This is a genomic window from Kocuria sp. CPCC 204721 (assembly GCF_040980945.1).
In the GTDB taxonomy this organism is placed as follows: domain Bacteria; phylum Actinomycetota; class Actinomycetes; order Actinomycetales; family Micrococcaceae; genus Kocuria; species Kocuria marina.
Map to the genome: position 1 here is coordinate 1 of NZ_JAVKPO010000004.1, position 115343 is coordinate 115343.

96 protein-coding genes, 1 tRNA gene, 1 other RNA gene and 1 pseudogene (1 of these 99 running past the window's edge) are annotated in these 115343 nt (G+C 69.9%); 64 read left to right on the plus strand and 35 right to left on the minus strand.

Annotated elements, in window-relative coordinates:
* The first annotated feature begins 228 nt into the window (after positions 1 to 228).
* Positions 229 to 1350, plus strand: coding sequence for a general stress protein (locus RF637_RS05245; RefSeq protein WP_179861248.1), 1122 nt, complete (start codon positions 229 to 231; stop codon positions 1348 to 1350).
* Positions 1351 to 1511: 161 nt separating this feature from the next.
* Here the strand turns inward: RF637_RS05245 and RF637_RS05250 are convergent, their stop codons facing one another.
* Positions 1512 to 3119: an aminopeptidase P family protein gene (locus RF637_RS05250; RefSeq protein ID WP_085107710.1), complete on the minus strand. Its 1608-nt coding sequence runs from the start codon at positions 3117 to 3119 to the stop codon at positions 1512 to 1514.
* Positions 3120 to 3318: 199 nt separating this feature from the next.
* On the opposite strand from RF637_RS05250, the gene RF637_RS05255 reads away from it, so the two are divergent.
* Positions 3319 to 4170, plus strand: a complete 852-nt coding sequence (locus RF637_RS05255) for a PHP domain-containing protein (RefSeq protein WP_064846077.1) — start codon at positions 3319 to 3321, stop codon at positions 4168 to 4170.
* Positions 4171 to 4241: 71 nt separating this feature from the next.
* Here RF637_RS05255 and RF637_RS05260 read toward each other — a convergent pair whose 3' ends face one another.
* The 5 genes from RF637_RS05260 to RF637_RS05280 all read right to left on the minus strand — a co-directional run bounded on the left by RF637_RS05260 (position 4242) and on the right by RF637_RS05280 (position 9435).
* Positions 4242 to 5114, minus strand: coding sequence for a site-specific DNA-methyltransferase (locus tag RF637_RS05260; protein ID WP_064846078.1), 873 nt, complete (start codon positions 5112 to 5114; stop codon positions 4242 to 4244).
* Entirely contained in the window at positions 5115 to 6773 is a 1659-nt protein-coding gene (locus tag RF637_RS05265; protein ID WP_064846079.1) for a DEAD/DEAH box helicase, read from the minus strand.
* 301 nt (positions 6774 to 7074) lie between these two features.
* Positions 7075 to 7308, minus strand: a complete 234-nt coding sequence (locus RF637_RS05270; protein ID WP_035965329.1) for a DUF3107 domain-containing protein — start codon at positions 7306 to 7308, stop codon at positions 7075 to 7077.
* A 90-nt stretch (positions 7309 to 7398) separates the two neighbouring features.
* Complete coding sequence (locus tag RF637_RS05275; RefSeq protein WP_098053933.1) at positions 7399 to 8079, minus strand: TetR/AcrR family transcriptional regulator; 681 nt, start codon at positions 8077 to 8079, stop codon at positions 7399 to 7401.
* 39 nt (positions 8080 to 8118) lie between these two features.
* The gene (locus tag RF637_RS05280) at positions 8119 to 9435 is read right to left on the minus strand and encodes a glutamyl-tRNA reductase (protein WP_368844318.1); all 1317 of its coding nucleotides are present in this window, start codon (positions 9433 to 9435) and stop codon (positions 8119 to 8121) included.
* A gap of 134 nt (positions 9436 to 9569) precedes the next feature.
* Here RF637_RS05280 and hemE point away from each other — a divergent pair, with 134 nt between their 5' ends.
* The 8 genes from hemE to hemL all read left to right on the plus strand — a co-directional run bounded on the left by hemE (position 9570) and on the right by hemL (position 18584).
* Positions 9570 to 10739 (plus strand): uroporphyrinogen decarboxylase, encoded by a 1170-nt coding sequence (gene hemE, locus RF637_RS05285; RefSeq protein WP_368844319.1) that lies wholly within the window; start codon positions 9570 to 9572, stop codon positions 10737 to 10739.
* On the plus strand, positions 10736 to 12223 hold the full coding sequence (hemG, locus tag RF637_RS05290; protein WP_368844320.1) for a protoporphyrinogen oxidase: 1488 nt from the start codon (positions 10736 to 10738) through the stop codon (positions 12221 to 12223). The genes hemE and hemG overlap by 4 nt, the downstream gene beginning before the upstream one ends.
* Positions 12224 to 12341: 118 nt before the next feature.
* Positions 12342 to 13058 carry a hydrogen peroxide-dependent heme synthase gene (hemQ, locus tag RF637_RS05295; RefSeq protein WP_098053941.1) on the plus strand — a complete coding sequence of 239 codons (717 nt, stop codon included), beginning with the start codon at positions 12342 to 12344 and terminating at the stop codon, positions 13056 to 13058.
* A 1-nt stretch (position 13059) separates the two neighbouring features.
* A complete protein-coding gene (locus tag RF637_RS05300; protein ID WP_368844321.1) occupies positions 13060 to 14265 on the plus strand; it encodes a ferrochelatase in 1206 nt (401 codons plus the stop codon).
* Positions 14262 to 15206, plus strand: a complete 945-nt coding sequence (gene hemC / locus RF637_RS05305) for a hydroxymethylbilane synthase (protein WP_368844322.1) — start codon at positions 14262 to 14264, stop codon at positions 15204 to 15206. The genes RF637_RS05300 and hemC overlap by 4 nt, the downstream gene beginning before the upstream one ends.
* Positions 15203 to 16159 (plus strand): uroporphyrinogen-III synthase, encoded by a 957-nt coding sequence (locus RF637_RS05310; RefSeq protein WP_368844323.1) that lies wholly within the window; start codon positions 15203 to 15205, stop codon positions 16157 to 16159. Before hemC ends, RF637_RS05310 begins: the two co-directional genes overlap by 4 nt.
* A 16-nt stretch (positions 16160 to 16175) precedes the next feature.
* Complete coding sequence (hemB, locus tag RF637_RS05315; RefSeq protein WP_064846088.1) at positions 16176 to 17183, plus strand: porphobilinogen synthase; 1008 nt, start codon at positions 16176 to 16178, stop codon at positions 17181 to 17183.
* Positions 17184 to 17264: 81 nt separating this feature from the next.
* A complete protein-coding gene (gene hemL / locus RF637_RS05320; RefSeq protein WP_064846089.1) occupies positions 17265 to 18584 on the plus strand; it encodes a glutamate-1-semialdehyde 2,1-aminomutase in 1320 nt (439 codons plus the stop codon).
* Between the two features lie 148 nt (positions 18585 to 18732).
* On the opposite strand, the pseudogene RF637_RS05325 reads toward hemL, so the two are convergent.
* Positions 18733 to 19404: pseudogene (locus RF637_RS05325) on the minus strand (3'-5' exonuclease); the annotation flags it as partial.
* Positions 19405 to 19788: 384 nt separating this feature from the next.
* Between RF637_RS05325 and RF637_RS05330 the strand changes: the two are divergent.
* Positions 19789 to 23334, plus strand: coding sequence for a PD-(D/E)XK nuclease family protein (locus RF637_RS05330; RefSeq protein WP_368844324.1), 3546 nt, complete (start codon positions 19789 to 19791; stop codon positions 23332 to 23334).
* Positions 23331 to 26840, plus strand: a complete 3510-nt coding sequence (locus RF637_RS05335) for a UvrD-helicase domain-containing protein (protein WP_368844325.1) — start codon at positions 23331 to 23333, stop codon at positions 26838 to 26840. The genes RF637_RS05330 and RF637_RS05335 overlap by 4 nt, the downstream gene beginning before the upstream one ends.
* Here the strand turns inward: RF637_RS05335 and RF637_RS05340 are convergent.
* On the minus strand, positions 26768 to 27991 hold the full coding sequence (locus RF637_RS05340; RefSeq protein WP_368844326.1) for a macrolide 2'-phosphotransferase: 1224 nt from the start codon (positions 27989 to 27991) through the stop codon (positions 26768 to 26770). The two genes, RF637_RS05335 and RF637_RS05340, sit on opposite strands and share 73 nt — an antisense overlap.
* Before the next feature lie 85 nt (positions 27992 to 28076).
* On the opposite strand from RF637_RS05340, the gene nudC reads away from it, so the two are divergent.
* Both nudC and RF637_RS05350 read left to right on the plus strand, forming a co-directional pair.
* The gene (nudC, locus tag RF637_RS05345) at positions 28077 to 29051 is read left to right on the plus strand and encodes an NAD(+) diphosphatase (RefSeq protein WP_368844327.1); all 975 of its coding nucleotides are present in this window, start codon (positions 28077 to 28079) and stop codon (positions 29049 to 29051) included.
* Positions 29048 to 30838 (plus strand): ATP-dependent helicase, encoded by a 1791-nt coding sequence (locus tag RF637_RS05350; protein ID WP_368844328.1) that lies wholly within the window; start codon positions 29048 to 29050, stop codon positions 30836 to 30838. Before nudC ends, RF637_RS05350 begins: the two co-directional genes overlap by 4 nt.
* Before the next feature lie 108 nt (positions 30839 to 30946).
* On the opposite strand, the gene RF637_RS05355 is transcribed toward RF637_RS05350, so the two are convergent.
* On the minus strand, positions 30947 to 31768 hold the full coding sequence (locus RF637_RS05355; RefSeq protein WP_368844329.1) for an alpha/beta fold hydrolase: 822 nt from the start codon (positions 31766 to 31768) through the stop codon (positions 30947 to 30949).
* Entirely contained in the window at positions 31765 to 33243 is a 1479-nt protein-coding gene (locus RF637_RS05360; protein ID WP_368844330.1) for a flavin-containing monooxygenase, read from the minus strand. The genes RF637_RS05355 and RF637_RS05360 overlap by 4 nt, the downstream gene beginning before the upstream one ends.
* Before the next feature lie 276 nt (positions 33244 to 33519).
* On the opposite strand from RF637_RS05360, the gene RF637_RS05365 reads away from it, so the two are divergent.
* Positions 33520 to 34560, plus strand: a complete 1041-nt coding sequence (locus RF637_RS05365) for a LacI family DNA-binding transcriptional regulator (RefSeq protein ID WP_368844331.1) — start codon at positions 33520 to 33522, stop codon at positions 34558 to 34560.
* A gap of 38 nt (positions 34561 to 34598) precedes the next feature.
* On the opposite strand, the gene RF637_RS05370 is transcribed toward RF637_RS05365, so the two are convergent.
* On the minus strand, positions 34599 to 35477 hold the full coding sequence (locus RF637_RS05370) for a hypothetical protein (protein ID WP_368844332.1): 879 nt from the start codon (positions 35475 to 35477) through the stop codon (positions 34599 to 34601).
* Positions 35478 to 35653: 176 nt separating this feature from the next.
* On the opposite strand from RF637_RS05370, the gene RF637_RS05375 reads away from it, so the two are divergent.
* Positions 35654 to 36190: a M48 family metallopeptidase gene (locus RF637_RS05375; RefSeq protein WP_368844333.1), complete on the plus strand. Its 537-nt coding sequence runs from the start codon at positions 35654 to 35656 to the stop codon at positions 36188 to 36190.
* A gap of 161 nt (positions 36191 to 36351) precedes the next feature.
* On the opposite strand, the gene RF637_RS05380 is transcribed toward RF637_RS05375, so the two are convergent.
* Positions 36352 to 37851: a zinc-dependent metalloprotease gene (locus RF637_RS05380; protein ID WP_144930626.1), complete on the minus strand. Its 1500-nt coding sequence runs from the start codon at positions 37849 to 37851 to the stop codon at positions 36352 to 36354.
* A 275-nt stretch (positions 37852 to 38126) separates the two neighbouring features.
* On the opposite strand from RF637_RS05380, the gene RF637_RS05385 reads away from it, so the two are divergent.
* The 3 genes from RF637_RS05385 (at position 38127) to RF637_RS05395 (ending at position 42563) form a co-directional block, all read left to right on the plus strand.
* Positions 38127 to 39209 (plus strand): PDZ domain-containing protein, encoded by a 1083-nt coding sequence (locus tag RF637_RS05385; protein ID WP_368844334.1) that lies wholly within the window; start codon positions 38127 to 38129, stop codon positions 39207 to 39209.
* A gap of 107 nt (positions 39210 to 39316) precedes the next feature.
* On the plus strand, positions 39317 to 42295 hold the full coding sequence (locus RF637_RS05390; RefSeq protein WP_368844335.1) for a UPF0182 family protein: 2979 nt from the start codon (positions 39317 to 39319) through the stop codon (positions 42293 to 42295).
* A gap of 191 nt (positions 42296 to 42486) precedes the next feature.
* Positions 42487 to 42563, plus strand: a tRNA-Met gene (locus RF637_RS05395).
* Positions 42564 to 42764: 201 nt separating this feature from the next.
* Here RF637_RS05395 and RF637_RS05400 read toward each other — a convergent pair.
* On the minus strand, positions 42765 to 43520 hold the full coding sequence (locus tag RF637_RS05400) for a PspA/IM30 family protein (RefSeq protein WP_368844336.1): 756 nt from the start codon (positions 43518 to 43520) through the stop codon (positions 42765 to 42767).
* Positions 43521 to 43599: 79 nt separating this feature from the next.
* On the minus strand, positions 43600 to 45627 hold the full coding sequence (locus RF637_RS05405) for a TPM domain-containing protein (protein ID WP_368844337.1): 2028 nt from the start codon (positions 45625 to 45627) through the stop codon (positions 43600 to 43602).
* A 285-nt stretch (positions 45628 to 45912) separates the two neighbouring features.
* Here RF637_RS05405 and RF637_RS05410 point away from each other — a divergent pair, with 285 nt between their 5' ends.
* Positions 45913 to 47382: a S1C family serine protease gene (locus RF637_RS05410; RefSeq protein WP_368844338.1), complete on the plus strand. Its 1470-nt coding sequence runs from the start codon at positions 45913 to 45915 to the stop codon at positions 47380 to 47382.
* A 96-nt stretch (positions 47383 to 47478) separates the two neighbouring features.
* Here RF637_RS05410 and RF637_RS05415 read toward each other — a convergent pair whose 3' ends face one another.
* The gene (locus RF637_RS05415) at positions 47479 to 47943 is read right to left on the minus strand and encodes a tRNA (cytidine(34)-2'-O)-methyltransferase (RefSeq protein ID WP_035965296.1); all 465 of its coding nucleotides are present in this window, start codon (positions 47941 to 47943) and stop codon (positions 47479 to 47481) included.
* 186 nt (positions 47944 to 48129) lie between these two features.
* Here RF637_RS05415 and RF637_RS05420 point away from each other — a divergent pair, with 186 nt between their 5' ends.
* The 10 genes from RF637_RS05420 to secA all read left to right on the plus strand — a co-directional run bounded on the left by RF637_RS05420 (position 48130) and on the right by secA (position 61373).
* The gene (locus RF637_RS05420; protein ID WP_368844339.1) at positions 48130 to 49359 is read left to right on the plus strand and encodes a cysteine desulfurase family protein; all 1230 of its coding nucleotides are present in this window, start codon (positions 48130 to 48132) and stop codon (positions 49357 to 49359) included.
* Positions 49360 to 49518: 159 nt separating this feature from the next.
* Complete coding sequence (gene mnmA, locus RF637_RS05425; protein WP_085107627.1) at positions 49519 to 50673, plus strand: tRNA 2-thiouridine(34) synthase MnmA; 1155 nt, start codon at positions 49519 to 49521, stop codon at positions 50671 to 50673.
* Positions 50674 to 50741: 68 nt separating this feature from the next.
* The gene (locus tag RF637_RS05430) at positions 50742 to 51128 is read left to right on the plus strand and encodes a chorismate mutase (protein ID WP_064845803.1); all 387 of its coding nucleotides are present in this window, start codon (positions 50742 to 50744) and stop codon (positions 51126 to 51128) included.
* Positions 51125 to 52135, plus strand: coding sequence for a hypothetical protein (locus tag RF637_RS05435; protein WP_144997998.1), 1011 nt, complete (start codon positions 51125 to 51127; stop codon positions 52133 to 52135). Before RF637_RS05430 ends, RF637_RS05435 begins: the two co-directional genes overlap by 4 nt.
* Before the next feature lie 85 nt (positions 52136 to 52220).
* On the plus strand, positions 52221 to 52907 hold the full coding sequence (gene mtrA, locus RF637_RS05440) for an MtrAB system response regulator MtrA (RefSeq protein WP_085107621.1): 687 nt from the start codon (positions 52221 to 52223) through the stop codon (positions 52905 to 52907).
* A complete protein-coding gene (gene mtrB / locus RF637_RS05445) occupies positions 52904 to 54769 on the plus strand; it encodes an MtrAB system histidine kinase MtrB (RefSeq protein WP_368844340.1) in 1866 nt (621 codons plus the stop codon). The genes mtrA and mtrB overlap by 4 nt, the downstream gene beginning before the upstream one ends.
* Positions 54766 to 56556 (plus strand): LpqB family beta-propeller domain-containing protein, encoded by a 1791-nt coding sequence (locus tag RF637_RS05450; protein WP_368844341.1) that lies wholly within the window; start codon positions 54766 to 54768, stop codon positions 56554 to 56556. Before mtrB ends, RF637_RS05450 begins: the two co-directional genes overlap by 4 nt.
* Before the next feature lie 94 nt (positions 56557 to 56650).
* Positions 56651 to 57538 (plus strand): ComF family protein, encoded by an 888-nt coding sequence (locus RF637_RS05455; RefSeq protein WP_368844342.1) that lies wholly within the window; start codon positions 56651 to 56653, stop codon positions 57536 to 57538.
* Positions 57539 to 57620: 82 nt separating this feature from the next.
* Entirely contained in the window at positions 57621 to 58325 is a 705-nt protein-coding gene (gene raiA, locus RF637_RS05460) for a ribosome-associated translation inhibitor RaiA (protein ID WP_035965286.1), read from the plus strand.
* Positions 58326 to 58592: 267 nt separating this feature from the next.
* On the plus strand, positions 58593 to 61373 hold the full coding sequence (secA, locus tag RF637_RS05465; protein ID WP_368844343.1) for a preprotein translocase subunit SecA: 2781 nt from the start codon (positions 58593 to 58595) through the stop codon (positions 61371 to 61373).
* A gap of 22 nt (positions 61374 to 61395) precedes the next feature.
* Here the strand turns inward: secA and RF637_RS05470 are convergent, their stop codons facing one another.
* Entirely contained in the window at positions 61396 to 61845 is a 450-nt protein-coding gene (locus tag RF637_RS05470; protein ID WP_144998001.1) for an Rv3235 family protein, read from the minus strand.
* A 179-nt stretch (positions 61846 to 62024) separates the two neighbouring features.
* On the minus strand, positions 62025 to 62891 hold the full coding sequence (locus tag RF637_RS05475) for a LysM peptidoglycan-binding domain-containing protein (RefSeq protein WP_368844344.1): 867 nt from the start codon (positions 62889 to 62891) through the stop codon (positions 62025 to 62027).
* A 139-nt stretch (positions 62892 to 63030) separates the two neighbouring features.
* Here RF637_RS05475 and RF637_RS05480 point away from each other — a divergent pair, with 139 nt between their 5' ends.
* Complete coding sequence (locus RF637_RS05480) at positions 63031 to 63597, plus strand: hypothetical protein (protein WP_085107607.1); 567 nt, start codon at positions 63031 to 63033, stop codon at positions 63595 to 63597.
* Positions 63598 to 63621: 24 nt separating this feature from the next.
* On the opposite strand, the gene RF637_RS05485 is transcribed toward RF637_RS05480, so the two are convergent.
* The gene (locus RF637_RS05485) at positions 63622 to 63837 is read right to left on the minus strand and encodes a helix-turn-helix domain-containing protein (protein ID WP_085107605.1); all 216 of its coding nucleotides are present in this window, start codon (positions 63835 to 63837) and stop codon (positions 63622 to 63624) included.
* Positions 63838 to 64064: 227 nt separating this feature from the next.
* Between RF637_RS05485 and RF637_RS05490 the strand changes: the two genes are divergently transcribed.
* Genes RF637_RS05490 through RF637_RS05500 form a run of 3 tightly spaced genes read left to right on the plus strand, consistent with a single transcriptional unit; the run spans position 64065 to position 67918 of the window.
* Positions 64065 to 64727 carry an SAF domain-containing protein gene (locus tag RF637_RS05490; protein ID WP_121544362.1) on the plus strand — a complete coding sequence of 221 codons (663 nt, stop codon included), beginning with the start codon at positions 64065 to 64067 and terminating at the stop codon, positions 64725 to 64727.
* Entirely contained in the window at positions 64724 to 66313 is a 1590-nt protein-coding gene (locus RF637_RS05495; protein WP_368844345.1) for an AAA family ATPase, read from the plus strand. The genes RF637_RS05490 and RF637_RS05495 overlap by 4 nt, the downstream gene beginning before the upstream one ends.
* Before the next feature lie 21 nt (positions 66314 to 66334).
* On the plus strand, positions 66335 to 67918 hold the full coding sequence (locus RF637_RS05500) for a sensor histidine kinase (protein WP_368844346.1): 1584 nt from the start codon (positions 66335 to 66337) through the stop codon (positions 67916 to 67918).
* 79 nt (positions 67919 to 67997) lie between these two features.
* Here the strand turns inward: RF637_RS05500 and RF637_RS05505 are convergent, their stop codons facing one another.
* Positions 67998 to 68246 (minus strand): WhiB family transcriptional regulator, encoded by a 249-nt coding sequence (locus RF637_RS05505; protein ID WP_019309413.1) that lies wholly within the window; start codon positions 68244 to 68246, stop codon positions 67998 to 68000.
* Between the two features lie 510 nt (positions 68247 to 68756).
* Here RF637_RS05505 and RF637_RS05510 point away from each other — a divergent pair.
* Complete coding sequence (locus RF637_RS05510; protein WP_085107598.1) at positions 68757 to 69188, plus strand: hypothetical protein; 432 nt, start codon at positions 68757 to 68759, stop codon at positions 69186 to 69188.
* 150 nt (positions 69189 to 69338) lie between these two features.
* Here RF637_RS05510 and RF637_RS05515 read toward each other — a convergent pair whose 3' ends face one another.
* Complete coding sequence (locus RF637_RS05515) at positions 69339 to 73715, minus strand: FtsK/SpoIIIE domain-containing protein (protein WP_368844347.1); 4377 nt, start codon at positions 73713 to 73715, stop codon at positions 69339 to 69341.
* On the opposite strand from RF637_RS05515, the gene RF637_RS05520 reads away from it, so the two are divergent.
* The 6 genes from RF637_RS05520 (at position 73714) to RF637_RS05545 (ending at position 80448) form a co-directional block, all read left to right on the plus strand.
* Positions 73714 to 73887, plus strand: coding sequence for a hypothetical protein (locus RF637_RS05520; protein ID WP_368844348.1), 174 nt, complete (start codon positions 73714 to 73716; stop codon positions 73885 to 73887). The genes RF637_RS05515 and RF637_RS05520 overlap by 2 nt on opposite strands.
* Before the next feature lie 20 nt (positions 73888 to 73907).
* Positions 73908 to 75089 (plus strand): glycosyltransferase family 4 protein, encoded by a 1182-nt coding sequence (locus RF637_RS05525; protein ID WP_368844349.1) that lies wholly within the window; start codon positions 73908 to 73910, stop codon positions 75087 to 75089.
* Positions 75090 to 75332: 243 nt separating this feature from the next.
* Positions 75333 to 76520: a UDP-galactopyranose mutase gene (gene glf / locus RF637_RS05530; RefSeq protein ID WP_131332640.1), complete on the plus strand. Its 1188-nt coding sequence runs from the start codon at positions 75333 to 75335 to the stop codon at positions 76518 to 76520.
* A complete protein-coding gene (locus RF637_RS05535; RefSeq protein ID WP_368844350.1) occupies positions 76517 to 78547 on the plus strand; it encodes a glycosyltransferase in 2031 nt (676 codons plus the stop codon). The genes glf and RF637_RS05535 overlap by 4 nt, the downstream gene beginning before the upstream one ends.
* Positions 78548 to 78645: 98 nt before the next feature.
* On the plus strand, positions 78646 to 79518 hold the full coding sequence (locus tag RF637_RS05540; RefSeq protein WP_085107590.1) for an ABC transporter permease: 873 nt from the start codon (positions 78646 to 78648) through the stop codon (positions 79516 to 79518).
* A 3-nt stretch (positions 79519 to 79521) separates the two neighbouring features.
* A complete protein-coding gene (locus tag RF637_RS05545; RefSeq protein WP_064845820.1) occupies positions 79522 to 80448 on the plus strand; it encodes an ABC transporter ATP-binding protein in 927 nt (308 codons plus the stop codon).
* A gap of 82 nt (positions 80449 to 80530) precedes the next feature.
* Here RF637_RS05545 and RF637_RS05550 read toward each other — a convergent pair whose 3' ends face one another.
* A complete protein-coding gene (locus RF637_RS05550) occupies positions 80531 to 82564 on the minus strand; it encodes a DUF6541 family protein (RefSeq protein ID WP_368844351.1) in 2034 nt (677 codons plus the stop codon).
* 202 nt (positions 82565 to 82766) lie between these two features.
* Here RF637_RS05550 and RF637_RS05555 point away from each other — a divergent pair, with 202 nt between their 5' ends.
* Together RF637_RS05555 and RF637_RS05560 are read left to right on the plus strand one after the other, a co-directional pair.
* Positions 82767 to 83432, plus strand: a complete 666-nt coding sequence (locus RF637_RS05555; RefSeq protein ID WP_239318262.1) for a glycosyltransferase family 2 protein — start codon at positions 82767 to 82769, stop codon at positions 83430 to 83432.
* A 13-nt stretch (positions 83433 to 83445) separates the two neighbouring features.
* Positions 83446 to 83937, plus strand: coding sequence for a DUF2304 domain-containing protein (locus RF637_RS05560; RefSeq protein ID WP_131332643.1), 492 nt, complete (start codon positions 83446 to 83448; stop codon positions 83935 to 83937).
* A gap of 211 nt (positions 83938 to 84148) precedes the next feature.
* Here the strand turns inward: RF637_RS05560 and RF637_RS05565 are convergent, their stop codons facing one another.
* Positions 84149 to 84526: a hypothetical protein gene (locus tag RF637_RS05565; RefSeq protein WP_144930665.1), complete on the minus strand. Its 378-nt coding sequence runs from the start codon at positions 84524 to 84526 to the stop codon at positions 84149 to 84151.
* Positions 84527 to 84887: 361 nt separating this feature from the next.
* Here RF637_RS05565 and RF637_RS05570 point away from each other — a divergent pair, with 361 nt between their 5' ends.
* The 8 genes from RF637_RS05570 (at position 84888) to RF637_RS05605 (ending at position 89918) form a co-directional block, all read left to right on the plus strand.
* Entirely contained in the window at positions 84888 to 86213 is a 1326-nt protein-coding gene (locus tag RF637_RS05570; protein ID WP_368844352.1) for a CpaF family protein, read from the plus strand.
* Positions 86210 to 87067 carry a type II secretion system F family protein gene (locus RF637_RS05575; RefSeq protein WP_085107572.1) on the plus strand — a complete coding sequence of 286 codons (858 nt, stop codon included), beginning with the start codon at positions 86210 to 86212 and terminating at the stop codon, positions 87065 to 87067. The genes RF637_RS05570 and RF637_RS05575 overlap by 4 nt, the downstream gene beginning before the upstream one ends.
* On the plus strand, positions 87064 to 88008 hold the full coding sequence (locus RF637_RS05580) for a type II secretion system F family protein (protein ID WP_368844353.1): 945 nt from the start codon (positions 87064 to 87066) through the stop codon (positions 88006 to 88008). The genes RF637_RS05575 and RF637_RS05580 overlap by 4 nt, the downstream gene beginning before the upstream one ends.
* Positions 88009 to 88050: 42 nt before the next feature.
* Positions 88051 to 88275 carry a hypothetical protein gene (locus RF637_RS05585; RefSeq protein WP_094067118.1) on the plus strand — a complete coding sequence of 75 codons (225 nt, stop codon included), beginning with the start codon at positions 88051 to 88053 and terminating at the stop codon, positions 88273 to 88275.
* Positions 88247 to 88657, plus strand: coding sequence for a TadE/TadG family type IV pilus assembly protein (locus RF637_RS05590; RefSeq protein ID WP_368844354.1), 411 nt, complete (start codon positions 88247 to 88249; stop codon positions 88655 to 88657). Before RF637_RS05585 ends, RF637_RS05590 begins: the two co-directional genes overlap by 29 nt.
* On the plus strand, positions 88635 to 89093 hold the full coding sequence (locus RF637_RS05595) for a hypothetical protein (protein ID WP_368844355.1): 459 nt from the start codon (positions 88635 to 88637) through the stop codon (positions 89091 to 89093). Before RF637_RS05590 ends, RF637_RS05595 begins: the two co-directional genes overlap by 23 nt.
* 8 nt (positions 89094 to 89101) lie before the next feature.
* On the plus strand, positions 89102 to 89674 hold the full coding sequence (locus tag RF637_RS05600) for a pilus assembly protein TadG-related protein (RefSeq protein ID WP_368844356.1): 573 nt from the start codon (positions 89102 to 89104) through the stop codon (positions 89672 to 89674).
* Positions 89675 to 89780: 106 nt separating this feature from the next.
* The gene (locus tag RF637_RS05605) at positions 89781 to 89918 is read left to right on the plus strand and encodes a hypothetical protein (RefSeq protein ID WP_186313762.1); all 138 of its coding nucleotides are present in this window, start codon (positions 89781 to 89783) and stop codon (positions 89916 to 89918) included.
* A gap of 192 nt (positions 89919 to 90110) precedes the next feature.
* On the opposite strand, the gene RF637_RS05610 is transcribed toward RF637_RS05605, so the two are convergent.
* On the minus strand, positions 90111 to 90272 hold the full coding sequence (locus tag RF637_RS05610) for a hypothetical protein (protein WP_368844357.1): 162 nt from the start codon (positions 90270 to 90272) through the stop codon (positions 90111 to 90113).
* 27 nt (positions 90273 to 90299) lie between these two features.
* On the minus strand, positions 90300 to 91472 hold the full coding sequence (locus RF637_RS05615) for a glucose-1-phosphate adenylyltransferase family protein (protein ID WP_368844358.1): 1173 nt from the start codon (positions 91470 to 91472) through the stop codon (positions 90300 to 90302).
* An 80-nt stretch (positions 91473 to 91552) separates the two neighbouring features.
* Between RF637_RS05615 and prfB the strand changes: the two genes are divergently transcribed.
* Complete coding sequence (gene prfB, locus RF637_RS05620) at positions 91553 to 92671, plus strand: peptide chain release factor 2 (protein WP_064845828.1); 1119 nt, start codon at positions 91553 to 91555, stop codon at positions 92669 to 92671.
* A 110-nt stretch (positions 92672 to 92781) separates the two neighbouring features.
* Positions 92782 to 93270 (plus strand): SsrA-binding protein SmpB, encoded by a 489-nt coding sequence (smpB, locus tag RF637_RS05625; protein WP_055085472.1) that lies wholly within the window; start codon positions 92782 to 92784, stop codon positions 93268 to 93270.
* Between the two features lie 10 nt (positions 93271 to 93280).
* Here the strand turns inward: smpB and RF637_RS05630 are convergent, their stop codons facing one another.
* Together RF637_RS05630 and RF637_RS05635 are read right to left on the minus strand one after the other, a co-directional pair.
* Positions 93281 to 93823, minus strand: a complete 543-nt coding sequence (locus RF637_RS05630; RefSeq protein ID WP_368844359.1) for an ATP-binding cassette domain-containing protein — start codon at positions 93821 to 93823, stop codon at positions 93281 to 93283.
* A 29-nt stretch (positions 93824 to 93852) separates the two neighbouring features.
* A complete protein-coding gene (locus tag RF637_RS05635) occupies positions 93853 to 94647 on the minus strand; it encodes an ATP-binding cassette domain-containing protein (RefSeq protein WP_368844360.1) in 795 nt (264 codons plus the stop codon).
* Positions 94648 to 95018: 371 nt separating this feature from the next.
* Between RF637_RS05635 and ssrA the strand changes: the two genes are divergently transcribed.
* From ssrA to RF637_RS05650, 3 genes are all read left to right on the plus strand, one after another.
* Positions 95019 to 95386, plus strand: a transfer-messenger RNA (tmRNA) gene (gene ssrA / locus RF637_RS05640).
* A gap of 199 nt (positions 95387 to 95585) precedes the next feature.
* Complete coding sequence (locus RF637_RS05645; protein WP_368844361.1) at positions 95586 to 96098, plus strand: DUF3237 family protein; 513 nt, start codon at positions 95586 to 95588, stop codon at positions 96096 to 96098.
* 330 nt (positions 96099 to 96428) lie between these two features.
* Positions 96429 to 97247, plus strand: coding sequence for a DUF4190 domain-containing protein (locus RF637_RS05650; RefSeq protein ID WP_144930671.1), 819 nt, complete (start codon positions 96429 to 96431; stop codon positions 97245 to 97247).
* 73 nt (positions 97248 to 97320) lie between these two features.
* Here RF637_RS05650 and hisN read toward each other — a convergent pair whose 3' ends face one another.
* The 4 genes from hisN to RF637_RS05670 are packed head-to-tail and all read right to left on the minus strand — an operon-like array spanning position 97321 to position 101146.
* Positions 97321 to 98127: a histidinol-phosphatase gene (gene hisN, locus RF637_RS05655; RefSeq protein ID WP_144930673.1), complete on the minus strand. Its 807-nt coding sequence runs from the start codon at positions 98125 to 98127 to the stop codon at positions 97321 to 97323.
* 4 nt (positions 98128 to 98131) lie between these two features.
* Positions 98132 to 99247 (minus strand): ribosome small subunit-dependent GTPase A, encoded by a 1116-nt coding sequence (gene rsgA / locus RF637_RS05660; RefSeq protein WP_085106370.1) that lies wholly within the window; start codon positions 99245 to 99247, stop codon positions 98132 to 98134.
* Between the two features lie 4 nt (positions 99248 to 99251).
* Positions 99252 to 100592, minus strand: coding sequence for a 3-phosphoshikimate 1-carboxyvinyltransferase (gene aroA / locus RF637_RS05665; RefSeq protein ID WP_368844362.1), 1341 nt, complete (start codon positions 100590 to 100592; stop codon positions 99252 to 99254).
* A gap of 17 nt (positions 100593 to 100609) precedes the next feature.
* Positions 100610 to 101146 (minus strand): DoxX family protein, encoded by a 537-nt coding sequence (locus tag RF637_RS05670; RefSeq protein ID WP_167318337.1) that lies wholly within the window; start codon positions 101144 to 101146, stop codon positions 100610 to 100612.
* A gap of 210 nt (positions 101147 to 101356) precedes the next feature.
* On the opposite strand from RF637_RS05670, the gene RF637_RS05675 reads away from it, so the two are divergent.
* Both RF637_RS05675 and rsrA read left to right on the plus strand, forming a co-directional pair.
* Positions 101357 to 102037, plus strand: a complete 681-nt coding sequence (locus RF637_RS05675; RefSeq protein WP_085106386.1) for a sigma-70 family RNA polymerase sigma factor — start codon at positions 101357 to 101359, stop codon at positions 102035 to 102037.
* Between the two features lie 3 nt (positions 102038 to 102040).
* Positions 102041 to 102307, plus strand: coding sequence for a mycothiol system anti-sigma-R factor (gene rsrA / locus RF637_RS05680; RefSeq protein WP_085106368.1), 267 nt, complete (start codon positions 102041 to 102043; stop codon positions 102305 to 102307).
* 455 nt (positions 102308 to 102762) lie between these two features.
* Here rsrA and RF637_RS05685 read toward each other — a convergent pair whose 3' ends face one another.
* Both RF637_RS05685 and RF637_RS05690 read right to left on the minus strand, forming a co-directional pair.
* Positions 102763 to 103362, minus strand: coding sequence for a GDSL-type esterase/lipase family protein (locus RF637_RS05685; protein ID WP_085106367.1), 600 nt, complete (start codon positions 103360 to 103362; stop codon positions 102763 to 102765).
* A gap of 131 nt (positions 103363 to 103493) precedes the next feature.
* Positions 103494 to 107414, minus strand: coding sequence for a multifunctional oxoglutarate decarboxylase/oxoglutarate dehydrogenase thiamine pyrophosphate-binding subunit/dihydrolipoyllysine-residue succinyltransferase subunit (locus RF637_RS05690; RefSeq protein ID WP_368844363.1), 3921 nt, complete (start codon positions 107412 to 107414; stop codon positions 103494 to 103496).
* A 235-nt stretch (positions 107415 to 107649) separates the two neighbouring features.
* Here RF637_RS05690 and RF637_RS05695 point away from each other — a divergent pair, with 235 nt between their 5' ends.
* The 4 genes from RF637_RS05695 (at position 107650) to RF637_RS05710 (ending at position 112027) form a co-directional block, all read left to right on the plus strand.
* The gene (locus RF637_RS05695; protein WP_085106365.1) at positions 107650 to 109107 is read left to right on the plus strand and encodes a GuaB1 family IMP dehydrogenase-related protein; all 1458 of its coding nucleotides are present in this window, start codon (positions 107650 to 107652) and stop codon (positions 109105 to 109107) included.
* A 115-nt stretch (positions 109108 to 109222) separates the two neighbouring features.
* Positions 109223 to 110179 carry a metal ABC transporter solute-binding protein, Zn/Mn family gene (locus RF637_RS05700; protein WP_368844364.1) on the plus strand — a complete coding sequence of 319 codons (957 nt, stop codon included), beginning with the start codon at positions 109223 to 109225 and terminating at the stop codon, positions 110177 to 110179.
* A 4-nt stretch (positions 110180 to 110183) separates the two neighbouring features.
* A complete protein-coding gene (locus RF637_RS05705; RefSeq protein WP_368844365.1) occupies positions 110184 to 111035 on the plus strand; it encodes a metal ABC transporter ATP-binding protein in 852 nt (283 codons plus the stop codon).
* A complete protein-coding gene (locus RF637_RS05710; RefSeq protein WP_144998083.1) occupies positions 111032 to 112027 on the plus strand; it encodes a metal ABC transporter permease in 996 nt (331 codons plus the stop codon). The genes RF637_RS05705 and RF637_RS05710 overlap by 4 nt, the downstream gene beginning before the upstream one ends.
* Here RF637_RS05710 and RF637_RS05715 read toward each other — a convergent pair.
* Both RF637_RS05715 and RF637_RS05720 read right to left on the minus strand, forming a co-directional pair.
* Positions 111949 to 112899 carry a diacylglycerol kinase family protein gene (locus tag RF637_RS05715; RefSeq protein ID WP_368844415.1) on the minus strand — a complete coding sequence of 317 codons (951 nt, stop codon included), beginning with the start codon at positions 112897 to 112899 and terminating at the stop codon, positions 111949 to 111951. The two genes, RF637_RS05710 and RF637_RS05715, sit on opposite strands and share 79 nt — an antisense overlap.
* A gap of 5 nt (positions 112900 to 112904) precedes the next feature.
* The gene (locus tag RF637_RS05720; RefSeq protein WP_064845348.1) at positions 112905 to 113366 is read right to left on the minus strand and encodes a Fur family transcriptional regulator; all 462 of its coding nucleotides are present in this window, start codon (positions 113364 to 113366) and stop codon (positions 112905 to 112907) included.
* Positions 113367 to 113471: 105 nt separating this feature from the next.
* On the opposite strand from RF637_RS05720, the gene RF637_RS05725 reads away from it, so the two are divergent.
* Both RF637_RS05725 and RF637_RS05730 read left to right on the plus strand, forming a co-directional pair.
* Entirely contained in the window at positions 113472 to 114134 is a 663-nt protein-coding gene (locus RF637_RS05725; protein ID WP_144930691.1) for an MBL fold metallo-hydrolase, read from the plus strand.
* Between the two features lie 46 nt (positions 114135 to 114180).
* A complete protein-coding gene (locus tag RF637_RS05730) occupies positions 114181 to 114609 on the plus strand; it encodes an HIT family protein (protein ID WP_035964690.1) in 429 nt (142 codons plus the stop codon).
* Positions 114610 to 114688: 79 nt separating this feature from the next.
* On the opposite strand, the gene hrpA is transcribed toward RF637_RS05730, so the two are convergent.
* A protein-coding gene (gene hrpA / locus RF637_RS05735) for an ATP-dependent RNA helicase HrpA (RefSeq protein ID WP_368844366.1) crosses the window boundary here: on the minus strand, positions 114689 to 115343 show its end. Its footprint extends 3473 nt past the window's final position; 655 of the gene's 4128 nt are visible here — the last part of the coding sequence; the start codon falls outside the window, past its right edge — the gene reads right to left on this strand; its stop codon occupies positions 114689 to 114691.

Genomic DNA, 115343 nt, shown 5'->3' on the forward strand with positions numbered 1-115343 from the left:
TGTCCAAGCCGACCGCGAACACCTGGTCGGAATCAAATAGCGCGAGTCTCCATCAGACCCAGGGCGCTTCAGTGCGGTCCCATTCCTGGAGTGGGGGATCAGAACCCGGGCAATACCGGTTGCTGGGCACCCGATCCGGGGTGGGTTCACCGGCCGCCGTGTTCACCCGCTGCGATGATCCAGGGTTTTCCCGGCGGGCTCGTGGGTGACTACGGGACAATGGATGGCATGAGCAACTCGAAACCAGGCCCCGCCCAACTGTCCATCGCCCCGGAAATGCCCCGCGGTGAGGTGGTGGGCCGTTACCGGACCTACGCCCTGGCGCAGAAAGCCGTTGACTACATGGCGGACGAACACTTCCCCGTGGCCATGGTCTCGATCATCGGCAGCGACCTCAAGTCCGTGGAGCAGGTCACCGGTCGGCTCTCCTACCCCAAGGTCGCCCTGCAGGGTGCGCTCAACGGTCTGGTCTTCGGCGCGTTCTTCGGCCTTTTGATGTCCCTGCTGGGCGGGGCCAACATGGCTTCGTCCCTGTTGCTCACCATGATCCTCGGTGGCGCGTTCTGGATGCTCATGGCCACCATCACGTACGCCATGTCCCGCGGCAAGCGGGACTTCACCTCGACCAGCAGGATCGTGGCGGGCAGCTACGAGGTCCTCGCCGCCCCGGAGGTCGCGGGTCAGGCCCGCCAGGTGCTCAACGGCATGGAGGGCGGCCACGTGGTGGGGCAGCGCGGGCAGAACCCGGGTCAGGGGTACCGCGGTCCCGCCGGTCCGCAGGGTGACCAGTGGGGTGGTTCGGGTGCTCCGCAGGGCAGCCAGTACCCCGGTGGCCCGCAGTACGGTGGACCGGCCCAGGGCGGTCCCGTCCAGGGCGGGCGGCCGGGCGCTCCGGGTCAGGGCGCCCCGGTTCACGGTGCTCCGGTGCAGGGTGATCCCGGGGGACAGAACGCTCCCGGCGGTTCCGAGCCGCGCTACGGTGTGTTTCTCCCGGGTGCAGATCAGCAGCAGGAAGACGCCAACCGTTCCGCGAAGTTCCCGGACCTCCCGGACGGACGCCCGCAGTACGGTATCCGGCTCGAACCCTCCGACGCCGCCCCGGCCGGTGGGCAGCCCGCACCGCAGGCCCCCGCGAACGCCGCCGCTCCGTCCCACCCCGCGGCCGACGCTCCCGCTCCCTCCACAGACGGGGCGTCATCGGGCACGATCCCCGCGAACCCGGCTCAGTCGGCCGACCGCGCGGCGCCGTGGACACAGCCGGGTACCCCCGAGGCACCGCGCGAGGGCGGGTCCACCCCGCACAACGGACAGGGCACGACCCAGCGGCCGCACGGCGAGGACCAGCGCTGACCCACGGCACACGCGCAACAAAATTTCGGGCACGCCAGAGCCACAAATGGTGCCCGAAGGTGGCGCGGGAGTGACTGAGAGTTCGGCGGCGTCACGCACAGAGAGCGATCCCCGGGTCCTGACATGCGGGCCCGGGGATCACTCTCTAGGTGTTCCGGGGGTTACGCCGCGGGGCCCGCGCTGGGGCCCACGTTCTCGTCCCGGTTCCAGATGCCCTGGATCCACGACTCCACGTCGTCGGGGTTGCGGGGGAGGGCCTCGGAGAGGTTCTCGTTGCCCTGCTCGGTGATCAGCACGTCGTCCTCGATGCGCACACCGATGCCGCGGTACTCCTCGGGGATCGCGAGGTCCTCGTTCTTGAAGTACAACCCGGGCTCGATCGTGAACACCATCCCCGGCTCGATCACAGCGTCCAGGTAGAGCTCACGCTTGGCCTGGGCGCAGTCGTGCACGTCCAGTCCCAGGTGGTGGCTCGTACCGTGCGGCATCCAGCGGCGGTGGTGCTGACCGGCCTCGGACAGGGAGACCTCCGCGGACACCGGCAACAGCCCCCATTCCTCGAGCCGCTGGGCGAGCACCTTCATGGCCGCGGCGTGGAGGTCCCGGAACTTGTTACCGGGGACGGCGACGTCGAACGCGGCGTCCGCGGCGTCGAGCACGGCCTGGTAGATCCGGCGCTGCACGTCCGTGTAGCTGCCGGTCACGGGCAGGGTGCGGGTGAGGTCCGCGGTGTAGAGCGACTCGGCCTCCACACCCGCGTCCACGAGGATCAGCTCGCCCGGCTTGACCGAGCCGTTGTTGCGGATCCAGTGCAGCACGGTCGCGTTGTTCCCGGACGCCGCGATGGTGTCGTAGCCGAGGTCGTTGCCCTCGAGGCGGGCGCGGGAGAAGAACGCGCCCTCGACTACGCGCTCGCCGCGTTCACCGCCGATCGCGCGCGGCAGCACCGAGACGATGTCCTCGAAACCGCGGATCGTGGCCGCCACGGCCTCGCGCAACTGCCCGACCTCGTACTCGTCCTTGATGAGCCGCAGCTCGCTCAGGGCCTCGGCCAGGGTCGCGTCCTTGGTGTCCGACTGCTCGAGGTCCACGCCCGTGTTGATCCGGGAGGTATCCACGAGCGCGTCCATGTTCAGGTCCACGTCCCGCACCAAACGAATGCTGAGACCACCCAGGGCGGTGTTGCCTGCGTCCTTGGTGACCGCGGTCTCCAGAGCGGAGAGGTCCTCGGTGGGCAGCGCGAACTCGTCGCGCAATTGCGCCAGCGTGGGGCGGGGCCCCACCCAGAACTCACCGTTCTTGGCATCCGCGTAGAACTCCGCGGAGTCCCGCCCGGCCATGGGGTGGAAGTACAGGGTGGAGGTGTGGTCGCTGCCGTCGTCTCCCTGACCCTGCTCGGTGGGTTCCATGACCAGCACGGCCTCGGGCTCGTGGTCCACTCCCATGCCCGTGAGGTGCGCGAACGCGGAGTGCGGGCGGAAGCGATAGTCGGTGTCGTTCGAGCGCACCTTGGGGGCGCCCGCGGGGATCACGAGACGCTCGCCGGGGAACATCCGGGAGAGCCGGGCACGGCGCTGAGCGGCGAACTCCGCGACCTCGGCGCGCGGCGTCGTCGTGTGCTCCGGAGCGGCCCAACCCGAGGCCATGAACTCGCGGAACTCCGCGTTGTCGGGGCGCTGCGAGCGGTTGTCCACCCGCTCGTCCATGGGCTGCGCGGCGTCCTCGCTCGCGTGATGGGAAGCGGTGGGGTGTGCTGAGCCTTGGCTCATGGACGCGGTCATCTCCTTCGGGGCGCGGGCTCCCGCGCGGGTCGCGATGCTGGCGGAATGTTCTCGTCCATGGTGCCACGCCGGTCAACCCTGGCCCGTGGGCAGCGAGGACCGGGCGATCGGTAGCGATGGCTCGGCCTCGTCCGGTCGGCGCGTATCGCGGGCCGACCCACCGCGGTCCGCGGGTATCGTGGAGGTGATGAGAATCGACCTGCACACCCACTCCAACGCGTCGGACGGCACGGAGTCCCCGGCGGACGTGGCCCGCGCGGCACACCGGGCCGGGCTCAACGTCTTCGCGCTCACCGATCACGACACCACCGCGGGGTGGCAGGAGGCGGGGGACACCGCCGTGTCCCTGGGGGTCGCGTTCGTACCCGGCATGGAGATCACGTGCACCACCGCGGACGGTATCTCGGTGCACATGCTCAGCTATCTGCACGGCCCGGACCACGCACCGCTGCTGGACGCGATCGAGGAGTCCCGGCGCAGCCGACTCTCCCGCGCGCACAAGATGGTGGACCTGCTCGCGCAGGACTACCCGATCAGCTGGGACGACGTCATGGCCCACGTGAGTCCCGAGGCCACGGTGGGCCGCCCACACATCGCGGACGCCCTGGTGGAGCTGGGCGTCGTCCCAAACCGCTCTGCCGCGTTCTCGGACATGCTCTCCGGGCGATCTAAGTACTACGTGCGGCACATGGCCCTGGACCCGGTGCAGGCCATCAAACTCGTGCGCGCGGCGGGCGGGGTCCCGGTGTGCGCGCACCCCATGGCCCCGTTGCGCGGTCGCGTGGCCACCCCGGCTGATTTCAACGCGATGATCGACGCCGGTCTGGCCGGCGTGGAAGTCGCCCACCGGGACAACCCGGACGAGTCCCGCGCGGTGCTCATGAAGCTCGCCGCGGACCACGATCTCATCGTCACGGGATCCAGCGACTACCACGGCGCGGGCAAGCCCAATCGGTTGGGGGAGAACTCCACGTCAGTGCGTTCGCTCACGAGGATTTGCGAACAGGCCACCTCCGGGATGGAGGTCCGCTGGCCGTGAGGCCGGGGCGCACGGCACGGTCCTGACGACGTTTCGAAGAACAGTCGGGATGCAGCGGCTCGTGAACCGGATCAGGACGCGCTGAACACCGCCGTATCCGGCAGGCGCCGACGCATGACGTCCACGGCCTCGGGGTTGGAGTCCACGCACACGAACTTCCGGCCCAGTTGCTCGCTGACCGCGCCCGTGGTCCCCGAGCCTGCGAAGAAGTCCAGCACCCAGTCCCCGGGACGCGAGGACGCCGTGACGATCCGGCGCAACACCCCGGCGGGTTTCTGCGTGGGATAACCGGTCTTTTCCTTGCCCGTGGGGGAGACGATCGTGTGCCACCACACGTCCGTGGGCAGCTTGCCGCGCGCGGCTTTGACGGGACCCACGAGCCCCGGGGCCATGTACGGCTCCCGGTCCACGTCCGCGGAGTTGAAGTGGTAGGCGGTCGGATCCTTGACGTAGACCAGGATCGTGTCGTGCTTGGCCGGCCATCGCTTGGCGGTGCGTCCGCCGAAGTCGTAGGCCCAGATGATCTCGTTGAGGAAGCACCGGCGGCCGAACAGCGCGTCCAGCAGCACCTTGACGTAGTGCACCTCGCGGTAGTCCAGGTGCACGTACAGCGTCCCGTGCGTGGCCAGCACGCGCCGGGCATGCATCAGCCGGGGTTCCAGGAAGCCCAGGTAGTCCGCGAACGAGTCCTCGTAGCGCAGCAACGAGCCCATGATCGTTTCGTAGGAACGCCCCGCGAAGCCCACGCGATCGCCCTCGCCCGCGGCCGCGGGGACGGAGCGAGTGGTGCGGCGCACCTGGTCCCTGCCCGTGTTGAACGGGGGGTCCAGGTATACCAGGGAGAACGCCTCGTCCGGCAGCCCCTCCAGCACGTTGAGGTTCTCACCGTGCACGATCGCGCTGGTGCCCTCCGCGTCGAATGCGAAGGGCTCCCACTGCGCCATCTACTCTCCCGCTGCAGAGGACTGCTGCGCCTGCTGACCGCCCTGGGCAGCCTTGTTCTGCCCCGAGGAACGACGACGCCGCCGGCGCCGCTTGGTGCCCTCGCCCGTGTTCTCCACGGAGGTCTCCCGGGAACGCTCGCCCTGCTCGGAGCGGGGCCGCTGGTTCTCCGCCTGGGATCGCCCCGCGGAGCCGCTGCGGGGGTCGGAACCGCCCGAGCGGCGTCGTGCGCCGGAGCCGTTGCGGCCACCGGAACCACCGCGACCGCCGCGGCCCGAACGCTTCTCGGAGTGCTGCGGCCTGCCGTCACCGAGGTCCTCGAGCTCCTCGGCGTCGAGGCCCTCGAGCGTGCGCTGCGACTTGGGCAGCTTGCCCTTGACGCCGCGCGGGATGTTCAGGTCCGTGTAGAGGTGATCGGAGGACGAGTAGGTCTCCACGGGTTCGGGCACGCCCAGCTCGAGGGCATTGTCGATCAGGCGCCAGCGGGGGACGTCGTCCCAGTCCACGAACGTGATGGCCGTGCCCTTGTTGCCCGCGCGCCCGGTGCGCCCGGTGCGGTGCAGGTAAGTCTTCTCGTCCTCGGGGCACTGGAAGTTGATCACGTGGGTGACGTCCTCGACGTCGATCCCTCGCGCGGCGACGTCCGTGGCCACAAGCACGTCCACCTTGCCGTGACGGAACGCGCGCAGCGCCTGCTCGCGGGCGCCCTGGCCCAGGTCGCCGTGCAGGGGAGCGGCGGCGAAACCGCGGTGGATGAGCTCGTCCGCGAGCTTGGCGGCCGCGCGTTTGGTACGCGTGAAGATGATGGTCCGTCCCCGGCCCTCGGCCTGCAGGATGCGCGCGACGACCTCGTCCTTGTCCAGGTGGTGGGCGCGGTAGATGACCTGACGGATGTCCTTCTTGGTGCTGCCCTCGTCCGGGGCAGCCGCACGGATGTGCATGGGCCGGGTCATGTACCGCCGTGCCATGGCCACCACGGGGCCGGGCATGGTCGCGGAGAACAGCATGGTTTGGCGCACCTGCGGAACCGTGGCCAGCAGCTTCTCCACGTCCGGGAGGAAGCCCAGGTCCAGCATCTCGTCCGCCTCGTCCAGCACGACCATGCGCACGTGGCTCAGGTCCAGGAAGTGCTGGCGGTTGAGGTCGATCAGGCGCCCGGGGGTGCCCACGACGACCTCCACGCCCTTTTCGAGCTCGGCGATCTGCGACTCGTAGGGGCGGCCACCGTAGATCGTGGCCACGCGGGCGTTGCGGGTCTTGGCGGCGATCGCGAGGTCGCTGCCCACCTGGACCGCGAGCTCACGCGTGGGGACCACGATCAATGCCTGGGGGGCGCCGGGCTTCTTCAACTGGGCCCAGCCGTCGTCGTCACGGCCTACGGCACGCTGCAGTGCGGGGATGCCGAAACCGAGGGTCTTGCCGGTACCGGTCTTGGCCTGACCGATGATGTCCTGGCCGGACAGCGCGATGGGCAGCGTCATGGCCTGGATGGGGAACGGGGAGGTGATGCCGTGCTCGGCGAGCGCGTCCACGATGTCCTGGCGGACGCCGAAGTCCGCGAACGAGGACTCGGTCACGGGTTCGGCGGTGTCGACCGCCTGGGTCCCGGCCTCGTCCGGCTCGATGATGTCGTGTTCGGGTGTTGCAGTGATATCGGTCACGAATGTCCTTCACGGGTCGGCGCGGGGCACCACGCCGGATCATCGGCCGGGCCGTCCCGGAGGACGGAGCGGCACGAAGCGGGGGCCGCCGCGCTGTGAGAGGAAGCCGATCGTGAAACGCACCCCGCCCGGGCGCTCAGCGGAAGGCGCGGGACCTTCCGGGCGCGGGCCGAAGCCGGGTAACAAGTGAACGTGACGGTCTCATGGGACGACCGGTCATCCTGATAAACACCTCCAGTGTACCCGCAAAACGGTGAGGCCCCCGGACGCGGTGGTCCGGGGGCCTCACGGCGTGGGCGGTTCAGCCGAGGGGCAGGGGGGTGAAACCCACCTTTCGCTTGGTCTCCTGGCCGGTCTCCACGTAGCCGATGCTCGCGGAGGGGACCACGGTGGTGGAACCCTTGGTGTCCTGCAGCACGAGCGGTGCGCCGGAGCTCAGCGCCTCCGTGACCTTGGTCTGCACCTCGTCCGCGGAGAGGTCGGCGTTGACCACGAGCTCGCGGGCCACGTTCTGAATCCCGATCTTGATTTCCATGAGTACCTCCTGCGGCGTCACCGGCCCACGGTGATCACGGGCCGGACCATGTCTTCCAGGTGCCGCGCACCCCGGTGAGGGGCGGGCGCGTCAGCCTCGGTCGTTGCCGATCAGTTTAGGAGCAGGTTCCCGGCGCTCCTCGTCGAGCGTCCTGATTCCGCCCCAGGCTAAACGGAAAATCCGGTCCTGGACCTCTTCGCGTGTGCCCGCTTCCGGGTGGCGGGTCCAGAACACAGCGGAGGTCTGGACCAGGTGCACGAGGCCCCGGGACAGCATGGTGGCCTGGGCCGGTGGCATGCCCGCTTTGGGTCCGAGCACCGCGGCCACGGCCACGGCGACCCCCTGGTAGAACTCGTCCAGTTGCGCCGCGACCTCGGGGAAGGACATGAGGTCCGCGCTGAACACGAGCCGATGGGCCTCCGGCTGGCTGTTCACGAACTCGAAGTGGGTGTCGATCACGTTCTGCACCCGCGCCTTGTTGGTCTCGGCGCTGGCCAGGGACCGCTCGAGCTTCTCGGACAGTTCCGCGAGCGTGAACTGCACGAGCGCCAGGAACAGGTCCCGCTTACCCGGGAAGTGCTGGTAGAGCACCGGTTTGGAGACCCCGGCCGCGGCGGCGATCTCGTCCATGGAGGTCGAGTGGTAGCCGCCTTCGGAAAACACCCGCAGTGCCGTGCTCAACAGCTGCTCCCGCCGCTGGTCCCGGGTCATGCGAGGGGCCCGCGTGTGGCCGGTGGGCGCGGGCGCGTCGCGTGCATCGGGAGCGTTCATGGGGTCCTCCTCTGTGACGGGCCCTCGCCCGTCGTGGCTTCAACCGGCCGCGCGGGGACGCGGGGTGTCTGAGGGGGATCGTTCAGCGAGGGAATCCTGATCCGCGGGGAGGGTCTGCGGTGGCGCGACCTCCAGACCGAACAGCGCTTCCAATCCGGAAATGTATTCGTCCGCGCGGCCCTCCGCGGCGAGTTGACGGGCACGGACGGTGGGGATGTGCAGCAGTGAGCGGACCATGCGGCGCATGGCCATCTCGATCTGTTCCTCCGCGCCGGTGCAGCCGTGGTGGGCACGGACCTTCTCGAGTTCGGTGTCCAGCACGGCCATGGTGTGCTTGCGCAGCGCCACGATGGCCTGGTCCATGGTGCGGGCGCTCTGGGCCGCCGCGAAGCCCTGGGCGGCCTCGTCCACGATCTCGCGCGCCGCGCTCACGGACTCGCGGGTCTCCTCGGGTGCGGCCACGCGCACCGATTCCAGGGTGATCAGCTCCACGTCCGGCAGGTCCGCGACGGCGGGGTCGAAGTCCCGCGCGAGCGCGAGGTCGATCACGGTGCGCGGTCCGCTCGGGAAGGCGGACGCCGGCATGGGGGCGGAGCCGCCCGAGCAGCCGATCACGACGTCCGCGCGGCGCAGTGCCGCCGGCAGCTCGACCTCCGTGACGGGGGAGCCGCCGCGCTGGTCCGTGAACTGCTGGGCGCGTCCGGAACCGGAGTAGACCTCGATGTCCGCGCAGCCGCGGTCGCGCAGCGCGGCCATGGTGGCGCCAGCGTACGCGCCGGTGCCGAAGATCAGGGCGTGCCGGTCGGGCCAGCTGCCGCGGGTGATGTCGTCGGCGAGGTCCAGGGCCACGGACACGATGGAGCGTCCCCGCTCACCGAGGCCGGTGCGGGCCCCGACCTCACGTGCGGTGCGGGCGGCGGCCTCGAACAACTGCACGAGGTGACCCGAAGCGGTGCCGGACTGGCGGGCCTGGTTCAGCGCGCGGCGGACCTGTCCGGTGATCTCACGCTCGCCCACCACGGCGGACTCCAGACCGGAGACCACGGTGAACAGGTGTTGCGGGACCTCGGTGCCGTGGTAGGTGTCCATGGTCTCCAGGACGAAGCGTTCGTCCAGCCCCGCGCGCTCGGCCACGCGTTCGGCGAGCTGCTGCTGGGCCAGGGCGACGTCGCGGGTCCCGTCCTCGGGCAGCTCACCGTAGAGTTCGAGCCGGTTGCACGTGGACAGCGTGATGGCCCCCGAGAGCGCCCCCTGGGACACGGCCTCCTCGGCCACCCCGAGAGCCCCCGTGCTCAACCGTGCGACGGTGTTGAGGTCGACGGAACGGTGCGATGCGACAAGACAGAAAAGAACCACAATCCGGCCATCCTAGACGAATTCATCCTGGCTCGCTCAGCATAACCACTGGGCGCGCCCGGCGCAGAGATTGCGTTCCCGGCGGACACTACGTCATCAAAACCGGCGGGCTCCTTTGGCACAATGGGGCCATTATGGCTTCCCAGAATGATCGCACCGTAGAATCCCGCCGCGCCGAGTCCCCCCATGATCCCGCCGCGGCGACGGAGCCGGGCGGCGATCACGTGTGGGAGCAGCGCATCGCCGCGCTGCCCACCGAGCACCCGCTGCGCTCGGCGGGTGTGGCCGACTCCCCCCTGATCAGTACCCTGCGGGGGCTCCCCGCCGCGCACACGCCCGTGTGGTTCATGCGTCAGGCGGGTCGCTCGCTGCCCGAGTACCGCGCCGCCCGGGAGGGCACGGGGATGCTCGAGGCGTGCCTGACCCCGGACCTCGCCGCGGAGATCACCCTGCAGCCGGTGCGCCGGCACGGCGTGGACGCGGCCATCTTCTTCTCCGACATCGTGGTGCCCATGAAGCTCGCCTCGGTGGCCGTGGACATCGTGGCCGGGCGCGGCCCGGTGCTCGACCACCCCGTGCGCACCGCCGCGGACGTCACCGCGCTGCCCGAACTGCCGGACTCGGCGCTGGACCCGATCCGCGAGGCCGTGGCGCGCACGGTCGCCGAGCTCGGGGACACCCCGCTGATCGGTTTCGCGGGCGCGCCGTTCACGATCGCCGCATACGCCGTGGAGGGCGGGCCCTCGCGCGACCACTTGCGCCCGCGCACCATGATGCACGCGGACCCCGCGTCCTGGACCGCCCTGGCCGAGTGGGCCGCGCGCACCTCCGGAGCGTTCCTGCGCGCCCAAGTGGAAGCGGGGGCCTCGGCCGTGCAGTTGTTCGACTCGTGGGCGGGCTCCCTGTCGCTCGCCGACTACGAGGCGCACGTCCAGCGCCACTCCGCGGACGCGCTCGCCGCCGTGGCGGACCTGGGGGTACCGCGGATCCATTTCGGCACGGGTACGGGCGAGCTGTTGGCCGCCATGCGGGACGCGGGAGCGGACGCCGTGGGTGTGGATTACCGCATCCCGTTGGACGTCGCATCGCAGCGTCTGGGTGGGCGCACCGTGGTGCAGGGCAACATCGATCCCGCGCTGCTCGCCGCCCCGCGGGAGGTGTTGCACGAGCACGCCCGCGACGTTCTGCGCCGCGGTCGCAGCGCCCCCGGTCACGTGGTCAACCTGGGCCACGGCGTGCCGCCGGAGACGGACCCGGACGTGCTGAGCGAACTGGTGACCTTCATCCACAAGGAGACTCGGTGACAACTTCCCCCGGTGCCCAGCGGCGCACCGCGCCACGGCGTCCTCGCACGGCTCTCGTGGTGGGCGGCGGCGTCGCCGGGTTGACGGCCGCCCGTGACCTGGCGCGCGCCGGTCTGCGCGTGACCCTGGTCGAGGCCTCGGACCACTTCGGCGGCGCCGTGGGTGCCCACGAGGTGGCGGGACTCGTCCTGGACTCCGGCGCGGAATCCTTCGCCACACGCTCGGACGCCGTACCCGATCTGCTCGAGGAACTCGGGCTCTCCGACCGCGTGGTCACCCCCCATCCCGCGGGCTCCTGGTTGCAACTCCCTGAGGGTGCGGTGCCCGCCCCCAAGTCCGGGGTGCTCGGGATCCCCGCGGACCCCACCGCACCGGAGCTGCGCAAGCCCCTGGGCCGGGCGGGCGTGGCCCGTGCGCGCATGGACAGGGCGCTGCCGGCCCGCGTGGGCGCGGGGGAGCGTTCCATCGGCGGTCTCGTGCGTGCCCGCATGGGCCAGCGCGTGCTGGACCGGTTGGTCACCCCGTTCGTCTCCGGGGTCTACTCGACCCACCCGGACGAACTCGACGTCGACGCCGTGGCCCCCGGTTTGCGCGCCCGCTTGCGCGAACTCGGCAGCCTGGGCGCGGCCGCGGGTGCACTGCGCACAGCGAGCCCCGCGGGTGCGAACGTGGCCGGTCTCGACGGCGGGATGAACCTGCTCAGCGAACGGCTCGTGCGGGACGCGGAGCGGTTGGGCGTCAAGCTCGTGACCCGCTACGACGTCATCGCCCTGGACCGCGACCCGCGCAGGCCCGGGTGGATGGTGATCCAGCGCCAACCAGTGAACGGGGACAAGACGGCCGTGGCCCGCGGGGAACTGCTCGTGATGGCCACGGACGGACCCACCACGGTGCGCTTGCTCGGCACGCAGGTCAGCGACGTCCAGAACTTCACGCCTCGCTCGGGGCCCCGGATCGCGCTCGCCACCCTCGTGCTGGATTGCCCCGCCCTGGACAGTGCACCCCGCGGGACCGGTCTGCTCGTGAGCGACGACGTGCGCGAGGTGCGCGCCAAGGCCCTGACCCACGCCACGGCCAAGTGGAAGTGGGTGGCTCGCGAGGCCGGGGAGCACCGCCACGTGGTGCGGTTATCCTACGGCCGGGCCACCCCGCGTGGATCGGGCCCCTCCCCGGAGGTCACGCTCGAGGACAAGCACCTCATCTCGCTCGCCCTCGGGGACGCGAGCACACTGCTGGGCGTACCGATCGAGCCGGACCAGCTCGTGGGCGCGGACGTCGTGCGGTGGCACACCGCCCTGCCGCGCACGGACGCGGGTCACAGCGCCCGCGTCACGGGGTTCCGCCGGGCGCTCAAGGACGTCCCGGACGCCGCGGCCGTGGGGGCGTGGCTGTCCGGTACGGGACTCGCGGCGGTCGTCGCGGACACCCGCCACCAGGTCAGGACCCTGCTCAAGCACCACGGGTTCGACGTGACCCCAAACTGAGGGACCGCCGCGCGCGGGACCGAGCCGTGCGACGTCGTCCGCGCAGCCCGGGCAGTTCTGCGCGGGACGAGAACCACCGAACGTGAACAGAACGAGAAGTCGAAAGGGAGCACACACGATGAGTGAGCACGCAACCGAGGCACGCCAGGACGCGGCACAGGCCGGCGGGGACACGCTGTACTGGGCCGGTTACACGGTGTTCGAGCGGACGGGTGAGCGCCCGCGGGACGCGGACTCGCAGGCCAACCGCAGCGCGTTCGACGAGTTGGTGAAGGACCTCGAGGGTCGGGGCGTCACCGTGCGCGGCGTGTACGACGTCTCCGGGATGCGCGAGAGCGCCGATCTGATGCTGTGGCTCACGGGCAAGGAACCGGACGCCCTGCAGGCCGCGATCCGGCAACTGCGCCGTCAGCCGCTGCTCGCGGGCACCCGGCAGTCCTGGAACGCCATGGGCGTGCACCGCGAGGCGGAGTTCACGTCCAACCATTCGCCCGCGTTCGCGCGCGGTGCGGAGGCTGGCGCGTGGGTGTGCGTCTACCCGTTCGTGCGCTCCTACGAGTGGTACTACATGAACCCGCAGCGCCGCGGGGAGATGCTCAAGAACCACGGCATGAAGGCCCGCGAGTACCCGCAGGTGCTCGCCAACACCATTGCGTGCTTCGGGCTCAACGACTTCGAGTGGCTGCTGGCCCTGGAGGCCCCGGAGCTCGTGGACCTGGTGGACATCATGCGCCACTTCCGCAACACCGAGGCACGCCTGCACGTGCGTGAGGAGACCCCGTTCTACACGGGGCGCCGGATCACCACCCACGAGATTGCCGAGGTGCTTGACTGAGATGACTGGCACCCGAGAGACCAATGCCCTGAGTGCCGAGCGCGCCAACGCGCCGCACAGCTTCGACGCCCTGATCCTCTCCTCCTTCGGCGGGCCGGAGGGTCAGGAGGACGTGATCCCGTTCCTGCGCAACGTCACGCGCGGCCGCGGCATCCCGGACGAGCGGCTCGAGGAGGTGGCCACCCACTACCGTGCGAACGGCGGCGTGAGCCCCATCAACGCCCAGAACCGGGCGCTGCGCGATGCGCTCGAGGCCGAGCTGCGGCGTCGTGGTGTGGAGCTGCCCGTGCTGCTCGCCAACCGCAACTGGGACCCGTACGTGGCGGACGTTCTGCGCGAGAGCCACGAGCGAGGGTACCGGGACCTGCTGGTGCTCGCCACGAGCGCGTACTCCGGGTACTCCAGCTGCCGCCAGTACCGGGAGGACTACGGCGTGGGCCTGGAGGAGACGGGGCTGCAGGACGAGCTGCACGTGGAGAAGATCCGGCAGTACTACGACTCCGAGGGTTTCCTGCGCCCCTACGCGACCAAGCTGCGTGAGTCACTGGAGGCTCTGCGGCAGCGCACGGACGGTGCGCTCCGCGTGCTGTTCACGACCCACTCGGTGCCCATGACGGACGCGCATGCCGCGGGTCCCGAGCGCATGGACTTCGAGGGGGACTCCGCCTACGTGGCGCAGCACCTCGCGGCCGCGCGCTGGATCGTGGAGCAGGTGGGCGAGCCCATGAACGGGGTGGAGTGGGAGCTCGTGTACCAGTCCCGCTCCGGGCCCCCGCAGGTCCCGTGGCTCGAACCGGACATCTGCGACGTCATCCAGGAGCTGCCTGGCAAGGGCGTCACCGGCGTGGCCGTGGTGCCCCTGGGCTTCGTCTCGGACCACATGGAGGTGCTCTGGGACCTCGACACCGAGGCCCGTGACGCCGCGGCCGAGGCCGGCCTGGAGTTCGAGCGCATCCCCACCGCCGGCACCGATCCCGAGTTCGTGGCCGCGCTCGCGGACCTCGTGGAGCAGCGGCTGGGCACGCCCACCGCGCCCCCGCGGGTATCCGCGTGCGCCCAGGGCACGTGGTTCGACACGTGCGCCCCCGACTGTTGCTTCAAGATTCTGCGCGGTCAGGACTCACCCCGTCCCACGATCGCCCAGCGACCCGTGGGGGAGCCCATCCCGGTGGGCCTGGACGAGTCCGGGGACGTGACCTACCGATGAGCGGTGCCGATTTCACCGTGGGTACCCGCGGTTCGCAGCTGGCCATGACGCAGAGCCGCTGGGCCGCCGAGGCCGTTGCCAGCGCGGGCGGACTCGACTACGAACTGGTCACCGTGCGCACCGAGGGCGACGTGCTCACCGGGCCGCTGTCCCAGTTGGGCGGTACAGGGGTCTTTGCCACGGCGTTGCGGTCCAAGGTGCTCGACGGCGCCGTGGACCTGGCCGTGCACTCCCTCAAGGACCTGCCCACCGCGGCGGTCACGGGGCTCACCATTGCCGCGCTGCCGCAGCGTGAGGACCCGCGGGACGCCCTGTGCGCCCGTGACGGTCTGACCCTCGACGAACTGCCGGAGGGCGCGGCCGTGGGCACGGGCTCGCCGCGGCGCGTCGCGCAGTTGCGCGCCCTGCGCCCCGACCTGCGCATCGTGGACATCCGCGGCAACGTGGGCACGCGGCTCAACCGCGTGGCTCCCGGGGACCCGGGGGACCTCGACGCCGTGGTGCTCGCGGCGTCGGGCCTCAAGCGCCTGGGCCTCGAGGGGCGGATCACCGAGTACCTGGATCTGCACCGGATGCTGCCGGCCCCGGGCCAGGGTGCGCTCGCGCTCGAGGTCTCGGCGGAACTCGCGGCGGACTCGGGTCTCGCGACCGGTCTGGCCGCGGTGGACCACCTGCCTACGCGGCTCGCGGTCACCGCGGAGCGCTCGGTGCTGGCTCGCCTCGAGGCGGGCTGCGCCGCACCCGTGGGAACCTTCGCACGCCTCGTGGACGGTGATCTCGAACTGGACGTCGTCGTGGCGAATCCGGACGGCTCCGAGGTCATGCGCCGCACGGAGTCCGCGCGGGAACCCTCGGTCGAGGCCGCGCGGGCTCTCGGTCAGCGGGTCGCGGATGACCTGTTGGCCCACGGCGCGGACCGGTTGGCACGGTTGAGCCTGTGACCGCGGCGCGCGTGCTCATCACCCGCGACCCCGCTTCCGCGAGCGCCCTGGCGGTGCTGCTGCGGGAGCGCGGGTACGAGCCGTGCGCCTCGCCCCTGCTCGAGGCCCAGTTGCCGTCGGACGTGGAATCACTGCGGGAGCTGCTGGCCGAGGCCACCGGCCCGAGCGGTCCCACGTGGTTGTGCGTGACGTCCGCGACCACGGTGGCGGCGCTTGCCGCGGTCGCCCCGACCCCGCAGTGGGGTGCCGCGCTCGACGCCGCTCGGCGGCCCTCCGCTCGTCATCGCACCGAGGCCGGTGGACCCGCGCTGCGGGTCGCCGCGGTGGGCGAGGCGACCGTCCGCGCGCTGGGGGAGTATGGTGTGGGCGTGGATTTCGTCCCCGCGCGCGTCTCGAGCGCGGCGGGCATGCTCGCCGAGTGGCCCGAGGAGCACCCGGGTGCAGCCGGGGCCCCGGTGCGGGCCCTCGTGCCGGTCTCGGCGCTCGCGTCCGACGCCCTCGTGAGCGGACTGCGGGAGCGGGGGTACGACGTCGTGCGGATCACCGCGTACGACACCGTCCCGGCCCCGGCGGACCGCCCGCTGCGCGCCCCCGGTGCCGGGACCGCAACCACACCAGAAGCCCCCGAGGAATGGGGCGCCGACGCCGCTCGGGCCGCGTGCGCGTCCGGTGAGCTGGCCGCGGTGGTGGTCACGGCGCCGTCGCGCGCGGACGCCCTGCTGGAGGGCATGACGCCCGCGGCCGCCACGGCGTGGATCGCGATCGGGGAACCGACCGCCCGCGCGCTGCGGGCCCGCGGAGTCGACCCGATGACCTCCGCGCAACCGACCCCAGCGGCCCTGGCCGACGCCGTGTCGCGGGCGCTGGGTGAGCCGGACACTTCGGCGCCGGAGCGGGACGGTCACGCCGAGCCCGCAACGACCCGCCCCGTGACGACTCAAAGATTTCGATGATCAGGAGATGTGAACCATGACCGACCATGACGTGTCGTACGACCTCGTGTCACGGCCCCGCAGACTGCGCAGTACCCCGGCCATGCGCCGGTTCACCGCGGAGACCCGCGTGACGCCGTCCGAGCTGATCCTGCCCGTGTTCGTCAAGGAAGGACTCGACGAGCCGCAGCCCCTGGCCTCGATGCCCGGTGTGGTGCAGCACAACATGGACTCTCTCAAGCGCGCGGCCGCCGAAGCCGTGGAGCTGGGGCTGGGCGGCTTCATGTTGTTCGGGATCCCGCAGACCCGCGACGCAGAGGGCTCCGCCGCGCTGGACCCGGACGGCATCCTCAACCGCGGGATCCGTGCCGTGCGTGACGAGGTGGGGGACGACATCGTGGTCATGTCGGACCTGTGCCTGGACGAGTTCACCGATCACGGCCACTGCGGCGTGCTGGATGATCAGGGCCGCGTGGACAACGATCGCACCCTGGAGATCTACGGCCGCATGGGCCTGGCCCAGGCCGAGGCCGGCGCCCACATGCTGGGACCCTCCGGGATGATGGACGGCCAGGTGGGCGTGATCCGCGCGGCACTGGACGCTGCGGGCCGCGAGGACGTGTCGATCCTCGCCTACAGCGCCAAGTACTCGTCCGCGTTCTACGGCCCGTTCCGTGAGGCCGTGGACTCCACACTCACGGGTGACCGCAAAACCTATCAGATGGATCCTGCGAACCGCCGGGAGGCCCTGCTGGAGCTGCAGCTGGACCTGGACGAGGGCGCGGACATGGTCATGGTCAAGCCGGCCATGAGCTATCTGGACATCCTGCGCGAGGTCGCGGACGCGTCCCCCGTGCCGGTCTCGGCGTACCAGATCTCGGGTGAGTACGCGATGATCGAGGCCGCCGCGGCGAACGGCTGGATCAACCGCGACGCCGCGATCCGCGAGTCCGTGCTGTCCATCAAGCGCGCCGGGGCCAACTCGATCCTGACCTACTACGCGACCGAGCTCGCTCGCTGGTTCCATGAGGAGAACGGCAGGTAACCCCAGAACCCCCGCGCCCGCGCCGTCGCGCGGCACGGTCCCACCGGGAGAGCCTCCCGGCGAAAGGAATGAAGTGATCTCATGAGTGTTTCGCAAGAACTGTTCGACCGCGCCCAGCGCGTCATGCCCGGGGGCGTCAACTCGCCCGTGCGCGCGTTCAACTCCGTGGGCGGTACCCCGCCGTTCATCGCTGCGGCCAAGGGCCCGTACCTCACGGACGTGGACGGGCGCGAGTACGTGGACCTGGTGTGCTCGTGGGGCCCCGCGCTGATCGGTCACGCGCATCCCGTGGTCACGGAGGCCGTCCACGAGGCCGTGGAGCGCGGCCTCGGTTTCGGCGCCACCACGCGCGGTGAGACCGAACTCGCCGAGCTCGTGGTGGACCGCGTGGCCCCGCTCGAGGAGATCCGCATGGTCTCCACGGGCACCGAGGCCACCATGACGGCGCTGCGCCTGGCCCGCGGGTTCACGGGCCGCGACCTGGTGGTCAAGTTCGCCGGGTGCTACCACGGTCACGTGGATTCGCTCCTGTCGGAGGCCGGTTCCGGTGTCGCGACCCTGGCCCTGCCGGGTTCCGCGGGAGTCACCGAGGCCACCGCCGCCCAGACGCTCGTGGTGGCCTACAACGACGTCGCGGCGCTCGAGACCGTCTTCGCCGAGCACCCCGGTGAGATCGCCGCGGTGATCACCGAGGCCGCTCCGTGCAACATGGGCGTGGTCACCCCGGAGAACGACTTCAACGAGCACATCCGTCGGATCACCCGGGACAACGGCGCCCTGATGATTCTGGACGAGGTGCTCACGGGCTTCCGCGTCCACGAGGCCGGGTACTGGGGGCTCAGCAACCAGAACGGCGAGGACTGGGTCCCGGACCTGTTCACGTTCGGCAAGGTCATCGGCGGGGGACTGCCCACCGCCGCACTGGGCGGGCGCCGCGAGATCATGGAGTACCTGGCCCCCATGGGCCCGGTGTACCAGGCGGGCACGCTGTCCGGGAACCCCGTGGCTATGGCCGCGGGGATCGCGACGCTCAAGTGCGCGGACCGGATCGCGTATCAGACCATCGACCGCCGTTCCGAGCAGCTGCAGGCGGGGGTGCACGAGGCCCTCGATGCCGCCGGGGTCGATCACTCGATCCAGGTGGCCGGCAACCTGTTCTCGGTGGCCTTCGGGACCGGTGCCCGCGGGGTGCACGACTACGCGGACGCCAAGGCCCAGGAGAGCTTCCGGTACACGCCGTTCTTCCACTCCATGCTGGATGCCGGGGTCTACCTCCCGCCCTCGGTCTTCGAGGCGTGGTTCCTCTCCGCGGCGCACGACGATTCGGCCATGGACCGGATCCTCTCGGCCCTTCCCGCCGCGGCTCGTGCGGCAGCGGAGGCTCGACCCGCCGAAGGCTGATCCGCTCCGCCTTTTCTGTACGCCTTTTCCTGTACGACGACGGCGCGGCGCCGCCCGGGTGGTTCCCGGCGGTGCCGCGCCGTCGTCGTTGCGCAGTGCGACGGCCGCGGTCGTGCGCGTGACGGTCGCTGTAGTGGTGCGGGTGGGGTCAGGGGTGCGGGTGGACGGGCCACGTGCCGTCCACCACGGCCTCGGGATCTCGGCGCCGGAAGTACTCCTGCAACGACGCCGCTTGCTCGGCTGCCCAGCCGATCTGCAGTTCGTGCAGCTCTTCCGCGGGTCGTTCAAGCTCTGCGAACCGTTCGACCAGGGCGGTGGCGAGCCGCTCGGTGGCCAGCGCGTCCGCCGCGGAGGTGTGTGCGGCATCTAGGACCACGCCGTACTCCTCGCACAGTGCGCCCAGCGTCCGCTTGCCGCGGCGGTAGCGGTGCACCTGCTTGTTGAGCACGAACGGGTCCAGCACGGGCATCGGGGCCGGGGCGGGCAGACCGTGGCGCTCGCTCTCTCTCGCGAGGACCGTGAGGTCGTAGGCGGCGTTGAATGCGAGCACCGGGATCCCCGCGCGCCACAGCCCGCTCAGCACGTCGTGCAGTTGCGCGGTGACCTCCGCGGCGGGGCGGCCCTCGGCGCGGGCCCGTTCGGTCGTGACGCCGTGGACCGCGGCGGCCTCCGCGGGGATCTCGATCCCGGGATCGGCGAGCCACTCCCATTCCCGCGTCACGGTCCCAGTGGCGTCCACGAGGACCACCGACGCCGTCACGATCCTCGCCTCCTGCGGATCCCGCCCCGTGGTCTCGAGGTCGAACGCCGCGCGCTCGCCGGCGGTCCACGACGGCGCGGCGCCGACCTCCCTGCGAGCCGCCCCGTGGGGGACGGTTGCTGCGGTCGCCGCGGGCTCGACGGCGTCGTCGCCGGCGCTCTGTGCTACTTCGGACGCGCGGTCGCGTGAGGGCGCGGAGCGGGTGCCGGCAGCGTTGTCCCGCGTGAGTTCAGGCGCGGGCTCGAGCGCGGCGTCGAACAGCGTGGGCTGCTCGGGCTGCGGCGCGGCGGGTTCCTCGGGGTCCGCCGCGGGTGGCGGGGGCGGCACGTCGAAGAGTGCGGGCTGTTCGGTGTCACCTGTGTCCTGCGGGGAAGCCATGCGACCACGGTACCGGTCGGTGCGCGGGCCGTTATGCGTGTCGGATGACCGTGATGTGATCACCACATGCGAACGCAGCGTGAACCGTCCTGGCGCGTCCTCCCGCCCCGCGGCGTCGAATCCGGCGGGGCGGACCCGGAGCTGGACCCCGCGCAACGCACCGTCGTGGAGCTACCGGCCGACCACGGGCCGGTCCTCGTGCTGGGAGCGCCCGGGACGGGGCGCAGCACGGTGACCGTGGAGGGTGCGGTGCGACGGATCGTCGAGGGAGCCGATCCGCAGCGCCTGCTCGTGCTCGCGCCATCGCGTGAACTGGCGGCCACGCTGCGGGACGAGATCAGCCGCCGTGCGCGCGCGACCATCAGCACGCCGCTCGTACGCGCGTGGCAGGCGTACGCGTTCGACGTCCTGCGCCGCGCACAGGCCCAGGACCTGTTGCCCGGGGTCACCACCACACCGGTGTTGTTGTCCGGGCCGGAACAGGACGCGTTCCTCGCGGAGATGATGCGCGGGCACGCTGCCGGGTACGGCAGCCCCGTGGTGTGGCCCGCGGAACTCGATCAGGCGCTCGGCACGCGCGGCTTCCGCGGCGAATTGCGCGAGCTGTTCGACCGCATGAACGAATACCGCCTGGCGCCCGACGTTTTGGCGCGCTGGGCGCAGCCCCTCGGTCGCCCCGAGTGGCGCAGCGCGGCGGCGTTCCGCGCCGAGTACCAGCAGATCCGCGCTCTGCGCATGCCCAACGCCTTCGACCCGTCCGAGCTCGTGGACCGCGCGGCCCGCGTCCTCGAGGAGAATCCGGATTTCCTCGCCCGGGAACAGGACCGGTTGGACGTCGTGCTCGTGGACGACCTCCAGGACGCCACCCCGTCCGCCCACCGGCTTATCGGGGTGCTCACCCGGGGCCGGGACGCCGTGTTCACCGCCAATCCGGACACCACCGTCCAGGGGTTCCGCGGGGCCCGCCCGGACCTGTTGCGCACGCTCGAGGACCGGGTGGGCACCCCCGCTCAGCCCCTGCAGCGCTTGCAGCTAGGCACGAGTCACCGCATGCCACTGCGGGTCAACGAGGCGTGGCAGCGCGTGGCGCGGGCCATCTCGGTCGTACCGGGGGCCCGCGTCCAGCGCGCCCCCGAGCAACCCCGTGCGACCGAGCACATCGCCTCCCAGGCAACCGACGCCCACACAGCCGACGCCCTCCATGCCGCCGACGACGCCCACCCTGCCGACGACGCCGCAGCGCCGGGTTCGGTGCGCGCGGTGCTCTTCGATTCGCCCACGGCCCAGGCGCGCTGGTGCGCGGACCACTTCTTGCGTTTGCATGTTTTGCACGGTGTGCCCTACCGGGACATGGCGGTGATCGTGCGCAGCGGTTCCCAATTGTCGGCGCTGACCCGGCAGCTGTCGGCGCTAGGCGTGCCCACGACCACGTCCGCGGCCGAGACCCCCTTGCGCGAGGAACCCGCGGTGATCCCGCTGCTGCATGCCCTGCGCTTGTTGCTCGCGGCTCAGGATGCGGTCGCGGAACCGGACGGAGCACTTGATCAGGAAGCACAGGAGGCCGGCCCGGGCCGGGGTGGGCAGCCGGGCGACGATCCCGATTCTGCTTCCGGAACGTCGATGGAAGGCTCGGAGGCCGAGGACGCGGACCGTGAGCGGGCCGCCCACCGATCCATGCTCACGGCCAGTGCCGCGGTGGCCCTGTTGACGTCGCGGATCGGCGGGGCGTCACCCATGGAGGTGCGCCGGATCCGCCAGAAACTGCGCGGTTACGAGCTGCGTACCGGTGGTGGACGCACGAGCGACGACCTCCTCGTCCAGGCGCTCGCGGACGGTGTGTTGCTCGAGCTCGCGGAGGTGCACTCGGATTCCGCGGCGCGCGTCGCTGACATGCTCCAGGCCGGTCAGGAGACGTTGGACGAGCCCGGCGCCACCGCTGAATCCGTGTTGTGGGCCCTGTGGGACGCGTCGGGGGTCGCACCGCGCTGGCGGCGTCGTGCCCTGGCCGGGGGAGCGGAGGCCGTGCGGGCGGACCGGGACCTGGACGCCGTCGTCGGACTGTTCGAGGCCGCCGAGCGGTTCGTGGACCAGGTCCCGGGCGCCACGGCACGGGCGTTCATGGACTACATGGACCACCAGGAGTTGCCCATGGACACCCTGGCGGCCCGAGCACCGGCGGAGGACAACGTCTCGGTGATGACCCCCGCGGGGTCGGCGGGTCGGCAGTGGGCGCACGTGGTCGTCGCCGGGGTGCAACAGGGGGTGTGGCCCAACACCGCCCTGCGCGGTCAGTTGCTGGGAACGGACGTGCTCACCGACGCCCTGGACCACGGGCCGGAACAGGCCACACGGTTGAGCGCGGTGGACCGGTTGCGGCAGGTGCGCTTCGACGAACTGCGGCAGTTCGCCACGGCCGTCTCCCGCGCCACGGCCGGCCTCACGGTCACCGCGGTGGCCAGCCAGGACGAGCAACCGTCCGAGTTCGTGGACCTCGTGGCCGGCGGGAGCCGCGACGATCCCGGCATCTCCGTCGAGGAACTGAGCGCACCCGAACCCCTCACGTTGCGCCAGCTCACGGGTGCGCTGCGCCGCACCGTGCAGCAACCGGACGCGGCCGCCCACGAACGAGAGGCCGCCGCGCGTCTGCTGCATGATTTCGCCGCCCTCGCAGAGCCCGTGCCGGGTGCCGCACCCGAGCAGTGGTGGGGCCGCAACGCTTTGTCCACCGAGGACGCGCTGTTCGCACCGGACGAGGCGGTACGCGTCTCCCCGTCCACGATCGAGACGATCCACCGCAGCCCGCTCGACTGGTTCGTGAGCGAGGCCCATGCCACCGAGGTGACCGATCTGCGGCGCAGCCTGGGAACGCTCGTGCACGACATCGCCGAGCGACTCCCGGACGCCGACAGCATCGAGTTGATCGCGCACCTGCGTCGCCGCTGGCCCTCCCTGGGCATGCCCCACGGCTGGACGGGGGAGCAGGAGCTCGAACGCGCGGAGAAGATGTTGCGTAAGTTCGCGCAGTACTCGCGGGAGATGCGCTCCGAGCACGGGCGCGAGCTCGTCTCGGTGGAGGGCAGTTTCGAGGTCCTGGTGCGCAGCGAGGCCCGGGACGCCCTGCTGACCGGGCGCGTGGACCGGCTGGAGGTGGACGCCCACGGGCGCCACGTCGTCGTGGATCTCAAGACCGGCAAACACCAGCCGACCAAGAAAGACATCCCCGAGCACCCGCAGCTGGGCGCGTATCAGGTGGCCTTGCAGGCCGGCGCCGGGCGGGCCATGCAGGAGGCCTCCCGCACCGAGGATCTGCATGAAACCCGACGTCCGGAGCGCATCGAGCTGCCCGAGGGCGCCGTGTCCGCCCAACCAGGGGGAGCGCTGCTCGTCCAGCTCGGCGGCCCCGCGGCGTCGCCCGGTGTGCAACTCCAGGACCCCCTGGACGAGGAACACCGCTGGGCGCGGGACCTCATCACGCAAGCGGCCCTCCTCGTGGCGGGCACGCGATTCGAAGCGCGGCACACCGCGGATCAGGAGGCCGGATTCGGGATCCGGTGCTCCGTCCCGTGGCTGTGTCCGCTGTGCGCCCAGGGAAGGCAGGTCACAGAGAAATGACCCAGCAGGATTCCGCCCCCCAGCCCCGCTCACCGCAGGACGTCCGGTACTCCCCGTACGAGATCGCGGAGGCGCTCGGGGACTTCCCGCCCACCGAGCAACAGGCCGCGGTGATCGCGTCCCCGTTGACCCCACGACTGGTCGTGGCGGGCGCGGGCTCGGGTAAGACGACCACCATGTCCGATCGCGTCGCGTGGCTTGTGGCCAACGGGCTGGCCCGCCCGGACGAGATCCTCGGGGTCACCTTCACGCGCAAGGCCGCGGGCGAACTGTCCCAGCGGATCAACCAGAAGCTGCGGAACCTGCGCCGCGCGGGACTCATCGACGAGCCCGAGGACGACGACGCCCCGGCCGCGGCGCAGGAGCCCACGGTCAGCACGTACCACTCCTACGCGAACTCGCTCGTACGCAGTTACGGGCTTCGGCTGGGCGTGGAATCGGACACCGTCCTGCTCGGTCAGGCCCAGGCCTGGCAACTCGCACACGACCTCGTGCAGAGCTGGGACGGCCCGTTGCCGGCGACCGTGCCCGCCGCATCCACGCTCACCACGGGTCTCATGCAGTTGGCGTCCGAGGCCTCGGAGCACCTCGTGGAACCGCGCCGGATCCACGAGTTCGTGGGCCGGCTGCGTGCGATGTGCCTGGACACCCCTCCGGACGGGCGGAAGAAGTCCCCGGGGCGCAAGGTGCAGGACGCCGTGCGCCGGATGGAGCAGACCGAGGTTCTCGCGCAGCTCGTGGAGCGCTTCCGCGCGGCCAAGCGCGTGGACTCGGCGCTCGACTACGGCGATCTGCTGGCACTCGCGGCACGGATCGTGCGGATGGACCCCCACGCGCGCACGGTCGAGCGGGAACGCTTCTCGGTGGTCCTGCTGGACGAGTTCCAGGACACGTCCCACGCCCAGTTGGCCCTGTTCTCGGGATTGTTCGGGGAGGGGCACTGCGTCATGGCCGTGGGCGATCCCCAGCAGTCCATCTACGGCTTCCGGGGGGCGTCCTCCGGCCAGCTGTTCAGTTTCGTGGAGAACTTTCCGGTCCGGGGGTCCTCGGACGTGGAGCCGTCCCGGTTCGCGGACACGAGTTTCCTCACCACGGCGTGGCGCAACAGCCTCGCGGTCCTCGAGGTGGCGAACGCCGTGGCCGAGCCGCTGCGCACCCCGCCCGCGTGGAGCCGTTCCGCGGCCACGGTCGAGGTCCCGCCGCTGGACCCGGCGCCGGGTGCGGTGCGCGGTCGTGTGCGGGTGAGCCGCTACTTCACGGACACCGAGGAGGCCCAGGCCGTGGCCGCGTCGATCCACGACCAGCGGGCCGCGCATCAGGGCCAGGCCCCGGACGAGATGCCCACCATGGCCGTGCTGTGCCGCAAACGCGCGCAGTTCGAACCCCTGCGCCTGGAACTCGAAGCCCGGGACATCCCCTACGAAGTGGTCGGGCTGGGTGGGCTGTTGCACACCCCGGAGGTCGCCGACGTCGTCGCGATGCTCCACGTCCTCACCGATCCGGGCCGCTCGGACGCCCTCGCCCGATTGCTCGCCGGTGCCAGGTGGCGGCTGGGTGCACGCGACCTCGCGGCACTCGGCGACTGGGCCGTGGCCCTCGAGCGCGGCCACGAGCGGGCCGCGCGCGGCGAGGATCCGGAGCCCGCCGACGACGCGGCCACCACCGGCGAGAATACCGAGGAGCCCGTGGTCATGGCGGACATCGTGGACCGCGCGAGCCTGATCGAGGCGCTCGAGACACTGCCCCCCGAGGGCTGGGTCTCCTCGCGCGGTCGCGGGATCAGTGCCGAGGGCGTGCGCCGGTTGCGCGCATTGCGCCGGGACGTGCGAGGCCTGCGCAGTGTGCTCGGGGACGAGCTGACCACCGTGATCCACGAGGTCGAGACCGTGCTGGGCCTCGATATCGAACTCGCCGCGCTGCCCGGGGAGGATCCCGTGCACGCGCGGCGCAACCTGGACGGCTTCCACGACCAGGCGGTCCAGTTCACGGCCACGACCCGCACGCACGACGTCGCCGCGTTCCTGGACTGGCTCGAGGCCGCGTCCCACGAAGAGAACGGCCTGGAACTTCCGCCCGCGCACACGCGCCGGGACGCCGTACAACTGCTCACGGTCCACGCCTCCAAGGGCCTCGAGTGGGACCACGTCTACGTCCCCGGGCTCAACAAGAACGACTTCCCCTCCAAGAAGTCCTCCGCGTGGACCCTGGAAGCGGCCAAGCTGCCGTGGCCGTTACGGGGCGACGCCGCTCAGTTGCCCCAGTGGGATGCGCGCGTCTCGGACGTGCGCGAACTCGAGAGTTCTTACGAGGAGTTCGCGGAGGACGTCGAACAGTACGACCTCGCCGAGGAACGTCGGTTGGCCTATGTCGCGTTCACGCGCGCCAAGTCCCTGCTCGAACTCTCCGGCAGCGTGTTCCGGGGCACCGCCCAGGAGGTCAAGGAGGCCTCACCGTTTTTGCTCGAAGCGCGGGAGTTGGTCGAGGGATCGAGCCCCGGTTTCGAGGCGGGTCCGTGGGTCGAGCCGGGACCGGATGCCACCAACCCGCAGCGGGACACCCGGGTCAGCGCGCTGTGGCCGTACGACCCCGTGGAGGGACCGGAACTCGTGCGCACCGAACGCTCCGCGGACGGCGAGCACATGGAAACCGTGATCGCTCCGGCACACCGGGGCCGCCGAGAGGTCATGGAACGCGCTGCCCGCGCCGTTGCCGAGCGCGGTTTCCCGGACACCCGCGAGCTCACGGACGAGGAGTTGGCACAGGGGCCCTCCGGTGACGTGGTCACGCGGTGGCGGCGCGAGGCCGAACTGTTGCTGGGTCGCCGCGCGGCGTCCGAGGAGGACCGCAGCGTGCACATGCCCTCCCACGTCTCGGCGTCCGCGCTCGTGGCCATGGACACCGATCCCGAGGGGTTCATCAGCAATCTGCGCCGACCCATGCCACGCAAACCGGGCTCCGCGGCCCGGGCGGGCACGGCGTTCCACACGTGGGTTGAGAATTTCTTCGGGGACTCCGCGATTTTCGACGCGGACGAACTGCCCGGTTCCGACGACTACGTGGACGAGGACCTGGACCTGCCCCGGCTCGCCGAGACCTTCCGGAACAGCCCGTGGGCGTCTCTGGAGCCCTACGCGATCGAACTGCCCGTGGAGACCCCGGTGGGGTCGCTCACGGTGCGCGGTCGGATCGATGCCGTGTTCCGCACCGCGGACGGCTGGGAACTCGTGGACTGGAAAACAGGGCGAATCCCGCACGGTCGGGAGCTCAAGCGCAAGTCCGGGCAGCTCGCGCTGTACCGGTTGGCGTTCGCGCGGTTGCACGAGGTCCCGGTGGAGCTTGTGTCGGCGGCGTTCTACTACGTGGCCGCGGACCTGGTGGTGCGTCCCCACGACCTCGCGGACGAGACGGAACTCGAGGCCGTGGTGAGCTCGCTCTACGAGGTGGGCGTGACGGATCCGGACGCCGCGGAGGAGCCGCCGGTGGAGGAGCCGCCCTCGCCGGAGTGATGGTCGGGGGACAATCCGTCGTCGCTGGGGTGACCGTCCGGGGCGGAGTCGCCGTCGAGGGTGCGGCCGTCGGAGTCAGTGCGGTCCACCGAGTCGACGTCGGAGTCGCCGGCCCGATCCGCCTCGACCGCGGCGGTCGACGCGGTCGAGGCGGGCGGCGGACCGGCCACCCCCGGGGACGGCGACGCGCTGGCCCGCACGTCCGCCGCGAGGGTCGTGAGCATCCGCTGGGCGTTGTCCACCATGGACGTGATGCCCCGGTCCACACCGCGCACGAGCCATTCCGCGAGCGCGAACTCGGCCTTGAGGTGCGCGCGGCGCAACAGATGGCGGTCCGGGGGTTGGACGGCCGCCACGGAGTAGGCCTCTATCACGGTGTCCGCGAACGCAGGGTCGGACATGCCCACGAGCCATGAGAAGTCCACGGCGGGATCGCCCACGTGCAGATCGCTCCACCCCGTGAAGGACGCGAGTGAACCGTGGTCCACGGTGATGTTGTCCTCGTGTAGGTCCCCGTGCACCACGCGCGTGGAGAACTGCCACAGCGTGGTGTCCTCGAGGGCCTCCTCCCACCGGCGCAAGAGGTCCCCGGGGATCAGCCCCGTGGTCGCGGCCTGATCGAGATCGTGGAGCATGCGCTTGCGGCACTGTTCGGCGCTGTAGGCGGGCAGGTCCGCGTCCATCACGAGCGCACGGGGCAGAGAATGAAGGCACCCGAGCGAACGGCCCAGTTGCACGGCCAGGGGGGCGCGCGGCGTCGCACTCGGGGAGGGCGTGTGCACGGGAGGTTCGGGATGTTCGTTCTGCCGCTGGAACTCCCGCAGGCTAAGCGTGTGACCCGGCAGGTGCGAGTAGACAAAAGTGCGCAACCCGTCCTGCGCCACGGACCCCGCGACCGTGGGCAGGTGGAACGGCAACCGCGAGCGCACGGACGGGGTGAACGCCTGCAACACCAGGTGCTCGGTCTCCAGGCGCATGCTCGCTTCGGTGTTCAGGGGACTGCGGACGCGCCAGCGGCGACCCTCGGAGTCCTGGACCACGCACGAGCGGAAATCCGCGGCGTCGTCGGGAGAAGGACCGGTGGCCACAGGGGCCACCCCGGGCACGGCCGCGGCCGCGACGGCGGCCAGCAATTCGGGGGTCGTTCTCACCTCACCCACCCTACCGGCCTCGGCCCGGGGCGGGCTGTCCACCGCGGCCCGTGAGGATGTCCGGACCCCGGTCTACAGTGGTCGGATGATCTCATCCCAGGACCGTCCCGGCGCCGTCGCGCCCCTGCTCGACGACGCCCAGCTGCCCTTCGCCGGGCGCCCCTTCGACCGGGACGCGGTCGCCCGGGAGCACCGCGATCTCGTGGCTGAGGCGCTCGCCTCGCCCACCGCGCGGGTGCTCGTGCTGCGGGGCTCCCAGGCCCCCACGCGCGACGGCGCCCTGGTCCTCCCGCTCGTGGCGGAGGTCCCGGGACCCACGGATGATGCCGGCCGCCCGGACGTGTACCTGGGCCGCCTGGCGGACGGCACCCAGGTGATCCTGCGCACCTTCCCCGAGGACACCCAGCTGTCCGGTCTCGACGGTGCCCGGTGGGAGGGGCTGCGCACGCTGGCCACCGTGGTGGACCCCGAGCAGACGTCGTTGCTCGTCACGGCGCAGGCGGTGGCCTTGTGGCACCGGGACCACCCGCGGTGTCCTCGCTGCGGGGCGCTCACGCAGAGCATCCGCTCCGGGTGGGCCCGGCGCTGCCCCGAGGACGACTCGCTGCACTTCCCCCGCACGGATCCAGCGGTCATCGTGGCGGTGGTCGAGGACGGCCCGGACCCGGCCTCGCAGCGCATCCTGCTGGGCCGCTCTGCGGCATGGGCCGGCAACATGTACTCCACGTTCGCAGGCTTCGTCGAGCCGGGGGAGTCCGCCGAGCAAGCGGTCGTGCGCGAGGTGCGCGAGGAGGCCGGGATCACGGTGGACACCGTGCAGTACCAGGGCTCTCAGCCGTGGCCGTTCCCCCGCTCCCTAATGCTGGGCTTCCGCGCCGTGGCCCACACATCGGTGGCCGAGGCGGACGGCGAGGAGATCCTGGACGTCCGGTGGTTCACGCGCGAGCAGCTGCTCACGAGCACCCGCACCGGTGAGGTCACGCTGCCGGGGAGGGTGTCGATCGCGCACGCGCTGATCGTCAGCTGGCTGGGCGAGGACCTCCCGGGGACCGATTGGTGAGCGTGGAGCGGAGCGCCGAGGAGCGGATCCTCGGAGGCCTGGACCCGGAGCAGCGCGTGGTCGCGACCACACTGAACGGTCCGGTGTGCGTGCGCGCTGGAGCGGGCACCGGCAAGACGCGGGCCATCACCCACCGCATCGCGTGGGGCATCGCCTCGGGGGTCTATACCCCCCAGAAGACCCTGGCCCTGACCTTCACCGCGCGCGCCGCCAATGAGATGCGCCAGCGGCTGCGGGCCCTCGGGGCTCCCGGTGTGCAGGCCCGGACCTTCCACTCTGCCGCCCTGCGCCAGCTGCAGTACTTCTGGCCGCAGGCCGTGGGTGGGCCCCCGCCGGGGCTCGTGAACCACAAGGCGAGACTGATCACCGAGGCCGCCCAGGCCATGCGCCTGACCACGGACCGGGCGACCGTCCGGGACGTCGCGGCCGAGATCGAGTGGGCCAAGGTCTCCATGCACACCCCGGACACCTATCCGCAGGCGGCGGGCCAGCGGGACATGCCCGCGGGCTACGACGTCCGCACCATGCAGCGGCTCTACCAGTCCTACGAGGACCTCAAAGCGGACCGGCACCTGATCGACTTCGAGGACGTCCTGCTGATCACGGTGGGGATCCTGGAGGAGGACGAGCGGATCGCCGCGGCGGTGCACGCGCAGTACCGCCAGTTCGTGGTGGACGAGTACCAGGACGTCTCGCCCCTGCAGCAGCGGCTGCTGGATGCGTGGCTCGGCTCCCGGGACGATCTCTGCGTGGTGGGGGACGCCTCCCAGACCATCTACTCCTTCACGGGCGCCACGTCCCGGCACCTGCTGGAGTTCCCGTCCCGGTACCCCGGGGCGTCCGTGGTGGAGCTGATCCGCGACTACCGCTCCACCCCTCAGGTGGTCAACACCGCCAACCGGCTGCTGGCCGCGCGCCGCCCGTCCCTCACGTCCACCCCGGACACGTGGGCCACACCGCTGCGCCTGGTCTCCCAGCGCCCCGCGGGCCCCGAGCCCGCGTGGAACGAGTACCCGGACGACGAGGCCGAGGCCGCGGGCGTGGCCGTGCGGATCCAGGACCTGATCGACGACGGCGTGGCTCCGCACGAGATCGCCGTCCTGTTCCGCACCAACGGCCAGTCGCAGGCATTCGAAGCCGCACTCGCGGATGCGAATATCGGCTTCCAGCTGCGCGGCTCCGAACGGTTCTTCAACCGGCCCGAGATCCGGCAGGCCATCGTGCAGATCCGTTCCGCCGCACGCACCGCGGGCGCGGACCGCGCGGACGTCCCCCAGCAGGTGCGGGACATGCTCGGTTCGCTCGGCTACACGGAGCGGGCCCCGCGCTCCGACAGTGCCACGCGCGCCAAGTGGGAGTCCCTGCGTGCACTCGTCTCGCTCGCGGACACCATGGCCCGCCGCGCCGTGGCGGACGGCGAGACGCTGTCGCTCGCCGGTTTCGCGCAGGAGATCGAACGCCGTGCGACCACCCAGGAGGCCCCGGTGGTGGACGGGGTCACGCTCGCGTCCCTGCACTCGGCTAAGGGCCTGGAGTGGGATGCCGTGTTCCTCGTGGGGCTCTCCGAGGGACTCATGCCCATCAGCTTCGCCGACACCCCGGATGCCATGGACGAGGAGCGCCGGCTGCTCTACGTGGGGATCACCCGCGCGCGGGAGCACCTCGTGCTCTCGTGGTCGCTGTCCCGGACCCCGGGCGGTCGGCCCAACCGGGCCCGGTCCCGTTTCCTCGACGCCGTGCTGCCCCCCGCGCCGCGCACCCCGGCACGACGCCGCGGCGCCCGCTAGGCGGGTGCGATCGAGGCCCGGCCGGGACCGGTACCACCACCCGGTGACGCGTTGTGGGGTCGCAGCGCGGCGGGCGAGCGTGGACCGGGACCGGCCCGTGCGGCGTCGTCAGCTGCGCTCCGCGCTCGCCCAGAACTCGGTGGCCAGGCGGGCGAACTCGTCGGGCCGCTCGATCATGGGCCCGTGGCCGGTGTCGGGAAACCGGTGGCTGCGAGCCCCCAGGGCCTTCGCCCCGCGGGCGAGGTGACGGAAGGGCAGCACCGTGTCCTTGTCGCCCCACATGATGAACACGGGAACACCGGTGGCCCGCACGCGGGGGAGCAGCCGGCGCCGCCAGGGCCGCTTCACACCCGCGATCGAGCCGATCGAGCGCAGCATCTGCAGCATGGCCTCGGAGCCGCCGGGTCGCTGCGCGAGTTCGTAACCGCGTTCCACGCGCTCGGGCGTGGCCAGGGCGGGGTCGTGGTACATGGCCCGCTCGGAGCGCAGCGCACCCTTGCGGCTCGGTGTCAGTGCGCGCTCGCCCACCCCGGGCAGCGCCGCGAGCCGCAGGGCCGGGCTCACGCCCCTTCCGAATCCTGCGGAGTTTACGAGCAGCAGGCTGCGCACGAGTTCCGGGTGGTCGGCGGTGAGCTGCATGGCCACGGCCCCGCCCAGGGAGTTGCCGGCCACGTGGGCCGGCGCAATGCCCTGGGCGCGCACGAACTCCGCCACGCGGGCGGCGAGATTCGAGAGGCTCATGCCCTCGGTGGGGACCTCGGAGCCACCGAAGCCGGGGAGGTCCACGCTGATCACACGGTGCCGCGCGGCCAGACGCTCGTGCTGCTCGTCCCAGTCGGCCAGGCTGCGTCCGATCCCGTGGATCAGCAGCACCGGGGTGCCCTCACCGGTCTCGCGCCAGCTCAGCCCGTTCCACAGCTGCGTGCTCACGCGCCCACCCCCGAGATGGTGCGGGCGGGCACCGTGAACTCGAGTTGCTCGTCCTTCTCGGCACCCGGACGGAACAGCACCCGGTCCCGCAGGTAGTTCTGCCGCACGTTCCATGCCCCGTCGCGGCCCTGGCGGGGCAGCAGGTGTGCGCCACGCTGGATGTAGCCGGAGGCCAGGTCGATGAGCGGGCGCAGCCCGGTGCGGGGGCCGGAGTACCGGGGCGTGACGGCCACGGCGCCCTCGCGGTCCATGCGGTCCAGCAGCCGCCGGAAGTACTCTGTGATCAGGTCCACGCGCAGGGTCCACGAGGAGTTCGTGTACCCGATGGCGAAGGCCATGTTAGGGACGCCGTCGAGCATCATGCCGCGGTAGCTCACGCGCGCGGCCGGATCCACGGTCTCCCCGTCCACCACGAGATCCATGTTCCCAAGAAACTGCACGTTGAGCCCCGTGGCGGTGACGATCACGTCCGCCGGGAGGTGACGGCCCGAGCGCAGCTGGATCCCGTCCGCGGTGAAGCGTTCGATGGTGTCCGTGACCACCTCGGCGTGCTCCCCGCGCACAGCCTTGAAGAAGTCGCCGTCCGGTGCCGCGCACAGCCGCTGGTCCCACGGGTCGTACTCGGGGGTGAAGTGCTCGTCCACCGGGAAGGTGGGGCCCAGGTGCTTCACAGCCCCGCGGTGCAGCAGGTCCCGCATGGCCTGCGGTCGGCGGCGGCTGAACTCGTAGATGGCCATGGAGCGCACGATGTTGCGCCAGCGGTTGGCCTCCCCGGCCACGCGCGGCGGCAGCCACTTGCGCAGCTTGATGCCAGTCTCGTCCCTGCCGGGCACGGAGGCCACGTAGGACGGGGAGCGCTGCAGCATGCTCACGTGAGCGCCGCGGTCCGTGAGCGCGGGCACGAGGGTCACGGCGGTGGCGCCGCTGCCGATCACGACCACGCGACGGCCCGCCACGTCCAGGTCCTCCGGCCAGTGCTGCGGGTGAACCACGGTCCCCTCGAACTCGGACAGCGTAGGCCAGTCGGGGGTGAAGCCCTCGTCGTAGCGGTAGTAGCCCGTGGCCATGAACAGCCACCGGCCGGTGAGCTGCTCGGCCCCGCCCGTGTGGACGTCGCGGTGCGTGACGGTCCATGTGTGGGTTTCGGAGGACCACCGTGCCTGCTCGGCGCGCCGCCCGAACCGGATGTCCTTTGTGACGTCGGCCTCCTCGGCCGCCGCGTGGACGTAGTCGAGGATGGTGTCCCCAGTGGCCAGGCTGCGCTCTCCTGTCCAGGGGTGGCTGCGGTAGCCGAAGGTGGCCATGTCCGAGTCCGAGCGGATACCCGGGTACCGGAAGAGGTCCCACGTGCCGCCCATGTCCTCGCGCGCCTCGAGGATGCGGACGGTGCGGCCGGTGCCGGCGAGCTCCCGAGCGGCGCCGATGCCGGAGATCCCGGCACCGATGATGATCACGTCGACGTCCTGAGTGTCCATGTGGTTCTCCAACTCCCTTGCGGTCTCGCGCCCCGGTCGGATCCGGGTGGTGCAGCCGGTGCCCGACGGCGTTCCCGACGGGTACCGGCTCCGAAACCTCGCGGCGACGTGGCCGCTTCCAGTTCCCTGCACGCAGGCCGTGCGCCGGGAGGGGCCCGGGTCGGCAGCGGTCCGTGCCGGTGCACACTAACGCGTGTTAGCTTGATGGTTGTCGAGTGTAACAGCTCACATTCGTGGGCCATCAGGGCCCGGCGGCGGTGGGCCACTCGCTACCATGTGGCCACCGACCTCCAGGGAGAACTCACGAGCATGCACCGGCACCGCACCCCCGCACGGCGGGCCACGAGCGCCGACGTGGCACGGCTGGCCGGGGTCTCCCGCACCACCGTGAGCTTCGTGCTCAACGACACCCCCTCGCAGTCCATCTCCGCGGGCACCCGACGCCGCGTGCTCGACGCCGCCCGGGAGCTCTCCTACGCGCCCTCGGCGGAGGCGCGGGCGCTCGGTCGGGGCCGCTCCACCTCCGTGCTGCTATACCTCCCGCCGGCGGGGTCCCTCACCGAGGACATCGGGGTGATCGTGGAGCGGCTCTCGGTGCTGTTCTCCGAGGTGGGGCTGTCCATGGTGATCCATGCGTGGACCCGCCGCCCCGCCGCCCAGGTCTGGTCCTCCGTGACGCCGGCCGCCGTGCTCGCGTGGGACCTCGCGGAGGACGACGCCGAGCGCATGCGTCGAAGTGGCGTGCGCGGCGTCGTCTCCTGGACCGGTTCGGACGACATGGGGCGGTGGATCACGGGTCTCCGTGAGCGGGACATCGCCAGGGTGCAGGTGCAGCGGCTCGTGGCCGCGGGCCATACGCACCTGGGCTATGCGGTCACGGGCGGGGAGCACATGCACGGCGTCTCCCAGTGGCGCTTCGAGGTGCTGCAGCGCGAGTGCGCGGCCCGTGGCCTGCCTCGCCCGAGCGTTCTTCCCCTTCCTGTGGATCCCCGCGGGGCGGCCGATGTGCTGCTGCAGTGGCGCGAACGGCACCCGGGGGCGTCCGGGGTGTGCGCCCACGACACCACCGCCGCGCTCGCCGTGCTCTGCGGGATGCGGCGGCTCGGCTGGAAAGCGCCCGCGGACCTCGCGATCGTGGGGGTCAACGACTCCCCGGCGGCGGCGCTGGCCGACCCTCCGCTGACCATGGTGGCGCTGGACCCGGAGGTCACGGCCCGGCACATCGTGGCCGTGATCAACGCCCTGGTGCGGGACGAGCCCGCACCCTCGCCCCCGGACACGGCGGGGGCCTTCACGGTGGACCGCGACTCCGTCTGAGCGGGCACGGGTGGTACGGCGCACTCCGCACGCACGGTTCACAGCCCGGTGAACGCGAGGGAGCACAGGCACCTCGGATCCGGGGCCAACGGCAGAACCGTCAGCCCCCGGCGCAGCACGAGGCACGCTTCCGGACCGTCAGGTGACTGCGTTCCGGCGGTGGGCCGGGCCGGCGGTGGGCCGGACGGCGCCGTTTCGGTGCCGGCAGGTGGCACGTCCGGGGGAGCGTCGTGTGGCGGGTCAGACGGTGCCGCCCGCGGAGCGGCGTCGTCCCGCAGCACGTGGGACAGCAGGCGACCCGCGATCTCCCCGGTGGCCACCGTGCGCGTCAGCACGGCCACTGCCCCGTCCTGACGCGGAAGCAGAGGCTCGCCGGACGTGGATGGGGACCCACGGAACGCGCGTCGCGCTTCACGGACCGCACTCGCCACACAGGCTCGGCACGGGCGATGCGCCCAGTCGGTGAGGGGCCAGACCACCACGGACCCGCCGTCGCGGACCACGCTCAGGGTGGGCAGCGCCGGGTCCAGGTCCGGGGAGGGAGCCGTGGCGAGGTCCGCCACGAGATCACCGGGCACGGACCACGTGTGGAGCACCACGGCGGTGGGCACTGCCGCCGACGGGAAGAGCTCGGGTGCGCTGAGCGGGGCGCAGCGCGGGGATCTGCGCCGCAGCAGGGTCCTCAGCGCCAGTTCACGCGGCTGGCCCTGGAACTCCGCGGGATACGGGCCGTGGCGGACGTCCGCGGTCTCGACGGGTGCAGGATCCCGGACGTTGAGCAGGCAGACCCCGGCCTCCGCGAGCGCGAGGCACACGGCGGCGGTGAGGGGGTCGAGCCCGAGCGCGAGAACGCGCAGCTCGTCGAGCGCCGGGGGAGCGCAGGGTTCCTCGGGGGTGGTTGGGCAACGGTGGGTCATGGCAACAGGGTTGCCGAAGCGGGATGCTCCCGGGGCCGGCGCGGGGCAATCCACAGGACGGGTGCTACGGGCACCGTGCTCCCCTTCTGCGTCCCGGTTCGTGCCCCGCCCGGGCGGGGTGGTGAACTGGGGGCATGCCCCCACCACGAGCCAGAATCGTCGAACCACCGGAGGAGATGCCGGAGATCGTCGTCAAGCGCAGTGCCCGCCGCACCAAGACCGTCAACGCCCACTTCAGCGGGGACGCCGTGGTGCTCTCGGTGCCGCAACGGGCTACCCGTGCCCAGATCGCGCATTGGAGTGCAACTCTCGTTCCCAGGGTCGTGGCCAAGCGGCGCGCGGCGGAGGCGGCCTCGCGCACGCGGCACTCCGACACGGCGCTGGAGGAGATGGCGCAGCGGCTGTCCCGGACCTACCTGGAGGGTCGTGCCCGGCCCACGAGCATCACGTGGTCCGCCCGCCAGCACACACGGTGGGGCTCGGCGACCCCCGCCACGGGTGCCATTCGGATCTCACGGCGACTCGCGGACGCGCCCGAGTGGGTTCTGGAGACCGTGGTGCTGCACGAGCTCGTGCACCTGCTCGAAGCTCACCACAACGAGCGGTTCTGGGAGATGGCACGGCGCCACCCCAGGGCGCACGACGCCGCCCAGTTCCTGGACGGCGTCGCGTGGGCGGAGTGGAACCCCGCGCAGGTCACGGGCCGGGAGTGAGGCACCCGAGGGGCCAGCCCGGCGAGCCGGGTCGGCGAGGGGCCGGTACGAGGTCCGTACGAGTCTCGGTGCGAGTGGCCCCGGGCCGTTCGCACGGGCCCGGCCGTAAACCCTGAAGTCCGTACGACGGGCCTACTACACAGAGGCCCAGCCGCCCACGATCAGTCCTCGTCCCGCGTGGTGTCGGGATCGTCCTGGTCGTCGTCGCCGGCAGTGCCCGTGCTCTCACCCGGCTCGCGTCCAGGCGACGTCTCCCCGGACGCACCCTGCTTCGTGTCCGCGGAGGCCTGGCCGGTGGAACTCGCGCCCCCCGGGGCCTGCCGACCGTCCTCGTACCCGCCGGCCAGCAGCTTCTCCAGGGCGGCGTCCATCTCCTCGTCGCTGGCCGTGAGCAGCCCGCGGCGCTCCTCGAAGCCCTGGGGATCGTCGAGGTCCTCGTTGGTGGGCAGCAGCTCGGGGGACTCCCAGAGGCTGTCGCGCTCGGTGATCCCGCGCTGTTCCTCCACGTAGCCCCAGAAGGTCGCGGCCTCACGCAATCGGCGGGGGCGCAGTTCGAGACCCACGAGGGAACCGAAGGTGCGCTCGGCGGGCCCGCCCTCGGCGCGGCGGCGGGCCATCATCTCGGTGAGGGCGGCGGCGGAGGGGATGTTGGCGGTGGAGGCCACGGTGACGCGGTTGACCCAACCCTCCACGAGCGCGAGGACCGTCTCGAGCTTGGCGAGTGTGGCCTCCTGGCGCGGGGTCATCTCGGGGCTGAACACGCCGGAGGCCAGCGCGTCCTGGATGCCCGAGGGGTCGGAGGGGTCGAGTTCCTGGGCGATGGACTCGATCCGGTCCATGTCGATGTGGATCTCGGACGCGAACGCCGTGATCAGGTCCAGCACGTACTGCCGCAACCACGGCACACCGTGGAACAAACGCGTGTGGGCGGCCTCGCGGATGGCCAGGTACAGCATCACGTCCGAGGCCGGCAGGTCCAGCCCCTCGCTGAACTCGGCCACGTTGGACGGCACGAGCGCGCAGCGGTCCTTGGCCAGGGGGATGCCCACGTCCGTGGAGGACAGCACCTCGCACGAGAGCGCACCCACGGCCTGTCCCAGCTGCATCCCGAACATCATGGAGCCCGCGCCGGAGAGCATCCCGGACAGATCCGCCCCGCCCATGGCCTGGGAGAGCTCGGGGGGCAACTGCTGGGTGAGGGCGTCGGACATGGCCTTGGACACGGAGGTGGCCACCGGGGTGGTCATCTCCTTCCAGGTCTCCCACGTGGCCTCGATCCACTCGGCGCGCGCCCACGCGGACGGCAGCACGGGGGCTTCGCCGAACGCGGTGTTGTCCGTGAGCCACAGGTCCGCGAGCTTCATGGCGTCGTTCACGGCGCCCTTCTGCTTCGCCGAAACGGACGCGTCGCCCTTCTGCGCGGCCACCTGACGGGCGTGCTGGTTGGCGAGCTCCCAGTTGATGGGCTCCCCCGAGGAGGTCGAACTCATCATGGACTGGATCTGCTGGAACATCATGGACATGGCCTGCGGGTCCATGGGCATACCGGCCGGCATGTCACCGGGCTTCATGTTCCCGGAGCCCAGCAGACGCTCGAACATCTCCTGGAACGGGTCCTTGGGGTTCTCGCCGTTCTCGTCGTACGGAGGGTTCGAAGGCATGGGACCGCCAATCGTCGTGGAGGATCTAGGACTGCTCAAACCCTAGCCGTCCGCCCCGGGCCCGAACCACCGCGTGCGCCCCCAGTTCGCTGATGGCTCAGGTACCCTCCGGGCGCCCGTTCACCGGGAGCGGGCGACGCCGCCGTCCCCGGCCGTGCGGCGTCTTCGAACCTTCCACGAGGGCGTGCGACGTACGCCCCAGACGGTGCGCGGGACCTTCCCAGGGTGGGCCGAGTACGCTGGGACGGTCCTGGAGGCCGTGGAGAGGAAGCGACGTGACGGGTGAGCAGAAGGGGGCGCGGCGCGGATTCCTCCGCCGCCGGTCGTTGCCGTCGGTCGCGCTCGCGGGGACCACGGTGCTGCTGCTCGCGGGCGTGGTGCTGCCCGCGCCGTACGTCGTGGAATCCGCCGGACCCACGTTCAACACCGTGGGCAGTCACGACGACAAGCAGCTCGTCAAGATCACGGGCGCCCCGACCTTCCCGAGCGACGGCCGGTTGGACCTGACCACCGTGTACGTCACGGGCGGACCCTCCGGGCGGCTCAACTCCATCAACGCGCTGCTGGGCTGGTTGGATCCCTCCGATGCCGTGATCCCGGAGGACACCCTTTACCCGCCGGACACCACGGGCCAGCAGGTGGACGAGTCCAACGCCGCGGCCATGGTCACCTCCCAGGAGGACTCCGTGGCGGCCGCGCTGAACCACCTGGGCAAGCCGTTCACGACCACCCTGACCGTGCACGCCGTGATCCCCGGCGGCGCCGCGGGCGGTGTCCTGCGGGCCGGGGACCGGATCCTCTCCGTGAACGGCACGCAGGTCACCTCGCTCGAGCTGTTGCGCGAGCAACTCGACGCCGCGGGGGAGCGGGGAGCGGACGTCGTCGTGCGCCGGGACGGCAGGACGGTCACCGAACACGTGAAGCTGACCCGGGACGAGGACTCGCAGCGGTGGCAGCTCGGCGTGTACCTCGTACCGAAATACGAGTTCCCCGTGGACGTGGACTTCCAACTGGACCAGGTGGGTGGACCCAGCGCCGGGATGATGTTCGCGCTGGGGATCATCGAGGAACTGACCCCCGGATCGATGGCGGGCGACGAACACATCGCGGGTACCGGAACGATCTCGGCGGACGGGAAGGTCGGTCCCATCGGCGGGATCCGACAGAAATTGCAGGGCGCAGCGGAGTCCGGTGCCACGTACTTCCTGGCCCCCTCGGACAATTGCGGTGAGGTGGCCGGGCACGTCCCGGATGGTCTCACGGTGATCGAGGTGAAGACACTGGGAGATGCTGTGGAAGGGGTCGAAAAAGCGGCGTCCGGATCGGTCGTGGAGCTGCCTTCCTGCGGCACCCGGTGACATCCCGAGGTGGTGAAATTGCATGCCGCGACGGGGGCCAGCACAATAGGGTGGACACTGATCATTGACAGATCATCATCCGTGCCCAGGGAATTCAGAGGTATTCAGTGACCGCCGGATCCACATCCCCACGTCCATCCAGCGGGTCCGCAGCGGGCCGCAAGAAACACGGGGCCCTGTTGCCCACAGTGATCGCGGTGGTGGTCCTCATCGCCCTGTTCGTGGGGTTCACCCAGGTCTACACGAACATCCTCTGGTTCGAGCAGCTCGGCTACCTGCGGGTGTTCGTCACCCGTAACCTCGCGATGATCGGTCTGTTCATCATCTCCGCCGTGATCGTGGCCACGCTCATGTTCCTGAGCCTGTGGCTCGCGTACCGCAACCGCCCCCGGGACACCGGCCAGGTCAGCGACAACATGCAGAAGTACCAGCAGGCGCTGGACCCCGTGCGCAAGATCGTCATGGTGGCCGTCCCGGTGATCTTCGGGCTGTTCGCCGCCTCCACGATCACGTCCCAGTGGCAGACCGTGCTGCTGTTCCTCAACCAGGAACCCTTCGGGCAGACCGACCCCCAGTTCGACCTGGACCTGGGCTTCTACGTGTTCACCCTCCCGTTCCTGCGGCTGCTGATCGGCTTCCTGGTCACCGCCCTGCTGCTCGCCGGTGTGGCCGGGCTGCTCATGCACTACGTCTACGGCGGGATCCGCATCCATGAACGCGGGATCGCCACGACCCGTTCCGCCCGCGTGCACCTGGGCTCCATCGTGGCCGCGTTCCTCGCGCTGCAGGCCGTGAACTTCTGGCTGGACCGCTACGCGACCCTGACCTCCAACTCGGGCAAGTGGACAGGTGCGCTGTACACCGACGTCAACGCCGTGATCCCCACCAAGGGCATCCTGGCGATCGCCGCCGTCCTGGTGGCCATCCTGTTCGTGGTGGCCGGGTTCATCGGCCGTTGGAAGCTGCCCCTGATCGGTGCCGCGATGCTCGTGGTCGTGGCCGTGGTGGCCGGTGGGCTCTACCCGTGGGCCATCCAGCGCTTCCAGGTGACCCCCACGGAGCAGGCGCTCGAGAACGAGTACATCCAGCGCAACATCACCATGACCCGGCAGGCCTACGGTCTGGACAACACCGAGGTCACCCCGTACGACGCCACGACCCAGACCGAACAGGGTGCACTGCGCCAGGACACGGAGACCACCTCCAACATCCGTCTGCTGGACCCCAACGTGGTCTCCTCCGCGTTCGCCCAGCTGCAGCAGTTCCGGCCGTACTACCAGTTCTCCGACATGCTCAACGTGGACCGCTACACGATCGACGGCCAGACCCAGGACACGGTCATCGCGACCCGTGAACTGAACCCGGACCAGATCCAGGGCTGGTACAACCAGTCGGTGGTCTACACCCACGGCTACGGCGTGGTGGCCGCGTACGGCTCCCGCGTGCAGTCGGACGGCAAGCCCCAATTCATGCAGGCCGGGATCCCGTCCCGCGGTGAGATCTCCAACGACTACGAGCCGCGGATCTACTTCGGGGAGAACTCGCCCGAGTACTCGATCGTGGGTGGCTCCCCGGAGGACCCGCCGCTTGAGCTGGACCGCCCCCAGACCAATGACGGGGACGCCCAGGACGCCAAGACCACGTTCGCCGGCAACGGCGGCCCCACCGTGGGCAACTGGTTCAACAAGCTGTCCTACTCCATCAAGTTCCAGTCCACGGACATGCTGCTCTCGGACGCGGTGCGCCCGGAGTCCCAGATCCTCTACGACCGCAACCCGCGTGAGCGGGTGGAGAAGGTGGCCCCCTACCTCACGGTGGACGGCAACCCGTACCCGGCGATCGTGGACAACAAGGTCGTGTGGATCGTGGACGCCTACACCACGGCGGCGTCCTACCCGTACTCCACGCCGTCCGTGCTCCAGGACGCCACCCAGGACACCCAGACCGCGCAGGGCACCGCCGCTGCGTTGCCGCCCGAGCGTGTGAACTACATCCGTAACTCGGTCAAGGCCACGGTCAACGCCTACGACGGTTCCGTGGATCTCTACGCGTGGGACGACCAGGACCCCGTCCTGAAGTCGTGGCAGAAGGTCTTCCCGAACACGCTCAAGCCGTACTCGGAGATGTCCGCGGACCTCATGGCCCACGTGCGCTACCCCGAAGACATGTTCAAGGTCCAGCGTGAGCTGCTCAACCGCTACCACGTCACGGACGCGAACAGCTTCTACGCGAGCGACGACGTGTGGTCCGTGCCCAACGACCCCACCCAGCAGAACCAGGACGTCCCGCAGCCGCCGTACTACCTCTCCATGCGCATGCCGGGTGAGGACAAGGCGAACTTCTCGCTCACCTCGTCCTTCATCCCGCAGCAGAACGAGTCCGGCAACACCCGTAACGTGATGTACGGGTACCTCTCCGCCAACGCGGACGCCGGGACCGGTGAGGACGGCGTCAAGAGCGAGGACTACGGCAAACTGAGGCTGCTCGAACTGCCGCGCTCCTCGGTGGTGCCCGGTCCGGGCCAGGCGCAGAACCTGTTCAACTCGGACACGGATGTGTCCCAGGAGCTGAACCTGCTGCGTCAGGGTGCGTCCGAGGTCATCAACGGCAACCTGCTGACACTGCCCGCGGGCGGGGGCATGCTCTACGTCCAGCCCGTGTACGTGCAGTCCTCCGGCGATGCCGCCTACCCCACCCTGCGCCGCGTCCTCGTGGGCTTCGGTGAGAAGGTCGGATTCGCCCCCACGCTCGACGGCGCTCTGGATGAGGTTTTCAGCGGTAACTCCGGTGCCACCACGGACACCGGGGCCGGCGTGAACGACCAGGCCGCGGAGGCCGCCCAGGGCGGCGACGGGCGCACCGGCGCGGTGGACGACGGCGCGTCGGCCAGCCCCTCGCCACAGCCCTCCGGGACCCCGTCGCCGCGCTCCACGTCCCTGCAGCAGGCTCTGGACAACGCCAACCAGGCCATGCAGGAAGCGGATCGGGCACGCCGGGACGGTGACTGGACGCAGTACGGCGAGGCCCAGGACCGGCTGAAGCAGGCCATCGACGAGGCCATGCGTCAGGACGGTGCCACCCCGTAATCCAGGGGAGACGCCCGAAGGGCGGTGATCGGGTTCTCCCGGTCACCGCCCTTCGCCATCACCGTCCCCCCCTTGCCGCCGCCCCTGTCCTCACCGCCCCTCGCCATCGGGGCGCTGTCCCGTGCGGATCCGCGCCGGGGGATACCCGATTTGCACGATCTGTTCACCCTCCGTATAGTTGAGGACGTCGCCGCGGGGTGGAGCAGTTCGGTAGCTCGCTGGGCTCATAACCCAGAGGTCGCAAGTTCAAATCTTGCCCCCGCAACCACGAAGAAGCCCGGTTTCCCAGGAAACCGGGCTTCTGGCATGTCCGGACACATGTCCGGGGCTACGTCGCGACAAGCAGTGGAGCAAACGCAGCAGGCGATGCCGCGTTTGCTCCCCGTCAGCTCACGCCGGGGGTGTCTGCTCAGCCGCGGGATGAGGACCTGAATGCTGCGGCCACCGCACCGGCAGTCCCGGAAGTGACTCAGACTTCCTCGGAGGACACAATCTTCTCGCCGTTCGTGGTGGCGTTGCCGGCCTTGAGAGCCGCGAGCCGCGCCTCGATCTCGGTCTGCTGACCCATGTTCTCGAGCGCCTCGAACTGGCGGTCCAGGGAGGAATCGGCGAGCTCCTGCTGACCCGCCACGCGAGCCTCCTCGCGGCGGATCTTGTCCTCGAACCGGGAGACCTCGCTCGTGGGGTCCATGACGTCGAACGCCTTGAGGGAGTCCTGCACCTGGGCCTGGGCCTGAACGGTCTTCTGGCGGGCGGCCAGCTCGTCACGCTTGGCGGAGAGCTCCTGCAGCTTGCCGCGCATGGTGTTGAGCCCGTCCTTGAGCTTCTCCACGACCTCGGTCTGGGACGCGATCTGCGGTTCGGCCCCGCGGGCCTCGCTCTCGGACTGGATCTGACGCTGCAGTGCGACCTTGGCCAGGTTGTCGAACTTCTGGGCCTCGCTCTCCTTACCGGACGAACGGAACTCCTCCGCCTTGTTGGACGCGGCCAGTGCCTTGTTGCCCCACTGGGCGGCCTCCTGGACGTCCTCGGCGTGGTCCTTCTCGAGCAAGCGCAGGTTACCGATGGTCTGGGCCACGGCGGACTCCGCCTCGCGGATGTTCTCGGTGTAGTCGCGGACCATCTGGTCCAGCATCTTCTGGGGGTCCTCCGCGGAATCGATCATCGCGTTGATGTTCGCCTTGGCCAGCTGAGCGATCCGCCCGAAAATGGACTGTTTGGACATGGTGTTCTCCTCTTCTCGTATCTCGGACAAAGCTGAAATCTGTCACGGGGCGGCGGGTGCGCCGCTCACCCGGAGGGGGTCAGAAGTTCCCGCCCACACCGCCGTCGAAGCCACCGAAGCCGCCACCGAAATCGCCGCCCCCGCCGCCGAAACCGCCGCCGAAGTCACCGCCTCCGCCGCCGTAGTGGCCCCCGCCGATGCCGCCGTTGAGGATCCCGCCCAGCAGGATCCCGCCGAGCATGGCACCGCCCAGCCCGTTGCTGCGCCGGCCGTAACCCATGCCGCCGTAGCCCATGGGGGAGTTGTAGAACTCGTCCACGTCCGTCTGCGCAGAGCGCTGGGCGGAGTCCGCGAGGCGGATGGACTGGTTGGCCTCGTTGAGGGCGCGCTCGGGATCGGAGTTCTGCAGTTGCTGCGCGATCTCCAGGTGGCGTTCGGCCTCCGCGAGTTCCGTGCGTGCTCGGGCGCCCACGCCGCCGCGGCGCGCCCACACGTAGTCGGACGCGGTGGTCAGGCTCGCCTGCGCGCTCACGAGTGCGTGGGACAGGGTCTCGCGCGCGGAGCGGGCGCGGTCGTTCGCGCTGCGGACGTCGTCCAGGCCCTTGTCGAGCTCGGCCTTGGCCTGCGCGAGCCGGCGGGCGGAGCCCATGGGGTCGTAGCGCCCGGAACGCATGTTCTGGATCACGGTCTGCAGCACGGAGCGCACCCCGGCGGCGGCCCCCGCGAGTTCGGGGCGGGAACCCTGCTGGACCAGTCCCTCGGCCTCGGCGACGTCCCGCTGGGCGATGCTCACGGCATCCTTGAGGGACTCCTCGGCCTTGGCCAGTTCCCGGCGGGCGTTCTCCACCGAGGTGATCAGACCCTCGGCCTGGCCCTGGGCCTCCTCGGCGGCGCGGATGTTGAGTACGGCCTGCGAGACCTGCCCCGCGTCCAGGTCCTGCTGGGCCTGGGCGATCGCGGAGTCGGCGAACTCGAGGCGTTCGCGCGCCTGCTCGCCGTTGTCGCGCACGGGGGCCAGAGCGGCGTCGTCGTACGTGGCGTGCAGCGAGACGAGCAGGGACTCGGCGTCCTGCAGGCGCGGCCGGACACCGGCCACGGCGTGGCGCACGTCCTCGAGCGCCTCGGGGGCGCGGGTCTCGAGCTGGCGCAACTGCGAGAAGTTCTGTTCCTGTTCCGCGAGGGAACCGCGTGCCTGGTTGGAGCGCTCGATGATCTCGCCGAGCCACGCGCGCTGGTCCGCCTCGGTGTCCGGGATGTGGTCCTCGAGCTTCTGCTGCAGCTCGAAGGACGCGCGCATGTGCTCCTTGGCCCGCGCGAGCGCGTGCTCGAACGGCTGGGTCTGCTCGCGGCCGTACTGCAGCTGCGCGAAGGTGAGTTCCTGCTCGGAGTGCTGGATCGCGTTGTCCGCCTCCACGAGCGCCGAACCCGCGCGCTTGTGCAGCTCGGGCAGGGGCACGAGCGGTCGCTGCGGCGCGCTGCTGCCGTTGTGCGGTTCCGGGGCCTGGGGTGCATTCGCACGACGACGCCGCCCGCGCATGAGCGACGCGACGCCCACGCCCGCGGCCGCGAGCCCGCCGAGCACCACGACCCCGCCGACCACACCGCCGGCCCCGTTCAGGCTCACCCCGCCGAGTTTCGAGTCGATCCCCTCCACGGCACCCTGGGCGGCGGCGTCCCAGTTGCCGTTGCGCAGGGCGGGGACGATGTTCTCGTTGTAGATCTCCTGGGTGTCGGAACGGGACAGGGGACCCGCCGAATTGGCCACGAACCGCGCCTGGCGGGTCTCGGTGGCCACGGCGAGCACGGCGTCATTGGTCCCGAAACCGTTGTTCCGGGCGAAGTCCTGGACCCACTGACCGGGATCGGTGGGGTTCGTGAACCGGTCCACGTACACCACGTAGAGCGTGATGTTGTGTTCGCTGGCGACCTTGTTGATCCCGTCCTGCAACTGCGACGTGTTGCCCAGGACGTTCGCCGAATCCACGATCCGCGTGCCCGGGTCCACCTGCTGAGGCGGCTCGGCCAGGGCGGCGGGTGCCGCGAACAAGCACACTCCCGAGAGTACGGTCGCGGAAACAGCGCGGCGCCAAACGGTGTGTGAACTCATGACCCTCGTTCCAATCGATCTCAGCCCGGAGGACGCCCGCCCGGGGGTCTCCCCGGGACGCGATGGTCGTCCGAGTCACAGACTACGCTGAACGGACAACGCGGTCACGAAATCAGCGAGCGTCCCGGAGATCGCCAGACAACGTGCAGGAATCGGCCAGTTCTCACAGCCGCGGCTCAGTACGCCCGGGCATACTGGGTCACCGGAAGCCGCCGGGCCGGTCCCGGCATCCGCGTCCAGACACACGATCCCTCGACGTCCTGTCACAGTCCTGAAGGAGACAACATGGCCGATTCCCATGACCCCCGTGCGGGCGGCGATCCCCAGCGTCCCGTGCCCCGGTACGGCCAGTACGGCTCCGGGACGGAGGGCGCTGGCCAGGGTTCGCTGTGGCACGCGCAGGACACCCAGCCCATCCCGCCCGCGGGCGAACACCCCGGCGCCACCGGGGGTTACCGGTACGGCACCTATTCCGGTGGTCCGGACGGCTACGCCGCGGCGTCGCAACCGGCCGGGGGTGCCGCGACCGCCACGACGCCCAAGCGGAAGTTCTCGGCGGGTGCGCTGGTCACCGGCATGGTGCTCGCGGGGCTGATCGGTGCGGGGACCGCGGTGGGGACCGGCGCCCTCGCCGAGAACAACGGCGTGTCCGCGGCGGGCAACAGCTCCCCGGTGATCGTGAACAACACGGAGTCGGTCAACCAGATCACGGGGGCCACCCACAAGGCCTCCCCGTCCGTGGTGACCATCTCCGCGTCCGCCGGGGGCCGGGCGGGCACGGGCTCCGGTGTGATCCTGGACGATCAGGGGCACATCCTCACCAACACCCACGTGGTCACGCTGGACGGCGCGAGCTCGGACGCCAACCTGGAGGTCCAGACCTCGGACGGGTCCGTGCGCAAGGCCAGCCTCGTGGGCACGGACCCCGAATCGGACCTCGCGGTGATCAAGGTGGACCCGAGCGGTCTCACGCCCGCGGAGTTCGGTGACTCGAGCAAGCTCAACGTGGGGGACACCGCGATCGCGATCGGCTCACCGCTCGGGCTGAGCGGAACCGTCACGGACGGCATCGTCTCCACACTCAACCGCACGATCGCCGTCGCGTCCTCGGCAGCACCGGAGACCCCGAGCGAATCCAGCCCGAGCCCGCGGGGTCCGCAGGACTTCTTCTTCAACTTCCCCGACAACGGGCAGTCCGGTTCGCGCAACGCGCAGTCCAGCGTGTACCTCAACGTGATCCAGACGGACGCAGCGATCAACCCCGGCAACTCCGGCGGTGCCTTGGTGAACGCGAACGGTCAGGTGATCGGGATCAACGTGGCGATCGCGTCCGCGGCGGGTTCGTCGTCGAACGGTTCGAGCACGGCCGGCAACATCGGCGTGGGGTTCTCGATCCCGTCCAACACCGCCAAGCGGGTCGCGGACGAGATCATCCAGCACGGCAAGGCCACGCACGGTTACCTGGGCGCCTCGGTCTCCGCGTACACACCGTCGGGCAGCAACACCGAGCAGTTCTCCGCGGGCGCCCTCGTGCGCAGCGTGCAGGACGGTTCCCCGGCCGCGGACGCCGGGTTGCGCGCGAACGACGTGATCACGCAGTTCAACGGCAAGCGCATCACGGACGCGGACGCCCTCACCGCCGGCGTGCGGGAACTCGCGGCCGGGACGGAGGCGGAGGTCACCTACCGGCGCGGCGGGGACGAGCACACGGCCAAGGTCACCGTGGGCAACGCCGCCGAGCAATCGGGCAAGTAGGCGCCCGCGGCTCCGGCCGCACCGATGGAGTTCGCGACGGCGCTCGCAGGGTGTGCATACGCACGGCACCCGGCGAGCGCCGTCGTCGTGGCGGGATCACACGCCGTCGGGGAAGCCCAACTGCCGCCAGGCCTCGTAGAGCGCGATGGACGCGGAGTTGGCGAGGTTGAGTGAGCGGCGCCCGGGCAGCATGGGAATCCGGACGTGCTCGGTGACGTGCTCGTCCTCGAGGACGTCGGCGGGCAGCCCCGTGGACTCGCGACCGAAGAGCAGGACGTCCCCGTCCTGGTAGGTCACGTCCGTGTGGCGGGTGCTCGAGTGGGACGTGAACGCGAGGACCCGGGCGTCCCCGAGTGCGTCCCACAGTGCTTCCACGCTGGGGTGCACGTCCATGACCGCGAGATCGTGATAGTCCAACCCCGCCCGGCGCAGGTGGGCGTCTCCGAACGTGAAGCCCAGGGGCTCCACGAGGTGCAGGCGGGCGCCCGTACAGGCCGCGAGGCGGATAGCGTTTCCCGTGTTGCCGGGGATCTCGGGGGTGTGGAAGACGAAATGCAGCATGGCTGCGAGTGTAGGCGCGTCCGCGCGCGGCACGGCACCGGCGGGGCGTGGGGCGTTGCATCGACGCAGCCGGGGGTCTCACCGGCGGTGCACTGGGGGAGGTCGCACCGGAGGTGCGCCGGGGAGGTCGCACCGGAGGTGCGCGGCCGAGGGAGGGCCGCGGTGGGCGCGCCTAGAATTGGACCCATGCCCACACCGCGCGTCTACATGGATCACGCCGCCACGACCGACATGCTGCCCGAGGCCGTCGAGGCCTACGTGGCGCAGGCCCAACGCGGCGGCAACCCCGCGTCCCTGCACTCGGGTGGGCGCTCCGCGCGCATGGCCCTGGAGACCGGGCGGGACAGCGTGGCCGCCGCGTTGAACGCGGAACCGGTGGAGATCATCCTCACATCCGGGGGGACGGAAGCGGACAACATGGCCGTGCTCGGGCTGTTCCGGGCAGCCCGGGACGCGGATTCGCGTCGCACCGTGATCGCGCTGTCCACCGTGGAACACCACGCGGTATCCGAGGCCGCCGAGTGGCTCGCCGCGCACGAGGGCGCCGAGCTCGCGTGGCTCGAGGTCGATGCCGACGGCCGGGTGGACCCCGACGACCTGCGGGAGCTGCTCGCCCGCCGCGGCGACGAGCTGGCCCTGGTGACCGTGATGTGGGCCAACAACGAGGTCGGCACGGTGCAACCGATCGCGGAGCTCGCGGCCCTGTGCGACCGGGCGGGGGTGTCCTTCCACGTCGACGCCGTACAGGCGTTCTGCGCGGTGCCCGTGGACGCGCACTTGCCCGGGATCAGCACTCTTGCGGTGTCCGCACACAAGCTCGGCGGTCCGATGGGTGTGGGCGCGCTGTACGCCCCCCGCACGGTGACGTTGGCCGCCACGAGTTTCGGCGGGGGCCAGGAGCGCAGCGTGCGTTCCGGCACGGTCAACGCCGCGGGGGCGGCCGCGTTCGGTGCCGCAGTGCACGCCGCCCAGCGTGATACGCACGCCGAGTTCGTGCGTCGCGCACGATTGCGCGACACCCTCGTGGCGGGGATCCGCGAACGGGTCCCGCAGGCCGTGCTGCGCGGGCCCGAGCCCGGTGCACCCGAGGACGAGTGGGCGCATCCCACGCGGCTGCCGGGCAACGCGCACTTCACGTTCCCCGGGTGCGAGGGCGATTCCATGCTCTTCCTCTTCGACGCCGCGGGGGTCGCGCTGTCCACGGGCTCGGCGTGCAACGCGGGCGTCCCGCGCGCATCCCACGTGTTGCTGGCCATGGGGGTGGCCGAGGAGACCGCGCGCGGTGCCCAGCGCTTCTCCCTGGGACACTCGAGCACGCCGGACGACGTCACCGCGGTGCTGGCTGCCGTGGCGGAGGTCTACGACCGCGCCCACACCGCGGGGCTGTCCGGGCACGTCCCGGGCTTCGCGTCCTGAGCAGCGCCGTCAGGAACCGCGGAGTGGCCGGGAACGGCGGGGTCGGGGACGGCGTCGTCGGGAACTGCGGCGCCGTCGGGAATAGCCCCGGCGGCGCGCTGGTTGTTAAACCGGTTCGACCCACAATTTTCGACCCTCGACGGACCTGGAGGAATTGACGTGCGTGTTCTGGCAGCGATGAGCGGCGGTGTGGACTCGGCGGTGGCCGCGGCGCGCGCCGTGGACGCGGGGCACGACGTCACGGGCGTGCACCTGGCGCTGTCCCGCACCCCGGGCACGCTGCGCACGGGCGCGCGGGGGTGTTGCACGATCGAGGACTCCCGGGATGCGTGGCGCGCGGCCGAGAAGCTCGGGATCCCGTACTACGTGTGGGACTTCTCCGAACGGTTCCAGGCGGACGTCGTGGACGACTTCGTGGCCGAGTACGCTGCGGGGCGTACCCCCAACCCGTGCATGCGCTGCAACGAGAAGATCAAGTTCGCGGCCCTGCTCGAGAAAGCGCTCGCCCTGGGGTTCGACGCCGTGTGCACGGGCCACTACGCCAAGGTCGTGACGGATGCGGACGGGCACAAGGAACTGCACCGTGCGGCCGATTGGGCCAAGGACCAGTCCTACGTGCTGGGCGTGCTCACTGCCGAGCAGCTCGAGCACGCGGTTTTCCCCCTGGCCGAGACCCCGTCCAAGGCGCAGGTGCGCGCCGAGGCCGAGGAGCGCGGGCTGTCCGTGGCCAAGAAGCCCGATTCCCACGACATCTGCTTCATCCCGGACGGGGACACCCGCGGGTGGCTCGAGGACCACATGGAGCTCGCCCCCGGGAGGATCGTGGACACCCAGGGCACCGAACTCGGTGAGCACCGCGGCGCGCACGCCTACACGGTGGGTCAGCGCCGGGGTCTGCACATCGGCCGGCCCGCCCCGGACGGCAAGCCCCGCTTCGTCCTGGAGATCCGGCCCAAGACCAACGAGGTGGTCGTGGGGTCGGAGGCCCTGCTGTCGATCGACGTCATGGAGGGCATCCGCCCGTCGTGGGCCGGGCTCCCGCCCCGCGAGGTCGCGGCGATGGCCGAGGACGTAGACGGTCGCTCCGATGAGTTCCCCGTGACGGTCCAGGTGCGCGCCCACGGCGATCCCGCGCCGGCGCGCGCGTGGCTCACCCGGCAGGACGGGCGGCAGCGGTTGTGCGTGCGCCTCGACGAGCCCCAGCGCGGTGTGGCTCCCGGGCAGACCATGGTGCTCTACCAGGGCACCCGTGTGCTGGGCCAGGCCACCATCGACGCCGCCTTCGCCGATCGCGCGGCCGCGGCCGCGTCCTGAGCCCCACGTGGGGGCGGCATGACCGCCACACGATCGGGCGCCGGGCGCGCCACTATTACAGTGGACGCATGAGTGCAGTCACCGACCCCGCCGACCACGCGCCCGTCGACTCATCGGGAGCCGATTCACCGGGCACCGACCGTCCCGCGGACAGCGCGTTGACGCGCTTGGAAGCCATTCGCGGCACGATCGACAACATCGACGCCGCACTCGTGCACCTGCTCGCCGAACGCTTCAAGGCGACCCAACAGGTGGGCAAGCTCAAGGCGGAGAACGACCTCCCGCCCTCGGACCCCGAACGCGAGAAGACGCAAATCCACCGGTTGCGCCGACTTGCGGAGGCCGCACACCTGGATCCCGAGTTCGCGGAGAAGTTCCTGAACTTCATCATCAGCGAGGTCATCCGCCACCACGAGGCCATTTCCGAAAACCACCAGCGCAGCACCGACGCATGAGCGAAGCAGTCACCGCGACCCTCACCCGTTCCCTGCGGGGCACGGACCTCCTCGAGACGTTCACCGTGCTGCGCGGCGAGCTGGGCGCACCGCACCTGGCCACCGTGCCGCTGCTGCCGGAGCGGGGTCCGCACGCCGAGCTCGCGGCCCGCACGTGCGCCGTGCTCGATTCCCTCTACGCGGACCGGCAGCCCCACGGGTGGCGGATCAGCGGTGTCCCCGGCGACGACTCCCGCCGTGCACGCCGGCAACTGGAGAGCGACCTCAACGTGGTCGCGGACGTCCTGGGCGCCGAATCCGGCGCGGACACCGGACCGATCGCCTTCTCGCTGCTCGGCCCGGTCTCCCTCGCGGCGACCGTCCACGTGCACAACGGGGAGAAGCTGCAGTCGGATCCCGGCGCTCGCCGTGATCTCGCGCAGTCGTGGTGCTTGGGCGTCGCAGACCTCATGGCCGTGCTGCGGCGCAACACGGACGGGCGCGGTGTCGTGCTGGTGCTCGAGGAACCCGAGCTGGAACGCGTGGTGACCGGGCGCATCCCGACCGCGAGCGGCTACCGCACCCTGCGTGCGCTGCCGCGCCAGGAACTACGCGCCACACTCTCGGACGCCGTGGCCGCGTGCCGTGCGACGGGGGCGGAGACCGTGGTCCTGGACGCGGGCGCCGTCGGGATCGACTGGACCCCGCGGGTCGGCGCGGACGCCGCCGTGCTTGGTCTGCCGGACGGGCCCACCGAGCAGTGGGAGCCCCTCGCGGCCCTGCACGAGGCGGGGGTGCGGTTGTGTTTCGACACCGTCCCTGTGACCGGGCGCACCCCCGTGTCCGAGCTCGTGCGGCGCGTGCTGGGCCCGTGGCGTGAGCTGGGCATGGATCCGGCGGCGTTGCTGGGAACCGTGCTGGCGCCGTCGGCGCGGATCAGCGAGCTCACCCCGCCGGACCTGCCGGACGCCCTGCAGCGGGTGACGCACCTGGGCGGCGCGCTCACCGAGGCGTGCAACGAGGGTTGAGCCCGGCCAGGCCGTAGAATCGAGGGCGTACACGGACGCCGATCCCGGCCGCTCCGGGTGTCAGGGACGAGCGCGAAAGCGGGCCATGAAAGCAAGAATCCTGGTGGTGGACGACGACGCCGCGTTGTCCGAAATGATCAGCATCATCCTCGCGTCCGAGGACTTCGAGCCCGTCTACTGCTACGACGGCGCCCGCGCCCGGGACGTGTTCCGCGCCTCCGAACCGGACCTCATCCTCCTGGACCTCATGCTCCCCGGCATGGACGGGATTCAGGTGTGCCAGCAGATCCGCGCCGAGTCGGACATCCCGATCGTGATGCTCACCGCCAAGTCCGACACCGCGGACGTGGTGCGCGGGCTCGAGGCCGGCGCGGACGACTACGTCCCCAAGCCCTTCAAACCCGCCGAGCTCGTGGCCCGCGTCAAGGCGCGTCTGCGCCCTATGGACCGCGGGGCCACCCAGGAGATCACGCTCGGGGACATCGTGATCGACGTGACCGGGCACAGCGTGACCCGGGCCGGGCAGGAGATTTTCCTGACCCCGCTGGAGTTCGACCTGCTCGCGACCCTGGCGCGCTCGCCGCACCAGGTCTTCAGCCGGGACGAGCTGCTGCGTGACGTGTGGGGCTACCCCCACGCCGCGGACAACCGCCTGGTCAACGTGCACGTGCAGCGGTTGCGCTCCAAGGTGGAACGCGATCCGGAGAACCCGGAGGTGGTCCTCACGGTGCGCGGGATCGGCTACAAAGCCGGGGGACACGCGCATAAATGACGTCCGCCCCGGCGCGACCCGTGGCGCACAGCCCCGCCGAGCGGCGTCGACCCAAACGCTTCCGCAGGATCCGGCTGGGTCGGCGCATGCTCATCCGCCGCTGGCGGCAGTCCCTGCAGTTTCGCGCGATCGCCGTGGCGCTCACGCTCACGTCCGTGGCGTTCCTCGCCACGGGTAGCTTTCTGTCCCACCAGATCGCGGACCGGTTGTTCACCGACCGCCTGGACCAGGTGCTCGAGGAGGCCCGCAGCGACATCCGCACCGCCCAGGCGAGCTTCGACGCCTCGGACGCCTCCGACCGCACCGAGGTCCAGGCGCTGATCAACTCCACGCTGGGCGGGCTGAGCCAGGACATGAGCACCACCGACCACCGCTGGATCCTGATCCCCCTGGACCAGGGCGCGGGGCAGTTGTTCGTGGGCGTGCAGACCGAGAGCGCGTGGATGACCTCCGCCACCGTGCCCCAACAACTGCAACGACGCGTGGCCAATGGGGACGGCACGTACTGGCAGCCGGCCTCGGTCCGCATGGCGGAGAACGAGCCGGAGAAACCGGTCATCGTGATCGGGGACGTAGTCCAGCTCAACCAGAACTCTCGCTACGGGTTGTACTTCGTCTACGATTTCTCGGACCCGCAGGCCACCCTGGACTCGATCCACGCGGTGCTGTTGCTGTCCATGGTCGCGCTGTTGCTGCTCGTGGGAACCATCGTGTGGTACGTGACCCGGGAAGTGGTGCGCCCGGTCTCGAGTACGGCGCGCGTGTCGCAGCGGTTGTCCGAGGGTGATCTGGACGTGCGCATGGAGGTCCACGGCAGCAACGAGGCCGCCCGGTTGAGCCGTTCGTTCAACCGCATGGCGGATTCCATCCAGGGGCAGATCACCCAGCTCGAACAACTCTCGTCCATGCAGCAGACCTTCGTCTCGGACGTCTCCCACGAGCTGCGCACGCCCTTGACCACTGTGAAGATGGCCGCGGAGGTGCTCTACAATGCACGCGAGGACTTCGATCCCGTCAACCGGCGCTCCGCCGAGCTGCTGCACAACCAGGTGGACCGCTTCGACTCGTTGCTCTCGGACCTGCTCGAGATTTCACGGTTCGACGCCGGCGCTGCCCGCCTGGACATGGCGTCCACGGACATCTTCACCGTCATCTACGACGTCGTGGAGGCGTGCGCGCCGCTCGTGCTCGAAAGCGGTTCGGAGCTCACGGTGCGGTCCACCCTGACCCGCTGCGTGGTGCAGATGGACCAGCGGCGGATCGACCGGATCCTGCGCAATCTCGTGACCAACGCGCTCGAGCACGGGGAGAGCAAGCCCGTGGACATCTACGTGGGCGCCAACGAGAACTGTGTGTCCGTGGCGGTGCGCGACCACGGCATCGGGATGACCGAGGAGCAGACGACCAAGGTCTTCAACCGGTTCTGGCGCGGGGATCCCGCGCGCGCTCGCACGGTGGGCGGTACGGGCCTGGGGCTCGCGATCGCCACGGAGGACACGCGGTTGCACGGGGGCGCGCTCACGGTGTGGGCCGAACCCGACAATGGCGCGTGCTTCCGGCTCACCCTGCCCCTGCTGCGGAACCAGGTGCTGGATCCAGAGCAGCCCAATCCGCTGCCCATGCCACCCGTGGAACAGCACAGCGAATCCACCGCTCGGGTCACCGACACCGGTTCGTTGCAGCTCACTGCCCCGGCCGTGCGCCCGAGCGAGGACCGGGACACGGGCCAGCTGCTCATGGACTTCCCAGACGCCGACGTGGCCGCCGGGGAGCCAGCCGCGACGACGGATGCGAACGCCTCGGCACAAGAGCGCACGGGCTCGAGCGCCTCGCGACACCGTGATCGGACGGAGGAGTCATGAATCCCGCAGACCACGATCGGACCCGTGATCGGGCGGATGCCATCCGGGCCGTCGGGGACACGCGCCGGGTGAGCGACGTCGTGTTCGGGACCACGCGGCGTCGGGCGCGGTACACGGGCCTGGCGTGCGCGATGGTTCTGGGCCTGACCCTCTCCGCGTGCGGTGCCATGCCGCGGTCCGGGCCCGTGCACAAGGTGATCGAGCCTACGGAGCAGACCCAGCAGTCCGCGATGCCCTTCAATCCCCAGGGGCCCCGGGTGGGGGCCACGGCCCAGGAGATTGTGGAGGGGTTCCTGGCCGCCGGGGTGGGCGCGCAGGACGACTACTCCGTGGCCCGCCAGTACCTCACACCGCAGCTCGCCGCGACCTGGAAGCCGGATACCCGCGTGCTCATCCACTCGGGGGAGCCCACCACGGTGCCGCGGCTCAACGACGGCGAATTCCGCACGAGCATGGAGGTCAGCGGGGAGCTCAGTGCCAGCGGCGTGCTCGCCAAGCAGCCCTCGGGCAGCACGCGCGTCCTGGATTTCGTGCTCACCTCGGTGGACGGGCAGTGGCGGATCTCCCGGGCGCCCGACGGCGTGGTGGTCCCGCAAGCGGACTTCGAGAAGATCTTTTCGCCCACCAACCTCTACTTCTACTCGGCTCAGGACAGCAAGTACCTCGTTCCGGATCCGCGGTGGTTCGCGACCCGCTCCACGACCTCCACGGCGGCGGTGCGCGCGCTCATGCGCGGGCCCGCCGCGTATCTGGGCAATGCCGTGACCAGTGCGATCCCGCAGGGTACCGCGCTGTCCCGTTCGGCCGTGCCGGTGTCCGGGGGGACCGCGGCGGTGGACCTCACGCTCGCGAGCTTCGACCCCGCGGAGGTGAACCAGGCACGCCGGATGGAACAACAGCTGCGGGCCACCCTGCGCACCATCCCGAACGTGGACGACGTCGAACTGCGGATCAACGACGCCCCGGTGGACACCTCCGGCGCCAGCGACAACGACCCGATCCAGGCCGTGACCGTCCCCAACCGGCAAATCGGGGTCTCCGACAACAAGCTCGCGTTCTACCAGGGCGGCCAGACCGAGCTGATCCCGGACCTCACGCTGCCAGAGGGCGTCACGCTCAGCAAACCGGGAATGGGCGTGGAGGCCGGGGCCTTCGGGTTTGTGGACAGCGCCGGTTCCACGGTCTACACCGTGTCCCCCGGACAGCAACCCCGGCAGCGGTGGTCCGGGTACAAGCCCACCCGGCCGAGTTTCGACAACCTGGGGTGGGTGTGGGGCGCGGACCGCTCCGGGACCGTCCGGGTCGTGCGGGCGTCGTCGGAGGGGCAGGGTGACACCGTGTCCGCCTCGTGGCTCGACGACCAGCACGTGGCGTCCCTGCGGATCTCCCGCGAGGGCAGCCGGGCGCTCGTGGTCACGACCGACGCCGCCGCGACGCGTTCCACCGTGTGGATCGCGGGCGTGGTGCGGGACGCCTCCGGCAAACCCACCGAGCTCGCCAAGGGCAATGCCGTGGCCACGGACGTGGACGTGGACACCGCCCAGTGGATCGGCCCGGACGAGTTCGTGACCAGCGCCCTGGACCAGGACACCAACGCGCAGCCCCGCCGGTACACGATCGCGGGCAAGGTGGACGAGCTGCCCGCCCTGACCGGGGTGACCTCCCTGGCCGGGGGCAACGGGCCCGCCGCGGTGTACGGCGCCTCGGACGGGCGGCTCTACATGCTCACGGGCAGTTCCTGGGCGCTGCAGAGCGAAGAGGTCACGGACACCGCGTTCGCGGGGTGAGCACTCGTTCCTGAGGGGGTGCGCCGTGCGGTGCGCGCTGCACATGTCTGCCGCACCGTGGGCGGACACCGTCCGCGCACCGTGAACTGGTGCCATGACCCGAGCCCGCCCCGTCGTTCCGTACCGCTCCTCGACGGTGTCTCGCCCTGCGGTGTACGACGTCGCTCCGGGCCGTGGCACCGCCGGCGCACCCTGGCGCCGCCAGCCGGTTCTCGCGCGGTGGGACCGTCGGGCCGCGGTCGTCAGCGGGTGGTGCGCGCAGGCCCTGGACCTCCTGCTACCGGTGTCGTGCGCGGTGTGTGCGGCCCCGGGCACCACACTGTGCCGGGCGTGTCGGATCGTGCTGCGACGCGCCACGGCCCGGCCGCACCCGGTGACACCACCGGCGGCACTCGCCGCATCCGGTGTGCGGGTCGTCGTCGCGGGGGAGTACGAGCACGAACTCGCCTCGTGCGTGCTGTCCTTCAAGAACGGCGGCCGCACCGATCTCGCTCCGGTGCTCTCCGCGGTGCTCTCGGCAGCCCTGGCGACCGTGGCGCGCGAGCTCGGCGACGACAGGCCCACCCTGTACTGGGTGCCCGTGCCCACGAGCGCCCGCGCGCGGCGTCGTCGATGGTTCGATCCGGTCGCCACGCTGCTGCGGGGCGCGGCACTGCCCCCGCGGTCGCGGATCGCACCCGCCCTCACGCACCGAGCGGTGGCCGGGCGCGGTACCCAGAAGGGTCGCGGGAGGATCCAGCGTACCCGGGCGCTGCGCGGGAGCCTGCGCGCCCGGGACATGTCGGGACTCACGTGCGTGGTCGTGGACGACGTGCTCACCACGGGCGCCACGGCCGCCGAGGCCGTCCGTGCCCTGACCGCGGCCGGGGCCAGGGTACCCGCGATCGTGACCCTCGCGGGGGTGCGCGTACGGCGTTCACCGGGGGAGAACGCAGGATCATCGGACGTCGTCATCCATGAATTTCCCCGTTGTTTCCTCTAGCGTTGGATCACGGGAAGCATTGAAGGTGTCCCGTGTGGGAAAGCAGCACATCCCGCGTCATCCTCAAGATGTGGAGGGTCTCATGGAACTGAACATCCTAGGCCGCAACGTCACCCTGCCGGACCGATTCAAGGAATACGTCGAGGAGAAGAGCGAGCGCTTCCAGCAGCTCGGCGACAAGGTCCAATCCATCGAGGTCAAGGTCACCAAGGATCACGCCGCCTCCGGCCACCAGGGCATGCGGGTGGAGATCACCGTCGTGGGGCGCGGGCCCCTGGTGCGCGCCGAATCGCGCAACGACGACAAGTTCGCGGCGTTCGACGAGGCCTACGCCAAGCTCGTGGAGCGGTTGCGTCGAGCGCGTGACCGCCGCAAGGTCCACCGCGCCGGGCACCAGAGGCCCATCGCCGTGCACGAGGCCACGGGATCGCTGCCCGCGGACCCCTCGGGACCGACCCCCACGTACGCCAGCCAGGAAGAACTCGCGGCGGCCGAGGACGAGGCCTTCAGCACCGAGTACCCCCTGAGCGACGCCCCCACCCCCGTGGAGATCCGGCGCAAGCGTTTCCCCGCCCACGAGATCACCGTGGACGAGGCCGTGGACCGGATGGAGCTCGTGGGTCACGACTTCTTCCTGTTCGTGGACAAGGAGACCCAGGAACCCTCCGCCGTCTACCGCCGCAAGGGATGGGAGTACGGGGTCATCAGCCTCAGCAACGACGGACGCTCCGGGGAGGAGAAGGCGCGGGCCTACCAGCCCGACACCGCGAACTCCGCGGCCTCCTGAGCATCCGCAGCACCGCACCGAGGACGGGCCCGCGACCACGTCGCGGGCCCTTCCCGTGCCCGGCGAGCGGGTATCGGAAACCCGGTCGCTGCCCGTCCCGTGCGTGCCGAGCGGGCAGCGGGGGTCCGGCGGCTACCCGTCCGGGCGCCACCCGGTGCCCGGCGCGGTGGCACGCGGCCGGCGTCCAGCCTGACTCACGTACACTGTTCGGCGGTGCACCCACTGTCCTGCCGGTGCCCACCATTGATCTCGGAGGAGCGAACACACGTGGCGTCATTCCTGGAAAAGGTTCTTCGCACTGGGGACAAGCGGGTCCTGAAGCGGCTGAGGACTTACGCCGACGCCGTCAACAGCCTCGAGGACAGTTTCAAGGAACTCTCCGACGCCGAGCTGCGCGCCGAGACCGACTCGTTCCGGGAGCGCATCGAGGGCGGCGAATCCCTGGACCGGCTTCTTCCCGAGGCGTTCGCGGCCGTGCGGGAAGCGGCGTCCCGCACCCTGGGCCAGCGTCACTTCGACGTCCAGATCATGGGCGGTGCCGCCCTGCACCTGGGTTACATCGCGGAGATGAAGACCGGTGAGGGCAAGACCCTGGTGGCCACGGCGCCGGCCTACCTCAACGCGCTCGCGGGCAACGGCGTGCACGTGGTCACGGTCAACGACTACCTCGCCGAGTACCAGGCCAACCTCATGGGCCGTGTCTACCGCTTCCTGGGGTTGGAGACCGGGGTGATCCTGAGCGGTCAGGACCCTGCGACCCGGCGTGAGCAGTACGCCGCGGACATCACCTACGGCACGAACAACGAGTTCGGCTTCGATTACCTCCGGGACAACATGGCCTGGTCCAAGGAGGAGCTCGTCCAGCGCGGGCACAACTTCGCGATCGTGGACGAGGTGGACTCCATCCTCATCGACGAGGCGCGGACCCCGCTCATCATCTCCGGACCGGCCTCCGGGGAGGCCAACCGGTGGTACCGCGAGTTCGCGACCGTCGTGGAGAAGCTCAACGGGGAGACCGATTACGAGGTCGACGAGAAGAAGCGCACCGTGGGCGTGCTCGAACCGGGGATCGAGAAGGTCGAGGACTGGCTCGGCATCGACAACCTCTACGAGTCCCAGAACACCCCGCTGATTGGGTTCCTCAACAACGCGATCAAGGCCAAGGAACTGTTCCGCGCGAACAAGGACTACATCGTCGCGGGCGGCGAGGTGAAGATCGTGGACGAGCACACCGGCCGTGTGCTGTCCGGGCGGCGTTACAACGAGGGCGTCCACCAGGCCATCGAGGCCAAGGAGGGCGTGGAGATCAAGCCCGAGAACCAGACGATGGCCACCATCACCCTGCAGAACTACTTCCGTCTGTACGACAAGCTCTCGGGCATGACCGGTACGGCCCAGACCGAGGCGGCCGAGTTCATGAACACGTACGAGATCGGCGTCGTGGCCATCCCGCCGCACCGCGGCATCGCCCGCGAGGACAAGCGAGACGTGGTCTACAAGAACGAGGCCACCAAGTACGCCGCCGTGGTGCGGGACATCGAGGACCGCCACGAGAAGGGTCAGCCCGTCCTCGTGGGTACGGCGTCCGTGGAGAAGTCCGAGTACCTCTCGCGCTTGCTGGCCAAGCGCGGTGTGCGTCACGAGGTGCTCAACGCCAAGAACCACGCGCGTGAGGCCGCGATCGTGGCCCAGGCCGGCCGCAAGGGTGCGGTCACCGTGGCCACCAACATGGCCGGTCGAGGCACCGACATCATGCTGGGTGGCAACGCCGAGTTCAACGCCGTGGAGAAAATGGCCGAACTCGGCCTGGACCCCGAACGCGATGCCGAGACGTACGAGGCGCGGTGGCCCGACGTCCTTGCGGAATGCGAGGCCTCGACCAAGACGGAACACGAGGAGGTCCTCGAATCCGGGGGGCTCTACGTCCTGGGCACGGAGCGTCACGAGTCCCGCCGGATCGACAACCAGTTGCGCGGGCGGTCCGGTCGTCAGGGGGATCCGGGGGAATCTCGGTTCTACCTGTCCCTGTCGGACGACCTCATGCGCCTGTTCAACCCCGGTGCGGCGCAGCGCCTCATGGCGATCGCCCCGGACGACGTCCCCGTGACGGGTCGTTTGATCACCTCCGGTATCGCCAACGCGCAGAACCAGGTGGAGGGGCGCAACGCCGAGCAGCGCAAGAACGTGCTCAAGTACGACGACGTCCTGAACCGCCAGCGCGCCGTGATCTACCGGGATCGCAAGCGGATCCTCATGGGCGACGACATCGAAGATCAGATCCGGCAGTTCACGGACGAGGTCATCACATCGGTGATCACGGAGCACACCGGGACGGGTCACCCTGAGGACTGGGACCTGGACGCGCTGTGGACCGCGCTGCGGGCCATCTACCCCGTCTCCCTGACCCGCGATGAGGTCCTCGAGGAAGCGGGCGGCCGCCCGCGGTTGACCTCGGACTTCCTCCAGGAGCAGATCCTCTCGGACGCCGCGGTCACCTACAAGGAACGCGAGGACGAACTCGGTTCCGAGGCCATGCGCAATCTCGAGCGCCGGGTCCTGCTCTCGGTGATCGGTCAGCGCTGGCCCGAGCACCTCTACGAGATGGACTACCTCAAGGAGGGGATCGGGCTGCGCGCCATGGCCCAGCGCGATCCGCTCGTGGAGTACCAGCGCGAGGGCCACGCCATGTTCCAGGAGATGATGGCCGCCATCCGCGAGCAGACCGTGGTGACGCTGTTCAACCTGGAGGTCCGCAAGCAGCGCACCGGCGCGGACGGTGGTGCCGTGGAGCTCACGACGCCCCAGCGTCCCGCGTTCCTGCAGTACACCGCCCCGGACGAGGACGGCACGCCGAGCGCGGCCGTGGAGCCCGAGCCCCTGGTGTCCTCCGACGACGACGAGCCTGCGGCGGACACCGAGCCGGCGACGACGAACGGGGCCTCGGATGCCAACGGTGCCACCTCCGCTGGCGAGGGGGCCAACCGCGCCCAGCGTCGGGGGAAGTCCGCCAAGGCCGGCGGCAAGGCGAAGCGGGGCAAGCGGCGCTGAGGCCCGACTGGACTCGGCGAGGTCACCCGACCTCCAGATGGGTGACCCGCCACTGCCGCGCGATCCGCTCGATCCGTAACGCCACGGCGCGCGCCCGGGTGGATTCCTCCACCACGAGGGATGCCTCGTAGCACCCGGGGGCTGGGCTGCACACCCGGATCCGCCGGATCCGGGCGGCGCGGTGCACCTCGAACACGGCGGGCCGGTCCGGGCATTGTTCCTGCACGAGCTTGAGCATGGCCGCGCGCTGGGTGAAGCGTTCCACGACCTCAGGCTCCGTCCACCGGGACAGTTGGCTCGCCGGGCGGGTGCCCGCGAGGATCTCCACCGCGGCTTGCCCGATGCTGCGGGCGATCGCGCCGACCCGCTCCATCTCGTTCTTGCCCGTGAGGGCCGCCACCGTGCGGTCCTGGCGCCACGTGTAACCGCCCGCGGGAGTGCGGGGTGCTGATTCGGGGACGGCGATGCTCATGGTGTGCTCCTCGGTGACGAAGGGTGGGCCGGACGGCCCGGGGACGATGGAGAGAGGTTGTGACCCCGCCGCGAGGCGAGTTCCCGACGGTGTTCCGGGGCCCGCGTGGGTCGCGGGCGGGTCCTGAAGTGGCCGTGTTTGGAGTAATGGATCCCAGGGCGGACCCGCCTCGGGCAGACCTATCCGGTGCAGCGCTCCTCGTGCGGTGTGCCCGCCGCATCGAGCAGGTGGGGCGGAACGCGTAACTGGTCCCCGGGGCGGATCAGATCCCCCTGGTGCGCCACGGCGTTCAGCTCGAGCCACGCCGGGAGGTTGTGGCACACGGTGGCGTCCGTGGCCCCCGGCCCCAGCAATTGTTCGGTGAGGTCCCACAGAGTGTCCCCGGCCATCACGGTGAGGACGCCGTTGGAGACGCGCTGCCCAGCGGGCGGGTTGGCCGGCTCGAGCATCGAGGTCGGGGCCTCCGGGGCCCGTACAGGAGCGGCCGTGGATTCGGGGGTCGCTTCCGGGCCGCGCGTCTGCGCTCCGGGTGCGGTGTCGGGAACAGCTTCCTGAACGGATTCCGGCGCGGGGGCGGAGGGCTCCGCGAGCTGCTCGGTACCGGCGGTGGCCGGGGCCCAGAAGGGGTCGAGGGCGGCGTCGTCGGCGTGGGCGGGCGCCACGACCACGAGCTGCACGCCCACGAGGGCGACCGCGGTGCGCGCGACCAGGGTGGGCGTGAGGCGCGTGGCCCACCGCTCCAGGCTGTGCCAGCGCAGTCGCCGGGCCGCCCGGGCGAGGGCGAGCATCACCAGTCCACCGACCCACCACCCGGCCACGGCGAGGCACGCACCCGCCGCGACCACCGCGACCAACAGGTCGGGGTCTTGACCGGATCCTGTGGCGCGCAGAGTCTGCGCATATCCGAGGCCCAGAACCCCCAGCGCCCCGGCCAGCACGGGGACGCCGAGCCACGCGACGGCCAAGCGGGTGCCGGTGGGAGGTGCCGATCGATGGATCGCAGACATCTTTGCCTCCGAATAGTGCTGTTTGATGTCGTTTGACATTTTTAGATCATTCAGCGGTCTCACTCGGCTGTCAATCATCGTTGCAATTGCATTCATGTCGGCATGACATCCGACGCGGAGCCGGCCCCTGCACGCCGTAGCGTGACCTCAGGACCACGAGACCCAAGGACGGTGGCGGATGCGCTGGGACGACCTCTTCGAGGACATGGAGGCCCAACTCGAGCAGGCCAGGGTGCGGCTCGTGGAGCAGGAGGCCGTGGAGACCGCGCGGGCGGAGCTGTCACGGCTCACGCTGCTCGAGCGGCTCGCGGCACACCGCGGCGGTCCCGTGCGGTTGCGCCCAGCGCGCGGTGACACCCTGGAGGGAGAGCTCGCGGACGTGGGCTCCGGCTGGGTCGTGGTGCGCGAGCGGCACCTCCAGCACCTGGTCCCACTGCACAGCGTGGTGTGGTGGGAGGGACTACCGCGTCGCTTCGAAGTGCTCCCGGAACGTTCGACCATCCGCAGGCTCGGCATGGGCCACGTCCTGCGCGCCCTCAGCACCGCGCGCGTGCACGTGCGGGTCGTGCTGCAGGACGAATCCCGTCACGGGGAGATCGAGGGCACGGTGGACGCCGTGGGTCAGGACTTCTTCGACGTCGCGGTGCACCCGCAGGACCAGTTCCGCCGACGCAGCTCGGTCACCGCGGTGCGCACGGTGGGGTTCCATGCCGTGGCGCTGGTCTCGTCCCTCGATGCGGGGTGAGTCGCCCGGCGTCCCAAGGGTGTGTCAGTGCAGGGTGCCCTCACGCACCGCTTGCTCGGTGCGCTCGTAGCCCTGTTGGATGTACTCCTCCAGCTTGACCGTCTCTACGCGCCACTGCCCCCGGCCGCCCACCTGGATCGCGGGAAGCTCCCCCGAACGCACCATGGCACGCGCTTGCGGGACGGAGATCGAGAGGATCTCGGCGACGTCCGCGAGTGTGAGGAATCGCTGCTGGGACATTCCGGACCATCACTTTCTTAGGTGCCGTTGCATGCTGTTTCATCGGGGTTCGCTCGTCATTGTCCCACGTGAGGGGGTAGGTGGCGGGTTATCAACAGGTCCTGGGCGGAATGAACACGTGGCCACCTCCGTCCACAGGTCGTTCGTCACACTTCCCAGCGCGGTGTGCGACGCGGCACACTCGGGTGCAGCCGGCGGGGGCCGGCGCATCACGAAAGGATGTCAGCATGGGGAGCACCGCGGCGCTCGAGCGCTCGGGACGGTCCACGGCCGCACGATTCCGCAAACCGTCCTGGCGGGATCCGCGGCTGCTCGTGGGGCTGCTGCTGGTCCTGCTCTCCGTGCTGGGGGTGACCCTGCTGGTCGCCACGGCCAACCGTACCCAGCCGTACTACGTCGCGGCCAACGACCTCTCCGTGGGGCAACGGATCACGCGGGAGGACCTGGGCACGGTGGACGCACACCTGCAGGATTCCTCCGCGCAGTACGTCCCGGACGGGCAACTGCGGGAGAACGCGGTGGTGACCCAGCGCGTGGCGCGCGGGCAACTCGTGCCGGCTGCGGCGGTGGGCACCGCGGACGAGCTCGACCGCACACCCGTGGGGGTCGCCCTGACCACCCCCATGCCGGCCCAGGCGGAGGCGGGGTCCCACGTGGACGTATGGGTGGCCGAGCCCAAACCCACGGGGCGCGGGTACGGGGCGCCCGAGAAACTCGTCACGGGCGCGGAAATCGCGCGCGTGGACACCAAGGACACGGCGCTTGGCGGTAACGCCTCGGCCACGGTCTACGTGCTCGTCACGCAGGCCCAGGTGGGTCCGCTCGTGGACGCGCTCGGCAACGACGCCAAGGTGACCCTGGTGCTCAACACGGCGGGTTCCGGCTCGTGAGTATCTCAGTCGTGACGCTCGGGACGAGCACGTGGCCGCTCGTGGACCGGCTCGAACGGTTGCACGGGGACGTCACGGTGGTGCGGCGCTGTCTGGACCTCGCCGAACTGCTCGCGTGCGCCCACACCCGCATGGCCCACGTGGCGCTCGTCGCGGAGGGCGCCGAGGAGCTCACCGCGAGCCTGCTCGATCAACTCGAGACCGACGACCTGCGGGTCCTGGTGGTCGAGGGACACGACGAGTCCCGCGTGCAGCGTCTGGGTGTCGGCAGCGTGCCCCCGGACGCCACCGGGGAGGAACTCGCCCGGATCATCACCCGCGCGATGCTCGGTCCCGCGCGCTCGCCGTCGTCGGTGCGTGACGACGGCGCTGCGGCGCCCGGCGAACGCCCGGCACCCGGGCGCGGGGCGGCATCGAAGGGAGCGACGTCGAACGGCGCGGCGGCGACTGATGCGCCCTCGGACGGGCCGGCATCGCACGAAGACGCAGCCGGGCGAGCCTTGGACCGAGCAATCACGGATTCCGAAGCCTCCCCGGACAGCGCCCCCGGGGAAGGGCGCATCGGCCCCGACGGCGCCGGACTCGGCTCGGGATCCGCCGTATCCGCTGGGTCATCGGGCGATCCCGCGACGGCGCATGACCCCGACGAGTCGGACGCCCTCGACGATGCCGAAGCCTGCCGGTTGATCGCCGTGTGGGGACCGGCCGGAGCGCCCGGCCGCACGGTCACCTCGCTCAATCTCGCGGCGGAACTCGCCCTGCTCGGGCGGCGTGTGCTGCTCGTGGACGCGGACACCTATGCCGCCTCGGTCGCGGCGAGCCTCGGGATGCTGGACGAAGCCGCGGGGCTGGCGCAGGCCTGCCGGCTCGCCGACCAGGCGCGGCTGGACCGGGAGGGACTGCGACGCTGCGCGAGCACGGTGTCCGTCGCGGGCGCCTCGCTGGACGTGCTGACCGGGATCACCCGCTACGACCGCTGGCCCGAGATCCGGGGTTCTGCCCTGGACCTCGTGCTCGACCGCGCCCGGGAGGACTACGACGCCGTGGTCGTGGACACCGCCTCCGGCCTCGAGTCCGACGAGGAGATCAGCTCCGATTTCATGGCCCCGCGGCGCAACGCCGGGACGTTGACCGCGGTCGCGGCCGCGGACGTCGTGATCGCACTCGGGGCAGCGGATACCCTCGGCGTCCCGCGGCTCGTCAAGGCTCTGCCGGACCTGCTGGACGCGGCGCCGGACGCGCGCATCGTCGTCGTCATGAACAAACTGCGCGCCGCCGCCACCGGTCGCTCCGCGGCCGAGTCCGTGCGGGAGGCCTGGGAGCGTTTCTCGCCCGGGTACCCCGTGGCCCACACCCTCTCGTGGGACGCCAAGACGTGCGACGACGCCCTGCTCGCCGGCGCCGTACTCGCGGAGACCGCGCCGCGCAGCGCGCTACGCCACGAGATGAGTGCGCTCGCGGAGCTCGTGCGGCGGATGCGCGAGCCCGACGCACACGGAGGCGCGGCGGAACCCGTGGGCGCGGGAGCGGGTCCGGCGGGGACTAGGCTGGGGCGTCGGATGGGCGCGTGGTTGCGCCGCGGTTGAGCATTGGAAAGCGAGCGTTCCATGGCCTTCACGGATCCGTTGCGATCTGTCCCGGACTTCGACGCCGGGGACGCCGAGTGGCTGCACCTGCTCGTGGGGGACTGGCAGATGGTCGCGGACCTGGGCTTCGGGGACCTGCTGTTGTGCTTCCCCGCGGACGTGATCCCCGCCGCCGAGAGCCCCACGGGGGATCCGATTCCGGGCGAGGGCAGCGAGTTCCTCGTGCTGGCGCATGCCCGGCCCACCACGGGCCCCACCGCTTACCAGAAGGACATGGTGGGGGAGGTCGTGGGTGGCGAGGCCGCGTTCACACTGCGCAGGGCGTGGGTGGACCGGCGGATCGAACGGGCCGGTCCATCGGAATGGTCGAGCCTCGCGTCGCGGTCGGTCACCCTCGTGCCGCTCGTGCGCAACAACCGCACGATCGCCGTCGTCAGTCTCACCGCGGACCCCCAGCACGACCGCTTGCCGTCCCGCATGGAACTCGTATACCACGAGCTGGCCTCTGCCCTGCTGCGCATGGCGAACCAGGGGACGTGGCCGGATTTCGCGGTGCGCACCGATTCCCGCCGCGGCGCCCCGCGCGTGGGGGACGGCATCATGCGGCTCAACGCCGAGGGAACCGTGGAGTTCTGTTCCCCCAACGGTCTGTCCACGTTCCGGCGGCTGGGTCTGGCGGGGGACATCACGGGGCAGAACCTGTTGCACGTGGCACGTCAGTTGCCCCTGACCGCCCCTGGCGTGGACGAGACCCTGGCGCCCGTGCTCGCGGGGACCATGCCGTGGCGCGCAGAACTCGCCACCGGCAAGGCCTCGGCCACGCTGCGTGCGATCCCGCTGCGGGAGGGCCCGGAACGCACCGGGGCGCTGTTGCTGTGCCGGGACGTCACGGAACTGCGGCGCCGAGACCTGCAGCTCGTCTCCAAGGACGCGACGATCCGGGAGATCCACCACCGGGTCAAGAACAACCTGCAGACGGTCTCCGCCCTCCTGCGTCTGCAGTCCCGGCGTATGCATTCCGACGAGGGACGCAACGGCCTGCAGCAGGCCATGCGGCGCGTGAGTGCGATCGCGCGCGTGCACGAGTCCCTGTCCCACGAGATCTCGGAGGACGTGGACTTCGACGACCTCATCCGCCACCAGGTCAAACTCGCGGTGGAAACCGCCTCTGCGGGCCAGCACGTGCGCACCCGGGTCAGCGGCCGGTTCGGTCGGTTGCCGTCCAAGAGTGCGACGTCCGTGGCCCTCGTGGTCAACGAGATCGTGGCCAACGCCGTGGGGCACGGGCTCAAGGACCGGGACGGCACCGTGGAACTCGCGGTGACGCACCGGCAGGACGAGGTCACGGACGCGGGAGAGAGGTACCGCGTCGTCGAGATCGCGATCAACGACGACGGGCGCGGCATGGGGGACGCCGTGATCGAGGAATCCGGTGTGGACGCCTACCGCCCACCCGCGGAGGGCGAGGGACTCGGGATGCAGATCGTGCGCACGCTCGTGGCCGGTGAGCTGCAGGGCGGCATCCGGTGGCAACCCGCTGACGGGGGTGGGACGAGCGTGATCATCACCGCCCGGTTCCCGCGGGCGACGTCCGGGCGCTCCTGACACGCCCAGCCGGCCGCGGACGACGGCGGCCCGTGACCCGCTCGTGGGAGCAGGTCACGGGCCGCCGTGGGGAACGGACTCAGGAGGCGCGGCGGGCGCGGGCGGCGCGGCGCTTCAACGCACGCCGTTCGTCCTCGCTCATACCGCCCCACACACCGGCGTCCTGACCGGATTCGAGGGCCCACTGCAGGCACGTGTCCATGACCTCGCACGTGCGGCACACGGCCTTGGCTTCTTCGATCTGCAACAGGGCGGGGCCGGTGTTGCCCACCGGGAAGAACAGTTCGGGATCCTTTTCGAGGCAAGCTGCGCGACTACGCCAATCCATGACGGCACGGCTCCTTTCGGGTTCGTGGGTGCGGGCCCGTGCGCATCCCAAGCAATGCGGCAGCGAGCCGCATCGCGGATTTTCGGGGGGAATGACACACAGAAAAGGCCCGTGAATGTCGGGCCCTGGGGATTCTGCCCATTATTTTCCCACGTAAACACACAGTAAACAAGAGTGTGAGCGCTATATCACATCCCAAGGCGCCCCTCGCAACGATTGCCGCCGGATGTCCGTGCGCGAGGCCGGCCCCTGTACCGGCGACTGGGACCCACCGATGAGACGGACCCGTGGGACCGGTTGCTCGGGCCGCTGCCCGCGCGGCCGACGGCCGGCATCGGTGGCCGGGACCGAGTGTTAGGACCGGTCTCCCGAATGAGCCGTCGGCACCGACCGGTGGCATCGGCCGCCGGCATCAGCGGACGGGACAGGTTCCCGGCAGCCGTCACCGACCGCGGGCCGATGCGGTCACTACAGTGGGAGTGCTCCCGTTCCCGCCGAAAGGTTTTCCGCATGGCCGCCCCGGATCGTCGTACCGCCCCCGGAGCCGCGAGCTCCCGGCCCTGGACCGCATCCGTGATCACCGTGCTGGTGGCGTTGGAGGGTGCGGCATTGCTCGCGGTTGCCGTGGGCCTGGTCGTCTCCCTGTTCTCCGTGCATGTCCTACCCATGGCGGGGATCATCTTCGCGACCGTGGTGCTCGCCGCGGGTGCGTTGTGGCTCGGCGCGGCGGCCCGCGGGACCTGGCGAGGTTTACGCTGGCCGCGCGCCGCGGTCCTGGTGTCTCAAGCGTTCTTGTTGATCGTCGGACTGTCCTTCCTGCAGCTCACCATGGGCTTCTGGGGGATCGTGGTCGCGGCGATCGCGGTGGTCACCGTCCTGTGCTTGTTCGCACCGCGCACCGTCGCCTGGATGCATCGCACCCACGACGACGTCGCTCGCTGACCTCGCGGGACCTCCCGCGGAGCACGCCGGGACCTCAGGCACCGATGCTCGCGCGAGCCGGCAGTGATGGCGTCCACCGCAACGGCCCCCGGGTGACCGAACGGTTGCGGGGCGTGGCCCGCCGAACGGGGCCGAGCGTCGTCGTACCTCTCACCCTGTGACCGCCTGCGCGGGCGCGGGCAGCTGCACCGGTTCCGCGAGGCCGCGGTGCACCCAGACCGCGCGGCCGGGCGGCCCGCCCAGCGCAAGGCCCGTGAGGGACACGCCGAACACGTCACCGTCGAACACCCGCCGTGGACGCACCAGGAGCGTGTCCGCGTGCTGTCGCCACGCGAGTAGCGGGGGAAAGGTCCCCGCGAGCGCATCCGTGAGGCGCACGCCCACGATCATTCGTGCCCCGGGCTGGGCCGAGGCGGTGGCTGAGCTGTCCGCCGCCTGGTGGGACTCGACCGGGGAAGCATGCGCGGACCACGCGGTGGCCAGTGCCCGGAGGACATCGGAGGTGAGGTGGTCCGCGTCGTCGATCACGATCGTGGCCGACCGATCAGCTGACCTGGCGGCGTGCAGGAGCTCCTCGGCCTCGGCTGCGGTGCTGGGGGAGCCGGCGAATACGAGATGTCCAGGCCCGCCGTCTCCGGATGCGCGTGCAGCCAACCCGGAACGGGCGGCGTCGAGGAACGTGGATCGCCCCGACCGCGCCGGGCCGGCGACGATCAGGGTCGAACCGGGACCCCACGGGTGAACGGCGCATTGCCCGTCCCGCGTGACACCCAGCACCAAGCCGGCCACGGGCCGATCGGGGACATGCCACACGGTGGGCAAGGGGAAGGACGTGGGCCACGGGTTCGCCGTCTGGTGCGTCGGGCCGTCGGTGCGCCGTGCGTCCGGGGAATCCTGGGACGCGGCGGCGAGTGCACCCGCAGGTTCATCGGGCCGTGGCGGGACGAGCCGGGCATCCCGGAGGTCCGTGGGCACGGTGGGCCCGGGCGGGGCACTGTGGGCGACCGCGGGCGCATCGGGTCCGAGCCCCCCGGCGAGCTGGACGACCGCGAGGTGCCCCGAAGAATCTTCCGCGCCCCACGGCGTGCAGCGGGCGGCCATCGGGCCCGCGAGGGCGGCTCGCTCGGGATGCGGCGTGAACGGGGGCAGGCGGGGCCACTGCGCGAGGGCGTCGTTGCTCTGTCCTTGTGGGAAGTACAAGCGGTTGGAGCCGAGGTGGGACGCGCGTCCCGCAACCAGTGCGCGATCCCCCGCGACCACGCAGGACAACCCTCGGGACGCACCCGTGGCCATGAGGGACACCAGCTCGTCCTCCAGGTACGCCCACGTGCTCGCACGCAGGACCTGGCAACAGCGATCCCAGTCGTCGACGGCGAGGACGGCGCGTGACGGGGGGTCCCTGGGAACGGTGGACGCGTGCTCGAGACCCTCGTGGAGTTGTCGCACCAGGTGGGCCACGTCCCCGGGCTGGTCCGCACGGGCGCAGCCGCGGACGGCGGGGTGCAGGGGCCGACCGTCCGCCGTGGTGAGCCCCTCCACGGCCTGGCCCGAGGCGGTAAGGACGTACACCGCCACCCCCGTGTGTGCCTGGTCCGTGGCGGTCGGGATCCGGATGTGGGCGCAGCGCCGCAGCACGTCGCGCAGCCCCTTGCGCGTGGCCTCGGGGTGTCCGATCAGCAACAGTGGCCCGTCCTGCCACGGGTGCCACGAGACCCGCCCGCACCAGTGGGCCGCCGGATTCTCCCCGGCACCCAGATCCACCTCGTCACCGTCGGTGCGCACCGCGGGCACGTGGCGGGGCAGGGGCGGTGGGACAGCGGCGTCGGCGGGAACGCGAGACGATGCCATATCAGCGGAGGTGGGCGGCGGATACCCGTGCCAGGCGCGGGAGACGTCGCGCACCGCGGCGGTGACCCCGGCTTCCCGCTCCGAGGACGCGGTGAGGCGGACGCGCCCGGTTCCCGCAGCGGGCGGGCTCGGAAGGGGTCCGGGATCGAAATGAAGCACCAGGGGCTCGGGCCGCGGTGGGATCATGCGGGTCAGGACCGCCGCCTGCACCTCCACGGGCGGGCCGTCCCCGCGGTCCAGGAACCCGCGGCCCGGGATGCCCGGGGCGATGCGGGCCGCCGCGGCGGTTCCGAGTACGTCCATCGACTCCTGATCACTGCGCACCCGCAGACACAGTGCCTGGGTGATGTTGGCGCGCACGTCCGCGCTCAATGCACCCTGGGGACGCTGGGTCGCGAGCACGAGGTGCACACCGAGGGAACGGCCCACCGCGGCAATCACCGCGAGCTGTTGCCCCGCATCCGGGAAGGCATCCGTGAGCATCCTGGCCTCGTCCACCACGACCACGAGCTCCCGTAGGGGAAGTGCACCGCTCGCGGCGCACCGTAGCTGCGCCATATCACTGAGCCCGAGGGAGCACAGGACCCGCTCGCGGCGCTGCACCTCGGAGCGTAGGAAGGCCAGGGCGCGGCGGACCTCGTCGGGTCCCAGGTCCGTGAGCAGGGTCGTAACGTGCGGTAGCCCCGTCAGTGGGGCCAGGGCCGCCCCGCCCTTGAAGTCGATGAACACGAATTCCAGGCGCTCGGGTGGGAATGCGTGTGCGAGCCCCGTGACGAGGGTGCGCAGCACTTCCGACTTCCCGCATCCCGTGGTGCCCGCGACGAGCAGGTGCGGGTTCTCGTCGTCGAGCCGGACGACCTCCGGCCCCGCGGATGACACGCCGAACACCGCGGCCAGCGCTACGTTCGACGTCGCGGGTTGGGGACGAGCGGCGGACCCGCCACGGCACGTGCCGACGAGCGAGGTGGAGGTCGGACCGAGGTGCGCGGCCACCAGCTCGTGCGAGCCGACGCGGCGAGGCAGTGGCCCACCGTGAGCGCCTCCCGCGGCTCGTCGCCACGCGCGGATCGCCGCCTCTGCGGTGTCGAAGGTCACGGTGTCCGGCGTGAACGCGAGGTGCGTCCCGCGCCCGGTCTCCGCAAGCCCCGGAACGGCATGGACCACTCGGCTGCTGAGCCGCAGGCCGTCCGGTCCCGCGGTGACGACGGTGTCCCCGGGGGCACCCTCCGGGTCTGCCGTCACGATGATGCGAAGCGTCCCGGGCGTGGCCGGCGCGGTGGCGGCCCACGCCGGTGTCACGACCTCCAGCGCGACGTCCCGGTCCGGTGAAGAGGCCGTGGGATTCTCGCGGGGTGCTGCGAGCAGATCGTGGGCCACGGGCGGGCGCCACGTGATGCCCGGGGAGACGCGCAATGCGGCGAGCGCCGCGGGCCCCGTGAACAACTGCACGGCCAGGGCATGGAGAACACCCTCCGCGCGTTCCCGGTCGAGAACCAGGGTCAGGCTGCCGATCTCCGCCAGATCCAGTAACACGGGAGCGTGGGAATGGAATGCCGCGCGAGGCGCCGTCGCACGGTCACCGACGATGTGCGCGGACCGTGCCGCGTGACCCAGCCGGACCCACCGACGTGTCCGCTCAGCAGGGGCGCCGATCCGTCCGGGCGTTGTGGCGTCATGGGACAGTGCGGTGGCCGGGCGGGGTCCGCCGCCGTCACTCTGGGACGGGCTGCGCACCGCCCGGCCGCGCGCCACGATCTCCGCGGCCGACGGCGCCGCCTTCTCACAGCGGCGCAGGTCCCGTTGGAGTGCCGCGGCCAGGCGACGTCGATGATCGCGCCGAGCGCCGCGCTCGCCGAACCAACCCACCGCGGACGTGACCGCACCAAGGGCACTGAAGACCAGGAAGAACCACCAGTGGGTGACCACCGCGATACCGATCCCGGCCAGGAGGGGGAGCAGACCCGCGATCAGGGCGATCCGGGACTTCCCGACCGCGGGGGAGTCCACACGCAAGGGGTGGGCCGGATCCGCCTCTTGGGCGGTGAATCCTGCCGGGGGCACCGCCGGATCCGGCCAGGCCAGGTCCTCGGTGTGCGCCGGGGGGAACGAGACCCGCAGGGTGCACGCGCGACCGTCCGCCCGCACGCGGACCCGGTCGCCGTGCCGCAGTGCTGCGCCTCCCGGGAGCACCCGCAGGCCCACGTCATCCATGATCAGGGTCGGGTGGGCGGGGTCTTTCCGTAGCTGCGACGCGGGGAGTGATCGTGGCTCGTGGGGCGTGAGGGCGAGCTGATGCGTTCCGCGGGCCAGCGGGAGGCGCGTTCCCACCCCGACGCCCTCCACGGCCACGAGATACGCGGTCTCCTGTGAATCCGCGAGCGGCACGACCGGGGATGGGGGACCCGGCGTCGAGGCCCGATCGGGCCCGGCCGGCACGTCCGCGTCGTCGTGACTCCGTGCCTCCGGGGTCAGGACCACCGTGGCACCATCCGTCAGGGGCGGGGTGCCCACGCGCGCGGCCGCGAGATCGACGCCCGAGACCATGGCGGTGCACGGCGTCCCCAGGAGTCGGGCGAGTTCGGCGTGCAGGTCCGCCCCGCGCGCACCTGATGCGGCGGTGAGGTGCGCGGTGTGGACCACGCCGGAACCGGCCCACGTGATCCGGAGACTCAACTGCATGACAGCACTTCACCCGCTGGTGACCGCCCGCGGCGAGGACACGTGCCGCCGTGTGGATCCGCGCGGCGCGGGGGAGTACAAGGGCTCGCTCGTGCAGTGGGCTCACCGCGGGCCGATCTTCCCACCGAACGCCCATGCACGCGCCGTGGACGCGGTCCGGAGTGGGGCGTGAATCATGAGACAGTAAAGGCCATGAGACCCCGCAAGGTTGTCATCGTCAGCCGAATCTTCCTCCCCGAACCGGCGGCCGCGTCCTTCCGTCTGGCCGCCCTGGCCAGGGGCTTCGCCGCAGAGGGGGCCGACGTCACGGTCCTGACCACGAACCCGCCCCGCGCCATGGCTGCGGCCACCGTGGACGAGCCGTACCGCATCGTGCGGGTCCCCGTTCTGCGGGACAGCGAGGACTACGTCCGCGGCGTGGCCCAGTACCTGAGTTTCGACGTCCAGGCCTTCGCCCGCCTCCTCACCATGAACGCGGACATCGTGGTGAGCGAACCACCCCCCACCACGGGACTCGCGGTGTGGCTGTCGAGTGCACTGCGGCGTCGTCCGTACATCTGGTACAACCCGGACGTGTGGACCTCCGCGACCCTGAACATGGACGTCCCCTCGGTGGTGACGCAGCTGATGCGCGTTGCGGAGACCGTGTCCGCCCGGCGCGCCGGCGGTGTGATCACGGTGTCCGAGTCGATGGGCGAGGAACTGCGCCGCGTGACCGGGGTCGGGCGGGACAAGATGTTCCTCGCCGAGAACGGGATCGACACCGACACCTTCACCGCGGACGGCCCCGCCGAACCGTGGCACGGACCGTATTTCGTGTACGCGGGGTCCGTGTCCGAATGGCAGGGTATGGACATCTTCATCGAGGCGCTCGCCCGGATCCTGCCGCGCCACCCCGGGGTGACCCTGCACGTCCTGGGGCGCGGGTCGGACCTCACCCGCGTCCAGGGGGTCGCCGCGCGGCTGGCCCCGGACAACGTCGTGTTCCACGGCGTGCAGCCCCCGGCGCGCACCGCGGCGTTCCTGCGGGGTGCCGTGGCCGCCCTCGCCTCCGTCATCCCGCACACCGGGTACGACTTCTCCAAGCCCACCAAGCTCTACGCGGCCGCCGCGTGCGGCACACCGTCCATCTACGCCGGGGTGGGCGCGGGTGCCCGCCTCGTGTCCGAGAACCGGTTGGGAACGCCCGTGGAGTTCACCCCCGAGGCGGTCGCGGACGCCATGGAACGCGCGCTCGACGACGCCCGCTCGGGTGAGCGCGAGGGCGCGCGTGAGCGCCGTCGGACGTGGGCCCGCGAGAACGCGTCGCTCGCGGCGTCGGGGCGAGCCGCCGCCGCGTGGGTGCTCAGCGGCTTCACCCGGGACGCCCGCTGAACGCGGAGCGCGCGCCGCACTGTCATCCCGGCGCCGCGATGCGTGAACCCCGCCGTCCTCCGAGCTGCGGCGCCGTCGCCGAAGCGGCCGAGCGGCGTCGCACCCCGCGCACGACGCCGCCGTGTGACGACGCTCACGAGGCGCGGCGCTGTGCGGGTCACACAGGGCGCACGGGGTGGTGTCCGGTATTTTTAGGCCAGACGATGTCCGTGCATGAATCGCGGAAGATGCTAGGAGAAACACATGAACACTGATCTGGTGGTCGTGGGCTCGGGTCTGTTCGGTTTGACCGTGGCGGAACGAGCGGCGCGAGAAATGGGTCTGAAGGTCACCATGATCGACCGGCGTTCCCACCTGGGCGGCAACGCCTACAGCGAGAACGAGGAGCGGACCGGGATCGAGGTGCACCGCTACGGGGCCCACCTGTTCCACACCTCGAACGAGCGCGTGTGGGAGTACGTGAACCGCTTCACCGCGTTCACGAACTACGTGCACCGGGTGTACACCCGGCACAAGGGGGAGGTGTTCCCCATGCCCATCAACCTGGGCACGATCAACCAGTTCTTCCGCGCGGCGTACTCCCCGGGGGAGGCACGCGATCTGATCCGCGAGCAGGCCGGTGAATTGGCGGGCACGGATCCGCAGAACCTCAACGACAAGGGCATCCAGCTGATCGGGCGCCCGCTGTACGAGGCGTTCATCAAGCACTACACCGGCAAGCAGTGGCAGACCGATCCGAAGGACCTGCCCGCGTCCATCATCTCCCGGCTGCCCGTGCGCTACACGTACGACAACCGCTACTTCAACGACACCCACGAGGGCCTGCCCGTGGACGGGTACACCGCGTGGCTTGAGCGCATGGCGGACCATCCGAACATCGACGTGCGCCTGGACACCGACTTCTTCGACGACTCCCAGGAGTTCTCCAAGTCGAACGTGGTGGGCCAGGTCCCCGTGGTCTACACGGGCCCGGTGGACCGGTACTTCGACTACGCCCAGGGCGACCTCTCGTGGCGCACGATCGATCTGGAGGAGGAGGTCCTGGACATCGAGGACTTCCAGGGCACCTCGGTGATGAACTATCCGGACGAGGACGTCCCGTTCACGCGCATCCACGAGTTCCGCCACTTCCACCCGGAGCGTGACTACACCAAGGACGCGACCGTGATCATGCGGGAGTTCTCGCGTTTCGCCGAGAAGGGTGACGAGCCCTACTACCCCGTGAACACGCAGGCGGACCGCGAGAAGCTGCTCGCGTACCGGGATCTGGCCAAGGGGGAGTCGTCGGTATTGTTCGGCGGCCGCTTAGGCACGTACAAGTACCTGGACATGCACATGGCCATCGGCTCGGCATTGTCCATGGTGGACAACAAGATCGCACCGCATTTCACCTCCGGTGCGCCCCTGAGCAGCGGAGGAGTGGACGAGTGAGCAGCGAACGCGTGGAACAGGCCAGCCAGCCCGAACCGCAGACCACGGATGACCAGGAGTACCTGGCCAAGATCAACACGGAGCCCAGCACAGCGGAGGACCTGCGGGAGGTGGCCCGGGTCGTGTTCCCCGCGAACAAGGACTTGGACGCCCTGCCGCTGTACATCGACGGTCCCATCAACCGGGACGGCCCGTCCTCGGCCGGCGCCGACACCGCCAACCAGCACCCGGACGACATCCTCTCGCGCCGTTCGGTGCGGATCCGGGCCGGGCGACGCGTCTCGTTCGGCTCCTACTTCAACGCGTTCCCGGCGTCCTACTGGCGCCGCTGGACCGTGGCCGAGTCCGTGGTGCTGCGTGTGCGCACTACGGGTGCCGGATCGCTCATCGTGTACCGCACGAATGCTCGCGGGGTCGCGCAGCGCGTCGAGGACCGCCGGGTCAGCGGGAGCGCCACGTGCGAGTTCGAGCTCACGCTGGCCCCGTTCGGTGACGGCGGCTGGTACTGGTTCGACCTGATCGCGGACGAGGAGGGCATGGTCCTGGACGCGGCGTCCTGGCTCGTGCCGTCCCATGGCCGCCCGGTGGGTCGCGTGACCCTGGGCGTGACCACGTTCAACCGCCCGGACTACTGCGTCAACACGATCAAGACCATTGCCGAGGCGGACGGCCTGGACGAGGTCCTCGACGAGCTGATCATCGTGGACCAGGGCAACAAGCTGGTTCAGGACGAACCCGATTTCCCGCAGGCCGAGCAGGCCATGCGCGGGAAGCTGCGGATGATCCGGCAGGGGAACATGGGCGGATCCGGTGGTTTCGCCCGGAACATGTACGAGGTCGTGCGCGGCCGGGACACCCCGAACGGCGTGGAGAAGTCCGACTACGTCCTGATCCTGGACGACGACATCCTGCTCGAGTCCGAGGGCGTGCTACGGGCCACCGCGTTCGCGGACATGTGCCACACCCCGTCCATCGTGGGCGGGCACATGTTCGACATGTACAACAAGCCCCTGCTCAACGCGTACGCGGAGGTCGTGAACCCCTACCGGTTCTTGTGGGGTCCCATCGACGGCCTGGGTGGCGTGGACTTCGCCGAGCGCGGTCTGCGTTCGCGCCCCCAGCTGCACCGGCGCTGGGACGCCGACTACAACGGCTGGTGGATGTGCCTGATCCCGCGCGTGGTCCTCGAGGACATCGGGCTGTCCCTGCCGGTGTTCATCAAGTGGGACGACTCCGAGTACTCGCTGCGAGCCAAGGCCGCCGGCTACCCGACCATCTCCCTGCCGGGTGCGGCCGTGTGGCACGTGTCGTGGGCGGACAAGGACGATGCCGTGGACTGGCAGGCGTACTTCCACGAGCGCAACCGCCTGATCGCGGCCCTGCTGCACTCGCCGTTCGCCAAGGGCGGGCGGATGCTGCGCGAGTCCCTGACCACGGACACCAAGCACGTGGTGTCCATGCAGTACTACCCGGCCAAGTCCGTGTTGCTCGCGATCCAGGACGTCCTGAACGGCCCGGACGGGCTGCACGCCATGCTGCCCACCCGCATGCCCGAGATCCGCTCCATGAAGGACGAGTACTCGGACGCGCGCGTGGTCAAGGACCCGGCCACTCTGCCGCCGGTCCGGCGCAAGAAGCCCCCGCGCACCATGGGGGCTCCCAAGTCTCCGACCAAGGCGCAGCTGATCCCGTGGGCGGTGCGCACCGTGCTCAAGCAGACGCTGCGCCCCGTGCGGGACATGGCCAAGGAGTACCCGGAGGCCAGCGTGGCGCACATGGACAGCCACTGGTCCTACCTGGCGTCCCTGGACTCGGCGATCGTCTCCAACGCGGACGGCACCGGGGCGTCCTGGTACCGCCGGGATCCCGCTCAGGTCCGTGAGCTCATGGTGGAGAGCGTCAAGCTCCACGCCGAGTTGCTCTCCCGTTGGGACGCGCTGAGCGAGCAGTACCGCGCCGCCCTCCCGGAGATCACCTCGGTGGACGCGTGGGCGCGGACTTTTGCGGAGAACGGCCCCGCGCAGTAATTTGGCCCCTGCACGACGCCGCACGCAGACTTCCGCGTGCGGCGTCGGCGTGTATCCGGTCACGGCGCACAACGGCCCGTGCGAGGAAAGGACGGCAGATGGAAATGCAAGCCCCCGCGACGCAGTTGCGGCCTCCGGGGCAGGACCGCGGCCTGCGGGACGTGTTCGCCAACAGGTTCCTGCTCAAGCTGATCGTGGACAAGGAGATCCAGATCAGGTACCGCGGCACGGTGCTGGGTCTGTTATGGTCCTACCTCAAGCCGGGCGTGCAGTTCCTGGTGTTCTACATCGCCATGGGCGTGTTCCTGGACCTGAACCGGGGGATCGAGAACTTCGCGGTCTACCTGTTCTCCGGGATCGTGGTGATGAACCTGTTCGGTGAGGTCTTCGGCAACGCATCGCGTTCGGTGGTGGCCAACGGCGGTCTGCTCAAGAAGATCTACCTGCCACGGCAGTTGTTCCCGGTGTCCAACCTGCTGGTCGCGTTCATCCACTTCGTCCCGCAATTGGCCATCCTGCTGCTCGCGTGTCTCGTGACCGGGTGGCGCCCGGACCTCAAACAATTGCTGGCCGTGGTCGTGGGGACGCTGATCATCGCCCTGTTCTCCCTGGCCCTGGGCATGTTGTTCACCACGTTCAACGTGTTCTTCCGGGACGCGGAGAACATCGTGGACCTGATCGTCATGGTCTCCACATGGGCCTCGCCCGTGCTCTACATGTGGACCATGGTGCGGGAGAAGCTGTGGGACTGGGTGTACTACGTCTACATGGTCAACCCCCTCACGGTGGCCGTGGAACTGTTCCACTACGGGTTCTGGTTCCCCACCACGGATAACCCGCAGATCTGGCACGTCCCGCCCCACCTGATGACGGGCTGGACCCCGTTGGCCATCGTCACCAGCCTGATCCTCTTCGTGATCGCGGACCGGCTCTTCCGGTCCCAAGAGGGCAACTTCGCGCAGGAGCTGTGAATCATGTCTAGTTCAGTCACCCCGCACACCCCCGGGCGCACCGAGGCGGACGTCGCCATCCGGGTCAGGCACATGACCAAGGAGTTTGTGCTGCGCCACACCCGCTCCATGAAGGAGGCCTTCGTGTGGCTCGTGAAGGGCCGCAAGGGGGACCTCACGGCCAAGTTCACGGCACTCAACGACGTCTCGTTCGATGTCTACGACGGTGAGACCGTGGCCCTGCTGGGCTTCAACGGTTCGGGCAAGTCCACGACCCTGAAGATGATCTCCGGGGTCATGAACCCGGACTCGGGGGAGGTGCTCACGCGGGAGCGCGTGGCGGGGCTCATCGAGGTGGGCGCGGGGTTCCACCCGGATCTCACGGGCCGCGACAACGTCTACCTCAACGGCGCCATCCTGGGGATGGACAAGGCGGAGATCGACGCCAAGTTCGACGACATCGTGGCCTTTTCCGAGATCGCCGAGTTCATCGACACCGAGGTCAAGTTCTACAGCTCCGGCATGTACTTGCGCCTCGCGTTCTCCGTGGCCATCCACACGGACCCCGAGGTCTTCCTGGTGGACGAGATCCTCTCCGTGGGGGACGAGCCGTTCCAGAAGAAATGCATCGGCCGGATCAAGGACCTCGTGCGACGCGGCAAGACCCTGGTGGTGGTCTCCCACGACCTCAACCTCGTGATGGACATCTGCGAGCGCGGCATCGTGATGGACCACGGCAACAAGGTCTTCGACGGCAACGTCTACGGCGCCGTCGCCCACATGCGCAACCAGCCCGAGGAGGAGGTGCGCCGCGAGCACGCGGAAGGCCTCGCGCGCGCCCTCGAGGACAAGCGCCGCAAGCGCGAGTGGCAAGCCCGCGAGGCCGCCGAACGCGGCGAGGAATTCGTGCCCCAGTACGACCCGGACCTGGACGGGCCCCTGGCTGGCTGAGCCCGCCCCCGCTTCCCGACCTTCGGACGACGCCGCCAGATTTCCTGTCTCGCGGCGGCGTCGTCGTGTGCCGGAGGGCCGCTCAGTCGCAACCGGTGATCTCGTACAGCTTGGCCTCGGGACCGGTCTGGGCGATCAACTCGAACCCGTTCTCGGGTGTGAGCTCGGAGTAGCCGCTCGTGTCGAAGTACGCGAACGGGTTGACCTGTTGCGTGCCGAAGTCCAGGACGAACTGTACGTGGTGGCGGCGCAGCGCGGGGCACACCGCGGGATCGGTCGTGAGCTCGTCCAGGTGGTGGACGATCGTGGAGACGTCCTTGTCCGCGATCAGGCCGTTGTGCGGAATCAGCACGTCCACGTCCGCGACCGAGTAGGCCTGGGAGGTCCCGGTCAGGGGATTGCCGTACACCGTGGCTCCCGGGGGAACGTACTCGGGCAGCTCGTGCAGCAGCTGCAGCTCCTCCGGGGTGAGCAACTGGTAGTCGACCCCGCTCGCGTACTCCGTCTTGCCGTACTCCACGATGTCGGTCATGGGTTGCGTCTGGATCAGCATCCACCCGACGATCACGGCGAGCACCCCGCCCACCACGGCCGCGCAGCGGGAACGCACCACGGGCCTGATCCGGGCGGCGGTGTCCCGCACAGCGGAGGAGGCCCGGCGGCTGCGCGCGGCCCGACCGAGGGCCTGGCGCACGTGGGAGACGATCCAGCGCAGGATCGCCACGGCACCCGCGGTGGCCAGCGGCACCGCGACCACGGGGATCAACGCCAGGATCCGGTGGGAATCGTTGTACCAGACACCGGTCCAGTCGTAGCGGAAGGAGTAGTCCCGCGAGGCGGCCACCAGGACGTAGAGCCACACGAGGAACAGCCATGCTCCCACCACCCAGCGGGAGGTGTGGCGCAGCAGGCTCCCCGCGCCCACGAGGACCAGCAGGACCAGGACCCACGGCAGGTGGGGGGCGTCCGGGTGCACGGTCGCGAGGGCCTCACCCAGGGCCTGCGCCTCGGTGACGTGGGGCCGCCACGAGGACGCGGTCTGGGAGGCGCGCGCGGCGAACCAGATCTGCTGCAGCACCGCGGGCATCGCCAGGAGACCCACGGCCCCGAGGACCTTGATCCACCACGGGCGGGTCCGGCGCACCGTGCGCCACCACGCGGTCACGAGCATGATCCACAGCAGCGCGAGACCCACCACCACGGTGGAGGGGTGGGCGAGACCCATGGCGCCGGTGACCGCGAGCAGGGTCAGCCACAGGGCGAGTTTCGAGCGCAGGTAGGGCTCCCGGGACAGCCCCAGGGCATCCGCGAGCAGACCCAGCCACAGGGGCAGCATGGCGATGGAGAGCGTGTTGGGGTACAGGTTGCCGTAGAAGCTCAGCAGATACGGGAACGCGGGGAAACTGGATGCCATCAGCCCCGTGGCCACCGCCACGGCGGGACGCGAACCCAGCAGCCGGGTGGTGAAGTACAGGCTCCCCAGCACCCACACCATGCCGCACACGATCATGGTCATGGCATTCGCCGTGAGCGCCACGGGCAGGTCGGCGACCTGGGCCACGAACGCCACTGTGTTGTGCCACGCCGCCGGGTAGAAGCTTGGTTCCACGACGCCCAACCCACCCAGGGTCAGGGAGGACGCGGACCCGGTGTCCTCGATGTAGCGCACCGCGTTGTAGTGGAAGTTCGCGTCGTAGGTCTGAGAGATGGCATCGGGGCGCTGCATGATCAGGTGCAGTCGCTGCACCACAATCCCGATCCCCAGCACCGCACCGCACACCACGGCCACGGCGGGGCTAGTGATCCGTTCCCGCAGCGGGACGGTCCCGGCCCACGGACCGGTGCGGCGGCGTCGTGAGGGCCACAGCACGAGCCACAGGATAACGGCCGCGACCGCGAACGCCGCGGACGCCGTGAGTGGGTTCCACGGCACGCCCGCGAAACCGAAGATGACGGCGGAGACGGAGAAGCCGGCCACGGACAGCGGCACCACCGACGCCCATCGGGCGAGCCCCCGCAACCCCAGGGCCACGCTGAGCAGCGTGCCGGGGAGGATCACGAGGAGTGCTACGAGAGCGTACGGGGGAAGTGCTTCTGGCCAGCTCAAGGGATCCATGACTCCAGATGTCAACGGGGCGGGGTACGTGGGAAGTTTAGTGGACGGGGCTGGCGGGGGCTCGTGCACACCCCACAGGGTGCAATCGGGCGGTGCCCGCCCGCCGGGGAAGTCGGAGACGCCAGCGACGATCCCCGCAGACGCACTGCTGGGACGGCGCAGGCACGCCGGTGGCTCGGTCGCGCTATGGAACAATGGTCGGGTGAGTCGAGCGTGGATTGTGATGCCCGTGTACAACGAGGCCCAGGTGGTGGGGGAGGTCCTGGAGAACCTCCGCCGGACGTTCCCGCACGTGGTGTGCGTGGACGACGGCTCCCGTGACGACTCCGCGCGGATCTGCCGCGAGGCCGGCGCCGTGGTGGTCCAGCACCCCATCAACCTCGGTCAGGGTGCCGCCCTGCAGACGGGTTTCGAGTACGCCTTGCAAGACCCGGAGATGGACTGCGTGGTCACGTTCGACTCCGACGGCCAGCACCGGGTGATCGACGCGTACGACATGGTTCAGCGCATCCGCTCCGGTGAGGCCGAGGTGGTCCTGGGCTCCCGGTTCCTGGACGACCGCACGCAGGTCTCACCGCTAAAACGCCTCGTATTGCGCACCGCGGCGTTCGTGTCCAAGTTCACGAGCGGGATGGACCTCTCCGACGCCCACAACGGGTTGCGGGCCATCGACCGGGGGACCCTGGGCAAGATCCACCTCAAGCAGAACCGCATGGCCCACGCCTCCGAGATCGTCAACCAGTTCGCGCAGATCCAGCCCCGGTGGGTTGAGCACCCGGTGGAGATCATTTACACGGAGTACTCCAAGGGCAAGGGCCAGTCTCTGCTCAACGGTGTGAACATCCTGACCGAACTGTTCGTGAAGTAGCGGGAGCCCCCACATGACCATCGTGGTCCAGATCGTCCTCATCCTCGCCGTGGCGTACGGTGCGCTCACGCTCGTGCGCGGCGGGGCCAACGCCAAGCACCAGGCGATCCGCCGGCTCGCGGCCGTCGCGTTCTTCGTCTTCGCGGCCATCTCGATCCTGGTCCCGGACCTCGTCACGAGCGTCGCGCGGTTCCTGGGCATCGGCCGTGGTACGGACCTGGTGCTCTACGCGCTCGTGGTGCTGTTCATGGTCACGCAGTACACCACAGCGCAGCACCGCCGTGCGGAGGAGGTCAAGCTCACCCGCATCGCCCGGCACATCGCCATCTCGGAGACCGAGAAGCCCTGGGAGCCCGACGCCGCCCACGGCGAGCGTCGCTCGGTGCGCGCCTTCCGCCACACCTCGCCGCTGGGTCGGCCGGTGGAGGCGCCATCGTCGGGGTACTCGTCCGGGCACAACGCTGCTGGGCCGGGTTCCGCACAGCAAGAAAATACCGGGCTATAGGCCAGAGGCCACACCCGGTACATAGTCATTTTACTCCCCGGAATCGGGCCCAGCGATGCCGGGCTGGGAGGCATGGTCATACATCCTCAAGCCGAGGCACGCAGTCTTCCTCTCGGTCAGGAAATCGGGCACACCACATCGTTTGGCGACATGGTCTGCGAGTAGGGCCTTGGGCGACCGGGAACCGTCGAGTCCCGCTGTGAGACGTTATTTATCCCGGTCGGATCGCCCCTATGAGTAACCGTTCGAACAACTTCAGGTAGGCCGTCCACGGATCTGCGAACCCTGCCACCGGGTCGGCAGGATCTCGAGCAGCGACGCAACAGAAGAAACGGAAGTCTCTGTCGGCCAAGACGGTGTCCACGAAGCCCTTGTAAGTATTGAGGGCGCCCTGGGTGAGCTCCGTGAGGTGGAACGTGCCGTAGTCATGGGTTCGGTCTCGGTACTTCTGCATGCTGCGCAGTACCCGGGGAGGCTCAGGGTGAAGGAGAAGGCCGACAGCGAAGAATCTGTCTCGGGAGATCGAGCCTGTTTCGTCGAGAAAAGCGGGAGGGGGGTGGGTCTTAGGCAGAAACAGGTGCTTGGCCACTCTTCCCTCCTTCCATCGGTGGCGTCATCGTAAGGCGGCCGGGTCGCACGCTCATTCTCGACTTGCGCCGTTGGCCCCGCATGGAGCTTGTGCTGCCGAGGTCCAGGTCTCTCAGTGACGTCGCGGCGACCAGCTCGGCCGGACTAGCGCGTCCTGCCCCATTGGTCGTGATGCCCATCACGCTCGATGCAGTTGCATAGTGGGTCGGAACATGACGCCCATGGCCGGGTTCATCGGTGCACGTCAGCGGGGTTATCCACAGACCGGGTGCCGTGTCGTGTCGATCAGCTGCGATTTCCCCTAGCGTTCCCTGCAGAGTTGACCAGCCGGTAACGGGTTCGGGGGAATCCCAGGGGGAGTCATGGCCGTAGGGGTCGCCGAGGACGCGATCGGGTTGATCGAGGCGGATGTGCGTGAGCAGATCCGGCGCAGCGGGTTGGATCCGTTGCATGAGGTGGAGCCCACCCGTCAGATCGTGACCGCTGTGGTGGCGGAGTACGACGTGCGTTCGGCGCGTGCGGGGTTGCCGCGGGTGCAGGACCTTGAGGCTGCCCGTAAGACGGTGCTGGACCTGGTGGCCGGGTACGGTCCGTTGCAGCCGTTCCTGGATGATCCCGAGGTCGAGGAGATCTGGATCAACGGCCCGACCGAGATCTACATCGCCCGCGACGGCGAATCCGAGCTGACGAGTCTCGTGCTGAGCGAGTCACACGTGCGCACCCTCGTGGAGCGCATGCTCAAGTCCTCGGGGCGCCGCCTGGATCTGAGTTCCCCGTTCGTGGACGCCTCCCTGCCGGACGGTTCCCGGTTGCACGTGGTGATCCCGGACGTCACCCGGGCGCATTGGGCGGTGAACATCCGCAAGTTCGTGGCACGGGCCCGCCGTCTGGAGGATCTGGTGGGGTTGGGCTCGCTCACCACCCAGGCCGCGCAGTTCCTGCATGCGGCGGTGGATGCCGGGTTGAACATCCTGGTGTCGGGGGCCACCCAGGCCGGGAAGACCACCCTGCTCAACTGCTTGTGCGCGGCGATCGGCCCGCGGGAGAGGGTGATCACGGTCGAGGAGGTCTTCGAGCTGAAGGTGGCGCTGCGCGACGTCGTCGGCATGCAGTGCCGCCAAGCGAACCTCGAGGGCACGGGCGAGATCCCGCTTCGCCGGCTCGTGAAGGAAGCGCTGCGCATGCGCCCGGACCGGTTGGTCGTGGGGGAGGTGCGCGAGGCCGAGAGCCTGGACATGCTCATCGCGCTGAATGCCGGGCTGCCAGGGATGTGCTCGCTGCACGCCAATTCTGCCCGTGATGCCGTGACCAAGATCTGCACCCTGCCGCTGCTCGCGGGCGAGAACATCAGTAGCGCGTTCGTGGTACCCACCGTGGCCTCGTGCTTCGACCTGGTCGTCCATTGCCACCGCGCGCCCTCGGGTCACCGGTACGTCGCCGAGATCCTGGGCATCGGTAACCGGGTGGAGAACGGCGTCATCGAGACGTACCCGATCTTCCGCTTACAGGACGGTGCCCTGCGCGCGGTGGCCTCGGAGCTGCCCTCGGCCCACAAGTTCACGCGCGCGGGCTATTCTCCGGCGTCGCTGATTCACGACGACGCTCCGGCGAGTACCGCGTCCGACGACGCCGGCCGCATCGCTACGCCCGAGGACAACGCGTCGCGAACGGGGCGGCGAGACCCATGAGTGCGTTGTTCGGAGTACTGCTGGGAACCGGGGTGTTCCTCGTGTGGTGGTCGTGCTGGACCCGGCCACCCGCCGCGCGGACCAAACACACGCGGGCAGGCTACCTCCGCACCCTGTTGTTACGGGCGGATCTCCCGGGCCTGTCACCCGCGGCGTTCATCGGGCTGAGCCTGCTCCTCGCTCTGGTGGCGGGGGTGTTGATCCTGGCGCTGACGTCCGCCGCGGTGTTCGGCCTGTGCGTCTTCCTCGTGACACTGTGCCTCCCGCTGTGGCTCGTCAAACGGCGCGCACGACGCCGCACGGCCGTCCTGCGCGAGGTCTGGCCCGACGTCGTGGACCATTTGCGCTCCGCGATCCGCGCGGGGATGGGCCTGCCCGAAGCCCTGATGCAACTGCAGTACCGGGGACCGGAACCCCTGCGACCCGCGTTCGCCCAGTTCGCGGCCGACTACCGTGCTAGCGGTCAGCTCCACGGGTCGCTGACCATGCTCAAGCAGCGGCTCGCCGATCCCGTGGCGGACAACATCGTGGAGGCGCTGCGCGTGACCCGCGAGGTGGGCGGCACCGATCTGGGGAAGTTGCTGGGCACCCTGTCCGAGTTCCTGCGGGAGAACGAACGAACCCGCAGTGAACTGGAAGCCCGGCAGTCCTGGACCGTGAACGCCGCTCGGCTGTCCGTGGCGGCACCGTGGCTCATCCTCGCGCTCATGGCCACCCAACCCGCAGCGGTCCGCGCCTACAACACGGCCACCGGCGCCGCCGTGCTCCTGGGTGGGCTCGCGATCTCGGTGCTGGCGTACCAGCTCATGCTGCGCCTGGGCGCCTTACCCACCGAGCGGAGAGTGCTGCGATGAACCTCACCGTGCTGTCCGGGGTGCTCGGACTCGTCCTCTCGCTGGGACTGTGGCTCATCCTTGCCGCGGCCAAGGCCGTGGGAGCGCCCAGCTTCGCGGACCGGATCGCCCCGCAACTGCGTGCCGCGGAGCTCTCCGCCGGACTCGGGGACAACCCCTGGCGCTCACGGCGCTCCCGCGGCCAGTCCCTGACGGGTGCGGCGGGCAACGCTCTCATGCACTGGATCCTTCAGCGCGCAGCGCCCCTGTTCTCCAACGCGGACGTCCTCGCCCGACGACTCGTGCGGGACGGTTCCCGTAAGGATGTCATGGACTACCGCGCCGAACAGGTGCTCTTCGGTGTGGCCGGAGCGGTCGTGGGCAGCGTGATCGGAACGGCCCTGGTGCTGCGGGCGGACGTGAACATCGCGATCCTCGCCGTGGGTGCCGTCCTCGGCGCGGGGACCGGTGTATGGCTGCGTAACTACCTCTTGAGCCGCAGTATCCAGCGCCGGGAGAAGCGCATGCTCGCCGAGTTCCCCGCCGTGGCAGAGCTCATGGCGCTCGCGGTAGGCGCCGGGGAAAGCACCGTGGGCGCGCTCGAACGGGTGTGCCGGGTCGCGGAGGGCGAGTTGGTCGGGGAATTCCGAGCGGTGCTCGCCCAGACGCGCGCCGGGTCCGGATTGACGACGGCGCTGCAGGACTTCTCGGCGCGCACCGACGTCGTGGTGCTGGGCAGGTTCGTGGACGGCATCGTCGTCGCCATCGAACGGGGCACCCCGCTCGCTGACGTGCTGCGAGCCCAAGCTCAGGACGTGCGGGACCACGACAAACGGGTCCTGATGGAGATCGCCGGCAAGAAAGAGATCGCGATGCTCGTCCCGGTCGTGTTCTTCATCCTGCCGTTGAGCGTGATGTTCGCGGTGTTCCCCGGACTCGCGGTCCTGGACCTGGGGTTCTGACGGATCGGCTCCCGAACCCACTGACTACACAAGGAGAAAATCATGAAACACCTGATGCGCTGTCATGCGGCCACCGTGTGGCTGCTGACCGTCTCCCTGCCCGCCCGGCTCGCACCGAGTGATGACCACCCGGATCGGGGGGACGTACCCGGCTGGGTCATGCTTACGCTCATGTCCGCGGTGCTGGTGGCGGGGTTGTTGCTGATCGCCCGGCCCGCCTTGGAGGGGCTGTTCCAGGATGCCATCAACCGCGTCTCGGGCCTCTGACCCCGCGCTCGACCTGGACGCCGGCAACGCGGTGGCCGAATACGTCATGGTCCTCGCGCTCGCGATCGTGCTGTTCGGCCTCATTCTGCAGGTGGGATTCGCGCTGCACGTGCGCAACACCCTGATCGACGCCGCCGCGGCCGGGGCCCGGTACGCAAGCCTCGCGGACCGCACCGACGAGGACGGCATCGCACGCACGCGCGGGATCATCACCGACACCGTGGGCGCGAGGTATGCGCGGGACATCTCTGTGTCCCGAACCAGCGTGGGGTCACTGCCGGCGGTCGAGATCCGTGTGGTCTCGCCCCTGCCGGTCGTGGCCACGCTGGGCCCGCCGCGCGCGCTGGAGGTGAGTGGGCATGCGGTCGACATGGATTCGTGAGGTCCTCGCGCGGCGCGGTTCCGGGGACGATCCGGACCGGGGGAGCGCGATCGTGGAGTTCATCGGACTGGGCCTGATATTGCTCGTGCCCGTGATGTACCTGGTGGTCACGGTGGCCCGGGTCCAGGCGGGCTCGCTCGCCGTGGTCGCGGCGGCGGACCAGGCGGCTCAGGCCGTGTCCGTTCTCGAGGCCAAGGACCTCAATCGCGTAAGGGTGCACGACGTCGCCGCCGTCGCGGCCCAGGATCACGGTTTCGACCCGCGGGACCTCGCTGTCACGGTGAGCTGTTCGGACGGGACGTGTGAGACACCCGGTTCGGTGGCCCGGGTCCACGCCACCGTCACCGTGGAACTCCCCATGATGCCGGGGTTCGTCACGGCCAGGATCGCCACGCTGTCCTCGGACGTCACCGTGATCGCGGGGCGGTACTCATGATGCGCGCGATGCTATCCGGCCGCGACGTGATGCGGCCCCTCATCGGTATCCCGACTGCGCAGATCGACGACCTCGACGGGCCGCGGCCACACGAGTGCCCGGCGCAGGGGACGAGCCAGGACCGCGATGAACCGCATCGTGCGAACCCCGAGGATCCTGACTCCGGACAGACCACGATCGTGATGATCGGTTTCGCCCTGGTGACTCTGCTCCTGGTGGTCACAGTCATGGCGATCACCAGCGTGTACGTGGGGGAGCGGCAACTTCAATCGCTCGCCGATCGGGCGGCGGGGGCCGCCGCGGACACGTTCACGAACGTGGACCGCTCCGGTTCGGGTCCGCCCACACCCATCCTCACGAACGGGGCGGTGGCCGCCTCGGCCACGAGTTACCTGGGAACCGTGGGGGCTTTCCACGATGTCAGCGGGCTGTCCCTCGCGGCGCCCACGGGATCGGCGGACGGGACGACCGCCCAGGTCACGCTCTCGGCCGTGGTGCATCCGCCGGTGGTCAACGTATTCATCCCCGCGGGTGTCCCGATCAGCGCCACGGGGGACGCGCGAGCCGTCATGCAGCGGTGATTCACATCACCCGGTTTGCCGTCTGACCAGAGGTTTCACAGGTGACGTGTTGTGTACCGTTGACGCGTCACTGGCGGAGTGACTTTCCGCGATAAGTAGGACTGCCATGACCGACGCTCCGACCACCACGACCGACACCGCACGCGCAACCTCCTGGGCCGTCGTCCAGCACGACGGCGCTCCCTCGGTGTCCGTGGGCCTCCTGATCCTGCGCCTGGGCCTGATGCTCCCAACGGCCCGATGACGGGTGCCGTCACGAGTGACGCTCCGCCATGAGCGAGGCCCCGCTACAAGCGAGGTGTCGCTATGAACCACGCACCGCTAGGAGCACGGCCACGCTACGCGTGAGGCACCGCACTGAATGAAGCACCGATATGACGAAGACACGGCCGGGAGATTCCCGGCCGTGCCTTCGTCACATCGCAGTAGGCATGACTCAGCGGCGCAGCATACGCAGCAAGCGACCGGCGGTGGCCACCCGGCGGTATGCGGCCACGGGAGGCACCACGCCGATGAGGCGGCGGGTGGCCTGGCGGCGCACGGTGGAGCGCAGCACCTGACGCAGCACGGGGCCCAGGGTGGATCGGGAACGGCTCATGACAAGACGACCTTTCGAAGGAGGGGATCAGTACTGTTCGTGGTTCCGTGGCAGGACCGCGGAGGTGTCGAACGCTTCTCGCTGGCTCACGGTACCGGTGCGGTCGATCACCGTGACGTGCTGCGCGGAACCGCGCTGCGAACCGCCGGTGATGTCCGCACCCGAATCGGCGACCACGTTGATGAGCTTCACCGTGGGACCCACGTGCACGTCGTCGAGCAGCACGGAGTTGCGCACCACGGCCCCGGCCTCGATCACGCAGTTCTGGCCGATGATCGAGTGTTCCACGGTGCCGGCCACACGCGCCCCGGGGGCCACGTACGAGCGGGAGACCGCGGCGTCGTCGGTGATGAACGCGGGCGGGGGAGCAACCTGGCCGCTCCAGATGGGCCATGCGGGATCGTCGAGGGTCGCGCCGTCGCCGTCGATCAGCTGCATCTGCGCGGTCCAGTAGGACTGGACGGTCCCGAGATCCATCCAGTACCCCAGGTGTCGGTGCTCGACCACCCGGTGGTGTTCCAGGACGTAGGGGATGAGGTCCTCGCCGTAGTCGCCCAGCTCGCCCAGTTCGGACTGCAGGGTGTCCAGCGCCGACAGCAGCACGTCCGTGGAGAAGAGGAACATCTCACCGGCCACAAGGTTGCCCTTGGGCTCCTCGGGCTTGTACGCGAACTCGGTAACCTGGCCGGCTTCATTGGTGCGTACCACGCTGTAGCGGGAGGGATCCTCGGGGACTTCGGTGGTGACCATGGTCAGATCAGCGCGCTTGGTCAGGTGGGTGTCCACCACGGACCGGAAATCGATCGTATAGAGGTGGTCCGCGGAGAGCACGAGGACCAGATCCGGGTCCGCCTCACGGATGATCGTGCTCTGGCGGTAGATGGAGTCCGAGTTGCCGCTCGCGAAACCCTCGCCGTGGGACCCCTCGTAAGGCGGCAGGATCTGCAGCCCGCCGTGGGAGCGGTCCAGGTCCCACGGGCGACCGCCGGCCATGTAGGCGTTGAGGTCGTGGGGCAGGTACTGCTGCACCATCCACACGTCCGGGATGTGCGAGTGCGCCAGGTTGGACAGGGACACGTCGATCAAGCGGTACGTGCCGCCCACGGGCAACGCGGGCTTGACCACGTAATCGGTCAGGGCGCCCAGTCGAGACCCCTTGCCTCCCGCCAGGATGAGTGCGAGTACGGTGGGGCGTTCCATCGGCGGGCTCCTCAGCAGTGGGGTCGAAGGGAATCCTACCGACTCACGGACCCGGGGGCCATGACGTAAAGTGATGTGTCATGGCCTCCATTGACTACGCTGCAGAAATCCGTGCCCTCCGAGCCACCTACGACTCCGTGGCGGCGGTCAGCGACGTCGAGTCCATGAAGAAGCAGATCGCCGTCCTGTCCGAGCAGGCCGCGGCCCCGGACCTGTGGGACAACCCGGACGAGGCCCAAAAGGTCACCTCGCAGCTCTCGCACCAGCAGAGCAAGCTGGACCGGCTCAGGAAGATCTCCGGGCGCATCGACGACCTCGAGGTCATGGTGGAACTCGCGGAGGAAGAGGACGATCAGGACACCCGGGACGCCGCCGCGGAGGAACTCGAGTCCATCCGCAAGGCGCTGTCCGAACTGGAGATCCAGACCCTGCTGGCCGGCGAGTACGACGAACGCGAGGCCGTGGTCACCATCCGCTCGGGCGCCGGTGGTGTGGACGCCGCGGACTTCGCGGAGATCCTCATGCGCATGTACCTGCGCTGGGCGGAGCGCCACGGGTACCCCACCAAGGTCCTGGACACCTCCTACGCGGAAGAGGCGGGTCTGAAGTCGGCCACGTTCGAGGTCAAGGCGCCCTACGCGTTCGGGACCCTGTCCGTGGAGGCGGGTACGCACCGGCTCGTGCGGATCTCTCCGTTCGACAACCAGGGGCGGCGCCAGACGTCCTTCGCCGCGGTGGAGGTCATCCCGCTCATCGAGTCCGACGACACGATCGAGATCCCGGAGTCCGAGCTGAAGGTGGACGTGTTCCGCTCCTCGGGTCCCGGTGGTCAGTCCGTGAACACGACCGACTCCGCGGTGCGCATGACCCACATCCCCACGGGCATCGTGGTGTCCATGCAGAACGAGAAGTCGCAGATCCAGAACCGCGCGGCCGCGCTGCGCGTGCTGCAGTCCCGCTTGCTGCTGTTGCGCCAGCAGGAAGCGGACGCCAAGAAGAAGGAGATGGCGGGGGACGTGAAGGCATCCTGGGGTGACCAGATGCGCTCGTACGTGCTCAACCCCTACCAGATGGTCAAGGATCTGCGCACCAACTACGAAGAGGGCAATCCCAGTTCCGTGTTCGACGGCGGGATCGACTCGTTCATCGACGAAGGCATTCGCTGGCGCGCGGACGCCCGCCAGCACGACGAGGACTAAGGGCTCCACGCCGCACGACGACGCCGCCCCGCCCGGCAGGTGCCCCGCGCACCCCGGGCCGGGACAGCGGCGTCGTCCCCGGCGGGACCCGGTGAAGGAAGAACAGGCCGATGGCCAAGAAGAACGCTGATGACGGCCGCCAGATCGTGGCCAACAACAAGAAGGCGCGCCACGACTACAACATCTACGACACCTACGAGGCCGGACTGGCGCTCATGGGGACCGAGGTGAAGTCGCTGCGCATGGGGCGGGCGTCCCTGGTGGACGCGTTCTGCCAGTTCGACAACCGCGGCGAGCTGTGGCTCGAACACGCCCACATCCCGGAGTATCTGCAGGGCTCGTGGACCAACCATTCCGCGCGGCGGCGGCGCAAGCTGCTGTTGCACCGCTCCGAGCTGGATAAGATCGCGGGCAAGACGCGCGAGGCCGGTTACACCATCATTCCGCTGTCCCTGTACTTCGTGCACGGCAAGCGCGTGAAGGTGGAGATCGCGGTGGCCCGCGGCAAGCGCGAGTACGACAAGCGTCAGACCCTGCGCGAGAAGCAGGACAACCGCGAGGCCCAGCGCGCCATGCGCTACCGCAACATGCGCGGTTGAGCCCTTCGACTCACGGCGTCCCGGCCGGTACCTCCAGTGCGAGGTGCCGGCCGGTCCAGTTCCTGCGCAACCAGCGGTCGTGGGAGGCCACGAGCACGGTCCCCGGGTAGTCGGGCACCGCCGCCTCGAGCTGTGTGGCGAGCACGAGTGAGAAGTGGTTGGTGGGCTCGTCCAGCAACAACACGTGCGGCGGGTCCGCGAGCAGCACCGCCAGGGCGAGCCGACGCCGCTGCCCCACGCTGAGCTCACCGACCCGCCGGTTCTCGTCCCGCCCGGCCAGCAGGCCGAACGTCCCGAGGGGAACGGTCTCCGCGCGACTCTCTCCCACGAGCTCATGGTAGATGTGGGCCGCCGTGCGCTCCGGGTCGGCGCCGGGCAGTGTGGCGTCCTGGTCCAATAACCCCACGCGTACGCCGGGTGCGACGTGCACGGAACCGCGCGTGGGTTCCAGTCTCCGGGCGAACAGGCTCAGCAGGGTGGATTTGCCCACGCCATTGGAACCCGTGATGAGCCACGACTCACCCGCGCTCACGGCCAGGGATACGGGTGCCATCCGTCCCGCGACCTCGGCCGCGGAGGCAGTCAGTACCGGACCCGTGCCGTGCAGTGCGGCCTCCGATCCGGACAAACCCGCGGTGAGTCCCTGGAAGCACAGCTCCCGGGGTGGCCTGCGGATCTGCTCGTCCTCGACGGTGCCCAGGCGGGTCCGTGCCACGACCGCAGGGTCGCGCGCAGGAATTCCGTGGCGGCGTCGTCCAGGTGGTTCGTGGGTTCGTCGAGCAGCAACACGTCCGGGGTGGAGAGCAGCAGCCAGGCCAAGGACAGCCGTGAGCGCTGTCCGCCGGACAGGGCATACGTGGACCGGTCACGATCCACGCCTCCCAGGCCGAGCCCGTCCAGGGTGACGTCGATGCGGGTGTCCACCTCCCACGCGCCGATCCGTTCGGCAGTGTCCAGGGCGGCGGCGTACGCGGCGGCTGCGCCCTCGTCCTCCGGGGCGCGGGCGAGGGCGTCAGCTGCGCGGTCGACGACGGATGCTGCGTCCCGCACGGTCCGCACCGCCGACTCCACGGCCTGGGCCACGGTGTCGTGCGGCGCGAAGGGGGGTTCTTGGTGCAGCAGGCCCACGCGCAGCGGATCGCCGAGGCCGACGGCGCGGACCTCACCGGCGTCGGGCGCGCGCAGGCCCGCCATGATGCGCAGCAGGGTGCTCTTGCCGGAACCGTTTTCTCCGATCAGACCCGTCGGATCACCCGCGGTCACGGAGAAGCTGATGTCCGTGAGCACCCGGTGGGAGCCGTAGGAGGCGGAGATGCCGGACACGCGGATGTGCGCGGCCGCATTAGGGGTGGCGGGAGAATGCGGGGGATGAGCCATGGGTGTCCTCGGATAGCCGGGATCCCCGCCGGGCAGCGGCCACGGGCGCGGGGAGGTCGAATGACTCATCGGAACATGCGTTACACCCTAGGGCATCCCGCGGGGGAGGGCCAGGGCAGTGCGGCACAGGGGTTGTCGGCGGTAGTCGGCGCCGGGGTGGTGGGGGCGTGCCGTTCTCCGAGCCTGTTCCCGGAGCCTGGGCCTTGGGGTCGTGGGGTCCGGCGCACGGGAGGCTCGGTGATTGGGGCTCGGGATGCGGGGACCCATGACGAGTTGACGGTGCGGGCGGTGCGGGCGTAGTCTGATGTGTCCACGCGCGGGCGAGTCACTGAGATCCGCTGGCACGTGGAAGCTCATTGAAAAATGAATATGGGGATGATCGGTTTCGACGATGTGAGTTGAGACAGGGGAAGCGGGTCGAGGACGCAGAGTTATCTCGTAAACGCTCTCTGTAAAACAATAAGTGCCAAATCCAAGCGCACTGACTTCGCTCTCGCTGCGTAAGTAGCGACAGCAGTCTGGCAGCCCAGGTTCACCTTCGACCTGGATCCTGCCATCAGCTAGAAGGTCACTGCTGCGGACGCAGGTTACGGGCGTTCGTGGGACTCTTACGTAACTGAGTTCGGCGGTCACTCGTGTGCGAGATGACCGGAACTGAGAAACCTGTAAGCACACTGCACCCGGAGAAGCCCTGACAATGCTGCATCGGACGGGGGTTCAATTCCCCCCATCTCCACTGTCGTCCTGTCCCAGGACGTGAGAAGACCCTGAACCAATGGTTCAGGGTCTTTTTGTTTGCCTGAGCCCGGGAACATCTGAGTCCCGAAAAAGCACGCGGCCGATGGCTCCGAGTGCGTTATCGGGACATATTTGTGTCCAGGGGTCCGCGTTCGGAGGGGCAAGCACGGGAGCCCGGCGGACCCGAGGCCCATGTCCGCATGCGTGCCCGACCGGCGGGAGTCCTCGGGCCTAGGGTGGAGGCAGGACGGACCCCACAGTCCCCAGTCCTTCGGCACGCGTTCACCGTGCGGGTGGAAATGGCCGCACCCCTGACCGTGGGCCGGACCGCCGCCGGGACACGCGGGGTCGCACCGATCACCGGCGGCGCAGTGACCGGTCCTCGCGGCTCCGGGCGTGTGCTGCCCGTGGGAGCCGATTACCAGGTGGTTGGTACCGAGATCCCCTGGCTCGAGGCCAAGTACGTCCTGGAACTCGCCCACGGTCACCTGGTCTACGTGGACAACCGCGCCGTGCGGGTGGCCAGCGCGGAGGGCTCCCGGGCCATCGCTCAGGGGATCCCGGTGGACCCACAGCGGGTGTACTTCCGATGCGCGCCCGTGCTCACCGCGGACGAGGACGGGCCGTGTGCGTGGCTCAACCGCACCGTGTTCGTGGGATCGGGGGAGCGGGACCCGGACTGTGTCCGCCTGGAGATCTCTGCGGTGCAGTGAGGCGTGGAGAAGTGCGGTGAGGTGGGCCGACCTTACCTGGGGGCGGAGGTCCCTGGCAGGGACCTTCCGCACCTTGCAGCGGTGGTCCCGGGCCTGTGCAGTCCGCACATGGAACGAGGACCAGGACCCACGCCCGCGTCCCGGGAACGTCTGTGCTGCGATAAAACCGTGTACCGGCCGGTACATGTGCGTGGTGCAGCACAGTGGTTCAAGGCGGCCGGAAGGGGCGTGCCCGAGCGGGATGGGCTGGGGCGTCCCCCGGTGTTCCCGGCGCGATGTGGAAGACTTGAGCCGGAAACCCATCATCGAAACCGAGAGGTAGGCGCTTCCATGAGTGAGCGGTCCAACGATCAGTCGGGTTCGTCCTCGGCCTCCCACCGGGACCAGCCGCAGTACGGTCAGTACTCCGACGGCCGGGTTCAGAGTGCGGGCGGGACGCAGCAGCCCGAGTACGGCCAGTACAGCGATCCGTCCGCTCAACAGGGCGGCCAGGGTTACGGGAACGACGCCTCCCAGGCCGGCGGCTACGGCACCACCGGCCAGTACGGCACGTCCGATCAGTACGGCTCGTCCAACCAGTACGGCGGTGACGACCAGTACGGCCAGTCCGGTCAGCAGTCCTACGGCGGCCAGGCTTACGGTAATCATGGCTACGGCAACCAGGGCTACGGCGCCGGCGGCTACCCCCAGCAGGGTTACGGCGTCCAGGGCCAGGACACCCAGGGTGGCTACCCCACGCACTACCAGAACGAGTACAACCAGGGTGGTTACGACAACCAGGACGGCTACGGCAACCCCTACGCTCCGGTGCCGGGCCGCGGGCTGGGCATCGCCTCACTGGTGCTCGGTATCCTGGGCATCCTCACGTTCTGGCTCGCCGGTCTGGGCGGTGTACTGGGCCTCGTGGGCCTGATCCTCGGCATCATCGGCGTGGTCAAGATCCGTAAGTCGCGCCGTGGTTCCCCGGCACTCGCGGTCGTGGGCATCGTACTCTCCGCACTCGCGCTGCTGGGAGGCATCCTGATGGCCGTGCTGTTCGCCTGGGTCTTCGGTCAGGCCGCCGACTGCATGGACCTCGCGGTGGCCGGAAACGACGCCGCGTACCAGGAGTGCGTGGAGAACGCCCTCAACGATTCCTTGAACTCCTGAGGTCCCCGCGGGTGATCCCGCCCCCCGGATGAGACGAACGAGCCCGGTGTCACGCACGTGACACCGGGCTCGTTCAGTCCTGGGGGGCGCCGGTACCGAGGACGTCCAGAGCGGCGTCGTGCAGGAGACCGTTGCTGGCCAGGGCGTTGTCCCCGAAGGGACCGTCCTGCCCGGCCAGGGACGTGAAACGCCCGCCGGCCTCGGTGACGATGGGCACGAGCGCAGCCATGTCGTAGAGGTTGAGTTCGGGTTCGCACGCGAGGTCCACCGCGCCCTCGGCGACCATGCAGTAGGACCAGAAGTCCCCGTAGGCCCGCGTGCGCCACACGGAATCGGTGAGCTCGATGAACTGCTGGCGTACACCCAGATCCCGCCATCCGCTCAGGGACGAGTAGGACAGCGATGCGTCCGAGAGCTGGGTGACTGAGGAGACCGACAAGCGCGTGGCCTGCGAGAGTGAGCGCCCCGTGAAGGCCCCCGACCCGGCGGCGGCCCACCAACGGCGGTTGAGCGCCGGCGCGGACACCACGCCCAACACCACCTCACCGTCCTCGATCAAACCGATCAGCGTGGCCCACACGGGTACGCCGCGCACGTAGTTCTTGGTGCCGTCGATCGGGTCGATCACCCACTGGCGGCCGCCCGAACCCGTGGTCCCGAACTCCTCACCGATTACGGCGTCCCGATTGCGTACGCGCCCCAGTTGCGCGCGGATCACTTGTTCGGCCTCGCGGTCCGCGTCCGTCACGGGGGTGAGATCGGGTTTGGTCTCCACGGTGAGGTCCTGGGACTTGAACCGTTTCATGGTCAGTCCGTCCACGGAATCCGCGAGGATGTGGGCCAGGCGGAGGTCGTCCGTGTAACTGCTGGGTGCACGCATGCGTCTACGTTATCGCTTGTCCGAGCTGCTTCTCGCTGTCCCCCCGCTGTGTCTGCCCGCGCGACGCCGCGAGCAATCTGCGTAGCGATTCGAGCCGCTGCGGGGCCGCCGGGGAGGCCCCCGGGCGGTGCACCCACGCGTCCAGCGCGCACCCGGGGGAATCCTCCGTGTGCAGGCACCCGCGAGGACAGTCCGCGGTGGCGGGGACCAGGTCGGTGAACGCGTTGAGCAGTTCCTCCTCGGGCACGTGGGCCAGACCCAGGGAACGGATCCCGGGGGTGTCCACGACCCAGGTCCCGGGGCGGGTTCCGGGCACCGTGAGGGCGCGCGCGGAGGACGACGTGTGCCGGCCACGGCCCGTGACGTCGTTGACGCCGCCGGTGGCCCGCTGCGCTCCCGTGAGGGCGTTGACCAGCGTGGACTTGCCCACGCCGGAGGGCCCCAGGAACACGCTCACATGACCGTCCAGCAACGACCGCAACCGCTCAAGAGAATCGGGGGACACGGCCAGGGACTCCTCGTGGATGCCGGCCTCGGGTCGTTCGCCACGGTCGGTCGCGCGCTGCGTGCTGAGGGTGATCACGTCCAGGTCGTGGAGGTAGTCCAGGAACTCCGTGGGATCGGCCAGATCGGACTTGGTCATGCACACCACGGGGGTGATTCCCGCGTCCCATGCCGCCACCAACCCGCGGTCCACGAATCCCGTGCGGGGGGTGGGAGAGGCCGCCGCGAGCACGAGCACGAGCCGGTCCGCGTTCGCCACGATCACGCGTTCCACGGGATCGGTGTCATCGGCACTGCGACGCAGCACGGTGGTGCGCGGTTCGATCCGCACGATGCGTGCCAGGGTGTCCGGGGCACCGGTGACGTCACCCACGACGCCCACGAGATCCCCGGGCACGATGGGCCGGCGCCGCAGCTCCTTGGCGCGCACGCACGTCACCGTGCGCGGTTGTTCCTCGTCCTCTCCCACCACGCACGTGTACCGGCCGCGGTCCACGGCCACCACACGTACGATCACGGCGTCCTCGTGCGTGGGCCGCTGCTTGGTGCGAGGGCGGGAGCCGCGCTTGTTCGCGCGGATCCGGACGTCGGACTCGTCCCAGGTCCTGCGGGCCACTGCGTCAGGAACCCCGCTGCACGAGGCGGTCCCACATGCCCGGGAAATCGGGAAGTGTCTTGGCGGTGGTGGCGACGTTCTCCACCCGGATCCCGGGCACGCGCAGGCCCAGGATGGCTCCCGCGGTGGCCATGCGGTGGTCGTGATAGCTGTGGAAGACTCCGGCGTGCAGCTCAGCGGGGGCGATCAGAAGTCCGTCCGCGGTCTCCTCCACGTTCCCACCCAGCGCGTTGAGCTCGGTGCTCAACGCGGCGAGCCGATCGGTCTCGTGCCCGCGCAGGTGGGCGATACCGCGCAGCACGGAGGGACCGGTGGCTAGCGCGCAGATCGCGGCCACGGTGGGCGCGAGCTCGCCGGCTTCCGAGAGGTCCAGGTCCACCCCGGCGATCTCGTCCGGACCGGTCACGGTGAACGTGCCGCCCTGCACACGGACGTCCGCGCCGAACAGGGGCAGGATCCGCCGCCACTGGTCCCCGCCCTGCGTGGTGTGGGCGGGCCAGTCGGGGATGCTCACGGTCCCGCCCGTGACCACGGCCGCCGCCAGGAACGGTCCGGCGTTGGACAGGTCCGGTTCCATGGTCACGTCCAGGCCGGCGACGTCGCTCGGGCTGACCCGCCACGCGGCGTCACCGATGCGCTCGGCGGCCACACCGGCGTCGCGCAGCACGGACACGGTCATGTCCACGTGCGGTAGTGAGGGCACACCGGAGCCGCCCTTGTGGTGCAGTACGAGCGGGGAGTTGAAGCGCACCGCGGAGAGCAGTAGCGCGGAGACGAACTGGGACGAGCCGCTCGCGTCGATCGTCACGGTGCCCCCGGTCACCGATCCGGTGCCGATGACGCGCAACGGCAGCGTGCCCCGGCCGTCGTCCTCGACGGACACGCCGAGCTCGCGCAACCCCGCGATCACGGGACCCATGGGTCGGACGCGCGCTCCGGCGTCGCCGTCGAAATCCACGACCCCGGAACATAGCGCCGCCAGGGGCGGGACGAAGCGCATCACGGTACCCGCAAGACCGCAGTCCACGGTCACGGGCCCGGTGAGAGTATGCGCGCGGGGCAGGGGGGTGATCCGCAGATCCGGACCGAACGGCCCCGGGTCCGGCAGCGCTTCGATCACCGCGCCCAACTGCTCGAGCGCGGTGATCATGAGCCTGCTGTCACGCGAGTGCAACGGCTTGCGCAGCACGGACGGTTCATCCGCGAGGGCCGCGAGGACCAGATACCTGTTGGTCAGGGACTTGGAACCGGGGACGGCCACCGTGCCTCTCACGGCGGCCCCCTCCGAGAAGGGGGCCCGCCAGTGAGCGGCATCCAGGGCTTGCGGTTCGCCGTTGCTCGGCATCACGTGGGGCGGTGCTCCTAGTTGGAAACGGCGTCCTGGACGGCCTTCTCGGCCTGCTCCAGCTTCTTCTTGGTGTCCTTGCCGACCTTGACCGCGTTCTTGCGGACGTCGTCGGCGAGGTGGCTCGCGCGCCACACGAGGGACGGGTTGCCCGAAGTGTCCACGGCCGCGATCATCACGGCACCCAGCAGGGACACGTTCTTGAGCAGGTCCGACCGGCGGGCGGCCTTGCCCTCGGTGGTGCTCGCGTCCGCGGAGCGGTATTGGGTGTAGCCGTTGAGCGCGGTGGTGCCGAGCAGAACGGTGGACGACAGGCGCGGGAGCTTGCTCGCGGCGAGCAGCGACGCCGCGACGACCTGGGCGGCGGCGATGCCCTGCGCGACCTGAGCGCGGTTGGCGGTCACGGGGCGCACCTGCGGGGCGGTGCTCTCGAGGGCCTTGAGGACCGGGTCCAACTGCTTCGCGGCAGCGGACGAGTTGCGGAACGCGTTGACGCCCCCGGCGATGTAACCGGTGGCGAGCAGCGGGCGGGCGAGACGACGAACAATGCTCATGGTTCTCCTCCTTACGGCCCCGGCATCTCCGGGTACGCACTGTAGCCATCCTATCGGCCCGAGTTCGCGCCGCCGCCGGGAATACTGGCACGGCGCGTGCGTGTTATCCACGGTGTACAGAAGCGCCACATATGTGACGTAACACTCGGCAACGACCAGGGAAGTGGGTGACGGCGGAGGATGACGGCCCCCACCTTAGACTGGGACGTGATGAACGATCAGCGAACTCACGATTCCCATTCGGTGGAACACCCCGAAGAGGTGCCCGCCGGAGCGGAAACCACTCAGCAGCGCCGTGAGCGTTTCGAACGCGACGCCATGCAGTACGTGGACCAGCTCTACGCCGCGGCATTGCGCATGACCCGCAACCCGTCCGATGCCGAGGACCTAGTGCAGGAGGCCTACACCAAGGCGTTCTCCGCGTTCCACCAGTACAAACCGGGGACCAATCTCAAAGCCTGGTTGTACCGGATCCTGACCAATACGTACATCAACCTGTACCGCAAGCGGCAACGCGAACCGCGCCAGGCCAACACGGACACCGTGGAGGATTGGCAGCTGCACCGCGCGGAGTCGCACACCTCCACGGGACTGCGTTCTGCGGAGGCGGAGGCGTTGGACCACCTGCCGGACTCAGACGTCAAGCGAGCCCTGCAGGAGTTGCCCGAGGAGTTCCGTCTGGCGGTGTACTTCTCGGACGTGGAGGGATTCGCATACAAGGAGATCTCCGAGATCATGGACACGCCCATCGGAACCGTGATGTCCAGGTTGCACCGTGGCCGCAAGCTTCTGCGCGAGAAACTGGGCAACTACGCCCAAGAACGAGGATTCGACACGTCCAAGGTCCAGAAGAAGATCAAGGACGGCGCACGAGCGAAGGATCGAGGCTAGAGCATGACCGCGAAACCGTGTGACAACGGCTGCACCGACGAACGCATCCAGCGGATCTACGAGTACCTGGACGGGGCACTGACCACCGAGGACCTCGAGGAGATCCACGCGCACCTCACGGACTGCGCCGACTGCGAGCGCGAGTACAACCTGGAGTGCGTGATCCGCTCCGTGGTGAAGCGTTCGTGCTGCGAGACCGCGCCAGACGAGCTCAAGCGCTCGATCCTCGCGCGCATCGACGCCCAGTGCAACGAGCACCCCGCTGCCTAAGGACCGCCCGGCGCCGGTACCGGGCGGGATGAGTCGCCGACGGCGCCCAGCGGCGTGAGTGCTCAGCCGCGCAGGGAACCGGGGAACGAAGTACCCGATGACGCGGATCCCGCGGACAGAGCGAAGCCCCCGTGACCGATGACGGTCACGGGGGCTTCGTGATGCGTTCGCCGAACCTCAGGAATTGGGCCGCTTGCCGCGGTTTGCCGAGTTCTTGCGACGATCCTTGCGCTTACGTCCACGCTTGCTCATGATGTACCTCCTGCGATGATTGGCTGGGACATCGTCTGTCAGTATGTCACATTCCGGGCGGTGCTCATGCCACCGCTCCGGTGCCGCCCATGCCATAGGGGTGCCCCCGGACCCTGCGGCCAGCGCCGCGGGTGGTGTCACCCGGAACCCCTGCCCCGCATTGCGGCCGGTCGCCGCGGTCGCCACGGCGAGAGGCGAGAGCCTCAGCGCGGCTCGGGCAGCTGCAGCCAGTCGTACCACCCGCGGTGCAGCACAAGCCACGCGATGAGCCCGTAGCCGGCCTGACCGGGGTTGCCGTGGTTGGCGGCGAGGTCCTTGCGCCACTGCTCGTGGTGCTGCAGGGGGTTGAACGTGTCCACGTACACGTGGTTGCGCCGCGTGGTCACGTCCCCGTAGGCCGCGGAGAGGTCCGCGATCTTGCGGTTGCGCTGCGGGTCCAGGGTGGGCGGGGGACCCACCACGAGCACCTTGGTGTTGTTCTGGGTGGCCTGGTCCACGATGTTGGCCATGTTCAGCCGGGACCGGGCGGAGGTGATCCCCAGGTCGATGTCCAGGGCGGACGGTGCGATCACCAGACGGTTGTCGCACGCGGGATCGAAGCGGCGGGAAGCCTCCGCGAACCAGTGGTCGTTGAGGGTCTCACTGCCCTGACCAGGCGCGGCGAGATTGTAGGCGTCCACGGGAACCACGTCTCGGGGGGTGCGCGCCATGACTCGTCCGAACCAGCCGAGCGCGCGGGGGTCGTCCACGCCGGCCAACAATTCGTCTCCCACGGCCACAATGCGGATCCTGCGTTGGTCCACTCTTCTTACATCCTTCGCTAGCTGGGACCCGGGGGGCCGTCTCGCGACGGCCCCCCGGGCGGATCATGCCCGGTGATAGGGCGGGGGCGTACGACGCCGCGCAGCTCGCGGTACCGTGCGCCGGGCGGCACTCACTCGCCGCGGGCGAACGCCTGCTGCACCAGGGTCTCCAGCTCCGCCGTGTGGCGCTTGGCCGAGCCGTTGGCGGGGGAGGCCGAGGCGGGGCGAGACGCGAGCGTGACCGGGCGGTCCAGCTGCGGCACGAGGTTCACGGCCATGAACGGCCACGCACCCTGGTTGGCGGGTTCGTCCTGAGCCCACAGGATCCGGGCCTCCGGGTAGCGCGCCAGCTGTTCCTTGATCTCGTCCACGGGCAGCGGGTAGAGCTGCTCCACGCGCACGATCGCGGTGGAGTGGTCGTCCGACTTCTTCTGCTGGGTCACGAGGTCGTAGTACAACCGACCGGAGACCAGGATGACGTCGGTGACCTTGGCGTCGTCGAGCCCGGCGGTGTCCGGGATGACCGTCTGGAAGCCGCCCTGCGTGAACTCCTCCACCGGGGACGCCGCGGCCTTCAGTCGCAGCAGCTGCTTGGGCGTGGCCACGATCAGCGGCCGGCGCGGGCGCGAGTACGCCTGGCGGCGCAGCAGGTGGAAGTGGTTGGCCGGGGTGGAGGGCTGGGCCACGATCATGTTCTTCTCCGCGCACAGCACCAGGAAGCGCTCGATGCGCGCGGAAGAGTGGTCGGGTCCCTGGCCCTCGAAGCCGTGCGGCAACAGCATCACCAGGTTGGAGCGCTGACCCCACTTCTGTTCCGCGGAGGAGATGAACTCGTCCACGATGGTCTGCGCACCGTTGGTGAAGTCACCGAACTGCGCCTCCCACACCGTGAGCGCCTCGGGGCGTTCCACGGAGTAGCCGTACTCGAAGCCCAGCACGCCGTACTCGGAGAGCAAGGAGTTGTAGATCGAGAACCGTGCCTGGTCCGCGGAGAGGTGGTTCAGTGGGGTCCATTCGGCACCGTTCTCGGCGTCGAAGAACACCGCGTGGCGCTGCGTGAACGTACCGCGGCGCACGTCCTGACCGGACATCCGCACCGGGACACCGTCCATGAGCAGCGAACCGAAGGCCATGAGCTCGCCCATGCCCCAGTCGATCCCGCCCTCGCGCGTCATCTCGCGGCGCTTCTCCGCGAGCTTGTGCAGCTTGCGGTGCATCGTGAAGCCCTCGGGCAGGTCCACGTAGGCGTCACCGATGCGGTGAGCCGCTTCCTCGGAGATGGCCGTGGTCTTGGGCACGGACACCCCGGAATCGGCCTGCTGCGCGGACGGCCGCTCGATGTTGGCGATCGCGGCGGCATCCCCGGTCACGAGCGGGACCGTGGAGGTCTGGGCCTCATGGGTCTCGGCGAAGACCCGCTCCAGGCGCTCCTGGTAGTCCTTCAGAGCGCGGTCCGCTTCTTCCTGCGTGATGTCCCCGCGGCCCACGAGGTTCTCGGTGTAGACCTTGCGCGTGGAGCGCTTGCCGTCGATCAGGGAGTACATCAACGGCTGGGTCATCGAGGGGTCGTCGCCCTCGTTGTGCCCGCGGCGGCGGTAGCACACCAGGTCGATCACGACGTCGCGCTGGAACCGCTGGCGGTACTCGAACGCGAGCTGTGCCACACGGGCCACGGCCTCGGGATCGTCCGCGTTGACGTGGAAGATCGGGGCCTGCACGGTACGCGCAACGTCCGTGGAGTACGTGGACGTGCGGCCCGCAGAGGGCGCGGTGGTGAAGCCCACCTGGTTGTTGACCACCACGTGGATGGTGCCACCCACGTTGTAGGCCTCGAGCCCGGACATCTGCATGACCTCGTAGACGATGCCCTGTCCGGCCATCGCGGCGTCACCGTGGACCTGGATGGGCAGCACGGGGTACTCACCGTTACCCTCCGGCCCGGCGCCCAGCACGTCCGTCTTGGCGCGGGCGATGCCCTCGATCACCGGGTCCGCGGCCTCCAGGTGGGAGGGGTTCGCGGCCAGGTACACCTGGGTCTCATTGCCGTTGTCGGAGGTGAACACGCCCTCGGTGCCCAGGTGGTACTTCACGTCACCCGAGCCCTCGGCGGCGCGCGGGTCCTGGCTGCCCTCGAACTCGCGGAACACCTGGGCGTAGGACTTCCCGGCGATGTTGGTCAGCACGTTGAGGCGGCCGCGGTGGGCCATCGCGATGCCCACACCCGCGAGGGAAGCATCCGCGGCCTCGGAGATGATCGCGTCCAGCAGCGGGATCAGGGACTCGCCGCCCTCCAGCGAGAAGCGCTTCTGACCCACGTATTTGGTCTGCAGGAAGGTCTCGAAAGCCTCGGCGGCGTTGAGTCGCTCGAGGATGTGGAACTGCTCCTCGCGCGCGGGCTTCTGGTAGTCACGCTCGAGCTTGGACTGGAACCATTCGCGCTGCTCGGGCTCCTGGATGTGCATGTACTCCACGCCCACGGTGCGGCAGTAGGCATCCCGCAGCCGACCCAGGATTACGCGCAGCGTGAGCAGGCTCTGGCCGCCGAAACCGCCGGTGGGCCACTCGCGCTCCAGGTCCCACAGGGTGAGCCCGTAGGTGCGGATGTCCAGGTCCGGGTGCTTGCGCATCACGTACTCGAGCGGGTTGGTGTCCGCCATGAGGTGACCGCGCACGCGGTAGGAGTGGATCAGCTGCTGGATCCGGGCGACCTTGTTGATCTGGATCTCGGGGTTGACCTGGTTGTCCACGGCCCAGCGGACGGGCTCGTAGGGGATGCGCAGGGCCTCGAAAATGTGGTCGTAGAAGTCCTCGCCGCCCAGCAGGTAGTGCTCCACAAGCTTGAGGAACTCACCCGAACCGGCGCCCTGGATCACGCGGTGGTCGTACGTGGACGTCAGGGTGATGACCTTGGAGACCGCGTTGCGCGCGATCGTGCGGGGGGAGGCACCCTTGTACTCGGCGGGGTAGTCCAGCGCACCCACGCCGATGATGCACGCCTGGCCCTTGGACAGTCGCGGCACCGAGTGCACGGTGCCGATGCCACCGGGGTTCGTCAGGGACACCGTGGTGCCCGCGTAGTCCTCCATGGTCAGCGCGCCATTGCGCCCGCGCTTGACGATGTCCTCGTACGAGGTCCAGAACTGCTGGAAGGACATCTCTTCCGCACCCTTGATGTTGGGCACCACCAGGTTGCGGGAACCGTCCTTGTTGGGGATGTCGATCGCGATCCCGAAGTTCACGTGCGCGGGGTGCACCGCGGCGGGCTTGCCGTCCACCTCGTCGTAGATCACGTTCTGGGACGGGAAGTTGGCGAGCGCGCGGATCACGGCGTAGCCCACGAGGTGGGTGAAGGACACCTTGCCACCGCGGTTACGGGCCAGGTGCGAGTTGATCACCAGGCGGTTGTCGATCAGCAACTTGGCGGGCACCGCGCGCACCGTGGTGGCGGTGGGCACGGTCAGAGAGGCGTCCATGTTGGCGGCCACGGCCTTGGCGGGACCGCGCAGCTTGACCACGGTGTCCTCGGCGGGTTTGTCCTGGCTCTTGTCCTTCGCACGGTCCTCCGGCTGTGCCCGGATGGGGCGCTTGGTTCCGGAGCCCTCGCTGGTCTCGGTCTCGGTGTCCACGCCTTCGGGTCGTCCCTTCGCCTTGGATCCGGTGGTCGACGGCGCCGGGGACTTGGCCCGCTGCGCCTTCCTGGGCGCCTCCGCGCCGGCACCGGAGGTGTTCTGCTCGGTCTTGGATGAGGTTGACGCCGTCCCGGAGGCGGCCTTGTCCGCGGACGTCTTGGCGGCGGCGTCGTCGCGCCGTACAGCGGGGCGATCACCCTCGGACGTGCGCGCAGCCGCCCCCTGGGACGGGGCGGCCGCTGAGGTCTTGGTGTCGGAGGTCTGGGTATCGGACTGGTCGTCGCCGGCCATCTGTTCGAAGATGGGCCACCACTTCTTGTCCACCGAGTTCTTGTCCGCCTGGTACTTGTTGAACAACTCGTCCACGAGCCATTCGTTGCCGGCAAATTCTTCAGGGATAAGGTGACGCGGCTGGTCTGGCACTAGTGATACGCCTCTTCCATCTGTGCTGGGTGTCCCGGGCGGCGAGCTGGTCCTTGCGGCCCTCGTGTGGCTCCCACGGAGCTTACCGGCCGCGGGACTTGCGAACTGGCTTCGCGCACGCAAAGCCGTACCGGTTTTTCAGTCTAGTGAGGCATCTGGGCGGTTGCCACCTACCCGCCCGCCCGCGGGTGCGCCCCGCCCGCCGGCTCGCGGCGAGCACGTAGACTCTCCTCTTGTGCGATTCCTGACGACACCCACCACGGACCTGACCTACAATGACGTCTTCCTGGTGCCCTCGATGTCCCGGGTGACCTCCCGGTTCGACGTCGATCTGACCCCCGCGGACGGCACCGGTTCCACCATCCCGCTCGTGGCCGCGAACATGACCGCGGTGACCGGGCGGCGCATGGTCGAGACCATGGCCCGGCGCGGCGGTCTGGGCATCCTGCCCCAGGACATCCCGCTGGACGTGATCGCGGAGGTGACCTCGTGGGTCAAGCAGCGCTCGCCGCGCTACGAGACCCCCGTGGTGATGCACCGCAGCAACACCGTGCACGACGCCCTGGGGATCATGCACAAACGCCCCCACGGCGTGGTCATCGTCGTGGACGCGGACGAGCACTACGCCGGCATGGTCCTGGACTCCGACTGCCGGGACGTGGACCGCTTCACCCAATTGGGGGACCTGGCGCATTCGGAGGGCCCCGAGTTCCAGGACAGCGACTTCCCCGTGGACTCCGACCCGGACGTGTTGCGCGCCGCCTACGAGACGATGTCCGCCGCGCGCGTCAACGTGGCCCCGGTGCTGCGCGGACGCGAGGTCGTGGGCATCCTGACTCACCAGGGCCTGGTGCGTTCCACGATCTACGCACCCGCCCTGGACGACGACGGCCGGTTGCGCGTGGGTGCCGCGGTCGGAATCAACGGGGACGTCTCCGGCAAGGCCGAGCAATTGCTCGAGGCCGGGGTGGACGTCCTCGTGGTGGACACCGCCCACGGTCACCAGATCAAAGCGTTGGAGGCCGTGTCCGCCGTGCGGGCTCTGGACCCCCGGGTGCCGATCGTGGCCGGCAACGTGGTCACCGCGGACGGCGTGCGAGACCTCGCGGGCGCGGGTGCGGACATCATCAAGGTGGGCGTGGGCCCCGGGGCTATGTGCACCACGCGCATGATGACCGCCGTGGGTCGCCCCCAGTTCTCCGCCGTGGTCGAATGCGCGGAGGCCGCGGCCGATCTCGGCAAGCACGTGTGGGCCGACGGCGGGGTCAAGCACCCGCGCGACGTTGCCCTCGCGCTCGCGGCCGGCGCGAGCCAGGTGATGGTCGGATCCTGGTTCGCGGGCACGCACGAGAGCCCCGGTGAGATCAACATTGACGCCAACGGGCGCGCCTACAAGGAGTCCTTCGGGATGGCCTCGGCGCGCGCCGTGCGCCACCGCACTGCCGGGGAGGACCGCTTCGCGCGGGCCCGCAAGGCCCTGTTCGAGGAGGGCATCTCCAACTCCACCATGTACCTGGACCCCCAGCGCCCCGGCGTGGAGGACCTGCTGGACCACATCACCTCCGGGGTGCGCAGCTCCATGACGTACGCCGGTGCGGCCACGCTCGAGCAGTTCGCGACGCGCGCCGTGGTGGGCATCCAGTCCCAGTCCGGGTACGACGAGGGCCGCCCCCGCTCCGAATCCTGGGCCTGAGCGGCCCGTTCTCACCACGCCCCTTATTGAGAATGGTTCATGATATGCTCACGCACGGCTACATGACATTGATTCTCATTGCCGGGAGCCGGGGGCCGGACGAGGGAGATGGACGATGACCGCAGGGCGCAGCGTGCGCAAGGGTAGGACGAGCGTGTTGGGCGCGGGCGTGGTGGTGGGTCTCGCGCTCGCCGGGTGTTCGAGCGGGACCGCGTCGGACGCGCAGGGTTCGCCCGGTGCGGGGAAGATCGCCGTGGTCACCTCCACGAACGTCTACTCGGACCTCGCGTCCCAGGTGGGTGGCGACAAGGTCTCCGCGACCCCCGTGATCGACTCGAGCGCCCAGGACCCCCACTCCTACGAGGCCACCCCCCAGGACCGGCTGAAGGTGGAGAAGGCGGACGTCGTGGTGTGCAACGGGGGTGGGTACGACCAGTTCATGACCGATCTGGCCTCCGACGGCCAGCACGTGGTGGACGCCGTGGAGGCCTCCGGTCTGCAGCGAGAAGAGGACGCGCACGACGACCACGACCACGGCGCCGGACACCACCACGGCGACTTCAATGAGCACGTGTGGTACGACGTCGAGAGCATGCAGATGGTCGTGGACCGCATGGCCGAGCAGCTCGGCCAGGTGGACCAGCAGAACGCCGAGTACTACCGGGACAACGCCGCGCGCGTGAAGAACGAGCTCGGCACGGTCGAACAGAAGGTCGAGGGGATCAGGGCCTCGGGCGGATACATTGCGACCGAGCCTCTGCCCGGGTACCTCCTGCAAGACGCCGGCCTGCACGACGAGACCCCGCAGGCGTTCACCGAGGCCATCGACGCCGGCTCCGACGCCGCACCCGCGGTGCTCAACGACACCCTCGGGCTCGTCAAGGGCAGCGACGTGAAACTGCTCGCCCTCAACAAGCAGACCTCCACGGGGCAGACCGACCGGTTGCGCTCGGCCGCCGGGGACGCCGGCAAGCCCGTGGTGGAGTTCACCGAGACCATCCCGGACGGGCTGAACTACCAGCAGTGGATGACGCAGAACGCGGACCGCGTGGCCCACGGGCTCCAGAAGTAGGGACATGAACGCACCCCAATCCGCACCCGAGGTGGCCGCCCGTTCCGGGGCCGACGACGCCGTCGTCCGGCTCAGGGACGCGCGCCTGGACTTCGGGGACCGCACCCTGTGGTCCGGTCTGGACCTGGACGTCGCCCCGGGGGAGTACCTCGCGGTCCTGGGCTCCAACGGGACCGGCAAGACGAGCTTCCTGCGCGTGCTGCTGGGGCTGCTCCCGCTCACGAGCGGGACCGTACGCGTCAACGGGACCCGTCCGCGGGCCGCCGCCGCCCGCGTGGGGTACGTGCCCCAACAGCGCGGCTTCCCGGCGCGCACGCCGCTGCGGGCCCGGGACCTCGTGGCGCAGGGCGTGGACGGGCACCGCTGGGGGATCCGACTGCATCCACGCCGCGTGCACCGCACCGTGGACGAGTTGCTCGAACGCGTGGGTGCCACCGACTACGCGGACGCCCCCGTGGGCGTGCTGTCCGGGGGTGAGCAACAGCGCCTGCGCGTGGCCCAGGCGCTCGCCGCGGACCCCACGCTCGTGCTGTGCGACGAGGCCCTGCTGTCCCTGGACCTGCATCACCAGCACGTGGTGAGCGAACTCGTGCACGAACAACGTGAACGCAGCGGGTGCGCCGTGGTCTTCGTGACCCATGACGTGAACCCGATCATCGAGCACGTGGACCGGATCCTCTACCTGGCCAACGGCTCGTTCCGGATCGGCACGCCGGAGCAGGTGCTGCGTTCGGACGTGCTCTCCGAGCTGTACGGGACCCGCGTCGAGGTGCTGCGCAGCAACGGTCGCATCCTCGTGGCCGGGCGTCCGGACAGCTCCCACCACACCGATTCCCCGGAGGAGCTGATCCTGTGAGCCTAGCCGCGATCGACTGGAACTCATTGTTCGGTTCCGTGTTCGTCTTCGACAACTACGGCGAGCTGCTGTCCCTGCTGCGTAACTCCGTGTGGGCGGGCGCGGTGCTTGGCTTGGTGGGCGGGCTCGTGGGCACGTTCGTGATGATGCGCGATCTCGCGTTCTCGGTGCACGGGATCGCGGAGCTGTCCTTCGCCGGTGCCGCCGCGGCCCTGTTGGTCGGCTCCGATGTGGTCACCGGGTCCCTCGTGGGGTCCGTGCTCGCCGCGCTCATCATGGGGTTCATGGGCCTGCGCGCGCGGGAGGGCAACTCGTTCGTGGGCGTGCTCATGCCCTTCGGCCTGGGACTCGGGATCCTCTTCCTGTCCCTCTACGAGGGCAGATCCTCCAACAAGTTCTCCTTGCTCACGGGCCAGATCGTCTCCGTGTCCTCCCTGCAGTTGACGTCGATGATCGTGCTGTCCGTGGTGGTGCTCGCCACGCTGCTTGTGGTGTGGCGGCCGCTGACGTTCGCGAGCACGGACCCGCTCGTGGCCCGGGCCAAGGGGCTGCCGATGCGCTCGTTGGCGATCGTGTTCATGGTCGTGCTGGGGATCTCGGTCGCGATGTCCGTGCAGATCGTGGGCGCGCTGCTCGTGCTCGCGCTTCTGATCACCCCGGCCGCGGCGGCCATGAACCTCACCTCGAGTCCCGCGCGCACCGTGGTGCTCTCCGTGGTCTTCGCCGAGCTCGCCATGGTGGGCGGGATCCTCCTGGCGCTGGGCGGCAACGTCCCGATCAGCCCGTACGTCACGACCATCTCGTTCGTCGTGTGGCTCGTCTCGCGGTGCGTGCGCGCGGTGCGTGAGCGCTCGTCGTCGTATCGCCGTTCGACACCGCGGTCGACGACGCCGCTCGGCGCCGGTCGCGCGGTTCAGAGCAGGACGCGCACCGCGGCGGGGAGCACCTTGAGCGAGGCGGGCAGCGGACCCAACCGTTCGCCGTCGCCGTAGGCCGCGTCCCGCGGCTCGGAAGGGATGCCGTGGGCCGCGATGGTCGCGGTCGTGGCGGGCACCACGGTGACCTCCCGTAGGGATTCGTGCGTGCCCAGGAACAAGCGGGGGAATAGCCACGCGAGCCGCAGCGCGCCCACGTCGGAGACCATGAACAGCTCACCCGAGCCGTCCGTGGGATCCGCGCGGGGAACGATGGTCAGCCCGCCCCCGATCGACGAGGTGTTGGTCAGCGCCAGGAAGGTCAGCGTGCAGTCACTCACGTGGCACGCGCCGTCCGGGCCGGTCCAGCTCAGGTCGTAACGCCGCGCGCGCATGGAGAAGGCCTCCACGGCGAGCGCGGCGACGTACTTGACCGAGTGCGTGACGCTGGACCAGCGGTTGGCGCGCGCGTTCACGCGGGCGTCGAGGCCGAGGCACACCGCGGTCGCGCACACGTGGTGGCTGCCGTCCGCGCACGTGACGTGCACGAGGTCCATGCTGCGTTCGGGGGACTCGAGTCCGCGCAGCACCCGGCCCGCAGCGCGTTCGACGTCCCCCACGGGTACACCGTGGAACCGGGCCAGATCGTTGCCGGAACCGGCCGGGATCAGTCCGAACGGGAACTCGACGCCTTGCTCGCGCAGCCGGTTCAGTGACTGCAGGACCAGGTGGACCATGCCGTCTCCGCCGACCGCGACGACCGCGGCGATCCGGGTGGACGCGTTGCGCAGGGTCGCGGTGAGATCGCGGGAGAGGGCCTGGGCGGTGGCAGCGCTGAGCGGTCGGGGGTCGTAGCCGCCGGCCCGCAGGATGCCCACGGCGCGCTCGCACGCATTCCGGCCCACGAGGGAGGCGCCGTTGTGGACGAGCAGGATCTCGCGGCGTGACATCCGGGTCACCGGGCGGGTTTCGCGGTTTCTCGGGCGTCGGAGGACTCGACGCGGCCCCGGGCCCCGCACTCGGCACAGATCCCGGAGATCTCCACGGTGTGGTCCACGTCCGCGTAGCCGTAGCGGCGCGCGGTCTCCTCCGCCCATGTCTCGACGTCCGGAGCCTCGAGTTCCACGGCCGCGCCGCACGAGCGGCACACGATGTGATGGTGGTGGTGCTCGGCCTCGCACCGGCGGTAGATGGCCTCGCCCTCGGCGTTGCGCAGCACATCCACCTGACCCAGCTCGGCCATGGACTGCAGGATCCGGTACGTGGTGGCCAGGGACACCGACTGTCCGCGATCGCGCAACAGCCGGTGCAGGTCCTGCGTGGAGATGAAGTCCTCCAACCCCTGCAGCGCGCCGGTCACGGCACGGCGCTGCTTGGTGTTGCGAACCTCCGCGGTTCCGGTGGTCTTGGTGCTCAACCCAGGTGTCCTTTCCGCGAGCGGTCGTCCGGGACATCTTAACGTGCGGCGCGGACATGCACAGGCGGCGTCGTCATGGCCGGACCGAGCCGCTAGGGTGAAGCCATGTTGCTGACCAAGTTCACCCACTCGTGCGTGCGCCTCGAGAAGGACGGCGCGGTGCTCGTGATCGACCCGGGCACGTTCTCCGAGGTCGAGGAGGCACTGCGCGGAGCGGACACGGTCCTCATCACCCACGAGCACCCGGACCACTACGACGCCGAGCGGCTGGGCGCCGCCCTTTCGGCGGATCCCGAGCTCACGGTGCATGCCCCGGGCCAGGTGATCGAGAAGCTCGCGGAGCACATCACGGACACGGACCGGTTGCACGCCGTGTCGGCGGACACCACGTTCACCGCGGGGCCGTTCTCCGTGGCCACGTACGGGGGCCAGCACGCACTGATCCACCCCCTCATCCCCACCATCGCCAACGTGGGCTACGTGATCGACGACGCCGTGTTCCACCCCGGGGACTCCTTCACTGTCCCGCACGGGCTCACCGTTCCCACGGTCCTGGTCCCGTTGCACGCCCCGTGGTCCAAGATGTCCGAGGTCATCGACTTCATCATCGCGACCCGCGCGCAGCGGGTGTACCAGATCCACGACGCGCTGCTCTCCGAGACGGGCTTCGGTGTCGTGGAGAAGCAGGTCAAGCATTTCTCGCAGGTCTACGGGACCGAGTACCGGCACCTGGACACTCGCGAGAGCGTGGAGCTCCACACCGCATGACCCATCCGGCCACCAGCCGGTTCCACCCGACGGAAAGGACATCACCGTGAGTTCAGTGTTCACCAGGATCATCGAGGGCGAACTGCCCGGCCGGTTCGTCTGGGCGGACGAGCACTGCGTGGGCTTCCTGTCCATCCAGCCCCTGTCCCAGGGCCACGTCCTGGTGGTCCCGCGCCAGGAGATCGACGCGTGGGTGGACCTACCCGTGGAGCTGGCCATGCACCTCATGAAGGTCAGCCAGTTCATCGGCAAGGCCATCGACGCCGCGTTCACGCCCAAACGGGTGGGGCTCATGATCCAGGGCTTCGAGGTGCCCCACACCCACCTGCACGTGTGGCCCACCAATTCGATCGAGGAGTTCGACTTCGCCCAGGTGGATCAGGACCCGGACCCCGCGGTCCTGGACGAGTCTGCCCGCCGGATCCGCGAGGCCCTCGAGGCCCAGGGCCACCAGGACGAGGTCCCGCAGCAGTAGCGACCGACGGCCTCGCTCACGGGTACCGGCGGCGGGTGCAATGCACCCGTCGCTGGCGGGCTTTAACCGCCGGTGTCGCTCAGCCGAGCTCGCGCAACCGCTTGCGGATCCGCTTCTCCGACACCGTGTGCGCGGTGCCCAGTTCCTGCGCGAAGAACGAGATGCGCAGTTCCTCGAGGTCCCAGCGCACGGCCCGCAGCGCAGCGGGCGTGGGTACGGTCGAGGGGACGGCGTCCACCGCGGCGCGGTACTCGGCCTCGAGATCGTGCACGGTCTGCATGGCCACGGCGTCCCGCTGCAGGTGGCCGGAGAGTTTGTCCAGGCGCACGTTGATCCCCGCGAGGTAGCGCGGCACGTGCTGCAGGGCCCGCCACCCGGTGCGGGCCACGAAGCCGGGATGGATCAAGCGGGAGAGCTGCTCGGACATGTCCTTGAACGCGGCGACCGCCCCGAGTGACCCGGGTTTCTTCAACCGTTTGCGCACGGTGTTGGACTCGGTGAGCGCGGTGGTCACGAGCGCGGTGACGGCGAAGACCGTGTCGATCAGCTCGGCGCGTACGTGCTCCGCGACCGCCCGGAACTGGTCCCGCGTGAACGGCGGCTCCTCGGGTACCAGCCGGTCGATCGCGGCGATCGTGCAATCGGTGATGAGCGCCTCGACCGAACCGTGGGGGTTCTGGGTGAAGATCAACCGTTCCTTCTGGCTCAGGTGGTCCACCACGTAGCGGTGCACG

Excerpts from the sequence above, each read along its gene's own strand:
- RF637_RS05245 (WP_179861248.1), top strand. The coding sequence starts at position 229 with ATGAGCAACTCGAAACCAGGCCCCGCCCAACTGTCCATCGCCCCGGAA.
- RF637_RS05250 (WP_085107710.1), bottom strand. The coding sequence starts at position 3,119 with ATGAGCCAAGGCTCAGCACACCCCACCGCTTCCCATCACGCGAGCGAG.
- RF637_RS05255 (WP_064846077.1), top strand. The coding sequence starts at position 3,319 with ATGAGAATCGACCTGCACACCCACTCCAACGCGTCGGACGGCACGGAG.
- RF637_RS05260 (WP_064846078.1), bottom strand. The coding sequence starts at position 5,114 with ATGGCGCAGTGGGAGCCCTTCGCATTCGACGCGGAGGGCACCAGCGCG.
- RF637_RS05270 (WP_035965329.1), bottom strand. The coding sequence starts at position 7,308 with ATGGAAATCAAGATCGGGATTCAGAACGTGGCCCGCGAGCTCGTGGTC.
- RF637_RS05275 (WP_098053933.1), bottom strand. The coding sequence starts at position 8,079 with ATGAACGCTCCCGATGCACGCGACGCGCCCGCGCCCACCGGCCACACG.
- hemE (WP_368844319.1), top strand. The coding sequence starts at position 9,570 with ATGGCTTCCCAGAATGATCGCACCGTAGAATCCCGCCGCGCCGAGTCC.
- hemQ (WP_098053941.1), top strand. The coding sequence starts at position 12,342 with ATGAGTGAGCACGCAACCGAGGCACGCCAGGACGCGGCACAGGCCGGC.
- RF637_RS05300 (WP_368844321.1), top strand. The coding sequence starts at position 13,060 with ATGACTGGCACCCGAGAGACCAATGCCCTGAGTGCCGAGCGCGCCAAC.
- hemC (WP_368844322.1), top strand. The coding sequence starts at position 14,262 with ATGAGCGGTGCCGATTTCACCGTGGGTACCCGCGGTTCGCAGCTGGCC.
- hemB (WP_064846088.1), top strand. The coding sequence starts at position 16,176 with ATGACCGACCATGACGTGTCGTACGACCTCGTGTCACGGCCCCGCAGA.
- hemL (WP_064846089.1), top strand. The coding sequence starts at position 17,265 with ATGAGTGTTTCGCAAGAACTGTTCGACCGCGCCCAGCGCGTCATGCCC.
- RF637_RS05330 (WP_368844324.1), top strand. The coding sequence starts at position 19,789 with ATGCGAACGCAGCGTGAACCGTCCTGGCGCGTCCTCCCGCCCCGCGGC.
- RF637_RS05335 (WP_368844325.1), top strand. The coding sequence starts at position 23,331 with ATGACCCAGCAGGATTCCGCCCCCCAGCCCCGCTCACCGCAGGACGTC.
- nudC (WP_368844327.1), top strand. The coding sequence starts at position 28,077 with ATGATCTCATCCCAGGACCGTCCCGGCGCCGTCGCGCCCCTGCTCGAC.
- RF637_RS05360 (WP_368844330.1), bottom strand. The coding sequence starts at position 33,243 with ATGGACACTCAGGACGTCGACGTGATCATCATCGGTGCCGGGATCTCC.
- RF637_RS05370 (WP_368844332.1), bottom strand. The coding sequence starts at position 35,477 with ATGACCCACCGTTGCCCAACCACCCCCGAGGAACCCTGCGCTCCCCCG.
- RF637_RS05375 (WP_368844333.1), top strand. The coding sequence starts at position 35,654 with ATGCCGGAGATCGTCGTCAAGCGCAGTGCCCGCCGCACCAAGACCGTC.
- RF637_RS05380 (WP_144930626.1), bottom strand. The coding sequence starts at position 37,851 with ATGCCTTCGAACCCTCCGTACGACGAGAACGGCGAGAACCCCAAGGAC.
- RF637_RS05400 (WP_368844336.1), bottom strand. The coding sequence starts at position 43,520 with ATGTCCAAACAGTCCATTTTCGGGCGGATCGCTCAGCTGGCCAAGGCG.
- RF637_RS05405 (WP_368844337.1), bottom strand. The coding sequence starts at position 45,627 with ATGAGTTCACACACCGTTTGGCGCCGCGCTGTTTCCGCGACCGTACTC.
- RF637_RS05410 (WP_368844338.1), top strand. The coding sequence starts at position 45,913 with ATGGCCGATTCCCATGACCCCCGTGCGGGCGGCGATCCCCAGCGTCCC.
- RF637_RS05415 (WP_035965296.1), bottom strand. The coding sequence starts at position 47,943 with ATGCTGCATTTCGTCTTCCACACCCCCGAGATCCCCGGCAACACGGGA.
- RF637_RS05420 (WP_368844339.1), top strand. The coding sequence starts at position 48,130 with ATGCCCACACCGCGCGTCTACATGGATCACGCCGCCACGACCGACATG.
- RF637_RS05430 (WP_064845803.1), top strand. The coding sequence starts at position 50,742 with ATGAGTGCAGTCACCGACCCCGCCGACCACGCGCCCGTCGACTCATCG.
- RF637_RS05435 (WP_144997998.1), top strand. The coding sequence starts at position 51,125 with ATGAGCGAAGCAGTCACCGCGACCCTCACCCGTTCCCTGCGGGGCACG.
- mtrA (WP_085107621.1), top strand. The coding sequence starts at position 52,221 with ATGAAAGCAAGAATCCTGGTGGTGGACGACGACGCCGCGTTGTCCGAA.
- mtrB (WP_368844340.1), top strand. The coding sequence starts at position 52,904 with ATGACGTCCGCCCCGGCGCGACCCGTGGCGCACAGCCCCGCCGAGCGG.
- RF637_RS05450 (WP_368844341.1), top strand. The coding sequence starts at position 54,766 with ATGAATCCCGCAGACCACGATCGGACCCGTGATCGGGCGGATGCCATC.
- RF637_RS05455 (WP_368844342.1), top strand. The coding sequence starts at position 56,651 with ATGACCCGAGCCCGCCCCGTCGTTCCGTACCGCTCCTCGACGGTGTCT.
- raiA (WP_035965286.1), top strand. The coding sequence starts at position 57,621 with ATGGAACTGAACATCCTAGGCCGCAACGTCACCCTGCCGGACCGATTC.
- RF637_RS05470 (WP_144998001.1), bottom strand. The coding sequence starts at position 61,845 with ATGAGCATCGCCGTCCCCGAATCAGCACCCCGCACTCCCGCGGGCGGT.
- RF637_RS05475 (WP_368844344.1), bottom strand. The coding sequence starts at position 62,891 with ATGTCAAACGACATCAAACAGCACTATTCGGAGGCAAAGATGTCTGCG.
- RF637_RS05480 (WP_085107607.1), top strand. The coding sequence starts at position 63,031 with ATGCGCTGGGACGACCTCTTCGAGGACATGGAGGCCCAACTCGAGCAG.
- RF637_RS05485 (WP_085107605.1), bottom strand. The coding sequence starts at position 63,837 with ATGTCCCAGCAGCGATTCCTCACACTCGCGGACGTCGCCGAGATCCTC.
- RF637_RS05490 (WP_121544362.1), top strand. The coding sequence starts at position 64,065 with ATGGGGAGCACCGCGGCGCTCGAGCGCTCGGGACGGTCCACGGCCGCA.
- RF637_RS05500 (WP_368844346.1), top strand. The coding sequence starts at position 66,335 with ATGGCCTTCACGGATCCGTTGCGATCTGTCCCGGACTTCGACGCCGGG.
- RF637_RS05505 (WP_019309413.1), bottom strand. The coding sequence starts at position 68,246 with ATGGATTGGCGTAGTCGCGCAGCTTGCCTCGAAAAGGATCCCGAACTG.
- RF637_RS05510 (WP_085107598.1), top strand. The coding sequence starts at position 68,757 with ATGGCCGCCCCGGATCGTCGTACCGCCCCCGGAGCCGCGAGCTCCCGG.
- RF637_RS05520 (WP_368844348.1), top strand. The coding sequence starts at position 73,714 with ATGACAGCACTTCACCCGCTGGTGACCGCCCGCGGCGAGGACACGTGC.
- RF637_RS05515 (WP_368844347.1), bottom strand. The coding sequence starts at position 73,715 with ATGCAGTTGAGTCTCCGGATCACGTGGGCCGGTTCCGGCGTGGTCCAC.
- RF637_RS05525 (WP_368844349.1), top strand. The coding sequence starts at position 73,908 with ATGAGACCCCGCAAGGTTGTCATCGTCAGCCGAATCTTCCTCCCCGAA.
- glf (WP_131332640.1), top strand. The coding sequence starts at position 75,333 with ATGAACACTGATCTGGTGGTCGTGGGCTCGGGTCTGTTCGGTTTGACC.
- RF637_RS05540 (WP_085107590.1), top strand. The coding sequence starts at position 78,646 with ATGGAAATGCAAGCCCCCGCGACGCAGTTGCGGCCTCCGGGGCAGGAC.
- RF637_RS05545 (WP_064845820.1), top strand. The coding sequence starts at position 79,522 with ATGTCTAGTTCAGTCACCCCGCACACCCCCGGGCGCACCGAGGCGGAC.
- RF637_RS05550 (WP_368844351.1), bottom strand. The coding sequence starts at position 82,564 with ATGGATCCCTTGAGCTGGCCAGAAGCACTTCCCCCGTACGCTCTCGTA.
- RF637_RS05560 (WP_131332643.1), top strand. The coding sequence starts at position 83,446 with ATGACCATCGTGGTCCAGATCGTCCTCATCCTCGCCGTGGCGTACGGT.
- RF637_RS05570 (WP_368844352.1), top strand. The coding sequence starts at position 84,888 with ATGGCCGTAGGGGTCGCCGAGGACGCGATCGGGTTGATCGAGGCGGAT.
- RF637_RS05575 (WP_085107572.1), top strand. The coding sequence starts at position 86,210 with ATGAGTGCGTTGTTCGGAGTACTGCTGGGAACCGGGGTGTTCCTCGTG.
- RF637_RS05580 (WP_368844353.1), top strand. The coding sequence starts at position 87,064 with ATGAACCTCACCGTGCTGTCCGGGGTGCTCGGACTCGTCCTCTCGCTG.
- RF637_RS05585 (WP_094067118.1), top strand. The coding sequence starts at position 88,051 with ATGAAACACCTGATGCGCTGTCATGCGGCCACCGTGTGGCTGCTGACC.
- RF637_RS05590 (WP_368844354.1), top strand. The coding sequence starts at position 88,247 with ATGCCATCAACCGCGTCTCGGGCCTCTGACCCCGCGCTCGACCTGGAC.
- RF637_RS05595 (WP_368844355.1), top strand. The coding sequence starts at position 88,635 with ATGCGGTCGACATGGATTCGTGAGGTCCTCGCGCGGCGCGGTTCCGGG.
- RF637_RS05600 (WP_368844356.1), top strand. The coding sequence starts at position 89,102 with ATGCTATCCGGCCGCGACGTGATGCGGCCCCTCATCGGTATCCCGACT.
- RF637_RS05605 (WP_186313762.1), top strand. The coding sequence starts at position 89,781 with ATGACCGACGCTCCGACCACCACGACCGACACCGCACGCGCAACCTCC.
- RF637_RS05610 (WP_368844357.1), bottom strand. The coding sequence starts at position 90,272 with ATGAGCCGTTCCCGATCCACCCTGGGCCCCGTGCTGCGTCAGGTGCTG.
- RF637_RS05615 (WP_368844358.1), bottom strand. The coding sequence starts at position 91,472 with ATGGAACGCCCCACCGTACTCGCACTCATCCTGGCGGGAGGCAAGGGG.
- prfB (WP_064845828.1), top strand. The coding sequence starts at position 91,553 with ATGGCCTCCATTGACTACGCTGCAGAAATCCGTGCCCTCCGAGCCACC.
- smpB (WP_055085472.1), top strand. The coding sequence starts at position 92,782 with ATGGCCAAGAAGAACGCTGATGACGGCCGCCAGATCGTGGCCAACAAC.
- RF637_RS05630 (WP_368844359.1), bottom strand. The coding sequence starts at position 93,823 with ATGGCACCCGTATCCCTGGCCGTGAGCGCGGGTGAGTCGTGGCTCATC.
- RF637_RS05635 (WP_368844360.1), bottom strand. The coding sequence starts at position 94,647 with ATGGCTCATCCCCCGCATTCTCCCGCCACCCCTAATGCGGCCGCGCAC.
- RF637_RS05645 (WP_368844361.1), top strand. The coding sequence starts at position 95,586 with ATGCGTGCCCGACCGGCGGGAGTCCTCGGGCCTAGGGTGGAGGCAGGA.
- RF637_RS05650 (WP_144930671.1), top strand. The coding sequence starts at position 96,429 with ATGAGTGAGCGGTCCAACGATCAGTCGGGTTCGTCCTCGGCCTCCCAC.
- hisN (WP_144930673.1), bottom strand. The coding sequence starts at position 98,127 with ATGCGTGCACCCAGCAGTTACACGGACGACCTCCGCCTGGCCCACATC.
- aroA (WP_368844362.1), bottom strand. The coding sequence starts at position 100,592 with ATGCCGAGCAACGGCGAACCGCAAGCCCTGGATGCCGCTCACTGGCGG.
- RF637_RS05670 (WP_167318337.1), bottom strand. The coding sequence starts at position 101,146 with ATGAGCATTGTTCGTCGTCTCGCCCGCCCGCTGCTCGCCACCGGTTAC.
- RF637_RS05675 (WP_085106386.1), top strand. The coding sequence starts at position 101,357 with ATGAACGATCAGCGAACTCACGATTCCCATTCGGTGGAACACCCCGAA.
- rsrA (WP_085106368.1), top strand. The coding sequence starts at position 102,041 with ATGACCGCGAAACCGTGTGACAACGGCTGCACCGACGAACGCATCCAG.
- RF637_RS05700 (WP_368844364.1), top strand. The coding sequence starts at position 109,223 with ATGACCGCAGGGCGCAGCGTGCGCAAGGGTAGGACGAGCGTGTTGGGC.
- RF637_RS05705 (WP_368844365.1), top strand. The coding sequence starts at position 110,184 with ATGAACGCACCCCAATCCGCACCCGAGGTGGCCGCCCGTTCCGGGGCC.
- RF637_RS05715 (WP_368844415.1), bottom strand. The coding sequence starts at position 112,899 with ATGTCACGCCGCGAGATCCTGCTCGTCCACAACGGCGCCTCCCTCGTG.
- RF637_RS05725 (WP_144930691.1), top strand. The coding sequence starts at position 113,472 with ATGTTGCTGACCAAGTTCACCCACTCGTGCGTGCGCCTCGAGAAGGAC.